The sequence below is a fragment of the Paenarthrobacter sp. NPDC091669 genome (assembly GCF_044756725.1).
GTDB lineage: Bacteria > Actinomycetota > Actinomycetes > Actinomycetales > Micrococcaceae > Arthrobacter > Arthrobacter bambusae_C.
The window spans coordinates 56,549-171,654 of the sequence record NZ_JBIVTK010000009.1 but is presented as its reverse complement, the minus strand read 5'-3'; the positions used below and the strand labels follow the sequence as shown (position 1 = coordinate 171,654).

100 protein-coding genes, 1 tRNA gene and 4 riboswitches (1 of these 105 cut by a window edge) are annotated in these 115,106 nt (G+C 63.6%); of the genes, 63 read left to right on the top strand and 38 right to left on the bottom strand.

Features of this window, described 5'->3' with window-relative positions; translation table 11 throughout:
* The 4 genes from menE to lhgO all read left to right on the top strand — a co-directional run.
* Positions 1–1,165: the 3' portion of an o-succinylbenzoate--CoA ligase gene (gene menE / locus ACIQLI_RS16300; protein ID WP_400390271.1), read on the top strand. Its footprint begins 386 nt before the window's first position; 1,165 of the gene's 1,551 nt are visible here — the last part of the coding sequence; its start codon lies off the left edge, out of view; its stop codon occupies positions 1,163–1,165.
* Positions 1,162–1,632: a DUF3237 domain-containing protein gene (locus ACIQLI_RS16295; RefSeq protein ID WP_400390270.1), complete on the top strand. Its 471-nt coding sequence runs from the start codon at positions 1,162–1,164 to the stop codon at positions 1,630–1,632. The genes menE and ACIQLI_RS16295 overlap by 4 nt, the downstream gene beginning before the upstream one ends.
* Positions 1,633–1,803: 171 nt before the next feature.
* Positions 1,804–2,298, top strand: a complete 495-nt coding sequence (locus ACIQLI_RS16290; RefSeq protein ID WP_354231058.1) for a DUF805 domain-containing protein — start codon at positions 1,804–1,806, stop codon at positions 2,296–2,298.
* Positions 2,299–2,484: 186 nt separating this feature from the next.
* The gene (gene lhgO / locus ACIQLI_RS16285; RefSeq protein WP_400390269.1) at positions 2,485–3,705 is read left to right on the top strand and encodes an L-2-hydroxyglutarate oxidase; all 1,221 of its coding nucleotides are present in this window, start codon (positions 2,485–2,487) and stop codon (positions 3,703–3,705) included.
* Here lhgO and ACIQLI_RS16280 read toward each other — a convergent pair.
* The gene (locus ACIQLI_RS16280; RefSeq protein WP_400390267.1) at positions 3,702–3,920 is read right to left on the bottom strand and encodes a lysostaphin resistance A-like protein; all 219 of its coding nucleotides are present in this window, start codon (positions 3,918–3,920) and stop codon (positions 3,702–3,704) included. The two genes, lhgO and ACIQLI_RS16280, sit on opposite strands and share 4 nt — an antisense overlap.
* Positions 3,921–4,010: 90 nt before the next feature.
* Here ACIQLI_RS16280 and ACIQLI_RS16275 point away from each other — a divergent pair, with 90 nt between their 5' ends.
* The 3 genes from ACIQLI_RS16275 (at position 4,011) to ACIQLI_RS16265 (ending at position 5,404) form a co-directional block, all read left to right on the top strand.
* Positions 4,011–4,214, top strand: a complete 204-nt coding sequence (locus tag ACIQLI_RS16275; protein WP_400390266.1) for a hypothetical protein — start codon at positions 4,011–4,013, stop codon at positions 4,212–4,214.
* Positions 4,215–4,340: 126 nt separating this feature from the next.
* Positions 4,341–4,643 (top strand): DUF4193 domain-containing protein, encoded by a 303-nt coding sequence (locus tag ACIQLI_RS16270; RefSeq protein ID WP_207596486.1) that lies wholly within the window; start codon positions 4,341–4,343, stop codon positions 4,641–4,643.
* Positions 4,644–4,858: 215 nt separating this feature from the next.
* Positions 4,859–5,404: a hypothetical protein gene (locus ACIQLI_RS16265; RefSeq protein WP_354231050.1), complete on the top strand. Its 546-nt coding sequence runs from the start codon at positions 4,859–4,861 to the stop codon at positions 5,402–5,404.
* Positions 5,405–5,497: 93 nt separating this feature from the next.
* Here the strand turns inward: ACIQLI_RS16265 and ACIQLI_RS16260 are convergent, their stop codons facing one another.
* Both ACIQLI_RS16260 and ACIQLI_RS16255 read right to left on the bottom strand, forming a co-directional pair.
* Entirely contained in the window at positions 5,498–7,036 is a 1,539-nt protein-coding gene (locus ACIQLI_RS16260) for an APC family permease (protein WP_400390265.1), read from the bottom strand.
* Positions 7,037–7,048: 12 nt separating this feature from the next.
* Complete coding sequence (locus tag ACIQLI_RS16255; protein WP_400390263.1) at positions 7,049–7,282, bottom strand: agmatine deiminase family protein; 234 nt, start codon at positions 7,280–7,282, stop codon at positions 7,049–7,051.
* A 325-nt stretch (positions 7,283–7,607) separates the two neighbouring features.
* On the opposite strand from ACIQLI_RS16255, the gene ACIQLI_RS16250 reads away from it, so the two are divergent.
* The gene (locus ACIQLI_RS16250) at positions 7,608–9,065 is read left to right on the top strand and encodes an HNH endonuclease (RefSeq protein ID WP_400390261.1); all 1,458 of its coding nucleotides are present in this window, start codon (positions 7,608–7,610) and stop codon (positions 9,063–9,065) included.
* 105 nt (positions 9,066–9,170) lie between these two features.
* On the opposite strand, the gene map is transcribed toward ACIQLI_RS16250, so the two are convergent.
* Positions 9,171–9,950, bottom strand: coding sequence for a type I methionyl aminopeptidase (gene map / locus ACIQLI_RS16245; RefSeq protein WP_400390259.1), 780 nt, complete (start codon positions 9,948–9,950; stop codon positions 9,171–9,173).
* 68 nt (positions 9,951–10,018) lie between these two features.
* On the opposite strand from map, the gene ACIQLI_RS16240 reads away from it, so the two are divergent.
* A complete protein-coding gene (locus tag ACIQLI_RS16240; protein WP_354231040.1) occupies positions 10,019–10,321 on the top strand; it encodes a helix-turn-helix transcriptional regulator in 303 nt (100 codons plus the stop codon).
* Here ACIQLI_RS16240 and ACIQLI_RS16235 read toward each other — a convergent pair.
* Complete coding sequence (locus ACIQLI_RS16235; RefSeq protein WP_400390257.1) at positions 10,318–10,920, bottom strand: helix-turn-helix domain-containing protein; 603 nt, start codon at positions 10,918–10,920, stop codon at positions 10,318–10,320. The two genes, ACIQLI_RS16240 and ACIQLI_RS16235, sit on opposite strands and share 4 nt — an antisense overlap.
* 130 nt (positions 10,921–11,050) lie before the next feature.
* Here ACIQLI_RS16235 and ACIQLI_RS16230 point away from each other — a divergent pair, with 130 nt between their 5' ends.
* Together ACIQLI_RS16230 and ACIQLI_RS16225 are read left to right on the top strand one after the other, a co-directional pair.
* Positions 11,051–12,031 carry an NAD(P)/FAD-dependent oxidoreductase gene (locus ACIQLI_RS16230; protein WP_400390355.1) on the top strand — a complete coding sequence of 327 codons (981 nt, stop codon included), beginning with the start codon at positions 11,051–11,053 and terminating at the stop codon, positions 12,029–12,031.
* Positions 12,032–12,143: 112 nt separating this feature from the next.
* Positions 12,144–12,368, top strand: a complete 225-nt coding sequence (locus ACIQLI_RS16225; protein ID WP_400390255.1) for a hypothetical protein — start codon at positions 12,144–12,146, stop codon at positions 12,366–12,368.
* Between the two features lie 133 nt (positions 12,369–12,501).
* Here the strand turns inward: ACIQLI_RS16225 and ACIQLI_RS16220 are convergent, their stop codons facing one another.
* A complete protein-coding gene (locus ACIQLI_RS16220) occupies positions 12,502–13,725 on the bottom strand; it encodes an amidohydrolase (protein WP_400390253.1) in 1,224 nt (407 codons plus the stop codon).
* A 90-nt stretch (positions 13,726–13,815) separates the two neighbouring features.
* Here ACIQLI_RS16220 and ACIQLI_RS16215 point away from each other — a divergent pair, with 90 nt between their 5' ends.
* A complete protein-coding gene (locus tag ACIQLI_RS16215; RefSeq protein WP_354231031.1) occupies positions 13,816–14,475 on the top strand; it encodes a cyclodeaminase/cyclohydrolase family protein in 660 nt (219 codons plus the stop codon).
* Between the two features lie 66 nt (positions 14,476–14,541).
* Here ACIQLI_RS16215 and ACIQLI_RS16210 read toward each other — a convergent pair whose 3' ends face one another.
* Positions 14,542–16,092: an MFS transporter gene (locus tag ACIQLI_RS16210; RefSeq protein ID WP_400390251.1), complete on the bottom strand. Its 1,551-nt coding sequence runs from the start codon at positions 16,090–16,092 to the stop codon at positions 14,542–14,544.
* 72 nt (positions 16,093–16,164) lie between these two features.
* Here ACIQLI_RS16210 and ACIQLI_RS16205 point away from each other — a divergent pair, with 72 nt between their 5' ends.
* From ACIQLI_RS16205 to ACIQLI_RS16165, 9 genes are all read left to right on the top strand, one after another.
* Positions 16,165–16,704 (top strand): TetR/AcrR family transcriptional regulator, encoded by a 540-nt coding sequence (locus tag ACIQLI_RS16205; RefSeq protein ID WP_354231027.1) that lies wholly within the window; start codon positions 16,165–16,167, stop codon positions 16,702–16,704.
* A gap of 93 nt (positions 16,705–16,797) precedes the next feature.
* Positions 16,798–16,895, top strand: a riboswitch (glycine riboswitch).
* Positions 16,896–17,074: 179 nt separating this feature from the next.
* Positions 17,075–19,921: an aminomethyl-transferring glycine dehydrogenase gene (gcvP, locus tag ACIQLI_RS16200; protein ID WP_400390248.1), complete on the top strand. Its 2,847-nt coding sequence runs from the start codon at positions 17,075–17,077 to the stop codon at positions 19,919–19,921.
* Between the two features lie 10 nt (positions 19,922–19,931).
* Positions 19,932–21,065, top strand: coding sequence for a glycine cleavage system aminomethyltransferase GcvT (gene gcvT / locus ACIQLI_RS16195; RefSeq protein WP_400390246.1), 1,134 nt, complete (start codon positions 19,932–19,934; stop codon positions 21,063–21,065).
* A gap of 35 nt (positions 21,066–21,100) precedes the next feature.
* Positions 21,101–21,487, top strand: coding sequence for a glycine cleavage system protein GcvH (gcvH, locus tag ACIQLI_RS16190; RefSeq protein WP_354231021.1), 387 nt, complete (start codon positions 21,101–21,103; stop codon positions 21,485–21,487).
* Positions 21,488–21,714: 227 nt separating this feature from the next.
* Positions 21,715–23,127: an L-serine ammonia-lyase gene (locus tag ACIQLI_RS16185; protein WP_400390244.1), complete on the top strand. Its 1,413-nt coding sequence runs from the start codon at positions 21,715–21,717 to the stop codon at positions 23,125–23,127.
* A gap of 38 nt (positions 23,128–23,165) precedes the next feature.
* The gene (locus ACIQLI_RS16180) at positions 23,166–23,987 is read left to right on the top strand and encodes a DNA/RNA non-specific endonuclease (RefSeq protein WP_400390242.1); all 822 of its coding nucleotides are present in this window, start codon (positions 23,166–23,168) and stop codon (positions 23,985–23,987) included.
* Between the two features lie 118 nt (positions 23,988–24,105).
* Positions 24,106–25,194 (top strand): lipid II:glycine glycyltransferase FemX, encoded by a 1,089-nt coding sequence (locus tag ACIQLI_RS16175; RefSeq protein WP_400390240.1) that lies wholly within the window; start codon positions 24,106–24,108, stop codon positions 25,192–25,194.
* Between the two features lie 114 nt (positions 25,195–25,308).
* Positions 25,309–26,625, top strand: coding sequence for a peptidoglycan bridge formation glycyltransferase FemA/FemB family protein (locus ACIQLI_RS16170; RefSeq protein WP_400390353.1), 1,317 nt, complete (start codon positions 25,309–25,311; stop codon positions 26,623–26,625).
* A gap of 27 nt (positions 26,626–26,652) precedes the next feature.
* Positions 26,653–28,140 carry a threonine/serine exporter ThrE family protein gene (locus ACIQLI_RS16165; RefSeq protein ID WP_089593890.1) on the top strand — a complete coding sequence of 496 codons (1,488 nt, stop codon included), beginning with the start codon at positions 26,653–26,655 and terminating at the stop codon, positions 28,138–28,140.
* Between the two features lie 77 nt (positions 28,141–28,217).
* On the opposite strand, the gene ACIQLI_RS16160 is transcribed toward ACIQLI_RS16165, so the two are convergent.
* A complete protein-coding gene (locus ACIQLI_RS16160; RefSeq protein WP_400390238.1) occupies positions 28,218–29,057 on the bottom strand; it encodes a siderophore-interacting protein in 840 nt (279 codons plus the stop codon).
* A gap of 52 nt (positions 29,058–29,109) precedes the next feature.
* Positions 29,110–29,880: a uracil-DNA glycosylase gene (locus ACIQLI_RS16155; protein ID WP_354231008.1), complete on the bottom strand. Its 771-nt coding sequence runs from the start codon at positions 29,878–29,880 to the stop codon at positions 29,110–29,112.
* 106 nt (positions 29,881–29,986) lie between these two features.
* Here ACIQLI_RS16155 and ACIQLI_RS16150 point away from each other — a divergent pair, with 106 nt between their 5' ends.
* The 5 genes from ACIQLI_RS16150 to ACIQLI_RS16130 all read left to right on the top strand — a co-directional run bounded on the left by ACIQLI_RS16150 (position 29,987) and on the right by ACIQLI_RS16130 (position 34,577).
* Entirely contained in the window at positions 29,987–30,322 is a 336-nt protein-coding gene (locus tag ACIQLI_RS16150; protein ID WP_089593893.1) for a DUF3263 domain-containing protein, read from the top strand.
* 49 nt (positions 30,323–30,371) lie between these two features.
* Positions 30,372–30,980 carry a LytR C-terminal domain-containing protein gene (locus ACIQLI_RS16145; protein WP_400390236.1) on the top strand — a complete coding sequence of 203 codons (609 nt, stop codon included), beginning with the start codon at positions 30,372–30,374 and terminating at the stop codon, positions 30,978–30,980.
* A gap of 172 nt (positions 30,981–31,152) precedes the next feature.
* Positions 31,153–31,356: a cold-shock protein gene (locus ACIQLI_RS16140; protein ID WP_011773737.1), complete on the top strand. Its 204-nt coding sequence runs from the start codon at positions 31,153–31,155 to the stop codon at positions 31,354–31,356.
* A 323-nt stretch (positions 31,357–31,679) separates the two neighbouring features.
* Positions 31,680–33,305 (top strand): chaperonin GroEL, encoded by a 1,626-nt coding sequence (gene groL / locus ACIQLI_RS16135; protein ID WP_089593895.1) that lies wholly within the window; start codon positions 31,680–31,682, stop codon positions 33,303–33,305.
* Positions 33,306–33,452: 147 nt separating this feature from the next.
* Complete coding sequence (locus ACIQLI_RS16130) at positions 33,453–34,577, top strand: RNase H family protein (protein ID WP_400390234.1); 1,125 nt, start codon at positions 33,453–33,455, stop codon at positions 34,575–34,577.
* A 140-nt stretch (positions 34,578–34,717) separates the two neighbouring features.
* Here ACIQLI_RS16130 and ACIQLI_RS16125 read toward each other — a convergent pair whose 3' ends face one another.
* The 4 genes from ACIQLI_RS16125 to ACIQLI_RS16110 all read right to left on the bottom strand — a co-directional run bounded on the left by ACIQLI_RS16125 (position 34,718) and on the right by ACIQLI_RS16110 (position 38,124).
* Positions 34,718–35,008, bottom strand: a complete 291-nt coding sequence (locus ACIQLI_RS16125; RefSeq protein ID WP_089593897.1) for a WXG100 family type VII secretion target — start codon at positions 35,006–35,008, stop codon at positions 34,718–34,720.
* Between the two features lie 184 nt (positions 35,009–35,192).
* Positions 35,193–36,659 (bottom strand): sensor histidine kinase, encoded by a 1,467-nt coding sequence (locus ACIQLI_RS16120; protein ID WP_400390232.1) that lies wholly within the window; start codon positions 36,657–36,659, stop codon positions 35,193–35,195.
* Positions 36,660–36,661: 2 nt separating this feature from the next.
* Complete coding sequence (locus tag ACIQLI_RS16115) at positions 36,662–37,372, bottom strand: response regulator transcription factor (RefSeq protein ID WP_089597209.1); 711 nt, start codon at positions 37,370–37,372, stop codon at positions 36,662–36,664.
* A 116-nt stretch (positions 37,373–37,488) separates the two neighbouring features.
* Complete coding sequence (locus tag ACIQLI_RS16110; RefSeq protein ID WP_354231172.1) at positions 37,489–38,124, bottom strand: LysE/ArgO family amino acid transporter; 636 nt, start codon at positions 38,122–38,124, stop codon at positions 37,489–37,491.
* A gap of 68 nt (positions 38,125–38,192) precedes the next feature.
* Between ACIQLI_RS16110 and ACIQLI_RS16105 the strand changes: the two genes are divergently transcribed.
* Both ACIQLI_RS16105 and ACIQLI_RS16100 read left to right on the top strand, forming a co-directional pair.
* Positions 38,193–39,116: a LysR family transcriptional regulator ArgP gene (locus ACIQLI_RS16105; RefSeq protein ID WP_400390229.1), complete on the top strand. Its 924-nt coding sequence runs from the start codon at positions 38,193–38,195 to the stop codon at positions 39,114–39,116.
* A 69-nt stretch (positions 39,117–39,185) separates the two neighbouring features.
* Positions 39,186–39,410 (top strand): hypothetical protein, encoded by a 225-nt coding sequence (locus tag ACIQLI_RS16100; protein ID WP_354230996.1) that lies wholly within the window; start codon positions 39,186–39,188, stop codon positions 39,408–39,410.
* 16 nt (positions 39,411–39,426) lie between these two features.
* Here ACIQLI_RS16100 and ACIQLI_RS16095 read toward each other — a convergent pair whose 3' ends face one another.
* From ACIQLI_RS16095 to ACIQLI_RS16075, 5 genes are all read right to left on the bottom strand, one after another.
* Positions 39,427–41,547 carry a multicopper oxidase family protein gene (locus tag ACIQLI_RS16095; RefSeq protein ID WP_400390228.1) on the bottom strand — a complete coding sequence of 707 codons (2,121 nt, stop codon included), beginning with the start codon at positions 41,545–41,547 and terminating at the stop codon, positions 39,427–39,429.
* Between the two features lie 12 nt (positions 41,548–41,559).
* Complete coding sequence (locus ACIQLI_RS16090) at positions 41,560–42,033, bottom strand: hypothetical protein (RefSeq protein WP_354230992.1); 474 nt, start codon at positions 42,031–42,033, stop codon at positions 41,560–41,562.
* A 202-nt stretch (positions 42,034–42,235) separates the two neighbouring features.
* Complete coding sequence (locus ACIQLI_RS16085) at positions 42,236–43,894, bottom strand: DNA repair helicase XPB (RefSeq protein ID WP_400390226.1); 1,659 nt, start codon at positions 43,892–43,894, stop codon at positions 42,236–42,238.
* A gap of 13 nt (positions 43,895–43,907) precedes the next feature.
* Positions 43,908–46,376, bottom strand: a complete 2,469-nt coding sequence (locus tag ACIQLI_RS16080; RefSeq protein ID WP_354230988.1) for a helicase-associated domain-containing protein — start codon at positions 46,374–46,376, stop codon at positions 43,908–43,910.
* A gap of 68 nt (positions 46,377–46,444) precedes the next feature.
* A complete protein-coding gene (locus ACIQLI_RS16075; protein WP_354230986.1) occupies positions 46,445–46,660 on the bottom strand; it encodes a hypothetical protein in 216 nt (71 codons plus the stop codon).
* Between the two features lie 238 nt (positions 46,661–46,898).
* Here ACIQLI_RS16075 and ACIQLI_RS16070 point away from each other — a divergent pair, with 238 nt between their 5' ends.
* From ACIQLI_RS16070 to ACIQLI_RS16060, 3 genes are read left to right on the top strand one after another with little or no spacing between them, the layout of a single operon-like run.
* The gene (locus ACIQLI_RS16070; protein ID WP_400390224.1) at positions 46,899–47,282 is read left to right on the top strand and encodes a cold-shock protein; all 384 of its coding nucleotides are present in this window, start codon (positions 46,899–46,901) and stop codon (positions 47,280–47,282) included.
* A gap of 7 nt (positions 47,283–47,289) precedes the next feature.
* Positions 47,290–47,901: a DUF3027 domain-containing protein gene (locus ACIQLI_RS16065; RefSeq protein WP_400390223.1), complete on the top strand. Its 612-nt coding sequence runs from the start codon at positions 47,290–47,292 to the stop codon at positions 47,899–47,901.
* 43 nt (positions 47,902–47,944) lie between these two features.
* Positions 47,945–49,258, top strand: a complete 1,314-nt coding sequence (locus ACIQLI_RS16060) for an MFS transporter (RefSeq protein WP_400390221.1) — start codon at positions 47,945–47,947, stop codon at positions 49,256–49,258.
* Between the two features lie 96 nt (positions 49,259–49,354).
* Here ACIQLI_RS16060 and serC read toward each other — a convergent pair whose 3' ends face one another.
* Positions 49,355–50,485, bottom strand: coding sequence for a phosphoserine transaminase (gene serC, locus ACIQLI_RS16055; RefSeq protein WP_400390219.1), 1,131 nt, complete (start codon positions 50,483–50,485; stop codon positions 49,355–49,357).
* Between the two features lie 292 nt (positions 50,486–50,777).
* Here serC and ACIQLI_RS16050 point away from each other — a divergent pair, with 292 nt between their 5' ends.
* The 10 genes from ACIQLI_RS16050 (at position 50,778) to ACIQLI_RS16005 (ending at position 64,160) form a co-directional block, all read left to right on the top strand.
* A complete protein-coding gene (locus ACIQLI_RS16050; RefSeq protein WP_089593910.1) occupies positions 50,778–51,473 on the top strand; it encodes a metal-dependent transcriptional regulator in 696 nt (231 codons plus the stop codon).
* A 184-nt stretch (positions 51,474–51,657) separates the two neighbouring features.
* A riboswitch (cyclic di-AMP (ydaO/yuaA leader) is annotated at positions 51,658–51,899 on the top strand.
* A 4-nt stretch (positions 51,900–51,903) separates the two neighbouring features.
* Positions 51,904–52,734 (top strand): M23 family metallopeptidase, encoded by an 831-nt coding sequence (locus tag ACIQLI_RS16045; RefSeq protein WP_354230977.1) that lies wholly within the window; start codon positions 51,904–51,906, stop codon positions 52,732–52,734.
* 125 nt (positions 52,735–52,859) lie between these two features.
* Positions 52,860–53,041, top strand: a riboswitch (cyclic di-AMP (ydaO/yuaA leader).
* 4 nt (positions 53,042–53,045) lie between these two features.
* Entirely contained in the window at positions 53,046–53,792 is a 747-nt protein-coding gene (locus ACIQLI_RS16040; RefSeq protein ID WP_269768474.1) for a C40 family peptidase, read from the top strand.
* 98 nt (positions 53,793–53,890) lie between these two features.
* Positions 53,891–54,664 (top strand): NlpC/P60 family protein, encoded by a 774-nt coding sequence (locus ACIQLI_RS16035; RefSeq protein WP_400390216.1) that lies wholly within the window; start codon positions 53,891–53,893, stop codon positions 54,662–54,664.
* A 253-nt stretch (positions 54,665–54,917) separates the two neighbouring features.
* Positions 54,918–55,418, top strand: coding sequence for an HNH endonuclease (locus ACIQLI_RS16030; RefSeq protein WP_024819811.1), 501 nt, complete (start codon positions 54,918–54,920; stop codon positions 55,416–55,418).
* 42 nt (positions 55,419–55,460) lie between these two features.
* A complete protein-coding gene (locus tag ACIQLI_RS16025) occupies positions 55,461–56,366 on the top strand; it encodes an NTP transferase domain-containing protein (protein ID WP_400390213.1) in 906 nt (301 codons plus the stop codon).
* Complete coding sequence (locus ACIQLI_RS16020; protein WP_400390211.1) at positions 56,363–57,721, top strand: molybdopterin molybdotransferase MoeA; 1,359 nt, start codon at positions 56,363–56,365, stop codon at positions 57,719–57,721. The genes ACIQLI_RS16025 and ACIQLI_RS16020 overlap by 4 nt, the downstream gene beginning before the upstream one ends.
* A gap of 65 nt (positions 57,722–57,786) precedes the next feature.
* A complete protein-coding gene (locus tag ACIQLI_RS16015) occupies positions 57,787–60,093 on the top strand; it encodes an FdhF/YdeP family oxidoreductase (RefSeq protein WP_400390209.1) in 2,307 nt (768 codons plus the stop codon).
* A gap of 1 nt (position 60,094) precedes the next feature.
* Positions 60,095–61,006, top strand: a complete 912-nt coding sequence (gene fdhD, locus ACIQLI_RS16010) for a formate dehydrogenase accessory sulfurtransferase FdhD (RefSeq protein WP_354230966.1) — start codon at positions 60,095–60,097, stop codon at positions 61,004–61,006.
* A 124-nt stretch (positions 61,007–61,130) separates the two neighbouring features.
* Positions 61,131–64,160 carry an alpha-mannosidase gene (locus tag ACIQLI_RS16005; protein ID WP_400390207.1) on the top strand — a complete coding sequence of 1,010 codons (3,030 nt, stop codon included), beginning with the start codon at positions 61,131–61,133 and terminating at the stop codon, positions 64,158–64,160.
* Positions 64,161–64,235: 75 nt separating this feature from the next.
* On the opposite strand, the gene ACIQLI_RS16000 is transcribed toward ACIQLI_RS16005, so the two are convergent.
* From ACIQLI_RS16000 to ACIQLI_RS15970, 7 genes are all read right to left on the bottom strand, one after another.
* A complete protein-coding gene (locus tag ACIQLI_RS16000) occupies positions 64,236–65,294 on the bottom strand; it encodes a hypothetical protein (protein ID WP_400390205.1) in 1,059 nt (352 codons plus the stop codon).
* 3 nt (positions 65,295–65,297) lie between these two features.
* The gene (locus tag ACIQLI_RS15995) at positions 65,298–66,206 is read right to left on the bottom strand and encodes a hypothetical protein (protein ID WP_400390203.1); all 909 of its coding nucleotides are present in this window, start codon (positions 66,204–66,206) and stop codon (positions 65,298–65,300) included.
* 14 nt (positions 66,207–66,220) lie between these two features.
* The gene (locus tag ACIQLI_RS15990; RefSeq protein WP_400390201.1) at positions 66,221–67,015 is read right to left on the bottom strand and encodes an amino acid ABC transporter ATP-binding protein; all 795 of its coding nucleotides are present in this window, start codon (positions 67,013–67,015) and stop codon (positions 66,221–66,223) included.
* A complete protein-coding gene (locus tag ACIQLI_RS15985; RefSeq protein WP_400390199.1) occupies positions 67,002–67,661 on the bottom strand; it encodes an amino acid ABC transporter permease in 660 nt (219 codons plus the stop codon). The genes ACIQLI_RS15990 and ACIQLI_RS15985 overlap by 14 nt, the downstream gene beginning before the upstream one ends.
* Positions 67,662–68,477, bottom strand: coding sequence for an amino acid ABC transporter substrate-binding protein (locus ACIQLI_RS15980; RefSeq protein ID WP_400390197.1), 816 nt, complete (start codon positions 68,475–68,477; stop codon positions 67,662–67,664).
* A 239-nt stretch (positions 68,478–68,716) separates the two neighbouring features.
* Positions 68,717–69,424 (bottom strand): hypothetical protein, encoded by a 708-nt coding sequence (locus ACIQLI_RS15975; protein WP_354230954.1) that lies wholly within the window; start codon positions 69,422–69,424, stop codon positions 68,717–68,719.
* Positions 69,421–70,143 (bottom strand): hypothetical protein, encoded by a 723-nt coding sequence (locus ACIQLI_RS15970; RefSeq protein WP_400390196.1) that lies wholly within the window; start codon positions 70,141–70,143, stop codon positions 69,421–69,423. The genes ACIQLI_RS15975 and ACIQLI_RS15970 overlap by 4 nt, the downstream gene beginning before the upstream one ends.
* Before the next feature lie 209 nt (positions 70,144–70,352).
* On the opposite strand from ACIQLI_RS15970, the gene ACIQLI_RS15965 reads away from it, so the two are divergent.
* Both ACIQLI_RS15965 and ACIQLI_RS15960 read left to right on the top strand, forming a co-directional pair.
* Positions 70,353–72,020 (top strand): ABC-F family ATP-binding cassette domain-containing protein, encoded by a 1,668-nt coding sequence (locus ACIQLI_RS15965; protein WP_400390194.1) that lies wholly within the window; start codon positions 70,353–70,355, stop codon positions 72,018–72,020.
* The gene (locus tag ACIQLI_RS15960) at positions 72,017–73,930 is read left to right on the top strand and encodes an ABC transporter ATP-binding protein (protein ID WP_400390193.1); all 1,914 of its coding nucleotides are present in this window, start codon (positions 72,017–72,019) and stop codon (positions 73,928–73,930) included. Before ACIQLI_RS15965 ends, ACIQLI_RS15960 begins: the two co-directional genes overlap by 4 nt.
* Positions 73,931–73,936: 6 nt before the next feature.
* On the opposite strand, the gene ACIQLI_RS15955 is transcribed toward ACIQLI_RS15960, so the two are convergent.
* The 3 genes from ACIQLI_RS15955 to ACIQLI_RS15945 form a co-directional block, all read right to left on the bottom strand.
* Positions 73,937–74,335 carry an NUDIX domain-containing protein gene (locus ACIQLI_RS15955; protein ID WP_400390191.1) on the bottom strand — a complete coding sequence of 133 codons (399 nt, stop codon included), beginning with the start codon at positions 74,333–74,335 and terminating at the stop codon, positions 73,937–73,939.
* Positions 74,332–74,790 (bottom strand): DUF6314 family protein, encoded by a 459-nt coding sequence (locus tag ACIQLI_RS15950; RefSeq protein WP_400390189.1) that lies wholly within the window; start codon positions 74,788–74,790, stop codon positions 74,332–74,334. The genes ACIQLI_RS15955 and ACIQLI_RS15950 overlap by 4 nt, the downstream gene beginning before the upstream one ends.
* 1 nt (position 74,791) lies before the next feature.
* A tRNA-Arg gene (locus tag ACIQLI_RS15945) sits at positions 74,792–74,864 on the bottom strand.
* A 108-nt stretch (positions 74,865–74,972) separates the two neighbouring features.
* Here ACIQLI_RS15945 and ACIQLI_RS15940 point away from each other — a divergent pair.
* Positions 74,973–75,797: a DUF998 domain-containing protein gene (locus ACIQLI_RS15940; RefSeq protein WP_400390187.1), complete on the top strand. Its 825-nt coding sequence runs from the start codon at positions 74,973–74,975 to the stop codon at positions 75,795–75,797.
* A gap of 128 nt (positions 75,798–75,925) precedes the next feature.
* Here the strand turns inward: ACIQLI_RS15940 and ACIQLI_RS15935 are convergent, their stop codons facing one another.
* Positions 75,926–76,552: a hypothetical protein gene (locus ACIQLI_RS15935; RefSeq protein ID WP_400390185.1), complete on the bottom strand. Its 627-nt coding sequence runs from the start codon at positions 76,550–76,552 to the stop codon at positions 75,926–75,928.
* A gap of 33 nt (positions 76,553–76,585) precedes the next feature.
* Between ACIQLI_RS15935 and ACIQLI_RS15930 the strand changes: the two genes are divergently transcribed.
* The 6 genes from ACIQLI_RS15930 to sucD all read left to right on the top strand — a co-directional run bounded on the left by ACIQLI_RS15930 (position 76,586) and on the right by sucD (position 84,772).
* A complete protein-coding gene (locus tag ACIQLI_RS15930) occupies positions 76,586–77,431 on the top strand; it encodes an inositol monophosphatase family protein (RefSeq protein ID WP_354230938.1) in 846 nt (281 codons plus the stop codon).
* Positions 77,432–77,520: 89 nt separating this feature from the next.
* Positions 77,521–80,064 carry a DNA helicase PcrA gene (pcrA, locus tag ACIQLI_RS15925; protein WP_354230936.1) on the top strand — a complete coding sequence of 848 codons (2,544 nt, stop codon included), beginning with the start codon at positions 77,521–77,523 and terminating at the stop codon, positions 80,062–80,064.
* A 204-nt stretch (positions 80,065–80,268) separates the two neighbouring features.
* A complete protein-coding gene (locus ACIQLI_RS15920; RefSeq protein WP_400390183.1) occupies positions 80,269–81,711 on the top strand; it encodes a putative Ig domain-containing protein in 1,443 nt (480 codons plus the stop codon).
* Positions 81,712–81,733: 22 nt separating this feature from the next.
* On the top strand, positions 81,734–82,423 hold the full coding sequence (locus ACIQLI_RS15915; protein WP_354230932.1) for a hypothetical protein: 690 nt from the start codon (positions 81,734–81,736) through the stop codon (positions 82,421–82,423).
* A 264-nt stretch (positions 82,424–82,687) separates the two neighbouring features.
* Entirely contained in the window at positions 82,688–83,857 is a 1,170-nt protein-coding gene (gene sucC / locus ACIQLI_RS15910) for an ADP-forming succinate--CoA ligase subunit beta (protein ID WP_089593935.1), read from the top strand.
* Between the two features lie 12 nt (positions 83,858–83,869).
* Entirely contained in the window at positions 83,870–84,772 is a 903-nt protein-coding gene (sucD, locus tag ACIQLI_RS15905) for a succinate--CoA ligase subunit alpha (RefSeq protein WP_089593936.1), read from the top strand.
* Between the two features lie 172 nt (positions 84,773–84,944).
* Here the strand turns inward: sucD and ACIQLI_RS15900 are convergent, their stop codons facing one another.
* Entirely contained in the window at positions 84,945–87,866 is a 2,922-nt protein-coding gene (locus tag ACIQLI_RS15900) for a chitobiase/beta-hexosaminidase C-terminal domain-containing protein (protein ID WP_400390180.1), read from the bottom strand.
* A gap of 119 nt (positions 87,867–87,985) precedes the next feature.
* On the bottom strand, positions 87,986–88,780 hold the full coding sequence (locus tag ACIQLI_RS15895; protein WP_400390178.1) for a gamma-glutamyl-gamma-aminobutyrate hydrolase family protein: 795 nt from the start codon (positions 88,778–88,780) through the stop codon (positions 87,986–87,988).
* Positions 88,781–88,851: 71 nt separating this feature from the next.
* Between ACIQLI_RS15895 and ACIQLI_RS15890 the strand changes: the two genes are divergently transcribed.
* On the top strand, positions 88,852–89,991 hold the full coding sequence (locus ACIQLI_RS15890; protein WP_400390176.1) for an LOG family protein: 1,140 nt from the start codon (positions 88,852–88,854) through the stop codon (positions 89,989–89,991).
* Positions 89,992–89,998: 7 nt separating this feature from the next.
* Here the strand turns inward: ACIQLI_RS15890 and ACIQLI_RS15885 are convergent, their stop codons facing one another.
* From ACIQLI_RS15885 to ACIQLI_RS15875, 3 genes are all read right to left on the bottom strand, one after another.
* Positions 89,999–90,961, bottom strand: a complete 963-nt coding sequence (locus tag ACIQLI_RS15885) for a matrixin family metalloprotease (protein WP_400390174.1) — start codon at positions 90,959–90,961, stop codon at positions 89,999–90,001.
* 109 nt (positions 90,962–91,070) lie between these two features.
* A complete protein-coding gene (locus tag ACIQLI_RS15880) occupies positions 91,071–91,970 on the bottom strand; it encodes a matrixin family metalloprotease (protein ID WP_354230921.1) in 900 nt (299 codons plus the stop codon).
* 84 nt (positions 91,971–92,054) lie between these two features.
* Positions 92,055–93,227, bottom strand: coding sequence for a VIT1/CCC1 transporter family protein (locus ACIQLI_RS15875; RefSeq protein ID WP_400390172.1), 1,173 nt, complete (start codon positions 93,225–93,227; stop codon positions 92,055–92,057).
* A gap of 233 nt (positions 93,228–93,460) precedes the next feature.
* Here ACIQLI_RS15875 and ACIQLI_RS15870 point away from each other — a divergent pair, with 233 nt between their 5' ends.
* Positions 93,461–93,652, top strand: coding sequence for a hypothetical protein (locus ACIQLI_RS15870; RefSeq protein ID WP_354230917.1), 192 nt, complete (start codon positions 93,461–93,463; stop codon positions 93,650–93,652).
* Here ACIQLI_RS15870 and ACIQLI_RS15865 read toward each other — a convergent pair.
* Positions 93,649–93,948: a hypothetical protein gene (locus ACIQLI_RS15865; protein WP_400390170.1), complete on the bottom strand. Its 300-nt coding sequence runs from the start codon at positions 93,946–93,948 to the stop codon at positions 93,649–93,651. The genes ACIQLI_RS15870 and ACIQLI_RS15865 overlap by 4 nt on opposite strands.
* Positions 93,949–93,964: 16 nt before the next feature.
* A riboswitch (SAM riboswitch) is annotated at positions 93,965–94,084 on the bottom strand.
* Between the two features lie 198 nt (positions 94,085–94,282).
* Complete coding sequence (locus ACIQLI_RS15860; protein WP_400390168.1) at positions 94,283–95,818, bottom strand: sodium:solute symporter; 1,536 nt, start codon at positions 95,816–95,818, stop codon at positions 94,283–94,285.
* 266 nt (positions 95,819–96,084) lie between these two features.
* Between ACIQLI_RS15860 and ACIQLI_RS15855 the strand changes: the two genes are divergently transcribed.
* Positions 96,085–96,660 carry a cupin domain-containing protein gene (locus ACIQLI_RS15855; protein ID WP_354230911.1) on the top strand — a complete coding sequence of 192 codons (576 nt, stop codon included), beginning with the start codon at positions 96,085–96,087 and terminating at the stop codon, positions 96,658–96,660.
* 5 nt (positions 96,661–96,665) lie between these two features.
* Here ACIQLI_RS15855 and ACIQLI_RS15850 read toward each other — a convergent pair whose 3' ends face one another.
* Positions 96,666–98,639 carry an amino acid transporter gene (locus ACIQLI_RS15850; protein WP_354230907.1) on the bottom strand — a complete coding sequence of 658 codons (1,974 nt, stop codon included), beginning with the start codon at positions 98,637–98,639 and terminating at the stop codon, positions 96,666–96,668.
* Between the two features lie 221 nt (positions 98,640–98,860).
* On the opposite strand from ACIQLI_RS15850, the gene speB reads away from it, so the two are divergent.
* The 10 genes from speB (at position 98,861) to ACIQLI_RS15800 (ending at position 115,059) form a co-directional block, all read left to right on the top strand.
* Positions 98,861–99,922 carry an agmatinase gene (gene speB / locus ACIQLI_RS15845; protein WP_207596615.1) on the top strand — a complete coding sequence of 354 codons (1,062 nt, stop codon included), beginning with the start codon at positions 98,861–98,863 and terminating at the stop codon, positions 99,920–99,922.
* Positions 99,919–101,622 (top strand): thiamine pyrophosphate-binding protein, encoded by a 1,704-nt coding sequence (locus tag ACIQLI_RS15840; RefSeq protein ID WP_400390165.1) that lies wholly within the window; start codon positions 99,919–99,921, stop codon positions 101,620–101,622. Before speB ends, ACIQLI_RS15840 begins: the two co-directional genes overlap by 4 nt.
* A 207-nt stretch (positions 101,623–101,829) precedes the next feature.
* Positions 101,830–102,312 carry a MarR family winged helix-turn-helix transcriptional regulator gene (locus ACIQLI_RS15835; protein ID WP_400390163.1) on the top strand — a complete coding sequence of 161 codons (483 nt, stop codon included), beginning with the start codon at positions 101,830–101,832 and terminating at the stop codon, positions 102,310–102,312.
* Positions 102,313–102,320: 8 nt separating this feature from the next.
* The gene (locus tag ACIQLI_RS15830) at positions 102,321–104,447 is read left to right on the top strand and encodes an MFS transporter (RefSeq protein WP_400390161.1); all 2,127 of its coding nucleotides are present in this window, start codon (positions 102,321–102,323) and stop codon (positions 104,445–104,447) included.
* Between the two features lie 304 nt (positions 104,448–104,751).
* Positions 104,752–106,485, top strand: coding sequence for an ABC transporter ATP-binding protein (locus tag ACIQLI_RS15825; protein WP_400390159.1), 1,734 nt, complete (start codon positions 104,752–104,754; stop codon positions 106,483–106,485).
* Positions 106,482–108,560 carry an ABC transporter ATP-binding protein gene (locus ACIQLI_RS15820; protein ID WP_400390157.1) on the top strand — a complete coding sequence of 693 codons (2,079 nt, stop codon included), beginning with the start codon at positions 106,482–106,484 and terminating at the stop codon, positions 108,558–108,560. The genes ACIQLI_RS15825 and ACIQLI_RS15820 overlap by 4 nt, the downstream gene beginning before the upstream one ends.
* A gap of 74 nt (positions 108,561–108,634) precedes the next feature.
* Complete coding sequence (locus tag ACIQLI_RS15815; RefSeq protein ID WP_400390351.1) at positions 108,635–109,051, top strand: acyl-CoA thioesterase; 417 nt, start codon at positions 108,635–108,637, stop codon at positions 109,049–109,051.
* 80 nt (positions 109,052–109,131) lie between these two features.
* Positions 109,132–109,896 carry a copper homeostasis protein CutC gene (locus ACIQLI_RS15810; RefSeq protein WP_400390155.1) on the top strand — a complete coding sequence of 255 codons (765 nt, stop codon included), beginning with the start codon at positions 109,132–109,134 and terminating at the stop codon, positions 109,894–109,896.
* A 143-nt stretch (positions 109,897–110,039) separates the two neighbouring features.
* A complete protein-coding gene (locus ACIQLI_RS15805; protein WP_400390153.1) occupies positions 110,040–113,123 on the top strand; it encodes a glycoside hydrolase domain-containing protein in 3,084 nt (1,027 codons plus the stop codon).
* A 1-nt stretch (position 113,124) separates the two neighbouring features.
* Entirely contained in the window at positions 113,125–115,059 is a 1,935-nt protein-coding gene (locus ACIQLI_RS15800) for a DUF5107 domain-containing protein (protein ID WP_400390151.1), read from the top strand.
* Positions 115,060–115,106 lie beyond the last annotated feature (47 nt).

Sequence of the window (115,106 nt, the reverse complement as noted above, 5' to 3'; positions counted from 1 at the left end):
AGTGGCGCCCGACGACGTCACTGACGGTTCCGCCCCTAAGCTGCCGTCCGGCGTCGAGCGTTATGGCGAGGTGCTTGACGCTGCGACCGCGGCGCCGTTCGATGAGACCGTCACGCTGGACGACGCCGCCATGATCCTCTACACGTCCGGCACCACCGGCAAGCCCAAGGGCGCGCTCCTGACGCACGGCAACATCACCTGGAACTGCATCAACACGGTGGTGGATATGGACCTGAACCGCAACGATGTAGCGCTCATGATCTCGCCGCTGTTCCATGTGGCTTCCCTTGATATGGGTCTGCTTCCCATGCTGCTCAAAGGAGCCACGGTGGTGCTTGAAGCGAAGTTCGACGCCGGTCGGGTCCTGGAGCTGGTGGGCAAGCACAAGGTCACCACCCTCAACGGCGTGCCCACCACCTTCCAAATGCTCTGCGACCATCCCGGATGGTCGACGGCGGATCTGACGTCCCTGGACAAGCTCACCTGCGGCGGTTCTGCGGTACCGAACCGGGTCCTTGAGGCCTATGAGCAACGGGGCATCGGGTTTACCAGCTGCTACGGCATGACCGAGACCGCGCCTGGTGCAACGATGCTGCCGTTATCGCGGTCCAAGGAGAAGGCCGGATCTGCCGGACTGCCGCACTTCTTCACGGACGTGAGAATCGCCGATCCGATGGGCGGCGTTGCTCCCGTGGGCGAGGTAGGGGAAATCCAGATCTCCGGGCCCAACGTGATCAAGGAGTATTGGAACCGCCCGGAAGCCACTGCAGACAGCTACGCGGACTCCTCGTGGTTCCGCTCCGGCGACATGGGCCACCAGGACGGGGAAGGCTTCCTGTTCGTGTCCGACCGGATCAAGGACATGATCATCTCCGGCGGCGAGAACATCTACCCGGCCGAAGTGGAGGCTGCCATCGCTGAACTGCCCGCTGTAGGGAGCGTGGCGGTGATTGGCGTTGCCGACGAAACCTGGGGTGAAGTGCCCCGCGCCATCGTCACCTTGCGGGACGGAAGTTCCCTGACCGAGGAGCAACTGCGCTCGCATCTCGACGGGCGGCTGGCACGGTACAAGATCCCCAAGTCAGTGGTGTTCGTCGAGGAAATGCCACGCACTGCCAGCGGCAAGATCCGCAAGACGGACCTGCGGAAGCACTACGCGCTGTGACGCTGTTTCCCGAGGCACCCGCGTTGACGTTCCTCGCCACACTCAACGTCACCGTGGGCCCTGTTCTGGAGGTGGGGGTTACCCCCGAAGGGCACCGGCGGATCATTCCCATTGTTGGAGGAACAGTATCCGGACCACGGCTTCAAGGGCGGGTGCTGCCTGCAGGAGCTGATTACCAGATCCTGCGCACCCCCGAACTCACGGAGCTGGACGCCAGATACGTGGTGGAACTTGACGGCGGTGCCATGGTTTACGTCCACAACCAGGCACTCCGCTGTGGAACCGCGGAAGACATTGCCCGGCTCAACCGTGGCGAGGATGTAGACCCGGAGCTGATCTACTTCCGATGCAGCCCGAGGTTTTCCACGGCAGCACCCGGGCTGGCCTGGCTGAACAAGGTGATCACCGTAGGGACGGGGCGTCGCCGGCCGGGTTCTGTGGAAATTGACGTTTTTACCGTCGGGTAAGACAGGATCTGAGAGGCGCCTACCGGCCGACATATTCCGTTACCAAGCTAAATCCGGGTTAATTTCCTCCATCGAACTGCCTAATTCGGCTCAGGGGCATTACGATAGGCACGACTCACTCAGAGCAAGAAGCTTCATCACGACTCACACCTAACCCCGGGGGATATACCAATGAGCGCTTACCCGCAACAACCGCAACAAACCGAGCAGTACGCTGCACAGACCGGCGAACCGCCGCTGTGGGCTCCTTACTACGGCGCACCGATCGGTGCCGCCGTCAAGCGTTTCTTCAAGAAGTACACCGCGTTCAGCGGCCGCGCCAGCCGCAGTGAATACTGGTGGGTGGCACTGGTTCTGGGTGTTGTGGGCTTCGTCCTGCAGATCCTCACCTTGGTTCTCGGCAGCGCCGGGGCCACCGTTTCTGCAAACGGAACCGCCACTCCCGGTCCGGGATCCGTTGTGGGCCTTATTCTGGCCCTCGTCTTCTACCTGGCAATCCTCATCCCGTCCATTGCCCTGCTGGTTCGCCGTCTCCATGACGGAAACTTCAGTGGCTGGATCGTGCTGATTGGCCTTATTCCCGGCCTGGGCGGCATTGCGCTCTTCATCTTCGCCCTCCTGCCGTCCAACCCGGCCGGCCAGCGTTTTGACCAGCCGACTGCATAGTCAGCCCAGCACTAAGTAATACGCTCCAACGAAAAAGGGCGGCACCCCGTGTGCCGCCCTTTTTCGTGCCCTTTTTGTCCCCCTCCACTGTCCCGCCACACTCGTCGTGACATGCTGTGACTGACGCGGACCCACGCAACACGGACCCACGCAACGATGGACCGAGCCCCAATGACGAGGAGTGCCATGCCCAACCCTCCACGCAAGAGAACCATCAAGCATTGCGCCGTGGTGGGCGGTGGGATCATCGGTGTTGCGGTGGCCAGGGAGCTCTCCAACAGACTCGACGGCGTCCAGGTCACCATTTACGAAAAGGAAGACCGGCTCGCGGCACACCAGACCGGGCACAACTCGGGCGTGGTCCATGCGGGCCTCTACTACGAGCCCGGTGGGCTGAAGGCAAGCCTGTGCCGGAGGGGCGTGGAGTTGCTGCAGGAATTCTGCGCCGCGAAGAACCTTCCCTATGAGGCCTGCGGCAAGTTGGTGATCGCCCAAACGCCGGAGGAATCCACGCGTTTGGACACCATCTTCGCCCGGGCCACAGCCAACGGTGTCCCCGGAGTGCGGATGCTGAGCGGCGGGCAGATACCTGAGGTGGAGCCGAACGCCGTCGGACTTTCTGCCTTGCACTCGCCGGAAACGGCGATCGTCGACTACACAGCCATCACCGAGGCGCTCGCAGACGACGTTCGAGCCATGGGCGGGAGCATCCGGCTGGGGCAGGAAGTTGTGGCGCTGGAGCAGCAGGCCAGTGGGGTAGTGGTGACCACCAAGGACGGCGGGGAACACTACGACCTGGTGGTGGCGTGCGCGGGTCTCCAGTCGGACCGCCTGGCTGCGGCGACCGGCGAGCCGGCGACCCCGAAGATCGTCCCGTTCTTCGGCCAGTATTACTTGGTAGGCCCGGAAGCCCGCCACCAGGTGAAGGGCCTGATCTATCCTGTGCCGGACCCCAAACACCCGTTCCTCGGCGTTCATCTCACCAAGCGGATTGACGGCGAAATGATGCTGGGCCCCAATGCATTCATCTCCTTCGGGCGGGAGTCCTATGCCTGGAACGAGGTGACGTTGCGCGATGTTGCCAACTACGCGCTCTTTCCGGGTTTCTGGAATTTCGCCCGGCAGAATGTGACGTCGGCGGTCCGCGAATTCCAGACCGTGGTGAGCCGGAAGAAATTCATCCGGGAGGCGATGCGCTTTGTTCCGGCGCTGGAGGGTGCCAGCATCCTGCCTGGCACCCGTGGCGTGCGTGCGCAGGCCATGAACGGTGATGGCACGCTGGTGGATGACTTTGTGATTGCACGACGCCGGGACATGGTTTTGGTGCGTAACGCACCATCGCCGGGGGCGACGTCGTCGATGGCCATCGCGGAGTACATCGTCGAGCAGGCGCTGCAGCGTGGCTAATTTTGCGTAGCCGACACGATGTTGAGCAGCACCAAAGCGTTGTTGACGGAATGCAGAAATACGGGCGCCCAGAGATTTTGGTGGAATCTTTTCAGAAGCGCCAAGGCAATGCCGAGCATGAAGAGATACACGAAGGTCAACAGGACAAGGTGGACAGCGGCAAAGATTGCCGCTGATATTGCCACGGCGGCAAAAGGCCTGCAACGTTGCGTCAACCCGCTGAGGAAAGCAGCCTAGCCGAGTAGTTAACAAGCTTGTGACCAGATGGAAACTGACCCCAAACCCAGGCTGGATACGGTTGCCGCATGATCGCTTCACTGACCTCGCTGGCAACCCGTCTCGGCACCACCCTGGGGGCCTGGATCGAGGCCGCCTACGTTCTGGATTGCACTGAAGTGGAGGCAGGGGACGAGCACCGTCTGGCGTGGCTGCCCGCGCTGAGCGGCGTGACGGTGGCCAGCGCCCAGGCCATCCAATCGCACACTGTGGGGGTGCATCCAAAGCCATAGGGAACGCTGCGAAAGCTGCAAAATGTTGCGTTGGGCACACTATTCGTTGAACGCGGGTACTATGCCCTAAACTGCTTCACTGAGGTGCCGGAATAGGCACTATGCAGCAACGAAAGCGAACCCTCAATGGCTACTGATTACGACGCCCCGCGCAAGACCGAAGAAGACTCTCCGGCTGAATCTCTTGAGGCTCTTCAGGCATCCCGTGGCAACGCTGCACAGACTGCAGTCATCGACGTCGAAGAAAACGATACTGCCGAAGGAATCGACCTTCCCGGCGCTGATCTTTCCGGTGAAGAACTGACCGTCATTGTTGTCCCGGAGCAGTCGGATGAATTCACCTGTGGTTCCTGTTTCCTGGTCCGTCACAGGTCCCAGATTGCGCTCGAAAAGAACGGTCTCAAGTTCTGCAAGGACTGCGAAGGATAGGTAACGCCCGGGTCTCGTTATCTTCGATCACGAACATGGGTGCGAAGGCTCTGGAAACTGCCCGTGTCGGCCGTAAATGCTGTCCTTGACGACCCTCCCGTGACCCCCTTGTTGCCCCATTAACGGTTATGCGCCGAAGCGGCAACAACCAGTCCAAAGTGGCTTGCGCCCTCCTACTGTTGAAGTATCAACTTCGCCTGAAGGGGGCACAAAAAATGAGGAAAATTGGAGCGGGTCTGGCAGCCGTCCTGGCCGCAGCCGGACTCGGTCTGGCGGCGCCGGGGCCAGCGTCGGCAGCAGCATATTGCGGACTTGCGTGGGGTTCTTTGGCCAAAGCCGACCCCGACATGAGTTCCGCCAACGTCACCAATGTCCGCACGGGCCAACAGCCGTGTTTCGACCGCATGGTGATCGACATGACCGGAAAAGTGGCCGGCTATTCCGTCCGATATGTTCCGGTAGTCACCCAGGACGCCACCGGCTACCCCATCCCCGTGCTTGGTGACGCAGACCTGCAGGTGGTGGTGACTGCGCCGTCGTACAACCAGTACAGCCAGCCCACCTACCTGCCCGCAGCCAAAGCGGAGCTCTCCAACGTCTCCGGTTATCAGACCTTCCGCCAGGTGGTTTATGCCGGCAGCTTTGAGGGCACCACGAGCATTGGGCTGGGTGTGCGTGCCCGGCTTCCATTCAGGGTCTTCACCTTGGACGGGCCCGACGGCGGCTCCCGCTTGGTAGTGGACGTCGCCCATCGCTGGTGATTGCAGCCGCGGGTCGCCGAGAACGTACAAAAGCGGCCAGTTCGCCGGAATTTTCCGGGTGAACTGGCCGCTTTCCAGCGTTTTCGACGCTCGTTATTCAGGCACCACCAGAGCCGGGGTATCTTTCCGGATGGTCTCGCCGCGGAAGAAGCCGGGCCGGACGCGGGACATGATCAGCATGACCACCGCACCCAAAGCCAGGATTCCGATGCCGAGGACGAACACCAGCCCCACACCGAAGATCTCGGACCCACTGCCGAATTCCGGAGCCCAGCTGTCCACGGCGGTCTGCAGGAACACCACGAACAGTCCGATGCCACCCACCAGCGGGCAAACGAGCCGCAGGAAGAAGTTCCGGGCACTGGTGAAAACGCTGTTGCGGAAGTACCAAGCACAGGCGATGGCCGTCAGCCCGTAGTAGAAACAGATCATCAGGCCCAGAGCCAGGATGGTGTCGTTGAGGACGTTCTCGCTGATGACGTGCATCACCGCATAGAAGCCCGCGGACAGGACGCCCGCCGCAATGGTGGCGAAGCCCGGCGTCGAGAACTTCTTGCTCATGTGGCTGAAGCGCTCGGGCAGGGCGCCGTAGTGCGCCATGGCCAACAGGCTGCGCGACGGCGACGTGAAGGTGGACTGCAGGGATGCCGCTGAACTGGACAGCACGGCGAGGGACATGAGGATTGCGAACGGACCCATGACCGGGGAGGCGAGTGCCGTGAAGACGTTGGCGTGGTTTTCCTCGTTGTTCAGGCCGATTCCCGTGTCACCCACGCCGGCAAACATCATGGTGGCAATGGTGACCAGCAGGTAGATGCCCAGCACGATGACGGCCGTGAGCGTACCCGCAAGTCCGGCGGTCTTCTTGCCGTTGGCGGTTTCCTCGTTCACCGTCAGGCATACATCCCAGCCCCAGTACACGAAGATCGACAACGAGATGCCGGCGGCGATCTGGCCGAAGGTTTCGATCTTGGTGACGTCGAACCAGTCCCAGCTGAAGGGAACAGCTGTCTCGGAAGTAGACCAGTTGGCAAAGGCCATGGCCACGAAAAGTCCCAGCACCAGCAACTGGAAGCCCACCAGGCCGTACTGCACAATCTTGGTGGTGTGCAGGCCGCGGTAGCTGATCCAAACCGCCAACGCCACGAAGACAAAGCACGTAGCGACGTTCAGGAGCTTGTTGGAGGCGAGGTCGGCGAGCTCAGGTGAGCCCGTAGCCTGCGCCAGGAACAGGTAGAAGAAGTCCACGGCAACGCCCGCCAGGTTGGACAGGACAATGATGTTGGCCGCGAGAAGGCCCCAGCCGCCCATCCAGCCAACCCACGGGCCAAACGCCTTGGTGACCCAGGTGAAGGTTGTGCCGCTGTCCGGGGAGTCGGCGTTGAGTTCCCGGTAGGCGAGCGAGACCAGGATCATCGGGATGAACCCGATCAGGAAGATCACGGGCAGTTGCAGCCCCACTTCGTTGACCGTGGGGCCAAGGGCACCCGTCAGCGTGTACGCCGGGGCGATGGTTGAAATGCCAAGAACGACGACGGCGAGGAGCCCCAGCTGCCCCGTCTTCAGTCCCTTGCCGCTGATGTCGTGCGACGTTGCAGCGTCGTTGCCGCTGCGGCGGATTGTCTGGCTCATGTGAGGCCCTTTCTAGATGGCCGAAGGCTGTTGCTGCGTCAGGCAGTGGATGCCGCCGCGGAAGAGTTCGTGCGCGTCAACACTGGCCACGCGGCGGTCCGGGTAGGCAGCGGCGGGAGTGTGGAGGGCTTTCCCGTCCAAGGGGTTGTTGAGGCTGCAGGGGAGTTCGATGATGACGGGGGTACGTGTGGAGGGCTCGACGCGAGCCCGGGAACGGGGGCCTTCGAGGCAGGTAGTTTCGATCATTGGCGGCATGTACTCCGGTGAGATGGCAATCACTAAATGAATAGCGTTCATTTAGTATGACGGGAGTCACTACGAAAGTGCAAGACGCCAACCGAATGGCTTTCATTCATGACTGGCTTCCGGGCCCGGTGAGGCGTTGTTCCCGCCGTTGTTCGATTCCTCCGCCCTACTGCGCCCGGAATGGCGTATTAGGGCAGGAGTTTTGCTCGAGAAAATTGGCCTTGACCGGCAACGCTGCGCGCCGGTGTCTGGTCCCCGTGGTGGCTCGGTCACTGGGCTGGGCGAAGCCTCTAATAATGTCTGTGCCTCCTGCGAGAGTTGGGGCATGAAGCAGATCCGGGAAGGGCAAGCGAAGTCGGCGGCGTTGTCTGCTGCGCCGCTTCTTGCTTTGTCTCAAGGGGTGGCTCGGGCCGGCACCATCAGTGGTGATCTGGTGGGGCAGTTGCGGGTGTTGGAGGAGATGAAGTCGGCTATTTCCGGGTTGCAGGCGCAGATTGCTGTGGCGTTTGATCTGGCGCAGCGGGCTGAGCAGGCCGAGGCCGGGGTGCCGGCGGCGGAGCGTGGCAAGGGTGTAGGGGCGCAGGTGGCGTTGGCGCGGCGGGAATCACCCAACCGTGGCTCGAGGTTGGTGGGCCTGGCCAAAGCCCTGGTGACGGAGATGCCGCGGACCCTGGCGGCGTTGAACAAAGGCCTGCTCAACGAATGGCGGGCGACCCTGTTGGTGAAGGAAACAGCGTGTTTGTCCGTGGAGGACCGGGCTGCGGTGGATGAAGAGCTCGCCCCCGATACCGGGACTTTCGACGGTGTTGGTGACAGGGCCTTGGTCGCTGCCGTGAAAGCTGCCGCGTACCGGCGTGATCCACGGTCAGTTGCCCAGAGGGCCAGCCATGCCGCGACGGAACGGACCGTGAGTCTGCGTCCGGCGCCGGACACCATGACGTACCTGACCGCGCTGCTCCCGGTCGCCCAAGGCGTGGCAGCCTATGCCGCGCTGTCCCGGGCCGCTGATGCCGCCCGTTCCAGTGGTGATCCCCGTGGCCGTGGCCAGGTCATGGCCGACACCCTGACCGAACGCATCACCGGCACCCCGGGCGGGGTCGCCGGTGTTGAACTCCAGCTCGTCATGACCGACCGGACCTTGTTCCAAAGCGATTCCGAACCCGCCCGGCTCCACGGCTACGGCATCGTCCCGGCGGAGTGGGCCAGAACCCTCATCGGTCCGGGAGAACAGACGCAAGGACGCAGGCAGGGGCCAACGGGACAGCGACCGTTACCCCAGCGTGCCCCTTCAGCCAGCCAGGAAGTCCCGGCAAGCCGCGGGTCCTCGCCAGCACGGACAACACCGACGGGCAGTCAGTCGGGCCATGGGCCGGTGCCGGAGGAAGATCACGACTTCGCGGTCTGGGTCCGGCGGCTTTACACTGCACCCGGGAGCGGGGAACTTTTGGCGATGGACTCCAAAGCCCGGCTATTCCCCCACCGACACCGGCGGTTCATCCAAGCCCGCGACCATACCTGCAGGACGCCTTACTGCGACGCGCCCATCCGGCACATCGACCACATCGTGCCCTGGCACTCCGGCGGAACCACCACCCTGGACAACGCCGCAGGACTCTGCGAAGCGTGCAACCATACCAAAGAAAACCCCGGCTGGACCGCCACACCCCTGCCCGCAGAAACCCTCCCCGCAGACACCCACACCCTGCACATCAGCACACCCACCGGACACAGCTACCAATCCAAAGCCCCGCCACTCCCCGGACACCGACCCTCCAGAACGTGAAGATGGAAGGTTGAAGGGGTTGCAGAGCACATCACCGCAGTGCGCGGCGGGCTGATGTGAAGATCCCGCTGCCGGGACAGTACATCTGGTGAGCCAGCGTCACATCTAGTGAGTCAGCGTCGGCAGTGTGAGGATTTCGGCTTCACCGTCGGTGATGGCGATGGTGTGCTCGCTGTGCGCTGTGCGGCAGCCGGTCACGCTTCGGAGCGTCCAGCCGTCCGCGTCTGTGACCAATTGTGCGGTGTCTGCCATCACCCAGGGCTCCAAAGCGAGCAGCAGTCCGGGGCGGAGTTTGTATCCGCGGCCGGGCCGTCCCATGTTGGGTACGTGGGGATCCTGATGCATGGTTGACCCGATGCCGTGCCCGCCGAACTCGGTGTTGACGGGGTAGCCGGCCTCACTGAGGACCGACCCGATGGCATAGGAGATGTCTCCGATGCGGGCGCCTGGCCGGGCAGCGGCAATCCCTGCTCGCAGGGCGCGTTCGGTGGCGTCAATCATTGCAACGCTCTCGGATGGCTTGGATTCACCCACAATGAAGCTGATCGCCGAGTCGGCTGCGATTCCATCTTTCAGGACAGCCAGATCGAGGGTCAGCAGGTCGCCGTCGGCCAGCGCGTAATTTCGGGGCAGGCCGTGCAGGACGGCGTCGTTGACACCTGTGCAGATGTAGTGGCCGAATGGTCCTCGGCCAAAGGACGGTGCGTAGTCGACGTAACAGGAGACAGCCCCGGCTTCGAGGATCATGGACTTGGCCCACCGGTCGACATCCAGGAGATTTGTGCCCACTGTTGCCCGGCTCTTCAGCGCCTGCAGGATGTTGGCAACCAGCGCGCCTGCCTCTTTTGCCCGGTGCAGTTCGGTGGGGCTCAGGATCTCAATCATTCGGCACCTTTCTCGTGTATGACCAATAACTATCCCGGCCATATTATCCCGGTATTACAATTGGAGCTATGGTCAGGTTGCCACTAACACCCGCAGAAGCCGAGCGTGGACAGCGTCTCGGTGCCTTGCTGCGTCGCGCCCGGGGTGACCGCTCGATGCTCGAGACCGCTCTCGATGCCCGGGTATCACCGGAAACGCTGAGGAAGATCGAGTCCGGCAGGGTGGCTACTCCGGCGTTTCCCACGGTGGCCGCGATTGCTGACGTCCTTGGGTTGTCCCTTGATGAGGTGTGGTCAGAGATCAACCGCCCTGCGCCCGATGCTGAGCCGGCAGCTTCCCGCCGGAACGCTCGGGAATGGCTTGCTTCCTAGTCCCGCGGGGCGACTTCCTGTCGTTTGGGTCGTGCCCGTACGTGAAGGCGTTCACCTTGCTGGCCGAACAGGGTAAGGAGCTCGACAGGCTCTGACGTGGCACTGGCAAACCAGTGCGGAGTCCTGGTGTCGAATTCCGCCACTTCGCCCGGTTTGAGGACAAAGTCGTTCCCGCCCAACACCAGCCGGAGCTTGCCGTTGAGGACATATACCCAGTCGTAGCCCTCATGTGACTGCGGCGTCGGGGTCTCTTTGCCCGTGCCACCCTTCAGGACCATTTTGAACGCCTGGATTCCGCCGGGGCGTCGAGTCAAAGGAACGGCGGTTCCCCACTCGTGAACGTGCGGCTTGAGGTGAATGCGCGGATCACCTGTTTGCGGGGCGTCAATCAATTCTTCGAGGGGGACTTGATGCAGCCTCGCTATGGGGAGAAGAAGCTCAAGTGTTGGCTTGCGTTGGCCCGATTCCAGCCTGGAGAGCGTGCTGACGGAGATGCCCGTCCCTTCCGAAGCTTCCGCGAGGGTCACGTTGCGCTGTGTCCGCATGGCGCGCAGGCGAGGGCCGACGGCGTCGAGCATTGTGGTGAAATCGGTAGTCATGCCTTTCAGTTTGCCATATTGGCAAACTTCCTTGCTGATTCCTTCAACAGTGACCAACCATGGAAGGAGCGGCGAAGGGCCGCTGGATACGCCTGGAGGCACAGTGAGCGAAGAAGTAACAGACCGGCAGATGGCCGGAGAGTACGACGTCGTGGTGGTGGGAGGTGGCGCGGCTGGGTTAAGTGCCGCCGTGACCCTGGGCAGGGCCTTGCGGTCCGTCCTCGTCATCGACGCCGGAGAGCCCCGGAACGCGCCAGCCGCCGGGGTTCACGGGTTCCTTTCCCGGGACGGAATCGACCCGAGGGAACTGCTGGAACTGGGGCGGACCGAAGCCCGGGACTACGGGGCGGACGTCGTGGAGGGCGTAGCCGTTGCGGCACGTTCGACGGCGGACCCCACCGCCGGAGCGAAGCCCGCCTTCGAGGTGGAGTTGGCGAACGGCCGGACCGTGGGTGCCCGCCGCTTGCTGGTCACCACGGGATTGACGGACGTTCTCCCGGACATCGAGGGCATCCGGGAACGGTGGGGCCGCGACGTCCTGCATTGTCCCTACTGCCATGGCTGGGAGGTCCGGAACAAGGCGATTGGAATTCTGGGTTCCGGACCGATGGCTTTGCACCAGACACTGCTGTTCCGTCAATGGAGCCCCAACGTCACGCTGTTCCTCAATGACGCTGTGGAGCCGACGGAAGAGGAATGGGAACAACTCGCTGCCCGATCCATCACTGTGGTGGACGGCAAAGTCCAAGCGCTGGAAGTCACTGACGACGCGTTGAGGGGTGTTGTCCTGGCTACGGGCAAGGTGATCCCCATGGAAGCCGTGGTGACCGGACCGCGCTTGGAGGCCCGGTCCGCTGTGCTCGAGTCTTTGGGAGTCCCGTCGGTGGAGCACCCCATGGGCGTAGGAAGCCACGTGGAAGTGAACCCGATGGGCGGTGCAACGTCGGTGCCGGGTGTCTGGGCTGCGGGAAACGTCGCGGATCTCATGGGGCAGGTCATGGCTTCCGCAGCGTCAGGAGTCATGTCGGGCGCTGCCATCAATGCCGATCTCATCATGGAGGAGACCACGTCGGCTGTGCGGGAAGCGCGCCAGGCAGCTCTATCCCACTAGGTCGGATGCTGCGGTGCCGCACAGTGATCCAGCCGATCACAAAGCACAAAACCATCGACGTGCAGGCCCTGTCAGAGGACGATTAAGAGACAGCCGTTAAAGGAGGTTGGGTATGTGCTACGCGTACTACGACGACTTCGAGCGGCGCACGAAGAAGGACTCCGCGCGCAAGCCCGAGACGCACACGTCTGATGCAAAGTCCGATGCAGAGAAGGCAGGGGCCCCGGCGGAGAGCCGTCAACGGACGGAAGGAACGTTGTGGACTTTCCTGGCCCGCCGTCGCAGGGAATCCGCGGTTTCCGAACCGACGATGAACCGCATCCGCGAGAAAGTCTAGGCATTCACTGGCACGGTCAAGGAAGCTGCACCTGCCCGAAAGCAAACTGGACCTGCTCGAACAAGAAAGGTGAAGGCGCTGCGTCCGCAGCGCCTTCACCTTTGCCAGCAGGCTGGTTGGCTTGGCTATAACCCTAGGATGCAGCGGCCAGGAACTCCCGGGCTGCCGTCACCAGGGCTTCCGTTCCCCGTGTCAGCGTTGGCTGGATAACGGGCGCAAAGTATGGCGAGTGGTTCGACGGAATGTCCTCGGGAAGGCGACCAGTTGAGGCGAATTCCTTGAACAAGGCGGGCTCGGCGCCACCCAGGAACCAGAACACCAGCGGTGCACCGGCAGCCGTTGCCAAGACTCCCACGTCCTCGCTCCCGGACACCGGTCCGGGGTCGATCATCTGTGTTTCGCCAAACGTGGCCTTGAAGGCTGCGGACACCCTCTCAGTGGCAGCTTCGTCGTTGACCGTCAGCGGGAACCGTTCCTCGAAATGAATTTCCGGTTCCTTGGGAGCACCTGAAGCTGTGGCTTCCCCCTTGGCAATACGCTCGATTGAGCCGAGGATCTTATCCCTGATGGCATCACTGAACGTGCGGACGCTGAGGCCCAGGGTTGCCGTTTCCGGGATGATGTTGTTCTTGGTCCCTGAGTGAATCTGCCCAACGGTCACCACCGCGGAGTCACTGGCTGCGAGTTCACGCGAGACGATGCCCTGCAACCTGACAGTGGTTGCAGCAGCCATCAATACCGGATCAATGGTGGTCTCCGGGCGCGATCCGTGGCCCCCACGTCCATGCAAAGTGATGTTGAGGGAATCGGCGGACGCCATGGTGACGCCGGGACGCATGCCAAACCATCCTGCGGGGAAGGGGGCCACGTGTTGTCCCAGGACGACGTCGGGTTTCGGCACCACGTCATACAACCCGTCGGCAACCATGGTTTCTGCCCCGCCGCCCCATTCTTCGGCCGGCTGGAAGAGGGCTATCAGGGTGCCTTGCCACTCATCACGTTGGGCGGCCAGGACCTCCACCGCGCCAACAAGGCAGCTCACGTGCACGTCGTGGCCGCACGCATGCATGACGGGCATGTCCTTGCCCTCATGATCAACACCCACGGCCGTGCTGGCGTAGTCCAAACCCGTTGCTTCCTTGACCGGCAACGCATCCATGTCTGCCCTGAGCATCACCACCGGTCCGGGCCCATTGTCCAGAACGCCGACAACCCCGGTCTTTCCGATGTTGCGGTGGACGGTGAAACCGAGGTCTTCAAGATGGCCCGCGGCGATCCCCGCTGTGCGGGTCTCCTGGAAAGACAATTCCGGATGGGCATGCAGGTCTTTGTAGAGCTCTTCTAGGTCAATGGTCATGAGTCTGCCCTTTTCGTTCGACGCCTGGGTCTGGCCAGTGTATCCAGCCCAAAGCTGCAAAGGCCGGGAAGCCCCGGCACACTGGATGGCATGAAAGATTCTGAATCAGTCACCACTCAGCAATCCAGCGTGCAGGTTTGGACCAAGGCCTTGGCGGAATCCACCGGTTCGCCGGGCGGGGGTGCCGGGACCGGGGTCATGCTCTCCATCGCGGCCGCGTTGACGTCCATGGTGGCCGGATACACCGAAGCGGAGGAAGCCCAGCGTGAACAGCTCGCTGGCATCCACGCCCGGGCCCACGCACTCCGCCAAGCTGCGCTTCAACTAGCCGACGACGACGCATCCGCCTCCAACGCTTTCGGCGCCGCCTTCCGCCTCGACCCCGGCCCGGAACGAGACGACGCTGTTCATCAGGCCTCCGTCGATGCTGCCAAGGCTTCGGCCGTCCTGGGGGAACGGGCCATCAACGCCATTGAAGACCTCGGCTGGCTCGCTGCCAACGGGAACCCGGCGCTGATCGCCGATGTCGTTGTGGGCTTTGGAGCTCTCCGTGCAGCCATCGCCGGAGCCCGAACCAACGTGAGCTTCGACCTCGCGTCCCTGACCTCCGCCGGCACCACGCTCCAGGAAGTCAGGGGACAGCATCCAGACCTTTGGAATACGGTGACCCGACTCAGTGACGCCCTGGACAGAATCGACGAACTGACCGCCGGCGTCGACGAAAAAGCGGCGCCGACCGAAGCCTTGTGAGGCCCGGTTTGCGTGCTAAATCCCGGGAGAACCACGCAAAGCGGGCCCCGCAACGGTATGTGTTCTTTACTGCGCCTTCGGCACACGCCGGAGCACGACGGCGGCGAGCACTGCCGCGCCGGCCATCAGGACCAGCCCAATCGCCGCAGTGATGTGGACGCCGGACTCAAAAGCGGTCCGGGCGGCGACCGTCAGCGCTTCCGACAACGGCGCCGGGAGTGCGGCTGCCGCATCAACGGCACCGGCGAGGGTTTCGCCGGACTTCCCGGCGGCCTGCGAGGAGACGCCGTCCGGAATGATGAGGTTGTGCTGGTAGGACGCCGTGAGGATCGAGCCGAGCACAGCCGTTCCCAGGAGCGAACCGAGTTCATAGCCGGTCTCGGAAATGGCCGAGGCCGCACCGGACTTGTCAGCTGGTACTGAAGCCAGGATGAGGTCGTTGGAGATGGTCTCCGCAGCACCCACGCCCACGGCGAGAACGGTCAGGGCAGACAGCAGGAATACGGGTCCGCTGCCGTGATCGCCCACCACCACAATCAAGTAACCGACGGCGCTGAGCGTCAGCCCTGCAGCGACAACGAACCCGGGCCTGACACGCTTTACCAGAGGCACCACCAGCAAGCCTGCGATGACCGTTGCCAGGAGGGCAGGAATCATGGCGATGCCTGCTTCCATGGGGGACTGTCCCTCAACAAGCTGCAGGTGCTGGGCGAAGAAGTAAATGAAGCCCGTCATGGAGAACAGAGACAGCACGTTGGCCACGATTGCCGTGCTGAACACCTTGTTCTTGAACAAAGCGACGTCCAGCATGGGGTTCTCGATCCGCTGCTGGCGGCGAACGAACAGAATGCCCATCACCAGGCCGAAGCCCATGAAAGCTGCAGCCGATGCGCCGAAGCCGTGAACTGCGAATTCCTTGATGCCGTAGACAAACGGGGCCATGGTGACCACGGACAGGACAATGCTGGTCACGTCCACGCGGCCAGGATCGGCGTCCTTGGATTCGGGAATCAGGATCCGGCCAAAGGCGAGGAGCGGCAGGAGCAGGAATGCTGCCACCAGGAAGACGGCACCCCACCAGAAGTGTTCCACCAGCCAGCCGCCGAAGATCGGGCCGAGCGCAGCGCCACCGGAGAAGCCGGCAGCCCAGACGGCGATCGCAAGCCGCCGGCGGTTGGGATCGGTGAAGATGTTCCGGATCAGGGACAGCGTTGAGGGCATCAACATGGCGCCGAAGACACCAAGGCCCGCGCGTCCGGCAATGAGCCATTCAGCGGAAGGCGCGAACGCCGTAGCAGCCGAAACCGCTGCGAAGCCTGTGCTGCCGATCAGCAGCAGCCGCCGTCGTCCGATTCTGTCACCGAGGTTGCCCATGGAGACCAGCAGTGCGGCAAGGACCAGCGGGTAGGCGTCAACAATCCAGAGCAGTTGAACGCCGCCCACATCCAGCGAGCGGGCGATCTCGGGCAGGGCGAAGGTGAGCGCGGTGTTGTCGACGGCCACCAGCAGCACCGGGAACATCAGGAGTGCCAGTGCCGTCCAATCGCGCCACGGTGCTGCCTGGCCCACATCGGGACGAGCGGAACGGGGCGTTTGGGTTGAGGACGGCGAGTACATGTCATTTACTGTACCGTCCAGACGGTACAGTTTCAAATACAACCCGGCGAGCCTTTAGGGAATGATGGACACATGCCACGAAAACCAGTTGCCCGGGACGCCGTCCTGGATGCTTTCGAAGCCCTCCTCATCGAGGTGGGGGAGCGGGCTGCCACGCTCGACGCCGTTGCCAAGCGCGCCGGGGTATCCAAAGGCGGGCTGCTCTATCACTTCCCCAACAAGGAAGCCCTGATTACGGCCCTCCTTGAACGCCTGGACCTTCTGGCCGACGAGGACACGGAACTGATGAAGGCGTCGCCCGATGGCTCCGCCGCCTACTTCATCCGCTCCTCGCTCTGGGCTGACACGCCCATGGACCGGGCTTTTGTCGCCGTGACCAGATTGGCTGAAGTGGCCCACGAGGAAACGCGTCGCAGATTCGCCGCCATTCAACAGCGCTGGCTGGACGTGCTCGCCGAGGATGTCGGCCCGGAGGTCGCCAAGGCTGTGAGCTATATGGGTGACGGCCTGTATTTCAACGCCATCTTCGAAGGTGGGCAGGAGGGCGGCAATGCCGGGCGGGAGGCCGACGTCGACATCCTGCTCGGAGTCCTCGAGCGGCTGCGGAAGTAGCAAGATCGTCCATTTGCGGCGGCGCCCATGACGTAGGACAATTAACCCTTGTGGCCTGCCCTGATCGGGGCCATACATAACTGAAAATGCCTTCGATCTGCGGCGGGAGAGTCCTGCAAGCACGTGATGCAGGCGCCGTAGGAGCAAACCCTCCCCAGGAATCTCTCAGGCCCACGCACCGCCGCGGCGAGGCAACTCTGGAAAGCAGCAGGCACTTGGCCCCCCTCAGGGTGAAAGAGTGCTGTGCTCACCGACGGTGCAAGCGGTGTTGTTGACGCAACGCGCGGAAACTCTCAGGTCCAATACAGAGCGGGGAGGAACCCAGCCGCTGTGGCGTACCCAAACGCCGCCCAAGTAATGGAGTTCCTTCGTGACGGTTAGTTCTGCCTCCACCACCTTCGTCGATCGGCATATTGGCGCCCGCCGCCAGGCCGACATCGAGACCATGCTCAAGTCCGTCGGTTACGACACCGTTGATTCGCTGGTGGACACCGCCGTCCCGAACGACATCCGCCAGGACGTTGCCCTCACCCTGCAGAACGCTTTGAGCGAAGTTGAGGTTCTGGCTGAGCTCCGCAAACTCGCGTCCAAGAACAAGACGGCCGTTCAAATGATCGGCCAGGGCTACTACGACAACGTGACCCCGCCGGTGATCCGCCGCAACATCCTTGAGTCCCCGGCCTGGTACACCGCCTACACCCCGTACCAGCCGGAAATCTCCCAAGGCCGTCTCGAGGCTCTCCTGAACTTCCAGACCATGGTCCAGGACCTGGTTGGCCTGCCGATTGCCAACGCCTCCCTGCTGGACGAAGCAACGGCCGTGGCCGAAGCCGTCTTGATGATGCGCCGTGCCAACAAGAACAAGGCCGTCCAGGACGGTAAGACTGTCCTCGACGCCGACTGCCTCCCGCAGACGATTGCCATCGTCAAGGGCCGCGCCGAGGCTCTCGGCTTCGAGGTCGAGGTTGCCGATCTTTCCCTCGGTCTCCCGGAAGGCGCCATCAACGGCCTCGTCCTCCAGCAGCCGGGCGTTTCCGGCCGCGTCTTCGATCACTCAGCTGTGATCGCCGAGGCCAAGGAGCGTGGCGCGCTGGTTACCGTCGCCGCCGACCTCCTCTCCCTCACTCTCATCACCCCTCCGGGCGAGCAGGGTGCGGACATCGCCGTTGGCTCCGCACAGCGCCTGGGCGTTCCGCTGTTCTTCGGCGGCCCACACGCCGCCTACATGGCGGTCCAGAAGGGCCTGGAGCGTTCCATGCCCGGCCGTCTGGTGGGCGTTTCCAAGGACGACGCCGGTGTCCCCGCCTACCGTTTGGCGCTGCAGACCCGCGAGCAGCACATCCGCCGCGAGAAGGCCACGTCCAACATCTGTACCGCGCAGGCACTGCTGGCCATCGTGGCCTCGATGTACGCCGTTTATCACGGCCCCGAGGGCCTCAAAGCGATCGCCGAAACCGCCCACAGCCATGCCCGCACCCTCGCAGCGTCACTGAAGGCTGCCGGCGTCGAGGTCCTTCACGGTTCCTTCTTCGACACCATCACCGTCCGCGTCCCGGGCAAGGCTGCAGAGATCGTCGCTGCTGCCGAGGCCAAGGGCATCAACCTGCGCGGCGTTGACGCTGACACTGTGGGTATCTCGGTTGATGAGACCACCACGTCCGAGGTTGTCGCTGACGTCGCGGCGGTCTTCGGAGCTTCCGTTTCCGAAGCCGCTGAAGGCTTCGTGCTTGAAGCTTCCGTGGAGCGCACCAGCGACTTCATGCAGCACCCGGTGTTCAACACCCATCGCTCCGAAACCCAGCTTCTCCGCTACATCCGCAAGCTCTCAGACCGCGACCTCGCGCTGGACCGCACCATGATCCCGCTGGGTTCCTGCACCATGAAGCTCAACGCCACCGCTGAGATGGAAGCCATTTCCTGGCCGGAGTTCGCCTCCATCCACCCGTTCGCCCCGGATTCCCAGACCGAGGGCTGGCGTGAGCTGATCTCCGACCTCGAAGCGCAGCTGACCGAGATCACCGGCTATGACCAGGTCTCCATCCAGCCGAACGCCGGTTCCCAGGGCGAGCTCGCCGGACTCCTGGCGATCCGTGGCTACCACCTGTCCCGCGGCGACGAGCAGCGCAATGTCTGCCTCATCCCCGCCTCTGCCCACGGCACCAACGCTGCCTCGGCAGTGCTGGCAGGCATGAAGGTTGTCGTGGTTGCTACCGCGCCGGATGGCACCATCGACCACGTTGACCTCAAGAACAAGATCGAAGCCCACCGGGATGCCCTCTCGGCCATCATGATCACCTACCCCTCCACGCATGGTGTGTACGACGCCGACGTCCGCGAAGTCTGCGATGCCATCCACGAGGCCGGCGGCCAGGTCTACATTGACGGAGCCAACCTCAACGCCCTTGTTGGCCTTGCACAGCCGGGCAAGTTCGGCGGCGACGTATCCCACCTGAACCTGCACAAGACCTTCTGCATCCCGCACGGCGGTGGCGGCCCGGGCGTTGGCCCGGTCGCAGCCAAGGCGCACCTTGCGCCGTTCATGCCCGGTGATGCGGCCTCCTGGACCGAAGGCAACGACGTCCCGATCTCCGCATCCCGCTTCGGCTCCGCAGGCGTCCTGCCGATTTCGTGGGCCTATGTGAAGCTCATGGGTGGCCAGGGCCTCACCGAAGCAACCAAGTCTGCGCTGCTCGCCGCGAACTACATCGCTTCCCGCCTCAACGACCACTTCCCGGTCCTCTACACCGGCGAAGGCGGACTCGTAGCCCACGAGTGCATCCTGGACCTCCGCGAACTCACGGCCAAGACCGGCGTCACAGCTGAGGACGTGGCCAAGCGCCTCATCGACTTCGGCTTCCACGCCCCCACCCTGGCCTTCCCGGTTGCTGGAACCCTGATGGTGGAACCCACCGAATCCGAAGACCTCGTGGAGATCGATCGCTTCATCGAAGCCATGATCACCATCCGCAAGGAAATCGACCAGGTGGCCCACGGCGAATTCACGGTAGAGAACTCGCCGCTGCGCAAGGCACCGCACACGGCTGCCGCCGTCGTAAGTTCTGATTGGGACCGCGCGTACCCGCGTGAGCAGGCCGCCTTCCCGGTCCACCACCTCAAGCAGGACAAGTACTTCCCGCCCGTAGGCCGCATTGACGGCGCAGCCGGAGACCGCAACTTGGTGTGCTCCTGCCCGCCGATCGAAGACTTCGAAAACTAAAGGATCGGTCATGACTGAGAACTACACGGCTCTGTACGAAGAGCACAAGAAACTCGGCGCGTCCTTCACCGACTTCGGTGGCTGGCAGATGCCGCTTAAGTACTCCTCAGAGTTGGCTGAGCACCACGCCGTCCGCAAGTCCGCCGGCCTGTTCGACCTCTCCCACATGGGCGAAGTCTGGGTCACCGGCCCCGAGGCCGCAGCATTCCTCGACTACGCCCTGGTGGGCAAAATCTCCGCCATGGCCGTGGGCAAAGCCAAGTACTCACTGATCTGCCAGCAAGACGGCGGCATCATCGATGACCTCATCACGTACCGTCGTGGTGACGAGAAGTTCCTGGTGGTTCCGAACGCCGGCAATGCTGCGGTTGTTGCCGCAGCCCTGTTGGAGCGCGCCGCCGGTTTTGACGTCGTAGTTGAGGACGCCTCCGCTGAGACCTCGCTGATCGCTGTGCAGGGGCCGCTGGCCGAAGCGATCCTCCTCCGCCTGGTGCCCGCCGAGCAGCACGCGCTGGTCACTGAACTCAAGTACTACGCGGCGGTTGACGTCCCGTTCACGTTCGACGGCGGCACGCAGGAACTGCTGTTGGCCCGCACCGGGTATACCGGCGAAGACGGCTTCGAGATCTTCGTAGCCAACGAGTCCGCTGCTGCGTTGTGGCAGGCCATCGCCGGCGTCGCTGAAGAAGGCGAACTCACCCCGGCCGGTCTCGCCTCACGCGATTCCCTGCGCCTCGAAGCCGGCATGCCCCTGTACGGCAACGAGCTCTCCCGCGAAGGCAACCCCTTCGCAGCCGGACTCGGCCCCGTGGTGGCACTGTCCAAGGAAGGCGACTTTGTGGGTAAGGACGCACTGGCTGCCTTGAAGGCAGAGGGCGCCGGCTCCACCAGCGGACGCAAGCTCGTTGGCCTCAAAGGCCTGGGGCGCCGCGCTGGACGCGGACACTACCCGGTCCTCAAGGACGGCGCAGTGATTGGCGAAGTCACGTCCGGTCAGCCCAGCCCCACGCTCGGCTACCCGGTAGCGTTGGCGTATGTCGACGTCGAGTACTCAGAGCTTGGCACCGCCTTGGACATTGACCTTCGGGGCAAGAGCGAGCCGTTCGAAGTCGTCGCACTGCCGTTCTACAAGCGCCAAAAGTAACTCCCCGTTTCATCACCACACGTAAAGGAAACAGAATGCCCAAAGTAGCGCCCGAACTTCAGTACTCCGACGAGCACGAGTGGGTTTCACGCGGAGACGGGAACTCAGTGTCCGTTGGTATCTCCGAGGTTGCCACCGACGCTCTGGGTGACATTGTGTACGTTGACCTGCCCGAGGTCGGTTCGACTGTTACTGCAGGCGAGACCTGTGGCGAAGTTGAGTCCACCAAGTCCGTCTCGGACCTGTACTCGCCCGTTACCGGCGAGGTCACGGAGATCAACGACGCAGTTGTCGGCGACCCCGCACTGATCAACAACGACCCCTACGGCGCCGGCTGGCTCTTCAAGGTTGCTGCTGAGTCCGAGGGCCCGCTGCTCTCCGCCGAGGAATACGCCTCCAAGAATGGCGGAGACCTCTCCTAGGTTTCGCGCCTGAGCGGACAGCGCCAACGGGCCGACCTCAGGCAGACCACCATGTGCCACTGTGGCGTAGCGTGGGATTGTAGAACTGAATAAATTCGCGACGCCGGGTTGCCGCCTTTGGGGGCCATCCGGCGTCGTGCTTCGGTCGATCTCCGCCACAAGCGGGGGAGGCCATCCGGCAGGACCATCTGCCGGACCGTTTCAAACTGTATTAAGGAATCCCGACCATGGCTGTTGGTGTTTTCGATCTTTTTTCCGTGGGTATCGGCCCGTCGAGTTCTCATACTGTGGGGCCCATGCGGGCTGCCGCAGTGTTCGCCGGTGAGCTGAAGGACGCTGGTGTCCTGGGTTCGGTGGCTTCGTTGCGGGTTGACCTGTACGGCTCGTTGGCTGCGACGGGTCGTGGTCACGGGACCATGACTGCCACGCTGTTGGGCTTGGAGGGGTACCACCCTGAGCTGATCCTGCCTGACGAGGTGGAGGCGCGGTTGGCCGCTATCGCGGAGACGGGTGTGCTGAACCTGGCTGGTGCGTCCGGTGAAGGTGTGGAGTTGCCGTATGCGGTGGAGGATATGGTGTTGCATCCGTTGACGGTGTTGCCGCGGCATACGAACGGGATGAAGTTTGCTGTTTCTGATGCCGGGGGGAATGTTCTGCGGGAGGCGACGTTCTTTTCGGTGGGTGGTGGGTTCATTGTTCGTGAGGGTGAGGAGAACGCCGCGCAGCAGGAGTTGGAGGAGTCGAAGAAGGAGTTGCCGTTGCCGTTTAGGACGGCGGCGGAGTTGTTGGGCCGGTGCCAGTCCAAGGGGTTGGGGATCAGCGACATCATGTTCATCAATGAGCGGGCGTCCCGGTCGGAGGAGGAGATCCGGGAGGGTTTGCTGCATATCTGGCAGGTGATGGAGGCCTGTGTTGAAACGTCCTTGAAGCGTGAGGGTGTGCTTCCTGGTGGGTTGCGGGTCCGGCGTCGTGCTCCTGATTGGTTGGAGCGGCTGCTGAAGGAGGATAAGGACCGGAATGATCCGAAGTATTGGCAGGAGTGGGTGAATCTGATCGCGTTGGCGGTCAATGAGGAGAACGCGTCCGGTGGCCGGGTGGTGACGGCGCCGACGAATGGTGCTGCGGGGATTATTCCGGCGGTGTTGTATTACGCGTTGAATTATGCGCCGGGCATGGACAAGGCTTCCCAGCAGGATCGGGATGATGTGGTGGTGAAGTTCTTGCTCACTGCGGGTGCTGTGGGTGTGTTGTATAAGGAGCAGGCGTCCATTTCGGGTGCTGAGGTGGGCTGCCAGGGTGAGGTGGGGTCGGCGTCGTCGATGGCTGCTGCTGGTTTGGCTGAGGTGATGGGTGGTACTCCGGGGCAGGTGGAGAATGCTGCGGAGATCGCGATGGAACATAATTTGGGGTTGACGTGTGATCCGATCGGGGGGTTGGTGCAGATTCCGTGTATTGAGCGGAATGCGATTGCTGCGGCGAAGGCGATCAATGCGGCGAAGATGGCGTTGTGGGGTGATGGGACGCATCGGGTGTCGTTGGATGAGGTCATTGTGACCATGCGGGAAACGGGCAAGGACATGTCCGATAAGTACAAGGAAACAGCGATGGGCGGCCTCGCCGTCAACGTCGTCGAATGCTGAGTCTGTTTACTGTCAGTGCCTAGTGCCATGCTGTATCCATGAGCGGGGGATACGACAGGGATTTTTTGCGGGCACGCCTTGAGCTGCCCAGTCCGTCGGCAACGACGATTCTTTTGGACTACATCCACTTCTCCGTGCGTTTCCGGGCTGCCCGGAAACTCGCGGCGATCGTGGGGGTCAACATCCACGGCAAGGAACTGAATCCACTGGCCCGTGAGGGCACCTGGCATTTCGACGACAGGATTCCCAGGGAGCAGCAGGCCGGCCCGGATGTGTACAAGAACAACGCTTTTGACCGCGGCCACCTGGTGAGGCGTCTGGATCCCGTCTGGGGTGACGCGGTCACGGCCAAGAAAGCCAACCAGGACACGTTTGCCTTCACCAACGCTGCGCCGCAGGTGGATGACTTCAACCAAGGCAAAGAGCTGTGGGTGGGGCTCGAGGATCACGTTCTGAGCCACGCGGACGCCCACGACGCCAAGCTCAGCGTTTTCACGGGACCCGTCTTCCTTGACGATGACCAGCCCTACCGCGGCGTCCAGATCCCGCGGAAGTTCTGGAAGATCGCGGCCTGGACCAACGATGCCAAGCTGGCCGCCGTCGGGTTCGTCCTTGACCAGTCGCCGCTGCTGGGCAAAGCGGAACTGAAAAGGGCCATCGACCAGAAGCTTCTGGAAGGGGAGCCACCCCCGCTGGGACCGTTCCGGACCTTCCAGGTTCCCATTGGGCAGATAGCAGACCTGACAGGACTGAGCCTGAGCAGGCTCACCAACGCGGACCGGCTCGTCAGCGGCCAGCGTGAACTGGGCAGGCAGCCGAAGGCGATCCAGTTGGAGAGCCCGGACCAGATCCGCTTGTAGGTAACCGCGGGACTGCGGATTTGCTCGTAGACCAGCAGATTTTTCCCGGCCCGATAGACTTGGGGCTGCATGTCCGCATGCGCACCGAGCTTTTGAACACTGCACCAAACCCCTGAGATTGGACACGGCCACCTTGCGAGAATTCACCGCCCGCTTTGCCACCGCCGAGGAAATCGACAACTGGGACAAGCACGTCACGGCCAATCCGAACGGCGGCAACATGCTGCAGTCGGATGCCTATGCCGCAGTCAAGGACGGTAACGGCTGGTTGGTCCGCCGCCTGGTGGTGGAGACCTCCGGTTACTCCAGCTACAACCTGCTCCTGGAAAAGAAGTTCCCGGTCCTGGGCCGGCTTTGGTACCTGATCAAGGGCCCGGACGCTGCCGCCGTGGAAGACATCAGCCCCATGCTCAAGGCCATCTCCACCCTGGCCAAGGAACAGAAGATGAACGTCTTCACCATCAAGATCGAGCCCGACGTCGTGGAGTCACCTGAGGTGACCGCGCAACTGAAAGCCGCCGGGTTAATCAAAGCGCCCAACATCCAATCCAACGACTCCACGGCCATTCTGGATGTCTCAGCCCCGGCCAACGAAGTGCTGAGGAGCATCTCCTCGCGTGCACGGAACGCGGTCCGCAGGGCCGAACGCGAAGGGTGCGAGGTTGTGCAGGCAGAGCCCGGCGAGGACGGTTACCGCAAGCTGTACGCCCTCATGCGGAACACCATGGACGCTAAAGGTGCCATGCCGCTGCGGAGCTACGAGTACTACGCAAAGTTCTGGGAAGAGTTCTCCAGCCGCGGGCAGGGCCACTTCTTCTTCGTCCATGAGGACGGCGCACCCAGTGTCGGTGCTTTCGTGATCAGCTACGGGTCAAAGGCCACGTACAAGGACGGTGGATCCACCCAGAACCGTAAGCAGTACGGCGATTCACACCTGGTCCAGTGGGCAGCTATCCAGCGCATGCAGGAACTCGGCTGCGTGGAGTACGACTTCTGCGGTACGCCGCCTGCCGCAAGGATCAAGGACAAGAGCCACCCGCTCTACGGCCTGGGATCGTTCAAGACGAGCTTCACCAAGACCGTCACGGACTTTGTGGGCTGCTACGACCTCGTCCTCGGACCTGTCCGATACAAGCTGTGGCTCAAGGGTGCGGAACGCATCTTCCGCCGACTCGAGACCATGCGCACCGGCGGCCAGTTCTACTGACGGCCACCGCAGCCAGCAAGCCAACCAACAGCAGGCCCGCCCCGGCCACCAACGGGTGCAAATCTACTTTTAGGTGAGGTAATTTCTTTGACTCCGATTGAGGCTGGAACCGCCATGGAATTCGTGATTCTCAGTGACGCTGATTTCGAGACCTTTGCCAAGGGACACCCGCAGGGGAGCTTCATCCAGTCCATGGACCTCACGCGATTCCAGCGTGCCCGTGGCCAGGAAGTGGAACTCTTCGGGATCAGGCAGAGTGGCAGCCTGATTGCTGCAGGAAAGCTGGTCTACTCGTCCAACCGTCTGGGCTACAAAATCGCAGACTGCGCCAAGGGACCGCTGATGGACTACAGCGACCCCACGGTGGTGCGCTTCGTCGTCGAGCAGTTGAAAAAGCATGCAGCCTCGAAGAAGGCCGCTGAACTGCGGATCTCGCCCAACATCCGGTACATCGCGCGCGATGAAGAGGGCGCAGAGCACCCCGAGGTGGAGGACAACCGTCCCCTGCTGAAGGAATTCGAGGGTTTGGGCTTCAAGCACCAAGGCTTCGACATGAACTTCGCCAACATCAACTGGATGTTCATCAAACAGCTCGACGGGATTGCTGATTCCGAAGAGCTCATCATGGGCATGAACTACCGCACCCGCAAGGCCATCCGTAAAGCAGAGAAGAACGGCGTGTACCTGGAACAGGCCACGCTGGAAACGCTGGATGAGTTCTACAACGCGCTGAGTACTGCCGGGGATGAGAAGGGCTTCACGTACCGCGAACGCGAGTACTACGAGCAACTGCTCCGCAACACCTCGGACGAGTTCACCAAGCTCATGATGGCCAAGATCAACATTCCCGAGTACCGGGCGTCCATCACGGAACGGCTGGACGCTGAATCAAAGACCCTCGCAGACCTCAAGCGTGAAGTCGAAGAGACCGGCAGCAAGAAGAAGGCCAACCGCGTCAAGGTAGTCCAGGACCTCGTGGACAGCTATGAGCGCAGCCTCAAGGACATCGAACGCTTCCCGGACTCCGTAGGCGTGGCCACTGTGGCTGCCATCCACTTCGCATGCTCGGGCGACGAATTGGTGTGCGTCATTGGCGGCACCGTGCAGGACTATATCTACTTCAACGGCGCTACGTCTCTGTACTGGGGCATGATGCTCCACGCGCTCAACAACGGATACTCGCGCTACAACTTCTACGGCACGTTCGGCATCCAAGGCCAGGATGAGACCGGCCATGGCGGCTACGAATTCAAGAAGGGATTCGGGGGCGAGGTGGTCCAGTTGGTTGGGGACTTCGTTGCACCGGTGAACCCGCTGATCTTCCACGGCTACCACGCGGTCAGGAAGCTTGCAGGGGCCGCCCAGACAGTACTGGGACGATTGCCACTGGAGAAATTGCCGGTAGCAGGAAAATTTCGGAGGAACCGCTAATCACACAAGCCAAGGGAGGATCACCGCGTGACTGAACGCCCCGACGGGTCCGCCAGCAGGCCCCATACTGACGGGTTGCCCAAAACCCAGCCGCTCAGGCCATCCCAGGTCCGGCAAAACGTCAACGCCAAGCGCATGCTCATGCGTCTTGTCCAAGGTGACAGTCCGCCCACGGCGCCCATGAACATCGTGGACCGCTTGGCCGGAAGCCCTTATGCCAACCCCACCATCCAGGTAGTGGGAGTGGATGCTTCGGCCCGCAAGACCATCGACTTCGCCCTGCATCTGGCGGAGGTCATGTTCCGCTATGGGGCGGGCGCCCTTGAAGTTGAGACGAGCATGATCGCTGTGACGGCCGCCCTGGGCCTGAAGAACGTTGAAGTGGACATCACCAACCAGTCGGTGGCCATCAACTACGCTCCCAAGGACCAGACGCCCATCACGCTGCTGCGCGTTGTTCGATCCTGGACGAACAACTACGCCGGCTTGGCACAGGTGCACCAGTTGGTCACTGACATCGTGGCCGGGGGAGTGGGCCGCGATGAGGCCGTGCGCCGCTTGAACGAGATCATCCGCAGCGCCAAGCCCTTCCCGCGCTGGATGGTCACCATTGCCTTCGGCATCTTCTCCGCGGTTTTCGTGGGCGTCCTGGGCGGTGGCCTGGGCGCATCCGCGGTGGCCTTCTGCTCCAATATCCTGATCAGCCTGCTCTCACGCCAGCTTGCACGGTGGCGGACAGCGGACTTCTTCAACACCATGGCGTGCGCTTTCCTGGTCACCTTCATTGCCCTGATGCTGCGGTGGGCGGGTGTGGACATTGCTCCGTCCATTGTGGTTGCCGGTGGAATCCTGCTGTTGCTGCCAACGGGGCGGCTTGTCTCGTCTGTCCAAGATGCGATCAACGGCTTCCCGGTGACAGCAGCCGGCCGATTCCTTTCCACGGCGTTGACATTCGGTGCCATCGTGGCAGGCATCGGCGTCGCCGTGGTGGTCGGAACGCTGATCGGCAGCGAGGTCCTGGACGTCACGGATACATTCCCCGATGCTTATCCCTTATGGGGTCAGGCCATCCTGATCGCGATCGCGGTGGTGGCCATTGGTGTCACCGAACAAACGCAAATGCGTCTGTTGTTCCCGACGGCGGCAGTTGGCATTGTGGGCTTCTTCGTTTTGTGGGGGGCTGGGGCCGCCGGGCTCGGCGATCGCCTGTCACCCGCCGTCGCAGCGGTGGTCATTGGCCTGCTGGGACGTGTGGTGGCGCTCAAACTCGGAGCACCGCAGCTGGTGGTTGCAGTTCCAGCCGCGTTGATCCTGCTTCCAGGACTCACTATATTCCGGTCAATGTATGTTTTGACCGTTGAAGAAGGAGACATTCTGCTGGGTGCGGGCGGCATGCTGAACGCAGGGGCAATTGTCCTTGGAGTAGCTGCGGGGATCGTGCTCGGCGACAACCTCGCCCGGCCATTGACCAAGGGCCTGTCCAGCAACGAGCGGCGCAGGGTCCGCAGGCGATAAGTGAGCCAACACGAACGGCGCTGCCATGAGGCGGCGCCGTTCGTGTTTTAAGAGCTGAAGTTGTATCTGTGCCGAAGCTAGATCTGGCCGACCGGAAGCTTCTTCTCCGCTTGGAACACTTCCTCCACACGGCCCTGCGCCCAGTAGCCGGACAGTGACACCTGGGAACGCTCCAATCCATGCTGGACGAAGAAGATCTCACGGAGGCCCTTCATGTAACCACGCTCGCCGTGGGCAAAAACGTCCACCCGGCCGGGCAACCATTCGGTGGCGCGCAGGGCTTGGAGCAACAAGTCGCTGGAGCCTGCGGGTACTCCGTTGCGCTGCAGCCAGTGCAGCTTCACGCCGGCGGGGGCTGAAATTGGCAGGATGTCAGCCTCATTGTCCACTTCCAAGAACACCGTTCCGCGGGCATCGGGGGCAAGAGCCTCCACGCATGCTGCAATGGCCGGGATCGCGGCGTCGTCGCCGGCGAACAAGTACCAGTCGGCGTCGGGGGCCGGGTTGTAGGCACCGCCGGGTCCTGTGAAGACCAACGAATCTCCGGGCTCGGCTGCTGCTGCCCAAGGACCTGCCAGCCCTTCGTCGCCGTGCACCACAAAGTCGATGGCCAGCTCCTGGGCTTCCAGGTCCACCCAACGGATGGTGTAGGTCCGGGTGTGCGGCCACAGCTCCCGCGGCATGGTTTCGCGGATGGCCCACAGGTCCAGCGGAAGCTCGTACTCGACGCCCGGCTGGGGGAAGACAATCTTGACGTAGCGGTCGACGTACTGGTTGTTGACGTAGTCACTGAACCCCGGGCCGCCGGCCACGATCCGCACCATGTGGGGCGAAAGGCGTTCATTCCGCAGGACTGTCAGGTTGACCTGCGGGCGGGTTGTGCGGGTGGCGGACGAAGTCACGGGGAGAGCAGACATGTAGGTAAGCCTAAGCTAATTTCCTGCATGTCCGCTGGGGATGAGTCGAAAGTTACAGGACAGGCAGTTCCCAGTTGATGGGTTCGGCGCCCTGTTCCAGCAGCAGTTCGTTGCTGCGGCTGAAGGGCCTGGAGCCGAAGAATCCCCGGGAAGCCGAGAGCGGACTGGGGTGGACCGACACGATGGACGGTGCCCCCTCCAGCAGCGGCATGACGCCCTCGGCGTCCTTTCCCCAGAGAATGGCCACCAGCGGGCTGCGCTTCCCGGCGCTGTCCATTCGGTTGGCGACTGCGGTGACTGCCGCCGTCGTGATGGCCTCCCATCCCTTGCCGCGATGCGAGCCAGCATTTCCGGCGGTGACGCTGAGGACCCGGTTCAGCAGCAGGACACCTTGATCCGTCCAGGCGCTGAGGTCGCCATGGACCCGGGGAGGCAGGCCGAGGTCGTCATGGAGTTCGCGGTAGATGTTGGCGAGGCTGCGTGGGATGGGTCGCGTTCGCTTCGAAACGGCAAAGGAAAGCCCGACGGCGTGTCCCGGCGTGGGGTACGGATCCTGACCAAGAATCAATACTTTGACATCGGCCAGTGGTTGCTGGAAAGCGCGGAGAAGGTGGCCGGCTGAAGGAAGGACGTGGGCCCCGTTCTCGGCCTGAGCCGCCACGAAAGCCAGGGTGCTCCTGAGCTGCCCTTCTACGGGCCGCAGGGCGTCAGCCCAGTCGGGGGCCATCAGTTCTTCCAGCGGCCGGTCAGGGAGCTCGGCAAAACCCGTCTGTTCCGGGTCGGCCGGCTCAAGGTCAAAGAGTGCATCCTCGCCATTCACCACGCCATTGTCTCCCGCGCAATCCCGGACCGGCGAATGACAGCCTTGTTATTCGCCCGTAACATGGGGGTAGGACATTTTCCCCCAACACGCGTCGAAGGAGTGTGCCGTGGCAGAACCAGCACCGGAACCGATGGCGCCGCAGTCAACAGGGTTTGCCCTCGCAGACCTTGCGGCGGGGATCCGCAGTGACTCTCCGCTCAGTGAACGGGACCAGCAGATGCTGGCCCTGGAACGGCAGTGGTGGAAGTACTCAGGGGCCAAGGAACAGGCCATCCGTGAGCTGTTCGATCTCTCGGCAACACACTACTACCAGATCCTCAACGCGCTGATAGATACAGAAGACGCGTTGGCCCACGATCCCATGCTCGTCAAGAGATTGCGTAGACTACGTACGTCCCGCCAGCGTGCGCGGACGGCACGTCGCTTGGGGTCCGACGCGTAAATCGCCAGGCTGATCTGTCAGCAGCAACCAGCAAGGACAACGCTTCACCATGACCAAATATGCCAAGGACGAATTCGACCAGGTCCCGCAGAACACCTCCCGGCAGGGCGTTCACCGGGACGCCCAGGAAACCACGCGTCCCACGTTGTGGCCGGTCCTGACAGTTGGGGCTGTGGCTCTGGTTCTGGGGTTGGTGGCCTTCCTGGTCCTTCCGAACCTCGGCGTGGTGGCTCCCAATGCCGCACCCAGCGTCTCGACGCCGGCGCCGCAGCAGACTGATGCGACCCCTTCGGCTACACCGGGCGAATCCAGCAGCGCCCCCTCTGCTTCCAGCGAGCCGACCCCGTCCGACAGTCCTTCGGCAACCTCGTCCTCCGCTCCCGTGGACAAGGCCACGCCGGTGGCGGTCTACAACGGCGCGGGCACCGCTGGTTTGGCCGGCCGCGTGGCAGGTTTGGTGGAAGCCGACGGTTGGACGCTGAGCACGGTTGGCAACTGGGGTGGCATGCCGCAGCAGACATCCGTGATCTTCTACAACGTCCCTGAGCAGAAGGCCAACGCCGAAGCCTTGGGCGCGTTGCTGGGCATTCAGACCATCCTGGAATCGCCCGAAGTCCAGCAGCCGTTGGTGGTTGTTGCAGGACCTGGCTACCAGTAACCCTGCGACCCTCCCGGGGGACCTGAAGCCCCAACTCGGTTAAGCCTCAATAACAAAAGTGATGCCCCGGCCCTCCATGGGAGCGCCGGTGGAGTGACTGTGGTTACAGTGGATTGATTCCGGTACGGAGATCCCGGCAACCGGTCTTGGCTACTGCGAAAGTGTGGGCATCATGGCATTGGGAACCGTCAAATGGTTCAACGCCGAAAAGGGCTACGGATTCATCACTGTGGATGAATCGGGTGACGACGTTTTTGTGCACTGGTCCGCCATTCAAATGGACGGCTTCCGGGCCCTTGAAGAGGGCCAGCGTGTTGAGTTTGAACTGGGCGAGGGGCAAAAAGGTCCGCAAGCCGAAGGTGTGCGCGTCGCATAGCTCCTTGCAGGGTTTCGTTCCATCTCCGTCAGCCCTCGGCTGAAAGCCCTTTGTTTATAGAGCAAAGTGGCATCTCTGCTTGCACTCTCCCCGGTCGAGTGCTAATTATTGATTTAGCACTCCTATGGTTCGACTGCTAAGTCCAGCCCGGCTTACCCCGGCGGTGGGCGGCGGACGTTCCAGCGGAGGATCAAGAAACACCTTGGTGGGGTGAGGTCCGGAGCGCGGGGCATACAGAGGCCGCGAGCGAAAGACCGTCCGTCGCGGGCACCCCATCTGACAGGTACCTTCTTAACGACTGTCCCGAAAGGACTACCGCCGTTATGGCCAAGATCATTGCATTTGATGAAGAGGCACGCCGCGGCCTCGAGCGGGGCCTGAACATCCTCGCAGACGCCGTCAAGGTCACCCTCGGCCCGCGTGGACGCAACGTCGTCCTCGAAAAGAAGTGGGGCGCCCCCACGATCACCAACGATGGCGTTTCCATCGCCAAGGAGATCGAACTGGACGACCCCTACGAGAAGATCGGTGCAGAACTGGTCAAGGAAGTTGCCAAGAAGACGGATGACGTCGCTGGCGACGGTACTACCACTGCAACCGTCCTCGCCCAGGCACTGGTGAAGGAAGGCCTGCGCAACGTTGCCGCCGGCGCCGACCCGCTGTCCCTCAAGCGCGGCATCGAGAAGGCTGTTGAGGCAGTCATCAGCGAACTGCTGGCCTCCGCCAAGGAGATCGAAACCAAGGAAGAGATCGCAGCTACGGCTTCCATCTCCGCCGGTGACCCGGAAATCGGCAGCCTCATCGCCGAAGCCCTGGACAAGGTGGGCAAGGAAGGCGTCATCACGGTCGAGGAATCCAACACCTTCGGCCTGGAGCTTGAGCTCACCGAGGGCATGCGCTTCGACAAGGGCTACATCTCCGCTTACTTCGTCACCGACGCTGAGCGCCAGGAAACGGTCCTCGAAGACCCGTACATCCTGATCGTCAACTCCAAGATCTCCAACGTGAAGGAACTCGTCACGGTTCTGGAGAAGGTCATGCAGTCCAACAAGCCGCTGCTGATCATCGCCGAAGACATCGAGGGCGAGGCCCTGGCCACCCTGATCGTCAACAAGATCCGTGGCACCTTCAAGTCTGTTGCCGTCAAGGCTCCGGGCTTCGGTGACCGCCGCAAGGCGCAGCTGGCCGACATCGCCATCCTCACCGGTGGTCAGGTCATCTCCGAAGAAGTTGGCCTCAAGCTCGAAAACGCCGGTCTGGAACTCCTCGGCACCGCCCGCAAGGTTGTTGTCACCAAGGACGAGACCACCATCGTTGAAGGTGCCGGCGACGCCGAGCAGATCGCGGGCCGTGTGGCCCAGATCCGCGCCGAGATCGAGAACTCCGACTCCGACTACGACCGCGAGAAGCTGCAGGAACGCCTGGCCAAGCTGGCCGGCGGCGTTGCAGTCATCAAGGCCGGTGCCGCAACCGAAGTTGAGCTCAAGGAACGCAAGCACCGCATTGAGGACGCAGTCCGCAACGCCAAGGCTGCTGTTGAAGAAGGCATCGTTGCCGGTGGTGGCGTAGCCCTCATCCAGGCCGGCGCCAAGGCATTCGCCAACCTCACCCTCCAAGGTGACGAGGCAACGGGTGCCAACATCGTCAAGGTTGCCATCGACGCTCCGCTGAAGCAGATCGCCTTCAACGCCGGCCTCGAGCCCGGCGTTGTGGTGGACAAGGTTCGCGGTCTGCCTTCCGGCCACGGCCTGAACGCTGCCACGGGCGTCTACGAAGACCTCCTGGCTGCCGGCGTGAACGACCCCGTAAAGGTCACCCGCTCGGCTCTCCAGAACGCTGCTTCCATCGCTGGTCTGTTCCTGACCACCGAGGCTGTAGTGGCCGACAAGCCTGAGAAGAACGCTCCGGCTGCCGGCGGCGACGACATGGGCGGCATGGGCGGCTTCTAAGCCCCTCACGCTCTAGCAATACAGCGCCCAAGCATCACGCTTTAGAGCAAACGACGGCGGTCCCCACCTGGTGGGGGCCGCCGTTTTGCTATTGGTTGGTGGCCTACCACGGATTCAGTGTCGGTGGGGTCTGGCAGGATTAACGTCATGACGATTATTGCTGCCGCCGATGGGTCCGCCCTCGGCAATCCTGGGCCGGCCGGTTGGGCCTGGTACGTTGATGACTCCTGTTGGCGCGCAGGAGGTTGGCCGCACGGCACCAACAACCAGGGTGAACTCATGGCCGTCCTGGATTTGTTCCGTTCCACGGCGCATGTGCCCGAGGAAGATCTGCTGATCCTTTGCGACAGCCAGTACGTCATCAACTGCATCAGCAAGTGGATGCCGGGATGGAAGCGCAAAGGCTGGCGCAAAGCCGACGGTAAGCCCGTGCTGAACGTGGACCTCCTCAAGGACATCGACCAGGCGATAGTTGGCCGAAAGTACAAATTCGAATGGGTCAAAGGGCACGCCGGACACGACCTCAACGAAGCTGCCGATGAGCGTGCACGCGCTGCAGCAACGGCGTACCAACAGGGGGTCGCGCACCGCAGCGGGCCAGGGTTCCCTGATGCCCCTGGGCAAGGCGAGGCGACAGGGCGGGACCAGGCACAGCTGGACGCCGGCGTAACCTTACAGGGGCCCGCTCAGGCGCAGTTGCAGACGGACGCGCTGGCCCAAACCCACACCCGGGCTGGAGAGCCCGTTATTGCGGGGGCAGCGGCCGTCTCGTCGGGATCGGCGAACGTTTCCAGAACATCAGTTGGTTCCGCCCCCTCGAAGGCCGAGCGCAGCTCCCGACCCCATTTTGAGCCGACACTCTTTGGAGAGTCCGGGATCTTTGGCCAGCCTGATCTCTTCAGCGAACTCGAGGATGCTTCCACCCAGGAGCTCTCCGCTGAGGAGGCGGTACTGGCCTTGGAACGGGAACTGCTGCGGCCGGATGTTCGTGCTGACATTGGCAGGATCGGAGTGCTGCTCCACCCCGACTTTGCCGAGATCGGCAGCTCGGGACGGTTCTGGACCCGGGACGCCATGATGATGGCCTTGGAAGAAGATCCAGGAGAACCTACTGACTTGGAGCTGCTCAGTGCCGACCGTCTCAGCGAGAACACCATCCTGCTGACCTATCGGAGCCTTGCCCACACGGGTTCAGCACTGCGCAGCTCTGTCTGGATGTTGGACCGTGGCCAATGGCGGCTCCGGTTCCACCAGGGGACCTTGGAGAGTTAGGGACACCGGAGGGTCAGGGACTCTGGAGGGTCAGGGACTCTGGAGGGTCAGGGCCCCTGTCCCGCAGGCTCATGACCTGCAGGGCCGGCATGCACAGGGGGGAAGACAGCCGGCCCCGCAGGAGCTCATGGGTGGGATGGTTAGTAGGCGAAGCGCTGGGTGTTTCCCTGCTCCACTTCCGAGTAACTTGCTGCGGCCGAGGACAGTGCCAGGTTGATGGACGCGAGCGAGGCCTCCACTTTGCCCTGGGTAATGGACCATTCAAGGACCAAGGACTGGAAGTTGGTGGCGGCCGATCCGCGCCACGTTGCCTCGAGTTCGTCCAGGCCCCGTTTCATGGTCAGCACATCAGAACTGATGCGATCCACGGTTCCTTTGACATTGGCCGACTTGAGCTGAAGCAACTCGGTATCGACGGAGATGACGCTCATGGGTGGTGCCTTTCGACGAAGATGTTCCGCAGGTTGCGGTGGGATGCGTGGCCACATCATTGAGCCTAGGCACCCGCCTGCAACCCTGGAACACATCTTCGCCGCTATGTGGACAAGTGCCGGACAACGCAGTTATGTGGACAAACAGCGCGCATCAGATGACTGCGAATTCGAAACGGCAGCGCTAGCTTGATACCAGCTCGGCCGGCTCCTCACGGAACGGAAGGCTCACCACCATGGTGGCCCCGCCGCCGTCGGTCTCCGTGACCCGCACGGTACCGCCGTGGGAGCCCACGATGGCGGCAACAATCGCGAGACCCAGTCCACTTCCACCCGTTTCCCGGGTGCGCGAGGTATCCGCGCGGTAGAAGCGTTCGAAGATCTTGTTGGTTTCCTCATCCGGAATACCGGGACCATGATCGCGGATCTCGATCACTGAAACTGATGATCCGGTAGGGGCTGTTCGTACACCGACAGCAAGCTCGATGGGGCTTCCTTCCGGCGTGTACCTCAAGGCATTGCCCACCAGGTTGCCAATGACCTGGCGCAGTTTGGCTTCGTCGCCTTGCACTGGAGCAGCGGTGGGGGAGGCGCCGTCGAGCCCTGTAAGGGTGATGCTGCGGTCCCCGAAGGATGCCTTGGTGTCCACCACGGCATCGTGTGCCAGAAGTTGCAGGTCCACAGGCTTGAGTTGAAGCGGACGCTGCTCGTCCAAGCGGGCCAGCATCAGCAGATCTTCCACCATGGAGCCCATGCGCTTGGCTTCGCTTTCGATCCTGCCCATCGCCATCGCGATGTCTTCCTGGGACGTGAGGGCGCCGTGACGATACAGCTCCGAGAAACCACGGATGGTCACCAGCGGCGTCCGCAGTTCGTGGGAAGCATCGGCCGCGAAGCGACGCATGCGCCCTTCGGAGGCGGCTCGGGCAGCAAAGGAGGCCTCAATGTGCGCCAGCATGGCGTTCAGGGAGCCGCCGAGCCGCCCGACCTCAGTGTGGGGGTTGTCGATGTCCACACGGCGGGACAGGTCGCCGGCGGCAATGGCAGCAGCCGTCTTTTCCACCTTGGCCAAGGGCCGGAAAGACCGGGCCACAGTCCAGGTTGCTATGAAGAACGCCAACACGAGAGTCAACAGGCCAACGCCTACCACCACCAGGACGGCATGCTCCATGACTTTATCCACCGGGGTGAGTGGCAGCCCGATGATGACCACGCCGTTTTGCCCGTTGGCCACCACGCCCACGGCAACTACACGCCAGTTGGTACCTGCTGTGCCTCTGACCTGGAAGGGCGTGTTGCCGCGCTGTTTGGCCTCGGTCGAGGTGATGTTGGAGATTGCAGGGCGGTCTGTCTGGCTGCCGCCGAACGGGTAGGGATCAAGCCCGGGGACATACAGCGTCAGTGAGTAGTCCGTGGGCACGGCGGAGTCGTTGGGCGCCGTCGGGTTGGGCTGGGTCAACTTGTCAAAAGACTGCTGGTCTTGCGCCAGCGCTACAGCGGCCTTGAGTTTGTCATCCACCTGGCCCTGCAGGTAGCTCTTGACGAGCGTCAACGTGCCGGAACCCGTCGCAGCCAGGGCCAGCAGGAGCAGGCCCATGATGATGGCGACGAGCTGCGACCGCAGGGACGCCGACTTCCAGCGTTGCAGCAAGGTCAGCGCTTCTCTGCCGTTCGCAGCACGTAGCCCACGCCGCGCTTGGTCTGGATGAGGGCGGCGGCATCGGGATCGATGTCCACTTTGCGGCGCAGGTAGGAAATGTAGGACTCAACGATCGAGGCGTCACCGTTGAAGTCGTATTCCCAGACGTGGTCCAGGATCTGGGCCTTGGAAAGTACCCGGTTGGGGTTCAGCATGAGGTAGCGCAGGAGCTTGAACTCGGTAGGGGACAGCTCGATGACGGTGCCGCCGCGGCGGACCTCGTGGGCGTCGTCGTCGAGTTCGAGGTCGTCGACGCGGATCACGGCGTCATCGTCTTCCAATGGCTGCGTGCGGCGGAGGACGGCGCGGATGCGTGCCACCACTTCGTCGAGGCTGAACGGTTTGGTGACGTAGTCGTCCCCGCCCACGGTCAGGCCGGTGACCTTGTCCTCGGTGTCATCCTTCGCGGTCAGGAACAGGACAGGGAAGTGCTTGCCGGCAGCGCGGAGGCGGCGCGTCACTGTAAAGCCATCCATGTCCGGGAGCATGACGTCCAGGACAGCGAGGTCCGGAGAGTGGAGATCGGCTGCGGCGAGGGCTTCGCGGCCATTGGACGCGGCAACGACCTCGAAACCTGCGAAGCGCAGGGACGTGGAGAGCAGCTCGCGGATGTTGGGTTCGTCATCGACGACAAGGAGCTTGGCTTCGGGGCCGTTCTTTTTCATGACATCCATGATGCTCCCAGAAACTGGGAGTTCTCTGGACGCTGCATGTGAGCGCACTGCGTGGCTGGATGGGGCTCACGCCCCGCACGAGCACGCCACTAGGCGCCCGGCGCCACCTAGGCACCCAACGCCAGGCCCGCTCCCAGCGCCACCATGGTCACGGCGATGCCGCCGTCCAGGAACCGCCACGACAACGGCTTCGCGAAGAAGCCACGGAGAAAGCGGGCACCGAAACCCAGGGAGCAGAACCAGAGGATGCTGCCCAGCATGGCACCGGCCCCAAACCACCACTGCAGTGGAGTGCCTTGCGCGCTGGCAATGGAACCGAGCAGGGCGATGTCCAGGTAGACGTGCGGATTGAGCCACGTCAGTGCCAGGACAGTGGTGACGGCCGCTGCGACGCCGCGTTTCGCGCCGCCGTCGTTGGCTGGTCCGTCATTGGTGATCAAAGACTGCGGGCGCAATGCGCGCCGTGCCGCCATGATCCCGTACGTCACCAGGAAGGCGGCCCCCACATAACGGAGAACGACGACGGCGGCAGGGGCTGCCGTGATGAGGGCGCCGGTGCCAAGGACACCGGCAGCGATCAGCACTGCGTCGGACAACGCGCACACCGCCACGACCGGGACGATGTGCTCGCCACGGATGCCCTGCCTCAGTACGAAGGCGTTCTGTGCGCCGATGGCGACGATGAGGGCCAGGCCTGTCGCAAGGCCGAGGCCTGCGGAATGAAGGAAGTCGGTGTAGTTCATCCTTCGAAATTACGGGCGCGCATGACTTTAGACCAGCTAATGATTGTGATGCGGCATAAGATTTTCTTATGCCGCAGTTTCCTTCCGAGCAGTTGCTGACCTTCGCCACCGTCCTCTCCGAGGGCACTCTGGACTCCGCAGCGCGCCTCCTGCACATCACGCCCTCCGCTGTGTCCCAGAGATTGAAAGCCCTGGAGCAATCTGCGGGTCGTGTCCTGCTGCAGCGGAGCAACCCGGCCAAAGCCACTGAAGCGGGCGAGGTGGTTCTTCGCTTGGCCCGCCAGGTGGCCCAGCTCGAAGCGGATGCAGGACGGGAGCTCGGGTTGGGTACAGACGGTGCGCGTCTTGCCCTGCCGATCGTGGTCAACGCGGACTCATTGGCGGTGTGGTTCCTGCAGGCGCTGGCGAGTGTCCCCGAGGATCTCAATGTCACGTTCGACCTTCACCGGGACGATGAACAGCATTCAACCTCCCTGCTGCGCTCGGGTACGGTCATGGCGGCAGTGACGGCGACCCCCGAGCCCGTGCAGGGGTGCCGCGTGGAAAGCCTGGGCGTCATGCGGTACAGGGCCGTCGCGGCGCCGGGCTATGTGGACCGGTGGTTCCCTGATTTCCCCCATGGCCTGGACGGAGAGGCCCTCAACGCAGCTCCCACAGTGGATTTCGACCGCAAGGACACCTACCAATGGGCCTTTGTGCAATCGTGGCCGGGGGCAGCCGGAAAACCAGTGACGGAACGACGCGGGCCCCGACACTATGTTCCGGCCTCCCACGATTTCGGTGACGCGATCCGGCTTGGCCTGGGCTGGGGGCTGATCCCGGAGGTCCAATGCGGACCCGATATTGCCGACGGCAGCCTCATTGAACTTGCCCCGGAGAGGCCTTTCGATGTCCCGCTGTATTGGCAGCGCTGGAAGACGGCTTCCAGGGTGTTGGACGTTCTCAGCGATACAGTGCGTGAAGTATCCGCGCGGTACCTCACCGCCGCCTGAATGGGGCTAATTCCGAACACGCCCGGGGATGCTTCCAATAATGTCAGTGCCCCGTTCCACACTTTAAACATGGCAAACGCAGCAGCTCCAGTCAGCATTCACCAGCACCAGGACACAGCGGACATCGAGTTCCACGTGACCTATCTCGACAGCGAGACGGGCAGGGTCAGGCGTGAGGACTTCCATGACCTCTCAGCCGCCGAGCGCTTCGCCAATGCCCGGCTCCGTGACGAGGAGTGCTGGGCAGTAGTGGACCAGGTCACCGTCCAGCACACCCGCCGGATGGTTGCTTAGGCGCTCACCGCCTGCATTATTCAGGCCGGTTCCCCGAATGGCCGCCATGGACAAACGGGGATGACACGCCTTGGTACTTCAGCAGCATCATCATTCCTTCGGCTGCATGATCCAGGTTGTGGCAGTGGTCCATCCAGATCCCGGGGTTATCGGCGTGGAGCAGCAGCTCCCACACTTCGCCCGGCAGCACATCCACGGTGTCCAGGACAAGTGGCGACCCGGTGGGTGCCACACCGTTCCTGCTGAGCACCCGGACATGGTGGCCGTGGGGATGCATGGGGTGGGGATCCGCCGTTCGGTTCACCACCGTCATTTTCACGGTGTCGCCGAGAGCTACATCGATGGACGGCACCAGCGGGTACGCCGCCCCGTTCACCGTAAACGCATACCGCGGTATGCCGTCAACAAAACGGAACTGCCGGTCCAGGACAACCACCTCTTCCCGGGTGATGGTGGCCTCCTCCAGCCCTGGCCCGCCCCTTGGTTCGCCATAGTCCAGCAGGTCGAGCACAGGGGTGGTGTTGAAGATCCCGGGAGCGGCCTTCCCCGGGACGGTAATGTCAGGGGACCCGGACGGAGCTACCACAACAACAGCACTGGACGCGGAGTCGGAGCGGAGGGTCACGGGCTGGTCCGTCATGGTGAAGGCGATGTCCACCCTGCCGCCGGCCCCCAGCCGCACCAGCTTGCCGGACACCTCGCCAGGTTGGTTTACCTCGGTCCCGTCCACCGCCACCGCCCTGAAAGATGTCCCCTCCACGAGGTAGCGCTGCGGCAGGGAGTCGGTGTTGATGAGCCGCATCCTGACGCTCGATCCCAGCGAGGCCGGGTACAAGCTCGTGCGGTCTGAGGAGCCCAGCAACCCCAGACCGCTGAGGTCGTGTCCGGCCACCACGATGTCCGTTCCTGCGCGGGACGCGGTGGGGTCGTGCACGACGAAGGTGCCGTAGAGGCCCTTGCGGACCCCCTCGGCTGAATCCTGGTGGGTGTGATACCAGTAGGTGCCGGCTTGGGCGGCAGTAAAGCGATAGGTCATGGACTGCCCGGGCATCACGGCATCCTGGGTTGCCCCGGCTACTCCGTCCATGGCATTGGGAACGTCGTACCCGTGCCAGTGCAGGGTGACACCGGCTGCCACATCACGATTCTTGAGCTCCACCTCCATGACCTCGCCCAACGTGGCCTCCAACGCAGGGCCCGGGAGGCTGCCAAACGTCCACGCTTCCGTGCGCTGACCCGACGGCAGCGTCACCTGCTCCACCCGGGCCGTGAGTTCGTAGCGCCGGACTACGGGATTGGCTGGGGACTCGCCCAGGAGGCTGGTCACGGGCATCGGGTCGGCAACGGACCCGGCGTTGCCGCCTTCGTGATGCCCGACGGCGGCCGCGATCACCGCGCCGTCCGCTGACCGGCTTCCCAGCCAGGCAAAGGCTCCGGAGCCCAAAGCGGTACACGCCATGAGCCCGGCTACTGCGGCAGCCGCCGTCGGACGCCTGCCCCATGGGAGAGCGCCGCTGGTGCGATCTGCAGGTCCTGGCGCAACGTCGCTCCCACCTCCGCTGCCTGTCCGGGTGAGGCGGCGGGGCATGAACAGCGCGAGCTTGGCCAGCAGCACCATCAAAGCCATCAGAGCCAGCAACACCGCGAGGCTCCACGGTGCCGGGAACGGTCCAAGGATGAACGTCAGGGCGAGCGAAGCCACAGCCGACGCCGCTGCTGCCACCAGGGCCAAAACTGCCCACTCCCGGGACCGGGCCGTATTTTCCCGGCCCGGGCGTGCCGGTGTTGTCCCATCAGTTGGGGAGCCGGTGTTCCGCCTCCTCAGCAAGTACGGAACACCGGCCAGCGCGGCCCAAGCCGCGGGGATGGCGGTCAGAGGCACGTTGATGGTTGTGCGTTCGCTGGCAAACCACCAACTGCCGGCCACCAAAGCAGGAAGTAAGGCATAACGCGCCATCGTCAGTGCGACGGCGACACCCACCACCAGCACGCCCAGGCCGACTGCCCGTGACGTGGACACCTTGCGGTTGGTGGTGGACCTGATTGAGGAAAGAGTCAACCAAACGGCGGTGATCCAGGCGCCGGCCGAGAGGACGGACAACACCAAATCTACCGCCAGCAGCTGCGAGGTGGTCACAGCTGCCGCTGGTCAGGCTGTGGAGGGCGACGTTGAAGCATCCGGGGATGCAGCTTTGGGAGGCAGCGGTTGTGGGTTGAGGGCTGCCGCCCGGGCGCGGTTGAACAGCCAGTAGGACATGAAGATCATCATCACGCCGACGATGGGGTGGATGGAGACAACCCACGAGCCCGCCGGGGTGATGAATTCCGGCGAAGAACCGGTCAGCATGCCGCCGATGATGAAGATGAACAACTGGAGCCATGTCAGCAGGAAAATGCCTGCAGCCAACCAAATCGTCCGGGATCCCATCCGGGCAATGGCAGCGACGATGGCGGCCAGCAGTGCTGAATAACGGAGTACGTACTGTCCGTTGACCGCGTGGAAGACGCCCGCTTCACGCTGGGCTTCGATGGTGTTCTGGAAATGGAAGTATCCGGCGAAGAACAGCTGTGCGAGTGCTGACAGCAGGACGATCGCGGAGAGGACCAGGAGGGCTTTGCGCATTGGGGAATCCTCTGGTGGAAATTCTCAGATTCTTCTAGGCCTTCGAACCGCCGGCTCCCTGGCTGCGGGCTTCCCCCACCGCCGACGGCTGGCCGCCTGGATGCCTGGACCGGGGGCAACCATTAAGGGCGGAGAGCTTCACTTGGAATCGTAAAGTTGCTGGAGGGCAATAGCAAGGGTTTGCCGCTTCAAGCCGGGGCTTTTACTGTTCCTGCCCCACGTCCTTGCCCACATCCTTGGCATCCATGATCCGGTAGGCGTAGCCCTGTTCGGCCAGGAAGCGCTGCCGTTTGGCGGCGAAATCCTGGTCCAGGGTGTCGCGGGCTACCAACGAATAGAAGCGGGCAGCACGGCCGTCCTGCTTGGGACGCAGGAGCCGGCCCAGCCGCTGTGCCTCTTCCTGGCGTGAGCCGAAAGAGCCCGACACCTGGATGGCCACTGACGCTTCCGGAAGGTCGATGGAGAAGTTGGCCACCTTGGACACCACCAACGTGTGGATCTCACCCTTGCGGAACGCGTCAAAAAGTTTCTGCCGTGCTTTGACGGTGGTTTCGCCCTTGATCAGGGGAGCGTCCAAGCGCTCGGCGATCTCGTCCAACTGGTCGATGTACTGGCCGATCACCAGCAGCTGTTCGCCTTTGTGGACCGCTACGAGGTCTTCCACCAACTTTGTCTTGGTCTCCGAGGTGGCGCAGAGCCTGTACTTGTCCGCGTCATCGGCCATGGCATAGGCCACGCGTTCGTCGCGGGGCAGGTCCACGCGGACTTCCACGCAGTCGGCGGGTGCGATGTAGCCCTGCGCTTCGATGTCCTTCCACGGTGCGTCGTACCGCTTGGGTCCAATGAGGCTGAAGACCTCACCCTCCCGGCCGTCTTCCCGCACCAAAGTGGCGGTGAGGCCAAGGCGGCGGCGGGCCTGGAGATCTGCGGTCATGCGGAAGATCGGGGCGGGCAGGAGATGGACTTCGTCGTAAATGATGAGTCCCCAGTCGTGCCCGTCCACGAGCTCCAGGTGCGGGTAAAGCCCGCCGCGCTTGGTGGTGAGGACCTGGTACGTGGCGATGGTGACAGGACGGACTTCCTTGACGGCTCCGGAATATTCGCCGATCTCATCTTCGGTCAGGGAGGTCCGCTTGAGCAGCTCATCCTTCCACTGCCGGGCCGAGACGGTGTTGGTGACCAGGATCAGCGTGGTGGTGGAGGACGTCGCCATCGCTGCCGCACCCACCAGGGTCTTGCCGGCACCACAGGGGAGTACGACGACGCCGCTGCCGCCGGCCCAGAAGTTCTCCGTGGCCAGCTTTTGGTACGGGCGCAGCTGCCAGCCGCTCTCGTCCAGCATGATGAGGTGAGGCTGTCCGTCCACGTACCCGGCCAGGTCTTCTGCAGGCCATCCCACTTTGAGGAGCAGCTGTTTCAATTGGCCCCGCTGCGAGGAGTGCACCACCACTGTTTCGCCATCGATCCTGGGCCCCAGCAGGGGAGCGATCTTCTTGGCGCGGATGACTTCCTCCAGCACGGGGTAGTCGTCGGTGCGCATCACCAGGCCGTGCTGGGCATCTTTCTCCAGACGCAGCCGGCCGTAACGGGACATGGTCTCTTCGATGTCGATCAGCAGGGAGTGCGGCACGGGGAAGCGGGAGTACTTCAGCAGGGTGTCCAGCACCTGTTCAGCGTCCAGTCCAGCAGCCCGCGCGTTCCAGAGCCCCAGCGGTGTCAGCCTGTAGCTGTGCATATGCTCGGGGGCGCGTTCCAGCTCTGCAAAAGCGGCAATGGCATGCCGGGCCTCGGTGGCGAGCTCGTGATCCACTTCCAGCAGGATGGTCTTGTCACTTTGTACGATCAGCGGACCGTCGGTCACAGTTGAATCCTTTTCACGAGCGCAGTTCTCCTGCGGGTTCCACATCGATGATCCGGTGGATGGACAGTACCCGTTCGGTGTCCTTCGCGGGGTCGAACACCCTGACGCGTCCACCGGAGACGGATACAGGAACAACGGTTTCAGTGTTGGCATTCCCCAGGCTGTCCACCACGTTCATGGTGACGGCCTGCTTGAGCCGGATGGCCGTTTGAAGGGTCTCCAGGCCAAGCTGCGTGGACGCTTCGCCTGCCGCTTCGGACCGCACTCCGCGGTGCTGGCGAAGGACCGACAACTGTGCGTCAACGTCCTCCTCCGGGGGAGCCGTCCGCGGCGCGGTGTAGACAGGGCGGGCACTGCCCGGCACCGCTGTTGTCCGTTTGAAGCGCACGACGGCGGGCTCGGCCTCCTGCACGGCAGGGGAAAGTCCCAGCTCACGCAGCACGCGGGCAGTTTCCCGGGGACTGGCTGAGGATGTCAGGACAGTCGGGGCGATACGCACCAGGCTCAATGCGGACGTACGGGCCTCGCGCAGCAAATCGGTGATGGCAGTTTCGTCATCGCTTTGGATGAAGCTGGCACTGGTGCCAATCCTTAAGCGGCCATGCCGGGACGCCGTGTCCTGGACGAGGTAGGCCAGGGGCTGGGGCACGTCCGTGGCCGAGTGCTCCCGAAGGAACGCCAACAGCGATTCCGCATCCTGTCCGGCGTCGAGTGCCCTGCGGATGGTGGCAGCAGAAAAACGGTAGATGGACGCAGGACCCTGGCCTTCGGCGTCGGCCATCAACAGCAGTGTCTCGCTCAGCTCCGGAGCCAGGTACCCGGGGGCCACTGCGGTGAGGTCGGCCTGCAGGAGAATGTGGTTCACCGCAGCGGGCAGATGCTCGCCGAGGATGGTCATGGCCTGCTCGGGTTGGGCGTCGGCAATGGCCGCGCCCAACTGCGTCAAGGCACCAGAGCCCATCAGGCCCAGGAGCGTGGCTTCTTCAAGAATGCCGCGGACCAGTGAACTGAACCGCCGGGACATCCGCGGCTGTGACCATTCAGCCCGCTGCAGGACAGCCCTGGCGTCCAGGACGGGCGCTTTGCCATCCGGCGCGGCGGCTTCCGCAGTGAGTTCGTGCAGGATCTCAAGGACACGTCGTCGGACCACCGGGGCATCAGGCCGTTGCGCTTCCGCGGACAACGCGTTGATGGTGGTACCGGCGGCGCCTTGATGGGAGGTTGCCGACGACGCGGGACCGGTGAGCGGCTGGCCCACCAGAGAGGGTGCACGCTCGCTGGCCAGCCAGGCATTGACCAACCAAAGCCACTGTTCCTGCCGGGGAAGGTTGAGCCACTCCAGCGACGGCGGCTGCACCCACGTGGAGCTGTCCACGTCCAGGCGGAGCAACCCGGCCATGGCACACAACTCCAGGAGGACGGCGGTCTCATGGACACCCAGACGGATGGACTCGGCAAGGCGCCGCAGTTCGCGCACACCCACACCACCGCTCCGGAGGGTAGCCAAGGGTTGCTCCCGCACGGCGAACAGCAGTTCACCGGTCAGCCGCAGGATTTCCGCTATGGCCCCCATGGCAGCGTTGCGTCGCAGGGCAGCGCTGGTGTGGCCCAGCTCCGGAACCGGCGGCGAGAGCGTGAAGTCATCCACAATGGCGCCGCCGCGGAGCGCAAGGCCCACACTGTGGGGGAGTTCCACGTGGCCGGCGTCCAAGGGGACCAGCAAGCCACGCGCTAACAGCCAGTCAATAGGCCCGACGTCGTGACTTTCGTGGGTGACGGAGGCCCGCCGCTGCGCCTGGGGTACTGCACCCATGGCCCAGCTGCCGAACTTATCCAAGAGGCCAACAGTCCGCTCCGGTGCCGTTGCCAGGATGGAGCGCAGGCCCTCCGGTGTGGAGGTCCACCGCTGCAGCGCAAGGGCAGCATCCATGGGGGTGCTGGCAGGGTGGATGCCGGCACCGCTCTGGTGGAGTTCGGCCACCAACTGAACTACCCGCTGGGCGAAGGCCGGCTGCAGCCGCACCAGTTCCGTGTAGCTCCTGCCCAGGCCAGCCGGGTAAAGGCCGATCACATCCTTGAGGCTGCCCACCGGAAGGTAGAAGCGCTGGCGCGAGGAGGTGGTCGGTGTGCCAGCGGGCGGATCCGCGCGATGGACGAGTGCCAGTTCCTGCAATTTGGCAAGGATCGGGTCCAGCGCCGAAAGGGTGGACCCGGCAATGACCTTCTTCAGGCCGGCTGCGGAGATGCTGTGTCCGGTATCGGCGTTGGTGCAGAGATGAAGAGTTTCCAGGACCTGCATCTCGGGCTTGTTCAGCCGTTCCAAGGCCCGCTGCACACTGACGCGTGCGCTCGCCCTGGCAGCCAGGGCCGCAAAGTCGGGGGCCATGGGGGAGATCAGGTCCGGTCGCGCAGCAAACAAGGCCCGCAGCGAATCGTCGCTGCGCGCTTCCAGTTCCTTGCTGAGCGCGCGAATGAGGGACATCAATCCAACGTTACCGCCCCCGGGGCGTTGCTGCCTGTCAGCAGGTCAGTTGCTTGCAGGTGGGGCGGTTATTGCCGGCGGCGCTGGCGTACAGCGTCCAACACCAGTACCACTGCCAGCATGAAGGCTACGGGCAAGCCGTAAAGGGCCGTGTAGGTGACCCAGACCGGGGCCGCTCCGCTGTTGTACGCGATCACCATGACGGCGCCGACGGCGGCCAAGGAGGCCACCGCAATCACTGCGGCGATGATCATGAGGGGGCGGCGGTAACCCGGGGAAGTCATGTCCCCAACGCTAGCAGCAGCGCCGGAAGGGGAGGTACTGGCGCCCTTTGGATGCAGCTCCTGCTCTCTATAATCGCGGCGTGATCGCGGCAAGGCGGGAATAGCGGGCCGGGCAGGATAACCTTGAAGGAACAGACCAACACGGACCGGGCTGTCACCCTCGATCCCGCAGAACCCTGCGGATGCGGTGTTTGGCCCGACGTGTCTCCCACAGCAAGAAACGAAGAAGGTTGATTACGTGCCTACCGGCAAGGTCAAGTGGTATGACAAGGAAAAAGGCTTCGGATTCCTCGCGGCCGAGGATGGCCAGGAAGTTTTCCTGCCCAAGACGTCCCTGCCCGCGGGCGTAACAGAGCTCAAAGCTGGAACCCGGGTGGAGTTCGGCGTGGCCGACGGCCGCCGCGGAGCACAAGCGCTGGGGTTGCGCGTCCTGGAAAAGACGCCTTCCCTTGCCAAGGCCAAGCGGATGAACGCCAGGGACCTCGCACCCATGGTGCAGGACCTGGTGACGGTTCTGGACAACCTTTCCGGCTCGTTGTCCTCCGGCAAGTACCCGGACGGTAATAAGGCCAAGGCCATCAGCCTGGCGCTGCGCAAGGTTGCCGACGAGCTGGAAGCCTAGGCCGGCCATGACCTCGGAATCCGCACAGGAAACAAAGGCCGGAAGGGACGCCCAGGCAAACCCTGAAGCCGGCCCTGACGCTGCCCGGGCTCCTGGCATCGGGGAAGCCCCCGCGCGGAAGCCGGTGGCGGACAAGCCGCGCGCCGGCTTGCCCGTGTGGCGCACCGGGAAGCCGGACGCCTTCCTCGCTGCCGCCGTCGAGGTTGCCCGTGAGGCAGTGGAGGGCATTGCCAACCCTGGCGAAATCGGGGCGCACCTCGGTGCCAAGTCGGAGGGTGACCGTGTGGTGACCCACCTCTTTGAATCCAGGCTTGCCGGCTACGGCGGGTGGCAGTGGTACGCCGTGGTGACCCGCAACTCGCGGTCCAAGATCGTCACCGTGAGCGAACTTGGCCTGTTGCCCTCCGAGGACTCCATCCTGGCGCCCGAGTGGGTTCCGTGGGCCAAGCGTGTCCGTCCTGAGGACGAGACGCCGTTGGTGGAGGAAACCGTGGAGGACGTCACGGAAGAGTCCGTGCAGGCGGACGAAGACGAGGCGACCGGGCCCGCCGAGGATGCCGAGGACGCGGACGAATCCGACGATCCCGACGAAGACCACGACGAAGCCGGGGCTGAATAAGCATTGCGGAAACCCGGGGTGACCAGAGTAGGGGCGGACGCTGATGTCTACCTTTAGGTCACTCGGAATCCTCAATTACCGCATCTGGTTCTTCGGTGCCCTGATCTCCAACATCGGCACGTGGATGCAACGTACCGCGCAGGACTGGTTGGTCTTTGACCACCTGACCGCGCACGACGCCGGAGCCATGGGCATCACCTTGGCCCTCCAACTGGGTCCCCAACTCTTCCTTGCCCCTTGGGCCGGGCTGCTGGCCGACCGCTACAGCCGGCGGAAACTGCTCCTCATCACCTTGGTTGCCATGGCGCTCCTGAGTACGGGCCTGGGAATCCTGGTGTTGCTGGGAGTAGCTGAACTGTGGCACGTCTATGTCTTTGCGTTGCTGCTGGGCATCGTGACGGCCCTGGACGCTCCCGTCCGCCAGACATTCGTCTCCGAGCTGGTTACCGACGAATACCTGCCCAACGCCGTGGCCCTCAACAGTGCCTCCTTCAATGTGGCACGGATGATCGGACCCGCCGTCTCCGGCGTGCTGACGGTGGCGGTGGGTCCCGGTTGGGTGTTCCTCATCAACACCGTGTCCTTTGTTGCCATGCTCTGGGCGTTGAAGCTCATTCCAGCGTCCTCGCTTCGAGTCCAGCCCCGGGCTGCCGCGGGCAAAGGGCGGATCCGCGAGGGCCTGCGCTACGTCCGCAACAGACCCGATATCCAGGTGGTCCTGGCAGCCGTCTTCATTGTGGGCACCTTTGGACTCAACTTTCCCCTCTTCATTGCCGCGATGGTGGGAACCCAGTTCGGGATGGATGCCGGTGCCTTTGGACTGCTGAATTCAGTCATGGCCATCGGATCCGTGACCGGTGCCCTGCTGGCTGCCCGACGCGGCCGGCCCCGCCTGCGGCTGATCTTCATTGCCGCCGGGGGATTCGGCGTCGCCAGCGCGTTGGCGGCGCTGGCCCCCAACGCCATGCTCTTCGGGCTGGCCCTGGTTCCCTGTGGCCTGTTTGCCCTGACACTGATCACCAGCGCGAACGGTTACGTGCAGTCCACCACCGAGGCTGTCATGCGCGGGCGGGTCATGTCCTTGTACATGGCCATCTTCATGGGTGGCACCCCCATCGGAGCGCCGCTGGTGGGGTGGGTGGCCAACGTTGGCGGGCCACGGTGGGCCGTGGGCGTTGCAGCGTTGGCCGGCGTCAGCGCCGCCGTCGTGGGCTTGGCCTGGATCATCCGTGCCAAGCAGCTGCGGCTGCGTTTCGACCGCCGCGCCCGTGGCCTGCGGCATTTCCGGGTGGAGTCGTTGCTGGCCCGTCCGGCCACCGACGAGGACGACGACGGCGGCCCGGGGCCGGTCCGGTAAGCGGGCCCTCGAGGGTGGCGTTAGAAGGCTGCGGCGTTAAATGGCGGCGGCGCCGTCCGGGACTTTCCGAACGACGCCGACTGACAGCCTGTGGTGCTACTTCTTCAGTTCGCCCACCACGTAGTCGATGCTTGCAAGCAGGGCGGAAACGTCGTCCGGTTCGATGGCGACAAACGTCGCGATACGCAGCTGGTTGCGGCCGAGCTTGCGGTACGGCTCGGTGTCCACCACGCCGTTGGTGCGCAGGACCTTGGCGATGGCTGCGGCATCAATGGAGTCGTCGAAGTCGATGGTAGCGATGACGTTGGAGCGGTCTTCGGCGTTGGTGACGAACGGCGTCGCGTACTCCGAGGCCTCGGCCCAGGAGTAGATGCGGTGGGCCGAGTCCGCCGTGCGCTTGCTGGCGAAGTCCAGGCCACCGTTGCTGTTGAGCCACTGCACCTGGGCGTCCAAGGTGACCAGCGTGGTCAGGGAAGGCGTGTTGTACGTCTGGTTCAGCTTGGAGTTGTCGATGGCCGTCTGCAGGTCCAGGAAGTCCGGGATCCAGCGGCCGGACGCCTTGATCCGTGCCGCACGCTCCAGGGCGGCGGGGGAGAAGAGGCCCAGCCAGAGACCACCGTCGGAGGCGAAGTTCTTCTGTGGGGCGAAGTAGTAGACGTCGGACTCGGCGACGTCGACATCCAGCCCGCCGGCAGCAGACGTGGCGTCCACCAGGATCAACGAACCTTCGTCGGCACCCTGGACCCGCTTTACGGGAGCGGCTACACCAGTGGAGGTCTCGTTCTGGGGCCAGGCGTAGACGTCAACGCCGGCTTCGGCCTGCGACACCGGGCGCGTGCCAGGCTCGGCCTTGATGATCGAGGAAGGATCAAGGAACGGCGCCTTGTTGGTGGCAGCAGCGAACTTGGAACCGAACTCACCGAAGGAGAGGTGCTGTGCTTTCTTCTCCACCAGGCCGAATGCGGCGACATCCCAGAAGGCCGTGGAACCGCCGACGCCGAGGACAACTTCATATCCCTCGGGCGCACGGAAGAACTGGCTGAGGCCCTCCCGGACCGAACCCACAAGGTTCTTGACCGGAGCCTGGCGGTGGGACGTGCCGAGGATGGTGGACGACGCGGCAGACAGGGCCTCGATCTGTTCCGGACGGACCTTGGACGGTCCTGCGCCGAAGCGTCCGTCCTTGGGCAGCAGATCGGCGGGAATGGTGATGCTGTTGTCGCTCACGTGTGGCTCCAATGGGTATCGGCTAGAGATGGGTCGTGGCAGGTGGCATCAACTGCCCCTTCGACACCCCAATTCTGCCTGACCCGGCGCGGAGGCAGGAACCTGTGGCCGTCATAGTCCGCCACGTGGAACGCCGGCCAACCATATGCGACCGGAATTATCCAGAGTAATTCCAAATAAGCTAGGCTGGTGGTTGGCGTTCATGGGGCGGCGGTGCACACCGTCCACCCGGCAAGGGACGCGGTACGGTGGAGATTACGCAAGAAACTGCGTTCGAGGAGAGCTGAGCTGGATGACGGATCTGATCGATACCACTGAGATGTATCTTCGGACCATTTTGGAGCTTGAAGAAGAGAACATTGTGGCTCTCAGGGCCCGCATCGCCGAGCGGCTGCGGCACTCCGGACCCACTGTTTCCCAGACCATCGGACGCATGGAGCGCGATGGCCTGGTGATTGTTTCAAACGACCGTCACCTGGAACTGACCGAGGTGGGTCGGAAGCGCGCCACGGAGGTCATGCGCAAGCACCGCCTCGCCGAGCGTCTCCTTGCTGATGTCATTGGCCTGGACTGGGCCTATGTCCACGACGAAGCGTGTCGCTGGGAACACGTGATGAGCGAGCGCGTGGAGCGCCGGCTGTACGAACTCCTGGAACACCCCACCGAATCCCCGTATGGCAACCCCATCCCGGGCCTCGAAGCCCTCGGTGGCCTTGCCAGCCAGCCGTTCCCCCGCTTGGACGTCAACCTCCTGCAGGCCATGGACGGCTATGCACCGAATTCCCGCGTGGCGGTCACCCGCCTTGCGGAGCCCATTCAGGTTGAGCCTGAACTCCTCACCCAGTTGGATGAGGGCGGTATCCGCCCCGGAGCCGCCGTCTCGCTGGAGCGTGTAGGTGAGTACATTTCGGTCCGGGTTCCCGGCATCGAGGGTGCTCTGGAACTTCCGCCCGAGGTTGCGGCGCACGTCTTCGTCTCCGTCGGCTGACACCCCCCTCCCTTCACGCGGTGTCATATCTCACTTTTGGGTTTCCGGCGCGCGTGTGACCTGCGGTTTTTCAGGATTAGTGATAAGAGGCTGCCGCGCCATGCCTGTTCCTGTTGATAACGAATTTATTACTGCGGGCCTTAATCGCCTATAGTTATCTACTAGCGCTGATACCAAAGCGTTACCTGTTCCGGAGCCGAGCTCTGCCAGCGGAACAGGTGTGCCATCCACCACTGGCAGAGGCGGGGGAACCACAAGCGGCTGTCTAAAGAAGCAGCCTTGGGGTGAAGTCCGCAGCAGAAGTGCCCATTGTCGCAAGTCCCTCCTGGGATACCTGTGTGCCGTGAGCGCTTCGTGCGGGCCGGGTCTTTGAACTCTCTGACTCGAATCCGACAGCTAACTTCGCAGGCTTTTTAGAGAGGAACAGAGTTTGACAACGCAGAACGTCAGGGGTCGCCGCCGCGCGTCCGGCCCCGCTGCTGAGCTGCGGCCAGCCCGCGTCGTATCGGAGATCCGGCCACGCGACACCGAACGCCAGGTGCGTCGCCGTAAGAGCCCGTTGCGCCAGGTTGCCGACTTCGCCGCAGCCAGTGGCGTCGGGCAAAAGGCCGGAGTTGCGCTTGCCGCCACCGGACTTGCCCTGACTGTCGGTCTGCCAGCCACCAGCCCGGTCATGGCCACCTCGGAATCCGGTCAGACCGAGTCGGCCCTGGCCGTTACCGGTGGCAGCCAGCCCGAGGTTTCCGCCGCTGCATCAGCCAAGATCGACTTCAGCCGTGCCGCGGTAGCTACCGCCGCCGACCCCGACGGCAAGCTGAAGCAGTTGCTCAGCGCACAGTCCGCCGACAGCATCCAGCGCGCCTCGTCCACAGGTACCATGGCCAGTCCCCTGGATACCCTGACCACGGCTTCCCCGTTCGGCTACCGCATCAGCCCCCTCACGGGTGGTTCCGGTGACTTCCACCGTGGGCAGGACTTCGTGGCACAGTGCGGCACCGCCGTCCACGCCGCGGCCACCGGCAAGGTCACCTTTGCCGGATGGCACGAGTATGGCGGAGGCAACCGCGTGGTGGTAGACCACGGCAACGGCCTCGAGACCACGTACAACCACCTGTCGTCCTTCACCGTCAAAGTAGGCCAGACGGTCAGCCGCGGCGATACTGTGGCGCTGAGCGGTACCACGGGCGCCTCCACCGGCTGCCACCTCCACTTTGAAGTACAGGTCAACGGTGAAGTCGTTGACCCCATGGGCTGGCTCTAAGCCCAGTTGATGGTTGTCTCTCGCATTCGTGACACACCCCGTGACCTGAATGTGACATTCGCGTTCAACTGTTGTACCGTACAAAGCGCATCGGCTTTTTAGGGGGCCGGTGCACTTGAGTGGATTGCCTAGCTCTGCCACCACTCGAGGTCCGTTCGCATAAATCGTCTGGCAGGGGCGGGGGAACCACTTCTGGTCTTCGCAAGAAGGCCTTGGGGTTAAGTCGCAAAGCTTCCTTGAAGCAGCGTGGCCGGATGACTCCCATCCGAATCCGACAGCTCACCTCGCAGGCATTGGGAGAGGCTACCTACGTGTCATCACGCACTACCCCTGCGCGCCACCGCGCCGAATCGGTTCGTACGAACCCCTTGAACACGCTTTCCAAGGCTGTTTCATCCAACGCCGGTACCGTTGGCCGCCAGGCCGTCGTCCTGGCAGCAGCCTCAGGCCTCGTCCTCAGTGTCGGTCTTCCGGCCCAGGCAGCGGACACCGACGTTTCCAAGTCGGAAGCCTCCAGCACCCAGCAGATGGTCACCACTGCGGTAGTCACCGCAGAGCCCACCGCCACTGTTTCCTTCGAAAGCCCTGTAGTGGCCACCAAGGAAGCTCCCAAGGTTGTCCAGCGCGCTTCGCAGACCACCCAGCGGACCGCGGCCAATGGCAACCAGACCACCGCAGGTGCTGTGACGGCGAAGTCGTCCGAAGCCAAGGACGCTGCTTCCAGCGCCGCCGCTTCCGGCCTCGCCGCGATCGCCTACACCGGAATCGGACACCCGTACGTTTGGGGCGGCACCACGCCCAACGGATGGGACTGCTCCGGCTTCACCCAGTGGGTCTACGCCCAGGCCGGCATCAGCATCCCGCGCGTCAACGCCTGGACGGCCATGAAGCCCACCAGCACTCCTGCCCCCGGTGACCTGGTCATGCAGAACGGCGGAGCACACGTAGGCATCTACGTTGGCAACGGCATGATGATCAGCGCCTTGAACCCGGGACAGGGAACGCTCCTGCACTCGGCTGCCTCCACGGGCACGTCCTCCTTCTTTACCCTCCGCTAGAAACAATCCGTTCGGGGTTCGCCGGCATTCCCCCAAGTGCCGGCGCGCCAATGAGCCGCGTGTACCCCAACTACACGCGGATACGAAAAGAGAAAACCATGACCAGTGCATCCAAGGTTGCACGGCATCGCGCTGAGGCCCCCAAGACCAGCTCGCTTGCCGTGATCGCCAAGGCCGTCAGTGAAAACGCCGGCGGCGTAGGTCGCCAGGCGGCTGTTATTGCCGCAGCTTCAGGCCTGGTCCTGACCGGCAGTGTTGCTGCCAACGCGGCCGACACCACCGTGGACCGTGAGTCCACCTCGACGTCCACCCTTGACGTCCAGTCGGTAGTCCAAGCCACCATCGCTGCAGATTCCACCGTTGCCATCTCCTACGAGCGCCCCGTGGTCACCACGGTGCAGGCTCCTGCTCCCGTAGAGAAGAAGGCTCCTGCGAAGGCAGAAACCAAGAAGGCAGCAGAAAGCACGGCAACTGCCGGCAACGCCACGCTGGCCGTCAACGCCGCGGCTCCTGCGGCCAAGGCTCCGGCCGCCGCCAGTGGCCTCGGTGCTGCCATCGCCGCTGCCGCCTACGCACAGCTCGGCGTCACCCAGGACTGCACCATGCTGGTGACAAACTCCCTGGCAGCAGTTGGCATCAACTTCCACGACTGGCCGGCTGGCTACCTCTCCCTCGGCCGCACAGTCAGCGCAGCGGAAGCACAGCCCGGCGACCTCGCCTACTACGCCAACGGTGGTCTGGCCGGACAGGCACACATCGCTGTGTACGTCGGCAACGGCAAGGCAGTCCATGGCGGATGGAACGGATCCACCACGGCACTGTTCAGCGTCAACGTCGGCTCCGGCCCGGTCTTCATCCGCGTCAACGGCTGATCCAGCCTCCGCTTTTCACAGCAACACCCCGCAGGCTCCGGCCGGCGGGGTGTTCTGTTTTTAAGGAGGGCATTCGGCTCCAGAGCCCTTAACCTCGCATGAACTCTTGACGACACTGCACGGGAAACGACGGAAAAATTCGTTGATACGGCATATGAGTGCTTACCCTTATCTTGTCGATCCACAGCCCGTACAAGCAGAGGGCAGCCGGCCCTCGTGCCCCTGACGGGTGCGGCCGTGAAGAGGTACGTGCATGCGCACACTCGTTCTGAATGCTGGATATGAACCGCTGGCGGTAATAACATTCCGCCGGGCGCTGGTTCTTGTGCTGACTGGGAAGGCCAGCGTAGTGGCCGAAGGCGACGAGCCTGTCGTCGGGCCCCAGGAGATTCTTGGACGCCCCTCCGTGATCCTCCTTAACCGCTACATCCGTCCCCGGTACAACAGGATTACCGCCGTGAGCCGACGCGGGGTCCTTCGCCGCGACGGTCATCGGTGCGCCTACTGCGGGAAAACAGCCCACACCATAGACCACGTCCACCCCAAATCCAGGGGCGGCGCGGATTCCTGGGAAAACCTGGTTGCGGCGTGTTTGAAATGCAACAACGCCAAAAGCGACCACACGCTGGCTGAAATGGGTTGGAAACTCCGTTTCACGCCCGGGGTGCCCCAGGGAACCATGTGGCAGATCAAAGAACTCGAGAAACCTGCGCCGGACTGGGACCCGTTCCTGTTGCCGGAATCCGCTGCCTGATCGATTTCTGCTGAACTCCGGCTGCCCCGGTAATCTGGGCGGATGGAGTTCAATGCCGTGATTCTGGCGGGTGGCAGGGCCACCCGCCTCGGTGGTGTGCCCAAGCCATCGTTGACGTACGACGGCGAGACGCTCCTGTCGCGTGCCCTGCAGGCGGCCCGGGGTGCGTCAGCTGTGGTGGTGGTAGGTCCTGATGCTTCAGGACCGGGCGGTGAGCCGTTGCCGGACGAGGTGCTGCAGGCCCGGGAGGAACCGGCATTTGCGGGTCCGGCCGCTGCAATTGCTGCTGGGCTGGTTGCGCTGAAGGACAGCGGTGCGGGCGCTCCGTGGACCTTGATCCTCGCCTGCGATATGCCGCATGCTTCCCGTGGGGTTGCCCCTCTGTGGGAAGCGCTGGCAGCGCAACCCGGCGCAGAGGGTGCCATGGCAGTTTCCGCGGACGGACGGAAGCAGCCCCTCCTGGGTGCCTACAACACCGGGGCCCTGGACCGTGAAGTGGCCGTAGCTTCCCAAAGTTCCGGGTTAACGGACTCTTCAGTGTTCCGGCTGCTTGCTAGGCTGAACCTGCTGGACGTTGCCGTCCCCGCAGGCTCCACGGACGACGTGGATACGTGGGAGGACGCTGCGGCCCTGGGCATTGACTACAAGTTGGAGGCGGACGTGAAGAGCCAGGAAGAGACGCTCGAGGAATGGTGCCGCACGCTGCTGCAGGCATTTGAGCTTGAAGGCGTTGAAGTGGACGTCAATGAAGTGCTCGCTGTTGCCGGAGTGGCCGCTCATTCAGTGGTGCGCCCCGCAGCGCCCTTGACCACCTTCATTGCCGGCTACGCCGCAGGCATGGCCCGGGGCATCGGCCAGGCAAGCGATGATGCGTCCATGAACGCCGCCTTGGAACTGGCCCGCAAAGTTGCCAAGGAGTACTCGGAGTCCGAGGCTGACGCCGAATGACGGAGGCCCCCGCAGAGGGCCATCACGCGGCACACACGTGGCAGGAGGCCCGGCAGCGCGCGTTCGATTGTGCCGCTCCCATCCCTCCGGGTCCTGTGCCGCTCAGGTCAGCCCTCGGCCGTACCCTCGCTGCCGACGCCCTGGCAGTGCAGGATATGCCGCACTACGCTTCCTCAGCCATGGACGGATGGGCCGTCAACGGGAGCGGGCCGTGGATCCTCAGCGAACCGGACCAGAGGCTTGCCCCCCACCAGGCAAGTCCCATCGTGACCGGTGGTTTGATTCCGCCGGGTGCCAAGGCAGTACTTCGCAGCGAGAGCGGCGTCATGACCACCGACGACGACGGCCTTCCGGTCCTGGCGTTGGGCGGAACCGCTAAACCCGGCGAACCCCGCAACGGCCAGCACATCCGCAAAGCCGCAGAAGAGGCGGCGGCGGGGGAGGTCCTGCTGACCGCCGGGACCGTGCTCAATCCGGCCCACATCGCTTTGGCTGCGCTGGCCGGCCTGGACCAGTTGGAGGTCCTCGGCAAGCCGCTGGTCAGGTTTCTGCTGACCGGTTCCGAGGTTGTGGAACAAGGTGTCCCGCTGCCGGGACAAGTGCGTGATACTTTCGGCCCGCAACTGGGCGCTGTGGTGGAGCTTCTGGGCGGTATAGCAGGAGAGCAGCTCAGGGTGGGCGACAACTATGAAGAGTGGATTTCCGCCCTCCAGGACATCGAGCCGCCCTTGGACCACCTCACAGCGGATGACCCTTACCAGGAAACTGAACCCCCGGCGGACGTCGTCATCACTACCGGCGGGACCGGTCGCTCGGGGACTGACCACTTCAGGCGGGCCGTGGCTGACCTTGGCGGCCGGCTGTTGATCGACGGCATTGCCATGCGCCCTGGTCATCCTGCCGTGCTGGCTGAACTGCCTGATGGCCGGTTTGTGTTGGGCCTGCCGGGAAATCCACTGGCCGCGATGATGGCGCTGTTGACCGTGGGTGCTCCGTTGCTGGCAGCTTTGGGTCATCGGCAGCTGGGCGGGGTAGGTGAGGTCCCTTGCGGAGCCATGATCGACGCGGATCCCGGCCGGACCCGCTTGATGCCGTTCAAGCTGGTCTATGGCCTGGCGTCGCCGGCGCAGCACACGGGTCCCGGGATGATGCGGGGCCTGGCCGGCGCGGACGGGATCATGGTGGTTCCACCCCACGGAGTCCAACTGGGCGAGCTGGTCCCGGCGTTTGCCTTGCCGTGGGGCAAACCGTTGCCCGCGCCCAAGTCCGCGGAAGACAAGCCTCGCAAGGCCCTGGCCCGGCAGGCAAAGAAGGCTCCCTCTGGCCCGGTGGACTGGAGCGCGCTGGACGCCTGAGCGCTGGACTCCGGAGCACTGCAACGAACCAGGTACGGGTGCTGACAAAGTGCAATGATGGACTCATGAACAGGCATGCTCCCGAACAGGACATCAATGAAGATGACCTGCAAATCCACCCGCCCAAACAAGCTGCTGCCGGCCTCAAGGCTGTCACGGTGGCCCTTGAACGCGGTTACGCCCAGGCCGGGGTGGCCCGCACGGTCCGTTCGATGCTCAGGGTCAACCAGCACGACGGCTTCGACTGCCCGGGATGTGCCTGGCCCGAATCCATCACCGGCAGGCGCAGCCCCGCCGAGTTCTGCGAGAACGGCGCCAAGGCGATCGCCGAGGAAAGCACCACCCGCACTGTGGGCGCTGAATTCTGGGCGAAACACTCCTCGGCTGACCTCGAAGACAAGACCGAATACTGGCTGGGGAGCCAGGGAAGATTGTCCGAACCCGTGGTCATCAGGCCCGGGGATACGCATTATTCGCCCATCAGCTGGACAGACGCTTTCGCCCTGATCGGCGAACATATCAACGCCACCACGCCTGACAAGTGCGTTTTTTACACCTCCGGCCGTACGGCCAACGAGACCGCCTTCATGTATCAGTTGTTCGCCCGCAGCTTGGGCACCAACAACCTGCCCGACTGCTCCAACATGTGCCATGAATCCTCCGGCAGCGCCCTGAACCCCACCATTGGAATCGGCAAGGGGACGGTCTCGCTGGAAGATATCCACCACGCCGAACTGGTCCTTGTGGTGGGCCAGAATCCGGGAACCAACCATCCCCGGATGCTGTCCGCATTGCGGGATTGCAAGAACAACGGCGGGAAGATCGTCGCCGTCAACCCGCTCCCCGAGGCCGGCCTCCTGAACTTCAAGGACCCCCAGTCCCTCAACGGCGTCATCGGCGGGGGCACCACCATCGCGGACGAGTTCCTGCAGATCAAGGTCGGTGGCGACCTCGCGCTGTTCCAGGCGCTGGGCCACCTGCTCCTGGAGGAAGAACAGCGCAACCCGGGCACCGTCGTCGACCATTCCTTTATTGAGCAACAGACCGAAGGGTTCGCCGCCTACAAAGAGGCACGTTCGGTTCTGGACTGGGCGGAGACCGAGCGGGCCACCGGCCTGACGCGTGCAGAGATCACCAAGGCCGCGGAAATGATGGCCGCATCCAAGGCCACCATCATCTGTTGGGCCCTGGGACTGACCCAGCAGCCGCACTCAGTGGATACCTTGCGCGAGATCATCAACCTGTTGCTGCTTCAAGGCAACTTCGGCAAGCGGGGCGCCGGAGCCTGCCCCGTTCGCGGCCACTCCAATGTGCAGGGCGACCGCACCATGGGGATCTGGGAGAAACCCAAGGAATCGTTCCTGGCGGCATTGGACAAGGAATTCGGCTTCCACATGCCGCGCGACCACGGCTATGACTCCGTGGAGACCCAACACGCCCTGGAAAAGGGCGACGTGGAGGTGTTCGTCTCCATGGGTGGGAACTTCGCCGCGGCCGGTTCGGACACGGCAGCCTTGGAAGAGGGGCTGAAGAGGGCAGGGCTGACGGTCCACATCTCCACCAAACCCAACCGCGCCCATGTGGTCCACGGCAAGACCTCCCTGATCCTGCCCACCTTGGGCCGGACGGACACCGACGACAAACACCCCAAGGGCAAGCAGTTCCTATCCGTGGAGGACTCCATGTCGGTCATCCACAAAACGCAGGGGAGGCTGGAGCCGGTCTCTGAGCACCTCCTGAGTGAGCCGGTGATCGTAGCCCGGATGGCCCAGGCCACCCTGGGGGATGACCACAGCGTGGATTGGCGGTCCATGGCCGAGGACTACGACGTGATCCGGGACCACATCTCCAGGGTCATTCCGGGCTTTGAGGACTTCAACGCCAGGGTGCGGACCAAGAACGGCTTCGTGCTTCCCAACCCGCCCCGGGACACGCGGACCTTCGCCACGGACATTGGCAAAGGACGTTTTTCCGTGCGGCCGCTTGAGTACCTCCAAGCACCGCCGGGCCACTTGATCCTCCAGACCGTTCGCAGCCACGATCAGTACAACACCACGTTCTACGGTTTGGATGACCGGTATCGGGGCGTCTCGGAGGGTCGGCGGGTCATCCTGGTCCATCCGGATGACTTGACGGAACTGGGCTTCGAGGACCGGGACCTGGTGGATGTCATCTCCACCTTCGCGGGAACGGAACGGCGGGCGGACAAGTTCCGGCTCATCGGATACCCCACGGCCAAGGGTTGCGCGGCAGCCTACTTCCCGGAGGCCAACGCCCTGGTTCATCGCGAACTGGTGGCTAGGGAATCCAACACCCCCGGTTACAAAGCCATGACGGTGCATTTCGTCAAGCATGTGGAGAACGGAGCCTGATATGGGACGCGTGACCCAGCGCCGCAAGGTGCACAAGTTTGTCCTGGACGGCTCCCCGCAGGCACTGGAGCATCCTGTCCGATATAAGGAAGACGTCCTGGCAGTGGAGGAGCCACTGGAGATCCGCTTGGGGGAGATGTCCTTCTCTGTGACCATGCGGACCCCCGGAGACGATTTCGACCTCGTGGCGGGATTCCTCGTCTCGGAAGGGATTATCTGGGAGCCTGCCCAACTGATTTCGGAGCGGTTCTGCGCGGGGGAGAACGAAGACGGCGTGCAGACCTTCAACGTGGTGGACGCCCAACTCCGGCCGGACGTGGTGCGGCCGGACACGGGCCGCAACGTCTACACGTCCAGCTCATGCGGGATCTGCGGCACGGACTCCATCGAGGCGGTCCGCAAGTCTTCCCATCACAGTCCGCGCGAGGACAACGTCACGGTCCCGGTCCGCGCCTTGGCCGCCCTGCCGGACCGTCTCCGGGAGGCCCAAGCGGTCTTTGATAAAACGGGCGGTGTGCATGCTGCCGGACTCTTCCGGATTCACGACGACGGCACCACCGAGCTGCTCTGCCTGCGGGAAGACGTAGGCAGGCACAACGCGGTGGACAAGGTAGTTGGCTGGGCTTTGCGGGCCGGCATGCTGCCGCTGCGTGGGACGGTCCTCCAGGTCTCCGGCAGGGCGTCCTTTGAACTGGTCCAGAAAGCGGCCATGGCGGGTATTCCCGTACTGTCCGCGGTCAGCGCACCTTCAAGCCTCGCAGCCGAACTGGCAGAAGAAACGGGGATCACCCTGGCGGGATTCAGCCGTGGGCACAGCCTCAACGTCTACGCCGGACGGGACAGAATCCTCGCAGAACCGGCACCGGCAGACGCGCTGTCCGTAGGGGATAGCCGTCAATCACTTGGCTATTAGGCTGGAACAAAGTAGATTTTATCCATCGATTGGAAGCGCGGCGAACCCAGAATCGCCGTCCGAACCTGCACCCCTGGTGCGTGTACCAAGCGTGAAATTCAGCTAAAGCCCAAAGGGGAACTCATTGCACGACGACCGCCGGATCACTGAACAGCGCCTCGATCGATTCGTTCGGGAACGCATTCTTCCGGCCATTTACGGCAGAGCCATACCGCTGCAGCTCAGCAGCTGGGATGTTCCCGGTGAGCCCGTGCCGGCGGCGGAAGCCGTTCGCCAGCTCTTCACCCCGCAGGAGCATGGCGCCCCGTGGGGAAAGGCCTGGAGCACCAAGTGGCTCCACCTGCAGGGTGAGGTCCCGCAGGACTGGGGCATGGCTGAATCCACGTCAGTGGAAATCATTGTGGACCTCGGCTTCAACAGCGACGTCCCCGGGTTCCAATGCGAAGGCACTGCCTGGCGCGCCGACGGCAGCATCATCAAGGCGATCTCGCCCCGGAACTATCACGTCCCGGTCAAACTGCTTGGCGGCGGACACTCCGTGGATTTCTATGTTGAAGCGGCAGCGAACCCGGACGTTGCCCAAGGATGGTCGTTCGCTCCGACTCCGCTGGGAGACAAGGCTACGTCCGGCGACGAGCCCCGATACCGCCTGGGTCGCATCGCCATGGCGGAGCTGAACGAGACGGTGTGGGAACTCAACCAGGACATCTGGACGCTGAGCGGACTCATGCATGAACTTCCCATGGAACTTCCCCGACGCCATGAAATCCTGCGGGCGCTGGAACGGATGCTGGACATCATGGACCCGGACGACGTCGCCGGAACTGCGGCGGCCGGTCGCGAAGCACTGAAGGAAGTGCTGGGCCGGCCCGCCTATGCTTCCGCCCACCAACTCCTGGCTACAGGCCATGCCCACATCGACTCCGCATGGTTGTGGCCCGTCCGCGAGACCATCCGTAAATGTGCCCGGACGTTCTCCAACGTGGTGGCACTCATGGATGAGGATCCTGACTTTGTGTTCTCCTGCTCCTCGGCCCAGCAGATGGCGTGGATCAAGGAATACTTCCCTGAGCTCTTTGTCAGGATCCGGGAAAAGGTCAAGGCGGGGCAGTTCATCCCCGTTGGCGGCATGTGGGTGGAATCAGACACCAACATGCCCGGTGGCGAGGCCATGGCCCGCCAGTTTGTGGAGGGCAAGAGCTTCTTCCTGAAGGAATTCGACGTCGAGTGCCAGGAGGCCTGGCTGCCGGACTCCTTCGGCTACTCCGGTGCCATCCCGCAGATCGTGAAGGAGGCCGGTTCCCGGTGGTTCCTGACACAGAAGATCTCCTGGAACAAGGTCAACCGGATGCCGCACCATACCTTCACCTGGGAGGGCATCGACGGAACCCGGCTTTTCACTCATTTCCCGCCGGTGGATACCTACAACGCTGAACTGCACGGCCGCGAACTGGCTCACGCCGAACGCAATTACCGCGACCACGGCCGTGGAACCATGTCTTTGGTGCCGTTCGGTTATGGCGACGGCGGCGGCGGACCTACGCGCGAAATGGTGGCCGCCGCGCACCGCACTGCAGACCTTGAAGGTTCGCCGAAAGTCCGGATGGGCGCTGCCAAGGACTTCTTCACCAAGGCCGAGGCGGAGTACACCAAGCTGCCTGTATGGGTGGGCGAGATGTACTTGGAAATGCACCGCGGAACCTACACCAGCCAAGCCAAGACCAAGCGTGGCAACCGCCGCAGCGAACATCTGCTGCGCGAGGCCGAACTGTGGTGCTCCACCGCCGCTGTCCGTCTCGGTGCGGACTACGCATATCCCCAGGCCGAGCTGAAGCGGCTCTGGCAACTGGTGCTCCTGCAGCAATTCCACGACATCCTGCCGGGCAGCTCCATCGCTTGGGTCCACCAGGACGCCGAGCGCAACTATGAGGCAATTGCCCGTGACCTTGAGGCCATCATCAGCGATGCCGCCCAGGCTCTGGTGGGGAGTGGCAGCACGAGCTACCTGCTCAACGCAGCCCCGCATTCGCGCAGCGGCGTGCCGGCTCTGGCGATATCCGAAGCCAACGGACCCGGCGCCGGTGTCAAGGTGGAGGAATCCGGTGACGGCTTCGTGCTGGACAACGGCATCATTCGTGCAGTCCTGGACGGGAACGGCCTGCTGACCTCCTTGGTGGACCATGCCGGCGGCCGTGACGCCATAGCCCCCGGGCAGTCCGGGAACCTGCTGGAGTTGTTCCGGGATACCCCCAACGAATGGGACGCATGGGACATCGAAGAGTTCTATCGCCGGAACGTCACCCAACTGACCCAAGCGGACACCATCGACCTCGAGCGCACGCCGCTTGGCGCCGTCGTGGTGGTACAGCGCAAGGTGGGGGCCTCCACCATCACCCAGCGCATCACGCTCGACGCCGGTGCCAAGTCCCTGGGGATCGCTACCACGGTGGACTGGCAGGAACGCGAAAAGATGCTGAAGATCGCCTTCCCGCTGGACGTGAGGGCGGATCGTTCGGCGTCCGAGACGCAGTTCGGCCACGTGTTCCGGCCGACCCACACCAACACGTCCTGGGAGGCTGCGAAGTTCGAAATTTGCGCGCACCGCTGGATCCATGTCGCCGAGCCCGGCTATGGGGTAGCGGTCAGCAACTCCTCCAGCTACGGACACGACGTCACCAGGGCGGTCCGCACCGATGGCGGAACCACGACGACGGTCCGCACCTCGCTGCTGCGCTCGGCCCGGTTCCCGGACCCTGAAGCAGACAGGGGAGAGCACACCTTGGAGGTTTCCATCAGGCCCGGCGCTGAGATCGCCGACGCCGTGGAAGAGGGCTACCGAACCAACCTGAAGCCACGGTTCGTGACCGGTGGGCACTCTGTGGAGCCATTGGTTTCGGTCTCCAACCCGGCCATTGTGGTGGAAGCCGTGAAACTGGCCGAGGACGGATCGGGCGACGTGATCGTTCGGCTCTACGAATCGCTGGGGGAGCGCTCAGCTGCCACGGTAAGGCCCGGATTTGGGGTAGTTGGCGCTATGGCCACCGACCTGCTGGAACGCGTTGCAGAGGCGCCTGGAGTGACTGTGGGGGAACGCTCGGAGGTAGAGCTGGTGCTGAGGCCGTTCCAACTGGTGACCCTGCGCTTCCAGCGCTGACCCGGAGCACAGCAGAACGCCGGCGGCCTTGCAAGGGAAATCCTGCAAGGCCGCCGGCGTTTTGTGTTGCCGGGGTTATTCGACGAGTTCGACGTCCACTGCGTCTTTTAGAATCTGAACCCGCAGGGGGATCACGGAGTCGTAGCTCTTGATTTCAGCTGCGATTTTCTTCGTGAAGACTTCCTCCACCAGGAGGGGCATGTCTTTGACGCCCGACAGGTAGCGCTTGGCTGCAAAGTCGAACTCCGACCTGTTGTTCCTGATCCGGGTGTTGAGGACCTTGAGCTCGTCGGCAATCTTGAGGAATTCCTCTTCGGAAGCATTGCGCGCGGTGGCTTCGTCGACCTTTTGGGTCATCTGATCCTTGATCTTCACGAACTCGTTGTAGTTTTCTTCGGACTTTGCGGTGATCTCGGCGTTTGATTCAAGCTGTGCGATCCGGTTGTCCAACGTGCGCGCAAACTCGACGTAGGCCACGTTCCTGGATTGCTTGAGCTGGCCCACCGCTTCCCGGCAGGGACCCGCAGCTTGCCCGAGCAGTGTTTGGCGTTCCCGGAGGGTGGCAGCCTTGGAGCCAACAAACAAGCCGTTGCAGCCGGCTCCGTCCTCCCTGAAGAGACCTTCAAACTGTGGGTATGACTCCACCAGGCCCTCCATGTGGTCAACGAAGCCCTGGTAGGACTCTTCGAGTTGTCCCACGGCGACTCCGATCCCGTCGTCACCGGACTTGTGGGCCGCCTTTACCGTCTCCAGCGCCGCCCGGGCGTCCTTGGCTGCCTGGTGGAACTCATCGCGCTCTTTGGCGGAGTTCTTCTCTGCCTCTTCCTGGGAGGCAGGGGCGTTCCGGGCTTTCTTATATGCGGCCAGGTAGGCATTGGCCGCGGGTTGAAGCTTGCCCCGTGCGTCCACCAACGCTGTGAGGTGGCCGTCCTTCAGGGTCTGCAGGTCTTCCTTGCGTTGCTGCCCGGAGAAATGCGCCACAGCCACCACAGCTGACACGGCAATGATCACCAGGACAACAGCACTGGAAATCAGGACCAGTGCAAGCCTGCGTTTCCTGGGGACGGGCTGCTGGCTGGGAGTGGGTTCCGGCATGGGTGCGGGCGGCTGATGGGGGCCGGGTTGAATCGTCATGGCCTATTTCCCGTCCTTGCCGGCAGCATCAAACTGGTCGGTGCGTTTCTTGAGGGCACTTTCAAACGCTTTGTTGGAGTCATTGGCGTTGGTGACCAACTGGTTGTACTTCTCCTTCGCGGAGCTCTCATACGTGGTTTCGGCCTTGGCCAAAGCATCATTAATGTCCAGCATGGCCACGCCGGCCAGGGTCCGCTTTGCAAGTCGCTCAAGATCGTCCTTGGCGTCCAGGACTTCCTGCTGCTTGTCCCGCTGTCCGCGGATAACACCTTCAACAGCGGTCAGGAGTTCGGTAGTTTCGGCATCCGTGCCGTCCTTGGCCGTGGCAATTGCTGCCAGGCAGGCGTCGGCACCCTTAACGTAATCCTCGGAATACGACTCCGCGCCGACGTTCAAGGTTGAATGCAGCGGCGCGCAGGGACCGCCAATGGACTCATTGATGTTTGAGGTGTTGATCACCAATTGGTCGTTGAAGGAGATCACGGCACTGTACTGCTCCTTGAAGCGGTTGTAGGCCTCGCTGATGTCCTGTTCCTGTACGGCCGGCGATGATCCCATCCGCTCCAGCCGGTCCAGGTTGGTCCGCGTTTCGCGTTTAAGTCGTTCGCCATCCCGGTTGAGGACCTGGTCCTTTTCCTGCTGCCCGGCCTTCTCGGTCATCACACTCGAGTAGCGGAGCGAAAACTGGTTGAACAATGGATCGTAGAGATTCATCGAGTTGTCCAGTATTACCCGCTCTTTGTCCAGGCGGACAACATCTGCGCGTTGCACGCCGGCCGGGCGGGAAAGGGCAAACCACGTCCCAAGCCCGCCAGCCACAACAGCCACGGCAACAACTGCGGCGATGATGACGGCACGCCGGGACTTCCTGCGGCCGGTTTCGGCTGCTGTATCCAAAGTCTTTTCCCCCATTTTCCTTAAGTCTCCTAGACGTCGTGCTGGAGCCGTTTCACAAAAAGCTTGGTCCGTTCCTGCGTGGGTGCCCGCAGGACCTCGGCAGCAGGGCCGCGTTCCACCACAACACCGCCGTCCATGAAAATGACCTCGTCCGCCACATGCTGGGCGAAGGCGAGCTCGTGGGTCACGATTACCATGGTCCAGCCTTCCTCGGCGAGCTCCTTGATGACACCCAGGACTTCACCCACCAGTTCGGGGTCCAACGCAGAGGTGGGCTCATCGAACAGCAGCAGTTGGGGCTTGAGCGCCAGCGCCCTGACGATGCCTACGCGTTGCTGCTGGCCGCCGGAAAGTTCAAAGGGGTAGGCGTCGCGTTTATCTGCCAGGCCCACACGTTCCAAGAGCCGTTCCGCCTCCGCGATGGCCTCGGCCCGTGGCCTCTTCTGGACCTGGATGGGGCCCTCGGTGATGTTCTTCAGGACCGTCATGTGCGGGAACAGGTTGTAGTGCTGGAAGACCATGGCGCTGCGGTCACGCAAGGCGGCCAGATCCTTCTTGCCAACCTTCGTGCCGAAGTCGATGGCGAGTTCCCCGCCGCCGTCGCTGTTCCCGAAGGTGACCGTGCCGCCGTCGGGAATTTCAAGGCCGTTAAGCGATCGCAGGACGGTGGTCTTCCCGGAACCCGATGGCCCGATCAGGGCCACCACCTGACCGCGGCGGATATCGACGTCGATGTCGCGCAACACCACGTTGCTGCCGAACGCCTTGGCAAGGTTCCGGGCCTTCAGGACTGAGGTGGAGTGTGGCTCGTTAGTGGGCGACATAGCGGTCCAATCTCCTTTCCACGGCGGACTGCGCGGTGGAAAGGACCAGGCAAATGACCCAGTACACCAAGGCTGCCTGCAGGTACAGGGCCATGAACTCCTGGCTGAAAGCAGCGATTTGCTGGGCATTGCGGAACAGTTCGGTCACCAGGATCAAGGACGCCAGTGAGGTGTCCTTCACCAGGGATATGAAGGTATTGGACAACGGGGGAACCGATACCCGGGCTGCCTGGGGGAGGATGATGCGCACCAGCGTCTGCGGCCTGGACATGCCGATGGTGTGGCCGGCTTCCCACTGGCCCTTGGGCACGGACAGGATGGCTGCCCGGATGATCTCGGCGGCATATCCGCCCACGTTCAACGAGAACGCGATGATGGCACTCGGCCAGGGATCAAGCCGGACGCCGATGCTGGGGAGGCCGAAGAAAATCACGAACAGCTGTACCAGCAGGGGCGTGCCACGGATGACGGAGACGTAGAACCGGCCGATTCCGGACAGCAGCCAGTTGGGACTCAGCCTCATCAGGGCCACCACCAGGGCGAGCACAAGGCCGAAGGCGAAAGAGGCGAGCGTCAGCGGAATGGTCCCCGTGACGGCGCCGGTGATGAGCGGGCCGAAGGAACTCCAGACGAGGTCCCAGTTCATCTATTTGGTGACGTCCGCGCCGAAGTACTTTTCGGAGATCTTGGCCATGGTTCCATCTGCCTGGAGGTCGGCGAGGGCCTTGTCAACGGCCGCCGTGAGTTCCGTTGAACCCTTGCGGAAGACGAACGCGCTTTCGGTCTTGTCCGGTGCCTCCGCAGCAACCTTCAGGCCCGAGTCCGGTGTGTTCTTGGCGTAGTCCAGATAGGTCAATTTGTCATTCACCGTAGCGTCCACGCGGCCCTGCTGGACCAGCGTGGCCGACTGTGCCCACCCTTCCACTGCCTGCACGTTGGCGCCGGCTTCCACGGCCATCTTATAGAAGTTGCTGGTCAGCGACTGGGCGGTGGTCTTCCCCTTCAGGTCCGCGAAGCTGTTGATGCCGGTGTTGTCCGACTTAGTCACCACAACGCCTGTGGAGATGGTGTACGGAGTGGAGAACTCGTACTTGGCCTTGCGTTCGTCGTTGATGGAAATCTGGTTGGCGATGGTGTCGAAGCGCTTGGAATCCAGGCCGGCGAAGATGCCATCGAACTGCGTTTCCTGGAACGTTGCCTTCACGCCGAGCTTTCCGGCCACAGCCTGGGCGATCTCGACATCGAAACCTGTGAGGTCCCCGGCGCCTTCTGCATGGAAGCTGAAGGGGCGGTATGTGCCCTCGGTGGCGATGACCAACTCACCCTTGGACTTGACGTCCGAAAGGGACGTGTCTCCGCCTGACTGGGCGGGACTTGAACCCCCACCGCACGCTGTGAGCACAAGGGCGGCCGAGGCCAGAGTGGCGGCAATAACTGAGCGGCGGGTGCGAAGGCTGTTCATGGAGCCATCTTAGCCACCGTAAGGAGCCTTGCCGGGTGTGGAGCTGCCGGCAGCGCGCAACAGGCCGTTAAAAAGGCTGAGTGGGGGCGGTCCCCAACAGCCCGCCACCACTCATCCCCCCAATTGTGATCGCATGGGCGCCACATCCACCGGAAACCCGTTCTCTGATTCCGGTGTCAGGCTGCTGCCGTGTTCACACATTCATGATTGTGCCACGATCTAATGCTTTTGTGAAAGTCTTACGCTGCGAGACGTCGTTTTCTTCGCGAATAGGCTTTGGAGAACCAGATCCCGGCCAGTCCGATGGCCGTGGACATGGCTGCTGAGTAGTTGATGAGGACCCTCAACCACGCCTCCGAAAAGGGGATCAACGGGAAGAATTGGGACAGCAGGAGCAAGCTCAATCCCAGGAGCAACAACGCTGAAGCGACCCGGAGCAACACGGGGGCTGCGCTCACCACGGTCCGCCAGATCGCGGGCACGAGGCAGGCGGCGACGAAGCCGGGGTAGAAACGGCCCATGAACGCATAGGCTTCAAGGGACGGCCCCCACGTCAGTCCGCTCATGCCCGCTGAGGACCCTCGCGTATCCGTGATGACGAAGAAGTAGACAGTAAGGGCTGCCACGATTGCTGCGACCGTGAGGCCAACCGGACCCCGGATGGCGCGCACGGCGGACGGTGACCCGAACGCGGTGGCGATCTTGATGCCCATCAGGAAGAACGTGGCATACAAGAGGAATCGCAGGATGAGGTTGCACACGTTCATCCCGCCGAGCCAGCCGTCAAGGACCAGATACGGCGCCTCGATGCTGATGAAGATGCTCAAGGAAATCAGCGAGAAGATGTAGAAGACCACCCTGTTTTCGCCGCGCACCGCGCTGGGAATGCGCGCCACGGTAATGGCCAGGCAGACAACCAGCGTTACCCAGGGCAGGACAGCCGTCATCCGAGGTTCTCCCAAATTCGTTCGGTACGTTCGTGGTCTTGTTCCTGGCGCTTCAAGGTCTTGCCCAGTGCCAGGAGCCGTTCGCCGGCCAGGGTAACCAGTGAGCTTTGGGTCATTCGGTCCAGGGCTTCCCAGCGGGCATACGGTGGCCACCCGGCCTCGGCCTCCGTGATCAGCCCGCCAGCCACCAGTCCTCCGGCAGGTCCGACGCCGGCAGCCCGGGACGTGGCGATGGCCAGTTCCGGCGGCAGCCTGTTGGCCGTCAGATGGGCGGAGAAGTTCTGCGGCGCAATCCCGGTGGCTTCGCTGACCCGGTGCCGCAACTCGCCGTCGTCGATCGCGTCTACCCAGTTCCGCACCGACGTCGGGTGCGGTGGTTCAGAAAGCAGGGCCGCGGGGGCCCGGCTTGGCTCACTGCGTTCCACCACGGCCCGCAGCAGATCGATCGTGGCGACCTGGCTGACCAGCTCGCACGGCGTCGGCGGCACCGGGCCACCCCTGAGGTCTGCGTAAAGGTCAAACGTGGACAGGGCCTGCACCGGATCCACCTCGAATCCGCGGCTGATGCTCACCAGCGTGGACTCGGCAACCTTTCCACGGACCAGTTGCTGGGCCAGCGTTGTCCGTTTGATGCCGGCGATCCTGCAGACATCAGCGGTGCTGGCATCGGGCGCGACGCCGTGAAGCCAGCGCTGGAACGCCTTGGATGGTAAGGGCATGGGGAACTTTCCGGGACGGGTCGCGGGGCAGGACATGAGGAAGCCGTAAGTGGGAGTACGAAACGATTTTACGCTGACGCCACATTGAATTATGCTTGATGCTTGAACCCGTTGGTCCGTACACCCCCCAAGTCCGGACCAACGGGTTTTTCCATGCCTGCGGGAATCGCGGCCTGAGTTCCTGCGTTTCCCTGCTGGAGGATAGACACATGACAGCAACCTTGGTGGCCAAGGATCTTGCCGGTGGCCACGGCCATCGCACCCTTTTTTCCGACCTCTCCCTGACCGTTGCGCCCGGCGATGTTGTGGGCGTCGTGGGCGCGAACGGGGCCGGGAAGTCCACGCTGCTTCGCATCCTTGCCGGCGTGGACCAGTCGCAAGCGGGCAGCGTCAGCCTGGCGCCGTCGGACGCGTTTGTGGGCTGGTTGCCCCAGGAACACGAGCGCACCGCCGGCGAGACCATCGCGGCGTACATTGCGCGCCGGACGGGGTGCGCCCAGGCCACCGTGGAGATGGAAACAACCGCCGAGGCCCTCGGGTCCGGGGCTCCCGGAGCCGATGACGCCTACTCCCTGGCCTTCGACCGCTGGATGGCCTCCGGGGCGGCGGACCTTGAGGACCGCATTCCGGCGGTGCTGTCCGATCTCGGTCTGGAACTGGGCGCCGACGCCCTCATGACAGGGCTCTCCGGCGGGCAGGCAGCACGCGTGGCTTTGGCCGCACTGCTGCTCAGCCGCTTCGACGTAGTCCTCCTTGACGAACCCACCAACGATCTTGACCTTGACGGCCTGGCCCGCCTCGAAGCTTTCGTCCAAGGCCTTCGTGGCGGTGTTGTCCTGGTATCCCACGACCGCGAGTTCCTGGCCCGCTGCGTCACCACCGTGGTGGAACTGGACCTGGCCCAGAACTCCGTGGCCGTATATGACGGCGGCTACGAGGCGTTCCTCGAAGAGCGCGCCGTGGCCAAGCGCCACGCCCGTGAACGCTACGACGAGTTCGCCAACACCAAAGCAGACCTCGTTTCCCGCGCACGCACCCAGCGGGAGTGGAGCTCCCAGGGTGTCCGCAACGCCATGAAGAAAAACCCGGACAATGACAAAATCCGTCGCGCCGCGAGCAGCGAGTCCTCGGAGAAGCAAGCCCAGAAAGTCCGCCAGATGGAGTCGCGCATTGCCCGCCTGACCGAGGTGGAGGAACCGCGCAAGGAGTGGCAGTTGCAGTTCAGCATCGGCCAGGCACCCCGCTCAAGTGCCGTCGTCGCCACCTTGCGTGACGTCGTCGCGCGCCAAGGTGACTTCACGCTGGGACCGGTGAACCTCCAGCTCAACGGCGGTGAACGCATCGGCATCACAGGGCCCAACGGCGCCGGAAAATCGACGCTGCTCCGCCTGTTGCTTGGAACGCAGGAACCGGACGACGGCGATGCCTCCATGGGTGCCTCCGTCGCCGTCGGCGAAATTGACCAGGCACGTGGACTGCTCGACGGCGGCCAGCCGCTGGGTGACGCCGTGGAAGCAGTGCTGGTGGACTGGAACAGCGCTGATGTCCGGACGCTCCTGGCCAAGTTCGGGCTGAAGGCCGACCACACCTCGCGCACGGTGGACTCGTTGTCCCCAGGGGAGCGGACGCGCGCGGCCCTGGCGCTGCTGCAGGCCCGTGGCGTTAACCTGCTGGTGCTGGACGAGCCCACCAACCACTTGGACCTCCCGGCGATCGAGCAACTCGAAGAGGCGCTGGAAAGCTACGAAGGCGCACTCCTGCTGGTCACCCACGATCGCCGGCTGCTGGAAAACGTCAGGCTCGATTCACGCTGGCACCTTGACAACGGACAGGTCCAGGAACTGCACCGCACCCCCAGCCAGGAGAAGCAACCATGAGCATGGACCGCGTGGCCTGGAGCTCGCTGTACAACATCACCACTGCCAAGAGCGGATCAAAGCCGTTCTCCAAGGAAACCCTGAAACGGGTCATGGCCTTTGCCGCCCCGCACAAGGGCAAGCTCATTGCCTTCGTGATCGCTTCGATTGCGGGTGCTTTCCTGGCTGTCGCCACGCCCGTTCTGGCAGGCCAGGTGGTTGATGCCATCATCGCCAACGCCGGGGTGGGAACGGTCATCTGGCTTGCGGTCCTGATCGCCATCGTCGCCGTGGGCGAGGCCGGTGTGGGGCTGGTGACCCGCTGGCTGTCCTCCATCATTGGCGAGGGCGTCATTGTGGACCTCCGCACCCGCGTGTTCGACCACGTGCAGCGCATGCCCATCGCATTCTTCACCCGGACGCGGACCGGTGCCTTGGTCAGCCGCCTGAACAACGATGTCATCGGGGCACAGTCCGCCTTCGCCGGCACGCTGTCCGGCGTGGTCAGCAACGTGGTGGCCTTGGCCCTGACACTGGTGGTTATGTTGAACACCTCCTGGCTGGTCACCGTGCTGGCCATGGTGTTGCTGCCGATCTTCCTGATCCCGGCCCGGCGCATGGGCTCCAAACTGGCCGACCTCCGCCGTGAAGCGGCCGCGCACAACGCCGCCATGGGCACACAAATGACCGAGAGGTTCTCTGCCCCGGGCGCCACGTTGGTGAAGCTGTTTGGGCGCCCGGACGAGGAATCCCGTGAATTCGCTGACCGGGCCGGCCGGGTCCGGGACATCGGAATCCGCACTGCAATGCTGCAGTTCACGTTCGTCACGGCCCTGACGCTGGTGTCCGCGCTCGCCTTGGCCCTGGTCTATGGACTGGGCGGTTGGCTGGCGCTTGGCGGGCAGCTTGCCCCGGGCGATGTTGTGGTCCTGGCCCTCCTTCTCACCCGGCTCTACGCCCCACTGACGGCTCTGTCCAACGCCCGTGTGGAAATCATGAGTGCCTTGGTCAGTTTCGAGCGGGTCTTTGAAATCCTTGACCTGAAGCCACTCATCACGCAGAAGCCTGACGCAGTTTCCGTGCCCGCCGGCCCCGTGGCCGTGGAATTCAACGACGTCCGGTTCTCCTACCCCTCCGCCGAAAAGGTCTCGCTGGCTTCCCTCGAGGACGTTGCCACCCTGGATACCCGGGGTGGGGAGGAAGTCCTGCACGGGGTCAGTTTCCGGGTTGAACCTGGACAGACTGTTGCCCTCGTGGGTTCCTCCGGTGCAGGCAAGTCCACAGTGGCCCAACTGCTCTCACGCTTGTACGACGTCGACTCCGGCGCGGTGCGCCTTGGCGGACAAGAGCCAGGATCCGGCGTGGACGTTCGCGATCTCAGTTTCGATTCCCTCCGGGACACCATGGGCATGGTGACCCAGGACGGGCACCTGTTCCACGAAACCATCGCCTCCAACCTGCGCCTCGCCCGGCCCGATGCCACCGAAGACGACATGTGGGATGTGCTCCGGCGGGCACGCCTGGAGCCGATGATCCGGTCCCTGCCCGATGGCCTCGAAACCGTGGTGGGGGAGCGCGGCTACCGGCTCTCCGGCGGCGAACGCCAACGTCTCACCATCGCCCGCCTGCTCATCAAGCAGCCCCGCGTGGTGATTCTCGACGAAGCCACGGCAGCGCTGGACTCCACCAACGAAGCCGCCGTCCAGGCGGCCCTGGGCGAGGCACTCGAGGGGCGTACCGCCGTCGTCATTGCACACCGGCTGTCCACCATCCGCGCCGCCGACGCCATCCTGGTGGTGGAGGACGGACGGATCGTGGAGCGCGGCACGCACACCGAGCTGCTGGCCGCGGACGGGCGCTACGCCGAGCTGTACCAGACGCAGTTCGCGGAGGCCTCGGCGGTGGCACAGGAAGCCGTCCCGGAACTGTAACGCTTTTTACGTGAGCAGCGGGATGACGTGATCCGTCAGCAGCGGCGCCAGATCGCTGGGCAAGGGCCCGTTGAGGTCCAGCCAGCGGATCTCGGCGATCTCCGCTGAGGGGTGCGCTTCCCAGGTGCCTGGTGCTGTGAAAACGGTGGCCTCGATGTTGGTCGCCGCTTCGTTGGCAGCGACCGCGAGCCAGACGCCCAACGGCTGGAGCGCGTTCGGCGCTACCTCGATGCCCACTTCTTCATACAGTTCCCGCGACGCTGCTTCAGCGGCCGTTTCGCCTGGCTCGGGCTTACCGCCGGGATGCATGAACTTGTCCGTGCCGCGCTTCCGGACGGTCAGCAACTGGCCGTCTTGGTTGTAGACGCAGACGGCGCTCACGATGATCAGCTCTGTGGCGGTCATCCTTGCCTCCCGGCATCGATGCGGACCAGGTGCGATTCCAGCAGGAGATCCTTCGCCGGACCGTGGACATCCCACGTGAAGCTGAACGAATCGGGGCCGCGGTAGATGTAGCTGACGCGGTAATCGTCGGGATCGCACCAGTGCTTGTCCTGATGGCCCTGCTCCGAGAAACTCATGACGTGGAAGGGCCTGCCGTCGGGGAAGAACACGTCCATCGAATCCGCTGTGGCCCTTGGTGTGAGGACATACTCGCGGAAAGCCGGGCCGGAGTGGGAAGGCCAGTGCATGGTTCCGTCTTCGCGGTAGTCGAGTCCGCCGTCGCGATTCAAGGAATAGCGCACGACGCCGGTAAAGGTACCTCTGGTGCCTGAGGCGCGGTCCAGGAGGGTTCGCTCCACATTCCAGCTGCCGGCCAGGTAGGCCTGCAAGTCCTGGGTGGGTTGCTGGTGATTCAAGTGCCCTCGATTGGAATCGAACCAACGACACCGGCTTTAGGAGAGCCGTGCTCTATCCACTGAGCTACGAGGGCCTGTATGTCCATGGCTCTGAATCCCACTGCTGGAGCTCAAGGGCCCGGACACGACTACAAGCATACAAGCTGCCGGGGCGCTGCCCGAACACCGCTAGGCTGGCGAGCATGACAGGGCCTTCCACTGCACCGGCGCAGGCCGGATCGTTCTTTCCCGACCTCCGTAACATCCGGGCCAACATCGGCGGGTGGGCGCAGTTGAGCGTCGTCCAGTACTTCGTGGCCGAGGCCGCCGTCATTCAGGCATGGGCCGGTCCCGAGCCCTACAGCCGGGCCACCGGATACATCAGCGACCTCGGAGCAGTGTCCTGCGGTGTCTACGAGGACCGGGCCGTATGCTCGCCGTTGCACATGTTGATGAATGCCTCGTTCGTGGTGCAGGGGCTGGCGTTGGTCCTGGGTGCGCTCTTCCTGACCGCGGGACTTCTGTGTGTCGCGGCGAAGCCTGGTGTTGCTGCCCGCAGGTTTCGGTCTGTTGTGGGTGGGGTTGGGGCCGGTGGGGCTGGGGTCGGTGCCGTTCGGACCCGGGTGCTGACCGTGCCGTGGATCCTGGCTGTGGCCATCCGTGTCCTCACTGGAGTGGCCGGCGTCGGAACCGTCATTGTTGGCCTGGTGCCCGAAGACCTCGACTCACCGTGGCATTTTGCGGGTGCACTGATGTTTTTCATCGGCGGAGGATTTGCACTGTTGCTGTTGGGCATCCTGTGGTTCCGGCAAACCCCGATGAGTTGGTTCCTTGGCGTGTGCGGCCTGCTGTGTATTGGAGCGCTCATCATCGGCGGGATCACCGGAATGGACGTGCCCCTGCCGGGCCTTTTGGAGCGGTTCATGGGATATCCGGTGACCATTGGGCTGGCTGCCGCCGGATTGGTCATCGCGCAGCGGGTGCACACTGAACGGAAAGCTGCACGTTTGCGGGTGGGTTCGCACTGAAGCCCCCTGACCTTCCCGCACCCTTTGCCGCCGATCGCGCCCATAAGCTCTGGTGTGGCGGGCGGGTTGGGGCGCGGTGCCGGCGAACAAGTGGTGCGCCGGGCGGGTACGGGCGCTCGGACTACGCGTCAGGAGGGCTTTGCGCTCTTCCGCCCCAGGAATACAGCCAGCACGCCGCACGCGAGGCTGACCAGGAACAGTACCCACGACGCAACGGTCAGCGAAGAGGCCAAAGCCACCGAACCGGCGTCGGGGGTCTCGGATGCCAACATCGAATCGATGGCGACGTTGGACCACAGATGAGCCACGGCGAACAGCATCGGAGCCGCCCACATGGCCCAACGCCACGACTTCCGGGCCACGTTGGTGCCGATGAGGAGGAGCCAGCTGAAGCCGAAGATCAGGGGAAACAGGGTGCCGGCGGTCTTATGCACGTAGTTCAGTTGGCCGCGCGCGGATTCGTCCATGGCCTCGCGGAGCTGGCTGACGTATTCCTGCGAGAACCCGCCGATCAATGAATCCGGCATAGCCAAGCCGCCTGAAAGTTGGGTCATCTGGTTCAACGTCAGCAGGTGCAGGTACCAGAACAGGAACAGGCTGGCCACCACGCCCGCGATCACAATGAGCTTGGAGTTGCTCTGCGCCTTCTGCGGGGTGCGCTGGGTGGTGGTGTTGATCACGGGAGGCAGCGTGTGATCGGGAACCACTGCCTTTGCTCCGTGCTTCTTGATGCGCTGGGCTGGTGTCTTGGCCATGTCATTCATTATCCCGCCACATAAGCTGGAACCATGACCACCGGCAGGCACACAGCAACTGAACTCGATCCAACACTGAATGACTACCAACTGGCCAGCGCGCTGGTCCGTGAGGCAGGCCAGTTGGCGCTGCTCATGCGGATGGGCGGCTTGCAGGGCGAACGCAAGACCTCGGTGTCCGACGTCGTCACTGCAGCCGATCACGCCGCCGAGGCTTACGTGTTGGAACAGTTGCGGCGCTGCCGGCCGGAGGATGGCATCCTCGGTGAAGAAGGTGCGTCCGTGGCGGGAACGAGCGGCCGGACCTGGGTGATCGACCCCGTGGACGGCACCTACAACTTCCTGCACGGATCCACTTATTGGTGCTCGGCGATCGCCCTCAAGCGGGACGGCTCCGACCACGGGACCAACCCCGTTGCCGATCCGGACGTGCTGCTCGGTGCCATTTACCAGCCCGAACTGGACAAGTTGTGGCTCGGCGGCGAAGAACACCCCGCGACGTTGAACGGCGAACCGATCTCCGGCTCGGGCGACCGAGCAGTGGGTGAGATCAGTGCGGCCACCTACATCCACCCCACCTGGCTGGCGGATCCCCGCGCGGCAATGCCTTGGCACGCCGCTGCGGTCACCGCGGCGTCCCTGCGCATGTTTGGCTCAGGTTCGTGCGACCTCGGCCGCGTAGCCGACGGCGAACTCGGCTGCTGGTTCCAGCACAGCTGCCCGGAATGGGACTGGCTGCCCGGAAAAGCGATCGTCCGCGCAGCAGGCGGGGACACCGCCGTCGTGAAGGTCAACGGACTGAACTGGTTCGTCGCCGGAGGCCCGACGGCGGTGCGCGAGTTGAGCGCGGCGCTGGCCTCGGTTCCGCAGTTTGCTTAGTCGCTGAGGCGTTTGAAGCGTCGATGGACCGGCCGCCGGCAACCCGGCGCCTTATTGTGTCGGGGCCACCGCCTAGACTGGTAGGCACCATGGATATGTTGTTTGACCCCTACGCAGACGGACCCTTCAAAGCAGGCACCAAAGCCGCAGTCAAGGCTGCCCCGGAGCTTTCCCACTCAGGGGGAGGCGCTGCCGGCGCCCGCCTCCAAGGGAGCAGTGGCGGGTCGTCGGACACTGCTGACGGGCCGGCATCGGGAGGATGGGGCAACTCCGGAGGGTCGGGACTTCCGTCTGCCGATGCACTCCTGCAGGGGCTGAACCCGCAGCAGGAAGAAGCCGTCAAACACGCCGGCAGCCCTCTGCTGATCGTGGCCGGTGCGGGATCGGGCAAAACCCGTGTCCTCAGTAACAGGATTGCCTACCTGATCGCCACCAAGCGAGCACACCACGGGGAAATCCTGGCCATCACCTTCACCAACAAAGCGGCAGCGGAAATGCGGGAACGCATCGAAGCCTTGGTTGGCGGCCGGGCCAAGGCCATGTGGATCTCCACGTTCCACTCCTCCTGTGTCCGCATCCTGCGCAGGGAAGCCACCACGGTGGGCCTGAACTCGAACTTCTCCATCTACGACTCCGCGGACTCCCTGCGCCTGATCACCCTGGTGGCCAAGAACCTGGATCTCGATCCCAAGAAGTTCGCGCCCAAGGCCATCCAGCACAAGATCTCAGCGCTCAAGAATGAGCTGATCGACGCTGATTCGTATGCCTCCACCGCGAACTACAACGACCCCTTCGACACCGCGGTCTCCGAGGTTTTCAAGGGCTACACGCAGCGCCTCCGCCAAGCCAACGCCATGGACTTCGACGACCTCATTGCCGAGACCGTCTACATGTTCCGGGCCTTCCCGGCGCTCGCGGAGTCCTACCGTCGCCGCTTCCGCCATGTCCTGGTGGATGAGTACCAGGACACCAACCACGCCCAATACGCCCTGGTACGGGAAATCGTGGGAGTGGGAACGGACACCAGCGTCCAACCCAGCGAACTGACTGTGGTGGGCGACTCCGATCAGTCCATCTACGCATTCCGCGGCGCGGACATCCGCAACATTGTGGAGTTCGAGGCCGACTACCCCAACGCCCGCACCATCAAGCTTGAGCAGAACTACCGCTCCACCCAGAACATCCTCAGCGCGGCCAACTCGGTGATCTCCCGCAACCCCAACCGCCAGGAAAAGCGCTTGTGGACTGCCGAGGGCGATGGCGAGAAAATCGTTGGCTATGTGGGCGAGAACGAGCACGACGAAGCCCAGTTCATCGCCAAGGAAATCGACCGCCTGCAGGACGAGGAAGGCCTGCGTCCGGGCGATGTCGCCATTTTCTACCGCACCAATGCCCAGTCCCGTTCCATCGAAGACGTGTTGGTCCGGGTGGGCTTGCCGTACAAAGTTGTGGGCGGCACCCGCTTCTATGAGCGCAAGGAAATCAAGGATGCCTTGGCCTACCTTCGTGTCCTGGTGAACCCGGATGACGACGTCAACCTGCGCCGTATCCTCAATGAGCCCAAGCGGGGAATCGGTGACCGGGCGGAAGGCGCCGTAGCTGCCTTGGCAGAGCGCGAGCGGTCCTCCTTCATGGCTGCCGCCCGTCGTGCGGACCAAGCGCCCGGAATGGCCAGCCGTTCCGTCAACCTGGTCCTCGGCTTCGTGAAGCTGATGGATGATCTGGCCGAGGTCGCGTCAGGCTCCGGTGCCGCGGCCGCGTTGGAAGCGGTCCTGGAACAGACGGGATACCTTGCCGGGCTGCGGGCCAGCACGGATCCGCAGGATGAATCCCGGGTGGAGAACCTCGCCGAACTCGTGGCCGTGGTCCGTGAGTACGAACGCGACAACCCGGAAGGGTCCTTGGGCGAGTTCCTGGAGCAGGTCTCCCTGGTAGCGGACGCCGACCAGATTCCGGATGCACCCGGCGCTGACATCGACGCCGCCGTGGCTGAGGCAAAGCGCATGGGTGTGGTCACGCTCATGACCCTGCATACCGCCAAGGGACTGGAGTTCCCGGTGGTCTTCCTGACCGGCATGGAGCACGGAATCTTCCCGCACCAGCGCTCTGCTACAGACCCCAAGGAACTCGCGGAAGAACGCAGGCTCGCCTACGTGGGCCTCACCCGCGCCCGCAAACGCCTCTACGTCACGCGCTCAGAAGTCCGCAGCATGTGGGGCCAAAGCCAGTACAACCCTGCCAGCCAGTTCCTCGAGGAAATACCCTCCGAACTGGTGGAGTGGAAGCGCGAAGGCATGAGCCGCCAGGCGGGCGGTTGGGGCAGCGCCCCCATCGGTTCCAATCGCTATGGCGGGTCGTTCTGGGGAGCGGGCACTTCACGCGGCGCTGCCGCAAGCCCCACTGCAGGGTTCGACGCCGACGTTCCTGCCGCCGTCGCACGCAACAGGGTGCAGCCGCAGAAGGAAGTCATTTCGGTGGTGGTGGGGGATAAGGTCAACCACACGAGCTTCGGCAATGGTGTGGTGCTGGGAGTCGAAGGTGCTGGCGATAAGACGGTGGCCAAGGTGAAGTTCGACGTCGGCGAGAAGCGCCTGCTGTTGCGCTACGCGCCGCTGACCAAACTGGATGCCTAAGCTTCGCAGGGGTCCATACCCATTGTCCTGATCACCTTCCCGGCCTAGACTGACCGGGCGTTGCACTGGGGCCGACGTCGGTTTGCTGCCCCACCTTGCAACGCCAAAAAGGTTGCATTCCTGTGGGGGAGGACGCGCGTGGGCGCTTTTGTTGGAGAACGTCGATTATTTCCTAAGGCCGCGAGGCTGATTCTGGTTGGGGTCGTGGCGAGCGCCTTGGCGCTCCAGTTCGCGCCGCCTGGGACAGCCGATGCGGAGCCGTCAGCGTCTTCCAGCGAGTCCGCGGCAACTGCCGGTCCGGAGGCAACCGCAAGCCCGACGCCGACGGCCATTCCGAGCCCGACGGCCATTCCAGCGCCGACAATAAGCGCCGCAGAAACCGCCAGCCCGACGCCGACGCCGACTGCCACCTCCGGGGCGACCCAGCCGGCCGTCGTCGAACCAGTGGTGACCGAACCGCCCGCGACAAAACCCGCGACGAATCCCCCCGCGGAGGCGCGGAATGAGCCCCCTGCACAGGCTGACGCGGACCTTGCTGATCCATTGACTGTGCGGTCTTACATGGACAGGGGATACCTCACCAAGGCATACGATGCGCCGCTGGTGATTTCCGGCGGAACTGCTCCGTACACCGCGGCTGTCAGTGACGTCCCGCCCGGTCTGACGTTCGACCCAGCGAGCCTCAGGTTCACCGGCATGCCCACCCAAGAGGGCTACTTCCGGATGCCTGTCACGGTGACGGATTCCTCGGACCCCGCGCAATCCGTGGTCCAGGAGGTCGCGGTGGACTTCTACGACTACGTACCTCCGCAATTCAGAACCGTGACAGGCTCGGAGAAGTTCACTGACGGCGTCATTGGAGCCTGGTACAGCGAGAGCATCCTGGTCTGGACAGTGGGTGGCCAGCCATACACCACGGCTTTGGTTTCGGGTGCTCTTCCGCCGGGGATGTCGTGGGGGCAGAACGCTGCTTCCGGCACCCCGACTGCCGGGGGAACGTACAAATTCACCGTGCGGTTCTCGGATTCCTACGAATTTGTCGATGCGGATTTCACGTTGACTGTTCGGGCCTCGAGGCCACAGCCCACGGGCTTCCCCGTTCCGGCGGCCGTCTTGGGCGAACCGTATTCTGCGAAGATCGCCACCGTCACCGGGGGCGTGGCCCCATATCGTTTTTGGTGGGCGACGCCGCGCCACATGGCCGGTAGCCTGTCGTGGCACGATCCGGGACCGGACGGGCTCACCATCGATGCCAACGGTGTGTTGCAAGGCACCCCTACCAGAGCCGGGTCTTTCCAGATCTTTGTGTACTTCAGTGACTCCGGCCTGTACAACCAGTGGGTCTTCTCCACCGTCGTGACCGTCCTGGAGACCCGGCCGCCGGTCGTCGAACAGCCACCCGCGGAGAACCCGCCGGCGCCGGCAGTTCCAGCACCTCCGGCGGCCGTGACACCGGCAGGAGCAGTGGTCCCGGCGTCGGGCGCTGAACCTACCAGCGTTGACCTTACCGGCGTTGAACTCGCGGCGACCGGCCTGGAGTCCGGACGCCTGAACGCCACGCTGTGGGCTGCCGTGGGGCTGCTGGCTGCGGGCGCTGCACTGACGGCCATCAACAGCCTCAGGCGCCGGCGAAACGGCCCGGTGTGAGGTAACCGGCATAATTGGTGGCATGCGACGGACTGTTCTGGGGATTCTTGCTGCCGTGCTCTTGATTTTGGCCACGGGGTGCTCGTTCGCCACGGAGGATCCGGACTACGTGCCGCCGGCCCCTTTGGCGCCCCTTGAGCAACTGAAACAGGTTCCGGTCACAGAACAGACCACCCTGGCCGCAGGCGAGGATGTGACCGCCTTCGTCACCCAGGACCGAACCATCGTGTGCGCCCTGACATCGTCCAAGGGTGGACACCTCAACCTGCCCTACGAGGCCAATTCCTACTCGGACGCGGCCAACAACAAGTTCGCCGTCGTCCCGGTGGCTCACTGCGAATTGGCGAAGTATGCCAAGCCGGACCTGACCGACATCGCCGACGACTGCGCCGGAACGGGCCTGGGCTACCTCGGCGGCACGGTTCTCCTCTCGCCGGACAAAGCCGCCTACGGCTCATGTCGTTCCGGCGTAACACAAATGGAGTCGGAGTTTGGGCCCAAAGGCAGCCGCAATGGCCCCATCTCCAAGCTGCGGGAGTTGCCCGATGGGCAGAACATTGAGCGCAATGGACTGCGCTGCTCGGCCTACAACGGCGGTGTTGCCTGCGGAAACGTCTCCGGTGGCGTGGCTTTCTTCGTCACGCCCGAGGGGTACCAGTTGATTTCCGACGGCGGCAAAACAGTTACGGGGAACCTGAAACAGGCGGACTGAGGCTGGACTGATGGCCGGTCAAAGGCCCAAAAACCGCGTCATTCTGCGGTTTTTCTACAGGCGATAGAAGTGTAAGGTTACTCACTTAACAGGTAGTGTGTAGCTGGCGGGACTCCTCATAGGGCTAAAGTTCCGAGAGGACCTTACGCAATGTGACCGGCTTCAATCCTGGTTGTTACCGCGTACTTTCCGCAGCTGGCTATCGCGGTCATCGCGGTTCCCGGCTGAACAGAAAACTACTTCGACGTAGAAGGACACTAAACCGTGGACCTGTTTGAATATCAGGCGCGCGATATGTTCGAAGCGCACGGTGTACCCGTGCTCGCCGGCATCGTGGCGCACACTCCTGAAGAAGCAAAGGCAGCTGCCGAGAAGATCGGCGGCGTAACTGTCGTCAAGGCACAGGTTAAGGTTGGTGGCCGCGGCAAGGCTGGCGGCGTCAAGGTTGCCAAGACTGCCGAAGAGGCGCTTGAGCACTCCACCAACATCCTGGGCATGGACATCAAGGGCCACACCGTCAACAAGGTGATGATCGCCCAGGGCGCCGACATCGCTGAAGAGTTCTACTTCTCGGTCCTCCTGGACCGCGCCAACCGCAACTACCTGGCCATGTGCTCCGTAGAAGGCGGCATGGAGATCGAGCAGCTTGCTGTCGAGCGTCCCGAGGCCCTGGCCAAGATCGCCATCGACCCCGCTGTGGGCATCGACCAGGCAAAGGCTGACGAGATCGTCGCAGCTGCAGGTTTCGCTGAAGAACTGCGCGGCAAAGTGGCCGACGTCATTCTGAAGCTGTGGGACGTCTTCAAGAAGGAAGACGCAACCCTGGTTGAGGTCAACCCGCTGGTCCGCACCGGCGCAGGTGAAATCGTTGCCCTCGACGGCAAGGTCTCCCTGGACGAGAACGCTGACTTCCGCCACGTGCACCACGCCACGTTGGAAGACAAGGATGCAGCTGACCCGCTCGAGGCCAAGGCCAAGGCGCAGGACCTCAACTACGTCAAGCTGGACGGCGAAGTAGGCATCATCGGCAACGGCGCCGGTCTTGTGATGTCCACCCTCGACGTCGTCGCTTACGCCGGTGAGAACCACGGCAACGTCAAGCCCGCCAACTTCCTGGACATCGGTGGTGGAGCATCCGCCGAGGTCATGGCCAACGGCCTGGACGTCATCCTTGGCGACTCCCAGGTCAAGAGCGTGTTCGTGAACGTCTTCGGTGGCATCACTGCGTGTGACGCCGTGGCAAAGGGCATCGTGGGTGCACTTGCTGAGCTTGGTTCCTCCGCGAACAAGCCGCTGGTAGTCCGCCTCGACGGCAACAACGTTGAGGAAGGCCGCCGCATCCTGACCGAGGCCAACCACCCGCTGGTTACCCTGGCCGCCACCATGGACGAGGGCGCCGACAAGGCTGCCGAGCTCGCCAACGCAGCTAAGTAAAGGGACGCGACAATGTCTATCTACCTCAACAAAGACTCCAAGGTCATCGTTCAGGGCATCACCGGCGGCGAGGGCACCAAGCACACCGCCCTGATGCTCAAGGCCGGCACCAACATTGTTGGTGGCGTCAACGCCCGCAAGGCCGGCACCACGGTCCTGCACGGCGACAAGGAAATCAACGTCTTCGGCACCGTCAAGGAAGCCATCGCTGAAACCGGCGCAGACGTCTCCATCGTCTTCGTCCCGCCGGCATTCACCAAGGACGCCGTTGTTGAAGCCATCGAAGCCGGCATCGGCCTCGTTGTGGTCATCACCGAAGGCGTTCCGGTTCAGGACTCCGCCGAATTCTGGGCACTGGCCCAGTCCAAGGTCGACGCTGACGGCAAGCAGATCACCCGCATCATCGGACCGAACTGCCCCGGCATCATCACCCCGGGCGAAGCCCTGGTGGGCATCACCCCGGCGAACATCACGGGCAAGGGCCCCATCGGCCTTGTCTCCAAGTCCGGTACCTTGACCTACCAGATGATGTACGAACTCCGCGACCTCGGCTTCTCCACCGCGATTGGCATCGGTGGCGACCCCGTCATCGGCACCACGCACATCGACGCCCTGGCTGCGTTCGAAGCGGACCCCGAGACCAAGGCGATCGTCATGATCGGCGAAATCGGTGGCGACGCTGAAGAGCGCGCAGCCGACTTCATCAAGGCCAACGTCACCAAGCCGGTTGTGGGCTACGTTGCCGGCTTCACGGCTCCTGAGGGCAAGACCATGGGCCACGCAGGCGCCATCGTGTCCGGCTCCGCTGGAACCGCACAGGCCAAGAAGGAAGCTCTCGAAGCTGCCGGCGTGAAGGTCGGCAAGACGCCGTCCGAGACCGCCAAGCTGCTGCGCGAAGTTTTCGCAACGCTCTAGCATTGCTGCCGTAAGGCACCTGAAGTACGACGACGGCCCGGCGCCTTCCCCACGGAAGGTACCGGGCCGTCGTCGTACTTTAAGCGGTGGTCTTTCCACGTCCTGGACATGGCTGACGCGGGCCGAAGAGTCTGGGGGAAAACTCCGACCCGCGCCAGGTTCATGGGGCCGGCTAGGCGATGACTTTCATGGCCTGCCAGCCGGTGCCGAGACTGATCGGCGGTACGTTGCTGAGCGTTCCGCCTCCCGATCCGGGATACAGCCACAAGGTGTCTCCGATGCGGCCCACGACGTCGTTCCGGCCGTCGCCGTCAAGGTCCCGCGGCCCGGCCACCGCAGTGCGGGTTCCCCAGCCTGTCCCGATCTGCGTCCATTGCAGCCAGCCCCCGGAACCATTGCCCGGATACAGCCATAATGCGCCTGTGTCGGTACGGCGCGCCAGTACATCTCCCTTGCCGTCGCCATTGAAATCGCCGGTGCTGAAGATGGCGTTCATGACGTCCCAGCCCCAGCCCACGGTGTAGGGAGTCCGCTGTCCACCGGTGCCGTTTCCTTCGTACATCCGAAGCTCGCCGTTGCTTCGACGGCCGATGAAATCGGGGATGCCATCGCCGCTGAAGTCGCCGGGGGAGAAGAGCTGCGTCATGGTGCTCCAGCCCGTGCTGACCTGGGTACGTGCCCCGAAGCTGCCTGCACCGTCGCCGGGGTAGAACCAGAGGATGTCACCCGCCCGTGCAAGGAGGTCGGGTTTGCCGTCCTTGTTGAAGTCGCCGGGGGTGACGGTGTCCGTGATGGTGGACCAGGCGGGTGCGGCCAGTGCGATCTTCCGTGGGTCCAGCCCGCCGGATCCGTTGCCGGGGTACAGATACAAGTTCCCGGCAGTATCGGCGGCCAGCACGTCCGCACGGCCGTCACCGTTGAAGTCATGGGCCGACGGCGGACCGGCTGCGGGCACGGTATAGGTCTGGGTGCCCACGGCCGAGGTGTTGCCGGCGGTGTCTACGCCGATGTACTTGAGCACCAGGGTGGAGCTGCCCATGACGATCGGATTGGCGGCGTTGTACTTGATGTTGGTGGGTGACTCCGTGGCCGTGGGCGTACTGCCGTTGGTGGTGTAGTAGATGGTGGCAGGCTCGTTGGCGGACAGTGCGATGGTGGCTCCACTGGCCAAGGCGCGGCTGGTGGGGTTGGCCGTCACGGTGGGGGCCGCAGTGTCCGGTGGCACGGTGTACGTCTGGGTGGCCACCTCGGAAACGTTGCCCGCGGTATCCCTGGCGAAGTACTTCAACGTCATCGGACCGGGACCGTTGAAGGGGATCGCCGTGGTGTAGGGGAGCCCGGCCGTCAGTGGATCGGTCCCGTCGGTGGTGTACCGGATGTCGGCGGGCTCATTAGCGGTCAGTGTGATGGTGGTGCCCGGAGCGTACTGGCCGCCCACCGGGTTGGCGGTCACCACGGGCTTGATGACATCGGGGCCGGTGGAGTAGGTCTGCGTGGCCACAGCGGAGGAGTTGTTGGCGCTGTCCACGGCGAAGTACTTCAGGGTCAGCGGGCCGCTCAACGTCAGCGGAGAGGTGTACTTGCTGCTGGCCGTCGTGGGGGTGCTTCCATTGGTGGTGTAGTAAATGGTGGATGTTTCATTGGCGGTCAGGGTGATGGACTGGCCCACAGCGTAGGTTCCACCCGGGGGTGTCGCTGTGACGACCGGTGCCACGTTGTCTGTGCCAAGGTAGGCCTCAAATTCGGCCAGCCCGGCGTTGGTGGTGCCGGCACTGACCGAGGTGATGTTGAGCCGTACCGAGCTCACTGTCTTGGCAGGAAACTTGATGGTGAGGCCCGATCCGTTATTGGGCAGTGTCGGGACCGGCACAGTGCTTCCATCCGAGAACTGCAGGTTGCCGGCGGTGATCTGATCCGTCAGGAGGGGACGGTCGGACAGGGTGACCGCGTTGATGGTCCGGGTGGGGGTGAAGTTGTATTGGACCCAGCTGCCGGCCTTTTCCCCGGCGGAGACCCACTCACGCGTGGCATCCATCGGAGTGCCCCAGTGGTACCCGTCGCGGACCTTTTCCGGGCCCTGCGCTGCAGCCTTCTGCGACGACGCAGTGACGGTGGTACCTGCGGATTTAGCGGCGTTGCCCACCCACTCGATGGCGGTAATGTACTGCCGTTTCAGCCATTCGTCATAAGGGGAATCCGGGCAGCCCTCGCCGGGACTGCTGCAGACGTACATGTCGAAATCAGCGAACCGCACAAACGTGTCCACCTTGGCGGTGAGCTCAGCCCCGGTGACGTTCTGGGCGTACTCATCAATGACATAGGCATCGTAGGCCATGGATGTGTGCGGTCCGGTGTAGCTGCGGGTGGCAAGCTGGGCGAATTTTGCGGTAGCCCAGTGGTCGCTGTGGTCGTACGGGCTGGTGAAGTTCCCGGTCCAGTCCTGGGTGCGGAAGGTGGTGGGCTGGAAGTTGGCCACAAGTCGGTTCAATGCTGACTGGAACTGGGACTTGGTGAAGGTAGCAGCGTTGTCCACCGGGCGGATGGAGGAAAGCCGGCCGTCCCACAGTTTGAGGATGCTTTGGCTGCCATACGCGGCGCTGCCCAAGCCGTTGGGGAAGCCGTCGGGCAATCGCATGTAGACCACCGAGACGTTGGGGGCGCCGTTGAGGGTCCGCAGGGTCAGTGGGCGTCCCGGGACGCCGGCGTCGGAGGTCGTCCAACTGTTGGAGACTCCGGCCATCTTGGCGTAGCTGGCCTGGATTCCTGATTCGAGGCTGCGCCAGTAGGTGGCTCCTTCACCGGCCTCGCCGGCGGTGGCGAACACCGTTTGAACACAACGCTTCGCCTGGATATCGCGCATGAAGTCCGGGCTGAGGAAGAGCAGGTCATCATCCGTGTGCGCCACGATCTGCATGGCGCCGCCCGTGCCCGCGCAGGGCGGTTCAGCAGCAGATGCGGGAGCTGCGGTGGTGAGGGCGAAGCCGCCCATGACCAACGCGGGCCCCAGGAGAAGGCCCAGAAGGCGTTTGGTGAGAGAAGGACGGCTGATCGGATTGAGAGGACGACTGGCGTATTTTGGACGGTCCACAACCATGCTCCTTTGAGCAGATGTTGGGCCCCCCAGCCGGCAAACTTACGACGTCCCCCGGACGTCTATGAATGAAGTTGGTACTGGCTGAACTTCCGACGAAACTGAAAGCGATGCAGTGAGAGTTACTGTAGCCCAACCGCCGGAGCATGAATAGAGTGCCGGCAAACGTCAACGAACTTCTTGAAAGGCAGCAGCCGCTCCGCATCGGGGATGAGGGACGCCTCAGGATGCCACTGCACGGAGGCTACCCACCGGGTGGGATCCTCCAGGGCCTCCACCGTGCCGTCGTCGGCGACGGCCGTGACCATCAGGCCCTCGCCCACCCTGTCCACCGCCTGGTGGTGCCCGGAGGCAATCTTGATGGTGGTCCCCCCGGGAGCTCCATAGAGTGCCGCCGTCTTGGAACCAGCCGTGAGGCGAACGTCATGCCAGGCCCACTCACCGGCCGCCGGATCGTGTGGATCCAGGCCGCTGTGGGTTACCGAGGTAGGGCCCATGTCCTGAATCAGCGTTCCGCCGTACACCACGTTCAACAACTGGTGGCCGCGGCAGACCCCCAGAAGCGGCAAGCCGGCGTCGATGGTTGCCCGGGCAACATCGACGTCCAAATGGTCCTGCTCCCGGTTCACGTCGTACAGCGAATCTTCGGGATCCTGGCCGTACAAACGGGGATCGATGTCGCCGCCTCCCGGCAGCAGCACGCCGTCGAGCATCTGCATTTCGGCAGCCAAGCGGCCGGCGCTGTCTGCCGAAACCGGCGTCAACAGCACCGGCTGCGCACCGGCCTCGCGCAACAGGTCCACGATGAAGGTGAAAAGTTGATTGGCTTCCCCCACCCGGGCATCGGAGGAGTCCGAACTGCTGAGACGGATCGGAACACCGATACGCGGACGGGCAACTTCTGAACTCTTCATCATTCATGATGCACCGGACAGCAGCCCGGCGCGCAAACGCCCGCGTCACAGCCCGGCGATACTACGCTGAAACCATGAATCGTACCGGAGCCCTGAACCCGAGCCCGCGGACACTGGACATAGAAAGCGTGGTCCAGTTCCAGCATCTGGCGAGCACAGGAGCCGGGTCCATGAATGGCTGGCACGCCCAGTCGCTTGACCTGCGTGGCCACGCACGGGAGCTTAAGTCCTTGGACGCCCAGGGCGCGATCTTTCTGGGGTGCACCTTCGACGACGGCGTGGAAGAGAGCCTGCGACGCCGTGGAGCACTGATCTTTCCCAAGCTCCAGGGCGTACCGTTCGACCCCTACCGGAACAGCCTGTACACGCCAGCGGAGCTCTACCCGGACATCTCCTCCACAGAGTACGAGTCAACCCTCGACGCCCGGGTCTACCAGTGGAGCATCCTCCCCGGGCAGCGGGGAAGCCTGGACGCCACCCTGGCCGCGGCCCTGCACGACCACGCAATCGGCGATGCCCTGGACGAACTCCTGGACCACGGAGCGCTCTCCGGGGCCCAGGTAGTGGGCGTCATGGGTGGACACGCCGCCCAGCGCGGCACCAGCGACTTCGCCGACGCCGCACGGCTGGGCCGGCTGCTCGCCCATGCGGGATTTGCCGTCGCCACCGGCGGGGGACCCGGGGCCATGGAGGCAGCGAACCTGGGTGCCTACTTGAGCGGAACGTCCGACGCCGATGCTGCGGCCGCGCTGGAAACCCTCGCCGGAGTGCCGGGGTTCAGGCCCTCGGTGACGGCTTGGGCGCGGCAAGCAGCCGCCGTCGTCGAACGTTATCCGGAAGGCACACCGACCCTGGGGATTCCCACGTGGTTCTACGGCCACGAGCCGCCCAACCTGTTCGCTACGCACGTTGCCAAATATTTCGCCAATGCCGTCAGGGAAGCCATCTTGCTGGAGTTGTGCACCGGCGGGATCGTCTTCCTTCCGGGCGCCGCAGGGACCGTGCAGGAGATCTTCCAGGACGCTTGCGAGAACTACTACGGAGCACCCGAAACCATCAGCCCCATGGTGTTGGTGGGATGCGAACACTGGGAACGGACACTCCCGGCGTGGCCCATGCTGCAGAGCCTCGCCGCGGGAAAGCCCATGGAGGAGAAGATCTTCCTGGTGGACACCGTGGAAGAGGCGCTCGCGGTGGTGGCCGGCCAAGGGTGAGGCGCAGCTAGAAGTCCTTGCTGCAGGGACCCGAGCCGAGTTGGGCCAGGCCGGTCCTGTCGCCGGCAGCGTATTGGCGAACCCAGGAAGCCTGGTCAAACATCAGTTGGCGGGGATCGTCCACGTGGTCAAGGCCCAGCAGATGTCCCAGCTCATGCATGATCACCGCTACGCCGATCTCCTTGCCCTCGGAGGTGTCCACGATGCCGGCGAATTGCGGGGCGTCCAAGGACACCGTACCGGTGACATAGGCCTTGTAGCCGTCGCTCAGGCCAATCGAGGAACTGCCTCCCAAACCCACGGTTTGGCCGGTCAGACGCGGCACCTGCTCCGGAGTGCTCCACGCAATCAGGACGGGCGCCCACCGGTCACCGTATCTGGCGGGCTGGTATCCCTGCCTGTTGGTGGACGGGACCTCGGAACTGGGGCCGTCGTAGACGAACTTCAATCCGGTGGCGACGCTGGCTTGGCGAATGGCCTCGTCCACCAGTGGCTGCCAGGACGGATCCCCGAGATCCGCGTTCACCACGTAGTGGATGGGCCTGCACGGGGAGTAAGCCAGGGGAGTGCCGTCCTCCTTCACGGCGAGGAACTTGTACGAGGTACTTGTCCGGTTCACGGGTGCCGGAGTTCCCAGTGGCGCATCGGCTTCTTCCAGGCCGGGCACAGGTTCCTGGCGCTGCCCGAACGGGACCAACCCGGGCCGGGGTCCCTGGCTTTGCGTGGCGGAGGAGCCGTACAGGAACCGCTGCAGGTCGCCGCTGAAATACGCCCCCGCGCAGACCAGGCCGAGGATGCCCAGGAAGAACAGGATGGCGGCGATGCTGCTGTGCTTGATCGGCTGTGCTGGTGCTGCTGCCGGTGCCGGTGCCGGTGGCAGCGTGGCCTCTGGCCGGTAGGGGCCATGCGGAGGATCATGGGGGCGAAGGGGATCGGGGTCCGGCCACTGGGGCGACCCGTTAGGTTCCATGGAACCCCCTGACGTGGAGGCCGCGACGGGAGGTGGGGCGCCGCCGTCGACCGTAGTCGCCAGCATAAGTCCGGATACGCCGGGAGTCCATGGCCCCCTGAACCGGTTGTTAGATGTCCTCGCGGCAGGGGGCAGAGGCAAGGAGGTGCAGTCCGGTCAGGTCGCCGGCCGCAAGGCCGTCAGGGGCGCCAATTTCCGGGTACATCAGCTGGACCGGATCATCAACGTGGTCCAAACCCATGACGTGCCCCAACTCGTGCTGCATGACCGCCAGGACGTAGTCGGCGCCTTCGGGATCAGCGAGGAGTTCGGCGACCTGCGGGGTGTCCAACTCCAGGCTGCCCGTGATGTAGCTTTTGGGTCCGTTGTTCAGTGAGTACATGGTGCTGCCGCCCGTACCAATGACTTTGTCCGCCAACGCCGGCGCGGCCTCCGGCGTGGTCCACGAAATCAGCAGGGGAGCCCAACGGTCGCCGTACTTGGCCGGCTGGTATGGCTCCCGCCGGTCTACCGGCAACTCGTCGGTGGTGCCGTCGTTGACGAACAGGATTCCTGAAGCGGCGGAGACATTCGCGATCGCTGTCTCCAGCAGTGCATCGGAGCCCTCCGGCGCGGACGCTTCGTTCACCACGTAGTGCAGCGGCCGGCACGGCGAGTACCCCACCGGAGTACCGTCGTCGTTGGTAGCCAGGAACTTATACGAATCGTTCATGGTCTCCGGCGCCTGGGGCGAGGCCAGCGGGGCGTCAGCCTCCTCAAATCCGGGCGGCGGGGCGTCTGCTGCCCGGGCAGGTGCCGTTTGCTTCTGCCCGGGTTGCCCGTCGTGCGCGGCGCCAGGGACGCTCACACCCGGGAAAAGGGCGGTGATCCGCGGGTCTCCATGCAGGAACCCGCTGACCAGCACTGCCACAACAGCGGCAATTCCGGCCATGAGCACGCCACGGAGAATACGCCAGGCCGTGCCGGCACGCCGGTGCTTTGGCGCACGCGTTTCCCGCTCCGAGTCCACGGTTCTCCATTCCTCACGCCCTGGTCACGCGGGGCAGCGCGGAGGACGAACCAACATTACGGGCTGCGGGGGGAGCCGTCCAAACTAGACGATGGTTGCCCCGAATACCAGGCCGAGCCCGTACGTGGCGGCAGCCGCTGCCAAGCCGATCGCGAGCTGGCGCAGCCCGCGGCTCAGTGGCGACGTTCCGGACAGCAAGCCCACGACGGCGCCGGTCGCCAGGAGCGCGATGCCCACCAGGACACCGGCCACCATCAAGGCGGCAAATCCCGTCATGCCGAAAATGAACGGCAGGATGGGAACGATGGCACCGGAAGCGAAGAAGCAGAAGCTGGACATCGCTGCGCCCCATGCCGAGCCGACGGATTCGTGCTCGTCGGTGGCAGGTTTCTCAGGCTGCAAGGAGAGACTGGGATCGCAGTCGCAGCTGAACAGGCCCATGCGCTCTGCGGCGCGATGCTCAGCGGCCTCGCGCGTCATGCCCCGTGCAAGGTACACCAGCACCAATTCGTTGTGTTCGATGTCCAACGACGGTGCTGCTGTGAGGGTGGCCTGCGTGGGCAGCGTCGCGTTGAGCAGTTCCCGCTGGGAGCGGACCGAGACGTACTCGCCGGCGCCCATGGACAATGCGCCGGCCAAAAGACCTGCTACACCGCTCATCAGCACCACGGGACTGGGTACGCCGGTGGCGGCCATGCCCATGACCAGCGAAAGGTTGCTCACCAAACCGTCGTTGGCGCCGAAGACTGCGGCACGGAAGGTACCGGAAAGCCGGTTCCGACCACGGGTGGCCAGTCCCCTGACCACCTCTTCGTGGATCTGTTCGTCAGCCACCATGGCCGGTGTTGCCGCGGGTTCGGTGCCGTAGGGGGAGCGGCCTTCTGCTCGTTGGGCCAGGGCCAGGACAAAGACGGACCCGAAGTTGCGGGCCAGGAAGCCCAGGAACTGGCTGCGGGTCGACGCGGCCTTGGGCATTCCGGCGTGCTCACCCAGGAGCTTGAGCCAGTGGGCCTCGTGCCGGCCTTCGGCTTCGGCCAAGGCCAGCAAAATTTGGCGTTCTTCGCCGTCGCGCCTCTGGGCGAGTTCGCGGTAGACGGCGGCCTCGGCGCGCTCATCGGCGAGGTACTGACGCCATCGGCGGATATCGGCGTGCGAAGGCGGCGCGGGTTGCGTTTCGACGTTTTCGGGGGCTGCCGATTCCGGGGTGGGATCCGGAGCGGGGCTCGACGAACCGGGGGATTCCTGGTGCTGTTGCACTTTCTCTCCTGTGCTGGGTGGGGTAGTTGCGGCCCCATTGCACGCCCCACTGTACCGCTTATCTTCGCGGTTTTTTGGCTGGTATTCCTCAATCGGAATGTTCGGCGCACCGTAATTTCCGGGCGTCCTTGACCCTCGCCGGGCCCGGTGCTCAGATGGAAGGACAGGGGCGGGGGCCCACCCCGCGCACGTTCACCAGGGCTTTGAGCGGCCCACGAGACGGAGGTTGCACCATGAACACCACCGAATCACACTCCAACTATCCGGAACGGACCACCATTGAGTCGGATCCGGCCTACGACTACGCCGAGGACCAGGAAGTGGACGAGGCCTGGGTGGAAGAAGTGGACGCCTCCGAGGACGACGAACGTGTGGTCCCCATCGACGAAACCGAGGAATTCCGTGAGGAGGACGAGGAAATCTAAGCGGGCTCCTCGTGGCTGAGTGTGTAGTGTTGCTGCACACCCGCGCGTTTGCCGGCCGCGGCAACCGTCACCGTCAGGGTTCTCGACGCACCACACCAGAGGGTCGGCCGGACCGCTTGGGCCAACGCCTGCGCGATCAGGTGCGGTTCAGGATGCGCGAACCGACCGGTTCCGGCCTTGGCAGTGATGGTCACCGTGCCCAGGAAGAGGTCGACGGCGGGAATCACCACGACTCTGTGGCTGGCTGTTGGCGCCGGGGTACTGGTGGCCGGGGTGGTATCGCCTTGGTACGGCAAGGGACTGCTCCTTGGGGGAGTGCTCTTGCCCGCTCGGTTGTCTCTGGTCCGGGACGGGCCGCTTCCTCATCCGAACCACCCGTGAACATGGGGTTGGTGTGTGGCCAGTCGGAGCTTGGCACCACATCTCTTGAAGCTGGGACCACCTTACCGCACAGCTCCCCCCACCACCTCCCGTTGTGAGGCCTGCTCTGCGTCCCTTGGCGAGGTTTCAGGGCGCAAAGCGGGCCACACAACGCCCTCTTCCCGGGCACACAACAACGGCGGCGCCGCCCCGGAAAGGGGAGGCGCCGCCGTCGAACTTTGCTCTTTTGTTGTGCTGTTGGCTGCAGCGTTACTTGTGGCTGCTGACCGGGTGGGCCTCAGGCGGGAGTTCCTCGGAGACGGCGCCGGCAACGCGCTTGTCCCAGGCCTCGCGGACTGCGGGATCAGTGGGCGGGGTGAGCAGTGAAATCACGACGTAGGCGACGAACGAAGCGGCGAGACCGTAGTAGATCGGTTCGTTGGCGTAGACGCCGTCCGCGCTCGGAATGACACCCAGGGCGAAGAGGATCAGAAGGGTCAACGTCAGCACCGATCCCACTGCCATGGACCATGCAGCGGCGATGCCGGTGCCGCGCTTCCACACCAAACCGCCCAGAATTGCTACCAGGAGGCCGCCCACCAGGATGTCGTAGGCGATGGTGAGGGCAATCACCACGTCCTGGGCTGCCATGGAAATCAGTACTGCCACGATGCCGAGTCCAAGAACCCAGTAGCGGTTGGCCTTGACGTCGTGTTCGGGGTTTTCGCTGTCATCGGTGTTGATGGTCTTGCCGAACCAGCTGGCCACGAACGGGACAACGTCAGCGCGGGCCACCGTTGCTGCGGCAATCAGGGCGCCGGAAGCGGTGGACATCATGGCGGCAACAGCCGCGGCCATGACCAGGCCGCCGATGCCGACGGGCAGGATGTGGGTTGCAACCTCTGCGTACACAACGTCCTTGCCGAGGTTGGTGACATCGATGTCCGGCAATGCCACCCGGGCAGCCAAGCCGATCACGGCGCCTGCGATGCCGTAGAGAATGCAGTAGACACCGGCCGTGGCGCCGCCCCAACGGGCAACGGTGGGGGTCTTGGCAGTGAAAACACGCTGCCAGATGTCCTGGCCGATCAGGAGGCCCAGTGTGTAGACCACGAAGTACGTGATGATGGTCTGGGCGCCGATTCCATCGATCTGGAAGAAGGTGTCGTCGAGGCGCTCACGGATGCCGTCCATGCCGCCGGCAGCGTTCAGGACGAACGGGAGCATCAGGAAGAAGATGCCGACGGTTTTGATGATGAACTGGACCTGGTCGGCCAGGGTGATGGACCACATGCCGCCAATGGTGGAGTAAACCAGGACGATCGCGCCGCCAACGGCGATGGCAAGCCAGCGTTCCCAGTCGAAGAGCACCACGAAGATGGTGGCGTAGGCGCCGGTGGAAGTAGCGCAGAGCATGAGCGTGTAGGCCAGCATGACGATGCCTGAGGTCTGCGTGGCCCTGCTGCCGTAGCGAAGGCTCAGCATCTGGGAGACCGTGTAGATCTTCAGGCGCTGGATGGTGCCGGCGAACAGGAGGCTGAGAAGCAGCACGCCTGCGCCGATGGCTACCACCAGCCACATGCCGGAGATGCCGAACTTGTAGCCGAGTCCGACGCCGCCCACGGTGGATGCGCCACCGAGGACCACAGCTGCCATGGTGCCGGTGTAAAGGAACGGTCCCAGGCGGCGGCCGGCCACCAGGAAGTCGCTGTTGTTCTTGGTGCGGGACTTGCCCCACCAGCCGAATGCCAGCATGGCGAGCAGGTACACCACCACGATTGCGATGTTAATAGCCGAAGATTCCATGAACGGTCCTTGGAGCTGATGCACGGAGGTTGGGGTTTCCGACGATACTCCTGCGAAGCGTCGAAGTCTCTGTGCTGATGGTTGGAGATTGGGGAAGTGTTGTGTGCCTCACAGACAACACTTGTTGCCTATGAGGATATGTTGTGATCGGAGTAACAGTCAAGATGCTTTGGTCATGGTTCCGTCGATTCTGGTCCTGTTGGCCCGTCTCCCGGCTACTATTGCTCCAATGACAGGGCCACATGACAGGCCTGAAAGGTTCGTGAATGAAGGCTCTCCCCGTTGAACCGAGCAATGTTCCCGTTGCCATCGGTTCCAGAATCCGCGCAGCCCGGCAGGCGCAGCGCCTCACCATTGAGCAAGTGGCTGATGCCACCGGGCTGACCAAGGGCTTCCTCAGCCGCGTGGAGCGTGACCTGACATCGCCGTCGGTCGCTTCTTTGGTCACCCTGTGCCAGGTGTTGTCGGTCTCTGTGGGTGACTTGTTCGCCGCCCCGGAGACGCACCTGACCAAGCGCGACGACGGCCCCCGCATCTCCCTGGGTGGCCAGGGCATCGTGGAGCGGTTGCTGACTGCCCGCTCCGAGCGCCGCCTCCAGATTTTGCAGGCCACCATAGAGCCGCGGGGCCGTGGAGAGAATGAGCTCTACGCCGTGGACTGCGACGTCGATGTCCTGCACGTGGTCAAGGGCAGGATCAAGCTCATCCTGACCAACGAGTCTTACGACCTCGAAGAAGGGGACACTCTCTCCTTCCCCGGCCGCGAACCGCACACCTGGATCAACCCCACGGACGAGACCGTCGAGGTGCTCTGGGTGCTGGTGCCGGCGGCGAGCCGCTAGGGCGGTTAGCCCACGTGCACCCACGGCCGGCGGGTGATGTCCGGCTCGGCTTCCCTCAGCACTTCGCGGGTCACCGGCGCGATCTCACCTTCGCCGAAGAACAGGAATTTGCTGAGGTTGGAGATCGGGTTGCCCTCGGTCCAGCGGAAGTAGATGTGGGGCATGAATCCAGTGACGTCGCGGATGTGGAGCAGCACGGCCGCCACGGTGTTCGGGACGTTGTTGCTGTGCACTTCAAGGATCTTGAAACCGTGCCGGATCTTGCCCACCACCTGGAGTTCCTGTTCGAAATCCGAGCTGTCATCCACGATGACCTCGATGAAGACGGCGTCGCAGTCGACGGGCAGGTGGCTGGCCTGCTGCGCGTGCTGGAGCTTCTCGCGGTATCGGCTGGCGCTGAGGTGTTTGGGCTCATGCGCGATGATCCGAACGGGTCCCTCGGAAGCGTTGGCGGTGAATTCCAGGGCTTTCTCGTCCATCTTGATATGGGTGGCCCGGAGTTCGAAGGCTCGCCGCATGCGGGAGATGAAGCTGACCACCATGATGCCCAGGATGAAGAGCGCCGCGATCTTCAGGCCGTCAGGCCGCTCGATCGAGTTGACCACCGTGGTGTAGACGAAGACGAGGGAGATGATTCCGAAGCCGATGAACTGGCCGCGTTGCTTCTTTCGCCGTGCGGACAGGGTGACTGCGATGGAAGCAGAGGTGATCAGGACCAGCACGCCGGTGGCATACGCGCCACCCTGGGCGTTGACGTCAGCCTGGAAAATGATGGTGACGATGAAGGCGATCACAGTGAACACCAGGACCAGCGGGCGCAGTGCCCGGGCCCAGGCGGGAGCCATGCCGTACCGGGGCAGGTATCGCGGAACGAGGTTCAGCAGACCGGCCATGGCCGACGCGCCGGCGAACCAGAGGATGGCGATGGTGCTGATGTCGTAGACCGTTCCGAAGCCGTCACCGAGGAACTTGTGGGCGAGGTAGGCGAGCGCGCGGCCCTCTGCTTTGCCGCCGTCCTGGAACTCGGCGGCCGGGATCAGCATGACGGTGGTGAAGCTGGAGGTGATGAGGAACGAGCTCATGATGATGGCCGCAGTGGTCAGCAGTTTGTGGGCACCCTTGATCCGGCCGGCCGGGTTGGCTTCGGTGTCCGTGGCGTGACCCTTGATCTGGGGCATGACGGCCACACCGGTCTCAAATCCGGAGAGTCCCAGTGCCAGGCGCGGGAAGACCAGAAGCGCCAGGGCGATCATCATGATGGGGTCGCCGTGGGAGGTGGTCAGTGCGGTCCACCAGTCGGTAATGACTCCGGCTTCGGTGAAGAGATGGGTCATGGATACGACGATGACCACAAGGTTCAGTGCCAGGAACGCTGCCACCAGCACTACGGCCACGTTGATGGCTTCCTTGAACCCGCGAAGGAAGACCACACCCAGCCCGGCGATCAATGCCAGCGTGATGACAACTTGCTGGCCTTCGAGGAAGTGCGGTGCGAAGGGGTTCTCGATCAGGTGGGCTGTGGCGTCGGCAGCTGAGAGCGTGATGGTGATCATGAAGTCCGTGGCGGCGAACCCTAGGAGGGCCAGGACGAAGAGCTTGCCACCCCAGCGGGGGAGGAGCCGTTCCAGCATGGCGATGGAGCCTTCGCCGCGAGGACTCTCGCGGGCCACGCGACGGTAGACGGGCAGTGCGCCGGCCAGGGTTGCAAGTACCAGGAGCAGGGTGGCCAAGGGGGACAGCAGGCCCGCTGCCAGTGCGGCGATGGCTGGCTGGTAGCCGAGCGTGGAGAAGTAGTCCAGTCCGGTGAGGCACATGACCTTCCACCAGGCTTGCGGCTTGTGGGCGTCCGACGGGCGGCCGTGGGGGCCTTGCCTCTTGCCTGAGGTGTCCGGCATTCCTTCCAGCAGCCAGGGCTTGAGCTTGAAGGAATTCTTTGGCCGGTTGGCCGGATCGGCCGGAGGCCTCGACAAGGTGGTCACTGTGTCCTTTCGTGCAGCACGGTGCTGCTTCCGCAAGGAGCGTATGGCCGCGTTCGACGCCGTGACCCCGGTTTTTATGGAATCTTTACGCCCACTGTGACCGGCATCTCAGGACGCGCACCCTCAAATCAGACTTGTAAACAGGTGATGCATATTAGGAAACTTTGAGTGTATGATGGGTGTCACAGTTATCCCAGCTATCCACTAAGGAGTGGCGCATTTTGGAAGAGCTCCGTATTGAGGCCAACGGCAACCTTGGTCCCATCGATTCGTCCCGCATCCCGCGCTATGCCGGTGCCGCCACCTATGCCCGCCTGCCCCGCCTGGACCAGGTCTCCAAAGCCGACGTCACGGTAGTTGGCGTCCCCTTCGACTCCGGCGTTTCCTATCGTCCCGGCGCGCGCTTCGGCGCCAATCACGTGCGTGAGGCCAGCCGTCTGCTGCGCCCGTACAACCCCGCCTGGGACGTCAGCCCGTTTGAGAACATCCAGGTTGCCGACGCCGGCGACATGGCCGTGAACCCGTTCAACATCAACGAGGCCATCGAAACCGTCCAGCAGAACGCCTTGGACCTCACGGCCAACGGCAGCAAGCTGGTCACCCTGGGTGGCGACCACACCATTGCCCTGCCCCTCCTCCGTGCAGCCGCGGAGCGCGCCGGTGAGCCGATCGCCATGCTTCACTTCGACGCACACCTGGACACCTGGGACACCTATTTCGGCGCCGAGTACACGCACGGCACGCCCTTCCGCCGCGCCGTCGAGGAAGGCATCCTGGACACCGAAGCCATCAGCCACGTGGGTACCCGCGGCCCGCTGTACGGCAAGAAGGACCTCGACGACGACCACCGTTTCGGCTTCGGAATTGTCACCTCCGCAGATGTCTACTACCAGGGCGTGCTGGAAACGGTCGCGAAGATCCGTGACCGCATCGGCAACCGTCCGCTGTACATCTCCGTGGACATCGACGTCCTGGACCCGGCCCATGCCCCGGGTACCGGCACTCCCGAGGCCGGTGGCATCACCAGCCGCGAACTCCTCGAAATCATCCGTGGCTTCCGCGGCATGAACCTCGTCGGTGCGGACATCGTAGAAGTTGCTCCGGCATATGACCACGCAGAAATCACCGGTGTCGCAGGCAGCCACGTAGCCTACGAGCTCGTGACCCTCATGGCGGACAACGCCGTCGAAGGCGACCGTCAAGGTGCCCCGAACGGCTACGCGCAGCAGGCTCTCGGCGCCCGCATCGCAGAGCTCGCCAAGGCAACGGGAGACCAGCGATGATTGATTTCGATCCCGGCACAGCAGCCCCTACTAAAGGGACCAACCAGCGCAACGGCGGGGACCTCGTCGTCGAGACCCTTGAAGCGCTGGGCGCGAAGACCGTTTTCGGTATTCCGGGCCAGCACGCGCTGGGTCTTTTTGACGCGATGGGGCGCGGCAACCTCCACTTCGTATCCTCCCGCGTAGAGAACAACTCCGCTTTCGCCGCCGACGGTTACTCCCGCGCCACCGGCGAGGTAGGCGTGCTGTTCCTCTCCACAGGTCCCGGCGCGCTGACGTCCTTGGCAGGTCTTCAGGAGGCTTACGCCACGGGCGTTCCCATGGTGGTTGTGGCCAGCCAGATCCCGCTCGATGGCCTGGGCGCACGCCGCAAAGGCATGCTCCACCAGCTTGATGACCAGAAGGCATCGGCCGCGAACGTCACCAAGAGCCAGCGCCTGATCCAGCATGCTTCCGGCATCCCGTCGGCCATCCAGGACGCCTGGACCGAAGCAATTTCCTCGCCGCAGGGCCCGGTCTGGATCGAAATCCCGCAGAACGTCCTGCTGGATCCCATCATGGTCCCGCCGGTGGAAGACGCCCTCGCCGAGGCATTCGACAACCCGCCCCGCGTCGAGCTGATCCGCGAAGCCGTGAAGTGGCTTTCGACGGCGGAACGTCCGGCGATCATCGCCGGCGGCGGCACACGTCGTGGCCGGGCTGAGAAGTCACTGCTCTCGATCGCCGAACAGCTGCGCGCACCGGTCATTTGCACGCCCGGTGGCAATGGCGCGTTCCCGTGGACCCACGAGCTGTCCTTGCAGTCGTGGATCGAGGACCGGTACATGACCGACGTCCTGGAAGACGCTGACGTGCTCATCGTGATCGGCTCGTCCCTGGGCGAAGTGACCTCGAACTACTTCACGTTCGAACCCCGCGGCCGCATCATCCAGATCGACGCCGAACCCCGCGTCCTGGAATCCAACCGGCCAGGCCTGGGCATCCGCGCAGACGCCGGGCAGGCCCTCGCCGCCCTGGACGAAGCCCTCGCCGCAGCCGGAGCCTCTGACGCGGTAACCCGGTCTTGGCACGGCACCAGCCCGGAAGACGTGGTCAAGGAATCCCTGGCCAAGGTCACAGCACGCCTTGAGTCACAGGATCTGGCCAAGGAACTGAAGTTCATGTCGGACATCCGCGAGGCGGTTCCGGCCGACATGCAGACGTTCTGGGACATGACCATCTCCGCATACTGGGGTTGGAGCTGCTGGGACGCCCGCCAGGGCCAATTCCACTCCGCCCAGGGTGCCGGCGGCCTCGGCTACGGTTTCCCCGCGGCAATTGGCGGTGCCGTGGGCCTGGAAACCACCGGTAAGCCCAGCCGTGTGCTGGCTGTCTCCGGTGACGGTTCCTCCATGTACTCCATCTCCGAGCTCGCCACCGCCAAGCAGCACAACGTCCCGGTGACCTGGCTGATCGTGGATGACGGCGGCTACGGAATCCTGCGCGAATACATGGTGGGCGCGTTCGGCCAGGCCACTGCCACTGAGCTTGCGCGTCCGGACTTCGTCAAGCTTGCCGAGTCCTTCGGTGTCCCGGCGCGCCGGGTGGCGCCGGAGGAAGTGGGGGACGCCCTCAAGGCGTCCTTCGCAGCGGACGGACCCAACGTCGTCGTGGTTGAAACACTGCTGAAGATGTTCGGCCCCACTCATTTGGACGACTAAACGCCCCGGATGACAAATACGCAGGCAGCCCCCGCACGGAACACCGTGCGGGGGCTGTTTGCGTTGTGGGGCCTGCTCTGCGCCATAATCCGGGGAAACAGGGCGCAGAGCAGGCCCCACAACACGAAGCCACGCCATCTTTAGTTTCCCAAAGCAATCAATCTGGGTTATAGTTGCTTTAGGCAAGCAAAAAGAGGGGTGTTTCCCATGTCCGTCGGTTCTGCCACAGCAACCGATCTTGTGCATCAAATCTTCGATCTCCAGCGCACGCTGCGCTGCGTGGTGACCGCCCACATGGCCCGCGTTCCCGACGTCGGTATGGCTGTGCAGGGTGTCATGCGGTTCATCGGCGAGGGGGAGACCCGCGCCACGCACCTGGCCACGCGCCTGGGTGTCAGCGCCCCGGTCCTGAGCCGGCACATCACTGAGCTGGAAGAGCTTGGCTTTGTGGTCAGGCGGCCGGACCCCGCGGACGGAAGGGCTCAACTTCTTGCCCTGACGGAGGAAGGCGCGGCGAAACTCCGCGAATTCGAAGAACAACGCAGCGTGAGACTGCGGGATTACCTGGCGGATTGGAGCGAGGCGGACGCCCTCGAGGCCTCCCAGGTCATCAACAAACTCACGGAGTCCCTCAAGGACTCAATCCGGGCAACGGCGGCCGGCTCCATCACAACACACCAGACAGCTTAGGAGCCACCATGGCCACACCAGCAGTTCAGAACACCAAGGCGGTGGACGCTTCAGTGAGCCCCGCGGCCAGCAAGGCCGCCGCGCCCATGACCCACCGGCAGATCATGGAAGCCCTCACGGGGCTCCTCGCCGCTTTCTTTACGGCGATCCTCAGCAGCACGATTGTTGCCAACGCCCTGCCCACCATCATGTCCGAGCTCAAGGGCACCCAGACCGACTTCGCCTGGGTCATCACGGCAGCGCTGCTCGCCAACGCCGCCACCACGCCCATCTGGGGCAAGCTCGCGGACCTCTTCGACAAGAAGCTCCTGGTCCAGCTGAGCATCATCATCTTCGTGGCGGGCTCGGTGATGGCAGGCCTGTCCGAAACCATTCCGCTGCTGCTGACCGCCCGCGTCATCCAGGGCGTGGCCATGGGTGGCCTCACCGCCTTGGCGCAAGCCATCATCGGTTCCATGATCCCGCCGCGTGATCGCGGCAAGTACTCCGGTTACATGGGTGCAGTCATGGCTGTGGGCACCGCCGGTGGACCGCTGCTGGGTGGCTTCATCGTGGACAGCCCGCTCGGCTGGCGCTGGACGTTCTTCGTTTGCGTGCCGCTGGCAGTCGTCGCGCTCATCCTGCTCCAGGTGACCCTGAAGATCCAGCACATCAAGCGCCCCGCCAAGATCGACTGGCTCGGTTCGATCCTGCTGACCTCCGGCGTCAGCCTGCTCCTGATCTGGGTTTCCTTCGCCGGCAACCCGGACTACTACGACTGGTTCTCCTGGCAGTCAGCCCTCATGGTGGGTGGCGGCGTGGCGTTGCTGGCCGTGCTGGTGTTCGTCGAAACCAAGGTTGAGCAGCCGATCATCCCGCTGAAGATCATCTCCGAGCGCACCACGGCCCTGGCAATCGTTGCCTCGGTTGCGGTCGGTATCGCCATGTTCGGTTCCTCCACCTTCCTGGGCCAGTACTTCCAGGTTGCCCGCGGTGCCACCCCCACAGAGGCCGGCCTGCTGACACTGCCGATGATCGCCGGCAACCTGATTGGGTCCGTCGCATCCGGCATCCTGATCAGCCGCTTCGGCAAGTGGAAGAGGTTCCTGATCGCCGGCTCCGTCCTGCTGATCGGCGGCCTGGCGTTTGCTGGAACCATGGACCACACCACGGAACTGTGGATCGTAGCGATCTACACGGGCGTCTTCGGCCTGGGCCTCGGCATGCTGATGCAGAACCTGGTGCTGGCCGTGCAGAACACGGTCCAGGCAAAGGACATCGGAACGGCCAGTGCTTCGGTGGCGTTCTTCCGCTCGGTTGGCGGCGCGATCGGCGTCTCCGTCCTGGGTGCCATCATGTCCACCCATGTGAAAGACCTGGCCGTTGAAGGCATGGCTGCCGCTGGTATTCCTGTTCAGGGCGGCGCGTCAGGGGCCAGCATGGACCTTGCCGACATGCCCGCCCCCGTCGCCGACATCATGAGGGCAGCCTATGGTGACGCTACTGCCCAGATCTTCCTGATCTCCGCGATCATCAGCGTCGTGGCACTACTGGCAGTGCTCTTCATCAAGGAACGGCCGCTGCGCCGGACCGTGGATGCAGCTCCGGAGAAGGAACTTATTGCCACGGCCTCCTCGGACGCCGGGATGTCCCTGGACACGGCGTCGATGGACGCGCTGAGGGCGGAAGATCTGAAGGTGGACGGCCTGAAGGCGCACGGTCTGAAAGCGGACGACGACGGCGCTGGCACCCTGGGTGCCGAACGTCAGGTTCCGGTGGGCGAACGTCAGGTTCCGCGCACTGAACGCCCTGCTTCCAGCGCGGACTCCGGTTCCGACCTGGATCTCGAGTTCGCCAGGATCCTCACACAGGAACGCCCGCATGCGGCGACTGACGTGAGGGAAGTACAGGAACAGTTGTCCCGCACCCAATACGTCCTGGCCGAACAGCAGTTGCAGCTGAGCCGCGCCAACGTGGAACTGCAGGCACGGTTGCGGGAGCAGCAGACCATCGCAGAGCAGCAGGCCATCACCGCCGAGGAACTCGCAGCGATCCGAAAGGAACTGAAGCGGGAACGCCGCCAGCAGGAACGGATGGCATTGCTGCTCCTCCAAGGCGTGGAAGCACGTCCTGACCACGGCAAGCACGCAGGCTGAATCCACTAGGGATCCCGCCTTTGTTCGAAACTCCTCGCGTACTACGCGGAGCGTGACCAACAAGGGCGGGAACCGAAAGCGCCGGCTGGGATTCCAGCCGGCGCTTTTGCCGTCTGTGGGGCTCTGGTGTCCGCTGCCGTCCCAGGGCGCCTGCGACACGGCAAATACTCCGCTGGGATGATCTTTTCCGTGGGTTGTTTCGTCGGGGCAACGGATTTCGTAGAGTAGGGAGGCTAATACTGTCAGCCCTTGCTGCAACACTTCTCTTATCTCATTCGCGCACTTTTTCTAAGGACCCGTGGGCATGCTTGTCACCCTTATACGGCGCTATTCCAAGCCGTATTTGCCGCAGATTGTGGCCGTGCTGATCTTTCAGTTGGCGTCCACCATCGCCACGCTCTACCTCCCCAGCCTCAACGCCAAAATCATTGATGAGGGAGTGTCCCGAGGCGACACCGATTTCATCTGGCAGACGGGCGCGCTCATGCTCGCCGTCGCTCTTGGGCAGGTGGTCACTGCCATCGTCGCCGTGTACTTCGGCTCCCGCGTTGCCATGGCGATCGGTCGGGACCTGCGCCGCAGCGTCTTCCGGCAGGTCAGCAGTTTCTCTGCCCAGGATGTCAACAAGTTTGGTGCTCCCACACTGATTACCCGTGGAACCAATGATGTCCAGCAGGTTCAGATGCTGGTGCTCATGGGCCTGAACTTCATGGTGTCCACGCCCATCATGTGCGTTGGCGGCATCATCATGGCGCTCCGCGAGGACCTCAACCTCTCCTGGCTCGTGTGGGTTTCGGTACCTGTGCTGGTAGCGGTCGTGGGCTACCTCGTGGTCCGGCTCATGCCGCTTTTCCGCTCCATGCAGACCAAGATCGACGCCATCAACGGGGTGCTGCGCGAGCAGATCATCGGTATCCGCGTGGTCCGTGCCTTTGTGCGTGAACCCCACGAGGCGAAGCGCTTCGGCGATGCCAATGAGGATCTCACCGCAGTCTCCGTCAAGATCGGCAACCTGTTCGTCCTGATGTTCCCGGCCATCGGCATGATCCTCCACCTGTCGACTGCTGCCGTTCTCTGGTTCGGCGGCCAGCGTGTGGACTCCGGCGAGATGCAGGTGGGCGCGCTCACGGCCTTCCTCCAGTACCTGCTGCAGATCCTGATGGCCGTCATGATGGGCACGTTCATGGCCATGATGATTCCCCGCGCTTCGGTTTGTGCAGACCGCATCGGCGAGGTTCTCGACGTCGAGCCTTCCATCCACAACCCCGGCTCGCCAGTGGTTCCCACCGAAAAGAAGGGACGCGTCGAATTCCGGGACGTCACCTTCAAGTACCCCGGTGCCGAGGCTCCGGTACTGAGCAACATTTCCTTCACCGCCGAGCCAGGCAAGACCCTCGCCATCATTGGCTCCACGGGTGCCGGCAAGACCACCCTGGTTTCGCTGCTGCCGCGACTTTACGATGTCGCCTCGGGTGACGTACTGCTCGACGGCGTCCCCGTCACCGACATGGATGCCTCGGAGATCACCAGCCGGGTATCGGCCGTTCCGCAGAAGCCGTATCTGTTCTCCGGAACCATCGAGCACAACCTGCGCTTCGGCAAGCCGGACGCCACTGACGAGGAACTCTGGGAGGCGCTGGAAACCGCGCAGGCCAAGGGCTTCGTGGAGGAAAAGTCGTCAGGCCTGAACCGGCGCATCGCCCAAAGCGGAACCAACGTCTCCGGTGGACAACGCCAGAGGCTTTCCATTGCCCGTGCCTTGGTGACCAAACCCAATGTCTACCTGTTCGATGATTCATTCTCTGCCTTGGACGTCGCTACGGACGCCAGGCTCCGAAAGGCCCTCAAGGCCAAAACCCGGGACGCGACTGTCATCATTGTGGCCCAACGTGTCTCCACCATCGCGGATGCGGACGAGATCCTTGTGCTGGATAACGGCAGGATCGTTGACCGCGGAACGCACGACGAACTGCTGGAGACGTCACCCACGTACCAGGAAATCGTTGAATCCCAGCTGAGCGTGGAGGAAGTGGCATGAGCGAGCAGAACCAGCAGAAGAAGCGTGGCTGGGCTGCCAAGGCTCAAGCCGCAAAGGATGCAAAGGCGACAGCCGAGGCTGAGGTAGCAACCGAAGCCCTGGACGACGACGACTTTGTCGAAGAGGAATACGTCCCCTCAGAAGCCGATGGCGGCATGTTCGGCGACGTCCCGGCAAAGAAGGCCAAGGAGTTCTGGCCGTCCGCCAAGCGACTCATGGGCCTGCTGAAGCCCGAGGCCGTTGGCGTGTACATCGTGATCGGGCTGGTCATCGTCTCGGTGGTCCTCAACGTGATCGCCCCCAAGGTCCTGGGTAACGCCATGGACGTCATCTTTGGTGGCGTCATGGGCAAGCAGATCCCCGAGGGCGTCTCCAAAGAGCAGTTCGTGGAACTCATGCGCCAGCAGGGCCAAGGCAACTTTGCGGACATGGTCTCCAAGATGGAGCTCACCAACGGGATCGACTTCCCCAAGCTGACGTTCCTGATTTCGATCGTGCTCCTCATGTACTTTGTGGCCAACATCTTCCTGTGGGCCCAAGGTTGGTTGCTCAACAGGATCGTCATGCGGGTCATCAAGAAGCTCCGCAACGACGTCCAGGCCAAGCTCAACCGGCTTCCGTTGAACTACTTCGACACCCGCCAGCGCGGCGACATCCTGTCCCGGGTGACCAACGACGTCGACAACGTCCAGCAAGGCCTCCAGCAGGCGTTCTCCCAACTGGTCAGCTCAGTCCTCACGGTCCTTGGCATCACGGTCATGATGTTCATCGTGTCCTGGGAGTTGGCGCTGATCGCGTTGATCGCCCTGCCGTTGTCGGGCATCGTGGCGGGTGTTATTGGTGCCCGCAGCCAGAAGCTCTTCGCAGCACAGTGGAAGAACACCGGCGCATTGAACGGCCAGATCGAAGAATCGTTCTCCGGCCACGACCTCGTCAAGGTCTTCGGGCGCGATGCCGACATGCTGGAGCGTTTCGACGAGAAGAACGAGGAACTCTACAAGGCCTCCTTCGGTGCACAGTTCGTGTCCGGTGTCATCTTCCCGGCCATGAACTTTGTGTCCTACCTGTCCTACGTCGGTATTGCCGTGGTGGGTGGCCTCCGGGTTGCGTCGGGCTCCATGAGCTTGGGCGACGCCACGGCGTTCATCCAGTACTCGCGTGAGTTCACCCAGCCGCTGGGGCAGATCGCCGGTATGGCGAACATGCTCCAGTCCGGCGTGGCCTCTGCCGAGCGCGTCTTCGAGTTCCTCGATGCTGATGAAGAAGTTGAAGAGAACGGCACCCGTCACCTGCCGTCCAAGACCGACGGCCACGTTGAGTTCGAGCGCGTCTCGTTCAGCTATGTGGAGGACAAGCCGCTCATTGAGGACCTGTCCTTCGCGGCTGAGCCTGGCCACACGGTGGCGATTGTAGGACCCACGGGTGCCGGCAAGACCACCTTGGTGAACCTCGTGATGCGCTTCTACGAGCTCAACGCCGGCCGGATCACCTTGGATGGCGTGGACATCAAGGACCTCACCCGTTCCGAGCTTCGGTCCAAGGTGGGCATGGTGTTGCAGGACGCTTGGCTCTTCGGCGGGACCATCTACGACAACATCAAGTACGGCAACCTGGACGCTACCGAGGAGCAGATCATGGAGGCGGCCAAGGCCACCTACGTGGACCGCTTCGTCCGTGCTCTGCCTGACGGCTACCAGACGATCATTGACGAAGAAGGAAACAACGTCAGCGCCGGTGAGAAGCAGCTGATCACCATCGCGCGGGCCTTCGTCTCCGACCCCTCGTTGCTGATCCTGGACGAAGCCACCAGCTCCGTGGATACCCGCACCGAACTGTTGCTGCAGAAGGCCATGGCTGCCCTCCGCACGGACCGGACGAGCTTCGTGATCGCCCACCGCCTGTCCACCATCCGCGACGCCGACACCATCCTGGTAATGGAGAACGGCAAGATCGTGGAACAGGGCAACCACGCCCACCTGCTCACCCTGCAGGGTGCGTACTACCGGTTGTACATGTCCCAGTTCGCTGGTGAGGAAGAGACCGCTGTGGATGATTCGACGGCGGTGCACAGCTGAGTACCGATTCAGTGAAGACCGGGCAACCCGCCCGGGATTCCGTTGCACCCCAGCGCATTGAGGTCCTCGTACCCATGCGCTGGGGTGACATGGACGCTTATGGACACATCAACAACGTGCAGATCGTTCGTATGTTGGAGGAGGCCCGCATCGCGGCTTTCGGGCCTCCCCGCGGCGCGGGCCTTCCTGGCGTAGAGCCTCCGGCTGCCCTGTTCAACGACGTTGAAGAAGGCATCATGACCCTCGTGGTGGAGCACAAGGTCCGGTATGTCCGGACCTTGGAGTACCGCAACGTTCCCGCTGTCGTGGAGATCTGGGTGGGCGCCGTCAAAGGCGCCAGCTTCGATCTTCACTACCTCATCAAGGACCCTGTTACCCGGGAGGATTGCGTCAAAGCCACCACGCATTTGGCTTTCGTCGCTGAGGACACCGGCCGGGTCCTCAGGCTCACTCCCGGGCAGAAGGAAAAGCTGGAGCGGTACCAAGCCTGACGAGTTTTTGTACAGTTGATGCCCTTAAGGAGCCTTCTTAGGGGCATTACCTGTACAAAAACTCCGCGTAGAGTTTCAGCATGGAACTTGAAATTGCCGTGGTCAGCGCGGCCGGTGCGGGTACCGCTGCCTCTGAGGGAGCCGACCGGGTGGAGCTCTGCAGCAGCCTGGAACTGGGTGGCATCACGCCCAGCCAAGGACTCATGGAAGCCAGCATGGAGCACGTTGACGGCCGTCTGGAGATCCATCCGCTGATCCGCTCCAGGCCCGGCGACTTCCGGTACTCAGCCTCGGACGTGGACACGATGGTCCACGAGATCCGCCACCTTCTGGCGCAGGGTGCCCACGGGGTGGTGGTGGGGGCGCTGACTCCGTCCGGAGAGGTGGACGTTCACGCGATCCAGCGCCTGGTGGAGGCCGCCAGGGCGACCAACCCCGAAGCCCAGTTGACCTTTCACCGGGCCATCGACCAGTCCAAGGACCCGTTGGCGGCGCTGGAGCAGCTTCTTGGGCTCGGCTTCACACGGATCCTGACCTCCGGACACGAAGCCAGCGCTGGTGCGGGTCTGAAGACCTTGGCTGCCATGGCGGAACGGTCCGGGGATGCTGTGGAAATTATGGCCGGTGGGGGACTGGCCCTTGATGACATCCCGGCCATGCACGCTGCGGGCTTGTCCGCCGTTCACTTGTCGGCCAAGAAAACCGTGTCCACGCTCGGGGGCGGCGCCATCTCCCTCGGCGCGCAGGATGGGGCAGATCCCACCGCTTACACCGTCACCGATCGTGAAGTGGTGCGTGCAGCAAAGGTGATGGTGAACGCGCTCAACCTGGCCGCCGCAAAATAACCCGGGCGTCTACTGTCCCGGGGCAGAAATCCCAGTAAGTACGCATCGCAATAACCCTTTACGACCCCGATGAAGGCCGGGATGATGTAAGGATTCACCAACTCGGTGAAAAGCCCCGGAAGCTACCTTCAGGAGTCCCAGCGATGCCGCTGCCCACGCCGGTTTCACCGGCCGTCACCTCCCCGCCCGCCATCACCCCCAACATCACGACACCAGGCCATCCGGAAGTTGATTGTGGCGTCGGAAACTGGGACAAGCTGCTCTACGGAAACCACCGATTCGTCGTGGAAGTTGTGGAATTCGTGGAAGTGGTGGGCCACGCCTACAGGGTGGTCCTCCCGTGGCGTCGGCAGGACCACGACCCGGCGTCGGTGGACGTCATCGTCGTCTCGGAAAAGACCGGTAGCAGGGTCCGGAACGTGATCGTGGAAGCGGCCACCCGGGAGTCCGGAAGCCTCGTTTTCGAAGCAATCGACGGCCACGGGATCTACTTCGTCTATTACTTGCCCTACGCCCTGCTGGGAAAGCCGCACTATCCCCAAGCGGAGTACCTCCCGCATCGGCCGTCAGCAGAGCCTGGGTGGGCCGCCGGCGTCGTACGTTCAGCGTGGTGGCAGGCGGCGGAGGCCGAACGTCCGGACAATGAGCTGCCCCAGGCAACAGTCCTCCGCTATGAAGCCGCCAGCGAGCGCGACTCGTTCGCTCCGATGAACTTCACGGCACGGATGGACGAGGTGCAGGAGCTCAACACCAGGCATGCGGGCGAGGCTTTCCTGCTCTTCCCCGAGGACCGACTGAACCCCGTCTCCATGCAAGGGGATCCGCCGGCTCATTGGGTCATCAACGGACCGCAGCGGAGCTTCCGCGCGAGGGCGGAACCGGGGGAGGACTACGTGGTCCAGGTGGGCCTCTACGCGCTGGAGGATCTGCACGGCGTGACAGTGGACGTGACCTCGCCGGCCGGCGGACATTGCATCAACACCGATGGCGTAGACCGTCTTGGGAAGCCGTGGCACACCCATCTGGCTGTTCCGGCCGGGCGGGTGCGGGCCCTGTACGTGATTCTGCCGGTCCCCCGGGAATCAGCCGGAACCACTGTGGAGGCGGTACTCAGGGTCACTGCCGCTGGGCAGGCGGCCAAAGAGCTTGAGGTCAGGCTGGACGTGGCCGCCGAAAGCGACGTGGCCGCCGAAAGCGACGCGGACCCGGCGATTGCCGCGGGCGGCTTCGGCGAACCCCGTTACCTGCGCCGCTTGGCGTGGCTGGATTCGCGGGTGGCCCAGGACGCCGAACTCGTCAGCCCTTTCACAGCCATCGCCTTGGACCAATCCAGCAGGACGTTGGGGATTCTGGGCAGGTCCCTGCGGCTGGCGGAGTCGGGACTGCCTGCGCAGGTGACGTCCACCTTCACCGCGGCCGTGACCGCAACGGACGGTCCCGCCGTCGAGCTTTTCAGCGGCCCGGTGCGTCTGGACATCGACGGCATCCAATGGAGCTGTTCGCCGCTTACTTTCACGGTGGAAGGGCCGGCCCGGATCTCGTGGCGGTCCACATGGACGGGCGGGAAGAACGCGGACTCAACGCTGAGGCTGGAGCTGCACGGCGTGCTCGACGCCGACGGAACGGCAGCGTACTCGCTGCAGCTCAGTTCCGGGGAAAGTGTGGACGTGAACGACGTCGGCCTGCAGCTTGAGTTTCGCGAGGCTGCGGTTCCGCTGGCGATGGGCCTGGGAGTTCCCGGTGGGCGGCGTCCGGAGTCCTTGGATTGGACGTGGGACGTGGCGGCGAAAAACCAGGATGCGCTGTGGCTTGGGAGCGTCAACGTGGGGATGCAGGTAGCGCTGAGGGATGGCAGCTACCAGCGGCCTCTGAACACCAACTTTTACCGGGAAAAGCCGTTGGTGGAACCGGTGTCCTGGGCCAACCGCCAGGAAGCCGGCGGTGAAAGCGCAGTCCGCGGTGGCGTCACCCTCCGGACCGGCGAAGGCAGAGTGACGCTGAACGCCTTCAGCGGCGCCCGGACGCTCGCGGCGAACGAGCCTCTGGACTTCAACTTTCGCCTGCTCCTGACACCGTTCAAACCACTCCAACCCGGCCGCCACTTGGCTAAGCGCTACTTCCACCAGCCGGCTGACCCTGCGGACATCTCCGCGGCTGGAGCCACGGTGGTCAACGTCCACCACGCCACTGCACCGGCTCCCTATATCAACGACCCCCTGCTGACCGGAGACCCGTTGCGGAAGTACATCGGCGAATGCCACCGGCACGGACTGAAAGCCAAGGTGTACAACACGGTCCGCGAGCTCACGTTCCACAGCCCGGAGTTACTGCCGTTGCTGCAACTGGACCACGAGATCTTCAGCGACGGCCCGGGCAAGGGGCACATCTGGCTTCAGGAGCATGCCGGGAGCGGCTACGTGTCAGCCTGGTTCGCGCCCAACGTTGAGGACATCGCAGTGGTGACCACGGGGGAGTCCCGGTGGGAGAACTTTTACGTGAGGAGCTTGCAGGAGCTGGCCAGTGGCGAGGAGGGGATCGACGGCATCTATCTTGACGACATTGCCTATGACCGCCACGCGATGCTTCGGGTCCGCAAGGTCCTGGAGAGAGCCTGCCGGGCCAGGGGCGTGGAGGGTCCGGAAATAGACCTTCACTCGGCCAACCAGTTCACGGCGCACGACGGCTACGCGTCCTCTGCCAATCTGTACATGGAACAGCTGCCCTATGTGGACAGGCTCTGGCTGGGGGAGTATTTCGACTACGACACCACCGATCCGGAGTATTGGCTGGTGGAGCTGTCCGGCATTCCGTTCGGGCTCATGGGCGAGATGCTGGAAGGCGGCGGCAATCCGTGGCGGGGAATGGTGTTCGGCATGACCGGCCGGGCACCTGCCGTCGACAACCGGCCGCTCTGGGAGTTCTGGGCCGAAACAGGGCTGGAGCACGCGCACATGCAGGGGTTCTGGGACCCGAAGTCACCCGTGCGGTCCAGCCATCCCGACGTCAGGGCCACCACCTGGCTCACGGAACGCGGAATGGTGGTGGCGCTGGCTTCCTGGGCCGGGCACACTGAGCACGTGAGGTTGATCTTCGGCGACGTCGCTGCCGCCACCAGCCGCATGAACGCCCCGGCAATCCCCGGTTTCCAAACCGCCGCGAGCTACGCGCCCGGCGATCCCATCACCCTTGATCCGCAGCGCGGCCTCCTCCTCACGATCGGATACTGACGTGGCCACCACCACCAACTCCAACCTCACCGTCACCACCATTTCCCTGACCATGGCCGAGCTCGGTCCGCTCAACCCGTTGCCCGTGATCGCCGCCGAACTCGACCAGCCCTACACAGTGGGCGAAGGCGTGTCGGAGGAGCTCCAGGCGTCGGCCCGCTACGGTGTGGTGCCCAACATTTACCCCTATCTCATGCAGGACGGGTACAGCCGCGAGGCGGCACCCCGGGAGGTTCCCGCCGTCGTGCTGGAAAACAGCAAACTGAAGGTGACGGTCCTCCCATCACTGGGCGGCCGCATTTGGGAACTCTTCGACAAAGCCACCGGCAAGCAGCTCCTCCACACCCACGACGCCCCGCAGCTGGCCAACATCGCGCTGCGCAAGGCGTGGTTCGCGGGCGGGCTGGAATGGAACATCGGCACCCGCGGCCATTCGCCCACCAGCTGCGATCCGCTGCACACGGCGATCGTGCACACCCCGGACGGGAAGCACATCCTGCGCATGTGGGAGTTCGAACGGCTGCGGGAAGTGGTGTTCCAAGTGGACCTTTGGTTGCCGGAAGACTCAGCCGTACTGTTCGCCGCCGTCCGGCTGCGGAACCCCAATGGACATGACGTCCCCATGTATTGGTGGAGCAACGCCGCCATCCCGGAAACGGACCGCACCCGTGTCATCGCTCCGGCCGACGAAGCCTACGGCAGCGACTACACCACGGACATCACCCGCGTCCGGCCCACCAGCCACGAAGGCTATGACGGCACATGGCTGGTCAACAGTCCGCACGCGGCTGACTTCTTCTTCGACATCGACCCCTCCGAGCGGCGTTGGGTTGTGGCCGCAGACGACGACGGCGATGGCCTGGCGATGCTGTCCACGGGACTCCTCCGGGGAAAGAAGCTGTTTGTATGGGGCCAAGGCCCCGGCGGGAAACGGTGGCAGGAATGGTTGAGCCCTGGAGCCGGGCCCTATGCCGAGATCCAGGCGGGTTTGGCGCAGACGCAGTTTGAACACCTGGTGATGCCAGCCGGCGAGCAGTGGGCGTGGGTAGAGGCGTACGGGAACGGGCATCTGGATCCGGACACATCGCATGGCACCGACTGGGACTCTGCCGTGGCCCATGCCGGTGAGCGAGTGGAACAGCTCCTGCCGCACGAAGAACTCGAAGCGATGCTTCCCACGGCCATCGCCGACGCCGACGTCCCGCCGTCGACAATGCTGCTGCACGGGAGCGGCTGGGGCGTGGTGGAGCGTGCGCGCCGCCTGAGGACAGGCAGGGCATGGATCGATGAGGGCGGAACCCCGTTCGTGGACGAGAGCGTCACAGCAGAGCAGGAGCCCTGGCTTGGGCTGCTGCAAGGAAAAGCGTTCGACGGCGCGCCCGGCTTCGTCGGCGGCGCGGACTGGGAGGAGTTGCTGGCACGGCAGGACAGCCCTGGCGCGAAGCTGCATCTCGCCACCATGAGGCACGCCAGGCAGGACCTGGAGGGCGCCAAGCTTGCCTACAGCGGGGTGCTGGCCACGGACGCCAGGCCGGGGACAAAGGCGCTCGCACATCGCGGCCTGGGGCTGGCCCTGCTGGCGGGCGGTCAGGACGCCGCAGGACTTGCTGAGCTTCGGAAGGGCGTTGACAGCGACCCTTCCAACGCAGCCTTGCTCACCGAGGCCGTTACGCTCAGCATCCGGCACGGTGACCCGGCAATGGCGCTGGAACTGAGTGCATCGGTGCCCAAGGAGGGGCCCGGCGTCGGCCGCTTGCGGTTCCTGAGGGCCTTGGCGCTCGCACGAACCGGAAGCTCCGGGGAGGCTGCAGCGATCCTGCGCGAGGGCGTCGAAATTCCGGACCTCCGTGAAGGTGAAGAAGCGCTTGCGGCGCTGTGGCAGGAAGTCTGTCCGGGAGAGACGGTGCCGGCAGCGTACCAATTCGGAATGCACTGAACCCTGCCCCGGTGTGGCCTCCCGCACATCCGGGTCAATGTCTGAAA

Excerpts from the sequence above, each read along its gene's own strand:
- ACIQLI_RS16035 (WP_400390216.1), top strand. The coding sequence starts at position 53,891 with ATGACCAGTGCATCCAAGGTTGCACGGCATCGCGCTGAGGCCCCCAAG.
- ACIQLI_RS16170 (WP_400390353.1), top strand. The coding sequence starts at position 25,309 with ATGGAATTCGTGATTCTCAGTGACGCTGATTTCGAGACCTTTGCCAAG.
- ACIQLI_RS16080 (WP_354230988.1), bottom strand. The coding sequence starts at position 46,376 with ATGTCCCTCATTCGCGCGCTCAGCAAGGAACTGGAAGCGCGCAGCGAC.
- ACIQLI_RS15985 (WP_400390199.1), bottom strand. The coding sequence starts at position 67,661 with ATGAACTGGGACCTCGTCTGGAGTTCCTTCGGCCCGCTCATCACCGGC.
- ACIQLI_RS15805 (WP_400390153.1), top strand. The coding sequence starts at position 110,040 with ATGCCGCTGCCCACGCCGGTTTCACCGGCCGTCACCTCCCCGCCCGCC.
- ACIQLI_RS15835 (WP_400390163.1), top strand. The coding sequence starts at position 101,830 with ATGTCCGTCGGTTCTGCCACAGCAACCGATCTTGTGCATCAAATCTTC.
- ACIQLI_RS16060 (WP_400390221.1), top strand. The coding sequence starts at position 47,945 with ATGTCTACCTTTAGGTCACTCGGAATCCTCAATTACCGCATCTGGTTC.
- ACIQLI_RS15825 (WP_400390159.1), top strand. The coding sequence starts at position 104,752 with ATGCTTGTCACCCTTATACGGCGCTATTCCAAGCCGTATTTGCCGCAG.
- map (WP_400390259.1), bottom strand. The coding sequence starts at position 9,950 with ATGATTGAGATCCTGAGCCCCACCGAACTGCACCGGGCAAAAGAGGCA.
- ACIQLI_RS16100 (WP_354230996.1), top strand. The coding sequence starts at position 39,186 with ATGGCAAACGCAGCAGCTCCAGTCAGCATTCACCAGCACCAGGACACA.
- ACIQLI_RS15965 (WP_400390194.1), top strand. The coding sequence starts at position 70,353 with ATGACAGCAACCTTGGTGGCCAAGGATCTTGCCGGTGGCCACGGCCAT.
- ACIQLI_RS15890 (WP_400390176.1), top strand. The coding sequence starts at position 88,852 with ATGAATCGTACCGGAGCCCTGAACCCGAGCCCGCGGACACTGGACATA.
- ACIQLI_RS16065 (WP_400390223.1), top strand. The coding sequence starts at position 47,290 with ATGACCTCGGAATCCGCACAGGAAACAAAGGCCGGAAGGGACGCCCAG.
- sucD (WP_089593936.1), top strand. The coding sequence starts at position 83,870 with ATGTCTATCTACCTCAACAAAGACTCCAAGGTCATCGTTCAGGGCATC.
- ACIQLI_RS16215 (WP_354231031.1), top strand. The coding sequence starts at position 13,816 with ATGAAAGATTCTGAATCAGTCACCACTCAGCAATCCAGCGTGCAGGTT.
- ACIQLI_RS15830 (WP_400390161.1), top strand. The coding sequence starts at position 102,321 with ATGGCCACACCAGCAGTTCAGAACACCAAGGCGGTGGACGCTTCAGTG.
- ACIQLI_RS15815 (WP_400390351.1), top strand. The coding sequence starts at position 108,635 with ATGCGCTGGGGTGACATGGACGCTTATGGACACATCAACAACGTGCAG.
- ACIQLI_RS16290 (WP_354231058.1), top strand. The coding sequence starts at position 1,804 with ATGAGCGCTTACCCGCAACAACCGCAACAAACCGAGCAGTACGCTGCA.
- ACIQLI_RS16110 (WP_354231172.1), bottom strand. The coding sequence starts at position 38,124 with ATGAACTACACCGACTTCCTTCATTCCGCAGGCCTCGGCCTTGCGACA.
- ACIQLI_RS16015 (WP_400390209.1), top strand. The coding sequence starts at position 57,787 with ATGAACAGGCATGCTCCCGAACAGGACATCAATGAAGATGACCTGCAA.
- groL (WP_089593895.1), top strand. The coding sequence starts at position 31,680 with ATGGCCAAGATCATTGCATTTGATGAAGAGGCACGCCGCGGCCTCGAG.
- fdhD (WP_354230966.1), top strand. The coding sequence starts at position 60,095 with ATGGGACGCGTGACCCAGCGCCGCAAGGTGCACAAGTTTGTCCTGGAC.
- ACIQLI_RS15870 (WP_354230917.1), top strand. The coding sequence starts at position 93,461 with ATGAACACCACCGAATCACACTCCAACTATCCGGAACGGACCACCATT.
- ACIQLI_RS16020 (WP_400390211.1), top strand. The coding sequence starts at position 56,363 with ATGACGGAGGCCCCCGCAGAGGGCCATCACGCGGCACACACGTGGCAG.
- ACIQLI_RS16130 (WP_400390234.1), top strand. The coding sequence starts at position 33,453 with ATGACGATTATTGCTGCCGCCGATGGGTCCGCCCTCGGCAATCCTGGG.
- lhgO (WP_400390269.1), top strand. The coding sequence starts at position 2,485 with ATGCCCAACCCTCCACGCAAGAGAACCATCAAGCATTGCGCCGTGGTG.
- ACIQLI_RS15970 (WP_400390196.1), bottom strand. The coding sequence starts at position 70,143 with ATGCCCTTACCATCCAAGGCGTTCCAGCGCTGGCTTCACGGCGTCGCG.
- ACIQLI_RS15860 (WP_400390168.1), bottom strand. The coding sequence starts at position 95,818 with ATGGAATCTTCGGCTATTAACATCGCAATCGTGGTGGTGTACCTGCTC.
- ACIQLI_RS16025 (WP_400390213.1), top strand. The coding sequence starts at position 55,461 with ATGGAGTTCAATGCCGTGATTCTGGCGGGTGGCAGGGCCACCCGCCTC.
- ACIQLI_RS16180 (WP_400390242.1), top strand. The coding sequence starts at position 23,166 with ATGAGCGGGGGATACGACAGGGATTTTTTGCGGGCACGCCTTGAGCTG.
- ACIQLI_RS15855 (WP_354230911.1), top strand. The coding sequence starts at position 96,085 with ATGAAGGCTCTCCCCGTTGAACCGAGCAATGTTCCCGTTGCCATCGGT.
- ACIQLI_RS15995 (WP_400390203.1), bottom strand. The coding sequence starts at position 66,206 with ATGGGGGAAAAGACTTTGGATACAGCAGCCGAAACCGGCCGCAGGAAG.
- ACIQLI_RS16000 (WP_400390205.1), bottom strand. The coding sequence starts at position 65,294 with ATGACGATTCAACCCGGCCCCCATCAGCCGCCCGCACCCATGCCGGAA.
- ACIQLI_RS15960 (WP_400390193.1), top strand. The coding sequence starts at position 72,017 with ATGAGCATGGACCGCGTGGCCTGGAGCTCGCTGTACAACATCACCACT.
- ACIQLI_RS16140 (WP_011773737.1), top strand. The coding sequence starts at position 31,153 with ATGGCATTGGGAACCGTCAAATGGTTCAACGCCGAAAAGGGCTACGGA.
- ACIQLI_RS16225 (WP_400390255.1), top strand. The coding sequence starts at position 12,144 with ATGTGCTACGCGTACTACGACGACTTCGAGCGGCGCACGAAGAAGGAC.
- ACIQLI_RS15895 (WP_400390178.1), bottom strand. The coding sequence starts at position 88,780 with ATGATGAAGAGTTCAGAAGTTGCCCGTCCGCGTATCGGTGTTCCGATC.
- ACIQLI_RS16205 (WP_354231027.1), top strand. The coding sequence starts at position 16,165 with ATGCCACGAAAACCAGTTGCCCGGGACGCCGTCCTGGATGCTTTCGAA.
- pcrA (WP_354230936.1), top strand. The coding sequence starts at position 77,521 with ATGGATATGTTGTTTGACCCCTACGCAGACGGACCCTTCAAAGCAGGC.
- ACIQLI_RS16185 (WP_400390244.1), top strand. The coding sequence starts at position 21,715 with ATGGCTGTTGGTGTTTTCGATCTTTTTTCCGTGGGTATCGGCCCGTCG.
- ACIQLI_RS15935 (WP_400390185.1), bottom strand. The coding sequence starts at position 76,552 with ATGGCCAAGACACCAGCCCAGCGCATCAAGAAGCACGGAGCAAAGGCA.
- ACIQLI_RS16275 (WP_400390266.1), top strand. The coding sequence starts at position 4,011 with ATGATCGCTTCACTGACCTCGCTGGCAACCCGTCTCGGCACCACCCTG.
- ACIQLI_RS16235 (WP_400390257.1), bottom strand. The coding sequence starts at position 10,920 with ATGACTACCGATTTCACCACAATGCTCGACGCCGTCGGCCCTCGCCTG.
- ACIQLI_RS15900 (WP_400390180.1), bottom strand. The coding sequence starts at position 87,866 with ATGGTTGTGGACCGTCCAAAATACGCCAGTCGTCCTCTCAATCCGATC.
- ACIQLI_RS15885 (WP_400390174.1), bottom strand. The coding sequence starts at position 90,961 with ATGGAACCTAACGGGTCGCCCCAGTGGCCGGACCCCGATCCCCTTCGC.
- ACIQLI_RS16260 (WP_400390265.1), bottom strand. The coding sequence starts at position 7,036 with ATGAGCCAGACAATCCGCCGCAGCGGCAACGACGCTGCAACGTCGCAC.
- ACIQLI_RS15915 (WP_354230932.1), top strand. The coding sequence starts at position 81,734 with ATGCGACGGACTGTTCTGGGGATTCTTGCTGCCGTGCTCTTGATTTTG.
- ACIQLI_RS15820 (WP_400390157.1), top strand. The coding sequence starts at position 106,482 with ATGAGCGAGCAGAACCAGCAGAAGAAGCGTGGCTGGGCTGCCAAGGCT.
- ACIQLI_RS16250 (WP_400390261.1), top strand. The coding sequence starts at position 7,608 with ATGAAGCAGATCCGGGAAGGGCAAGCGAAGTCGGCGGCGTTGTCTGCT.
- ACIQLI_RS16125 (WP_089593897.1), bottom strand. The coding sequence starts at position 35,008 with ATGAGCGTCATCTCCGTCGATACCGAGTTGCTTCAGCTCAAGTCGGCC.
- ACIQLI_RS16210 (WP_400390251.1), bottom strand. The coding sequence starts at position 16,092 with ATGTACTCGCCGTCCTCAACCCAAACGCCCCGTTCCGCTCGTCCCGAT.
- ACIQLI_RS16220 (WP_400390253.1), bottom strand. The coding sequence starts at position 13,725 with ATGACCATTGACCTAGAAGAGCTCTACAAAGACCTGCATGCCCATCCG.
- ACIQLI_RS16075 (WP_354230986.1), bottom strand. The coding sequence starts at position 46,660 with ATGACTTCCCCGGGTTACCGCCGCCCCCTCATGATCATCGCCGCAGTG.
- ACIQLI_RS15940 (WP_400390187.1), top strand. The coding sequence starts at position 74,973 with ATGACAGGGCCTTCCACTGCACCGGCGCAGGCCGGATCGTTCTTTCCC.
- gcvH (WP_354231021.1), top strand. The coding sequence starts at position 21,101 with ATGCCCAAAGTAGCGCCCGAACTTCAGTACTCCGACGAGCACGAGTGG.
- ACIQLI_RS15980 (WP_400390197.1), bottom strand. The coding sequence starts at position 68,477 with ATGAACAGCCTTCGCACCCGCCGCTCAGTTATTGCCGCCACTCTGGCC.
- ACIQLI_RS16160 (WP_400390238.1), bottom strand. The coding sequence starts at position 29,057 with ATGTCTGCTCTCCCCGTGACTTCGTCCGCCACCCGCACAACCCGCCCG.
- ACIQLI_RS15930 (WP_354230938.1), top strand. The coding sequence starts at position 76,586 with ATGACCACCGGCAGGCACACAGCAACTGAACTCGATCCAACACTGAAT.
- ACIQLI_RS15955 (WP_400390191.1), bottom strand. The coding sequence starts at position 74,335 with ATGACCGCCACAGAGCTGATCATCGTGAGCGCCGTCTGCGTCTACAAC.
- ACIQLI_RS16050 (WP_089593910.1), top strand. The coding sequence starts at position 50,778 with ATGACGGATCTGATCGATACCACTGAGATGTATCTTCGGACCATTTTG.
- ACIQLI_RS16030 (WP_024819811.1), top strand. The coding sequence starts at position 54,918 with ATGCGCACACTCGTTCTGAATGCTGGATATGAACCGCTGGCGGTAATA.
- ACIQLI_RS15990 (WP_400390201.1), bottom strand. The coding sequence starts at position 67,015 with ATGTCGCCCACTAACGAGCCACACTCCACCTCAGTCCTGAAGGCCCGG.
- ACIQLI_RS16090 (WP_354230992.1), bottom strand. The coding sequence starts at position 42,033 with ATGCGCAAAGCCCTCCTGGTCCTCTCCGCGATCGTCCTGCTGTCAGCA.
- ACIQLI_RS16240 (WP_354231040.1), top strand. The coding sequence starts at position 10,019 with ATGGTCAGGTTGCCACTAACACCCGCAGAAGCCGAGCGTGGACAGCGT.
- ACIQLI_RS16115 (WP_089597209.1), bottom strand. The coding sequence starts at position 37,372 with ATGAAAAAGAACGGCCCCGAAGCCAAGCTCCTTGTCGTCGATGACGAA.
- ACIQLI_RS15810 (WP_400390155.1), top strand. The coding sequence starts at position 109,132 with ATGGAACTTGAAATTGCCGTGGTCAGCGCGGCCGGTGCGGGTACCGCT.
- ACIQLI_RS15975 (WP_354230954.1), bottom strand. The coding sequence starts at position 69,424 with ATGACGGCTGTCCTGCCCTGGGTAACGCTGGTTGTCTGCCTGGCCATT.
- gcvT (WP_400390246.1), top strand. The coding sequence starts at position 19,932 with ATGACTGAGAACTACACGGCTCTGTACGAAGAGCACAAGAAACTCGGC.
- ACIQLI_RS16255 (WP_400390263.1), bottom strand. The coding sequence starts at position 7,282 with ATGATCGAAACTACCTGCCTCGAAGGCCCCCGTTCCCGGGCTCGCGTC.
- ACIQLI_RS16270 (WP_207596486.1), top strand. The coding sequence starts at position 4,341 with ATGGCTACTGATTACGACGCCCCGCGCAAGACCGAAGAAGACTCTCCG.
- ACIQLI_RS15840 (WP_400390165.1), top strand. The coding sequence starts at position 99,919 with ATGATTGATTTCGATCCCGGCACAGCAGCCCCTACTAAAGGGACCAAC.
- ACIQLI_RS16265 (WP_354231050.1), top strand. The coding sequence starts at position 4,859 with ATGAGGAAAATTGGAGCGGGTCTGGCAGCCGTCCTGGCCGCAGCCGGA.
- ACIQLI_RS16105 (WP_400390229.1), top strand. The coding sequence starts at position 38,193 with ATGCCGCAGTTTCCTTCCGAGCAGTTGCTGACCTTCGCCACCGTCCTC.
- ACIQLI_RS16145 (WP_400390236.1), top strand. The coding sequence starts at position 30,372 with ATGACCAAATATGCCAAGGACGAATTCGACCAGGTCCCGCAGAACACC.
- ACIQLI_RS16230 (WP_400390355.1), top strand. The coding sequence starts at position 11,051 with ATGGCCGGAGAGTACGACGTCGTGGTGGTGGGAGGTGGCGCGGCTGGG.